We start from the raw sequence: 113,012 nt of genomic DNA on the forward strand, positions 1-113,012 counted from the left end.
CGGGGTGATGAGGCAGCATGGCTTACACGGCCAATGATGAGCCATGCGATTGCTTTTGCCAATTGAAGGGGCCGCGATGCCAAAATCAGGCTCAGCGCGACGCGAGACGGCCCAACCTTTCCAAGATTTCATGGAGGTCAAACCCAGTTGATTTGATTTTGCCGCCCGCGCGGTGAGACTTCCACAGTGCCGGCTACCTGATTTGGGATCCGGACGTTGCGATGGATGGAGCTGTCATCGATGCCGCAATTCGATCCTGAGCTCGTATTCACCATGAGGACGGCGCTCGAGGAGGCCATGACCAAGGTGCCTTCCGACCTGGTGACGATATCAACGAAGGCGTTCCTCGCCGAATGCATTCTCAAGGCAGCTGCGCAGGGACACACCAACTATGCCGATCTCGTCGCCGCTGCGACCGATCACATCCAGACGATCGCCTCAATGTTTTCCTGAAGGCCCGGCTTGATCTGCCTGCCGGCAGCCTGGGAGCGTGGCGTCAGAGGCCCGTCGCGGGCGAGCGCACCACAGGCTGGGCGCAGGGCCGACCGTCTCAGATCGACCATCGGGAGTGTTTCGCTGCGTGGCAACTCGGATCCCGGAGCGGTTTGACTGCGGTCATGCAGATGCTATTGAAATCACTGTCATGCGCCAATTGAACACGACCGAACTGGAACGGCAGGCCAAGGAGGTGGCTGCGCTCATGCGCATGTTCGCAAATGAGCACCGCCTGCTCATCCTTTGCAGGCTGGTGGAATATGGCGAGGTTGCCGCCAGTGCTCTGGCCGAAGACGTCGGCCTTTCCGCCTCGGCGCTATCCCAACACCTCGCGAAGCTGAAAGCAGAGGGCGTCGTCGCTGCCCGACGCGACGGGCAAACCATGTGGTATCGCATCGCAGACCGGCGGGTCGAAGAGCTGTTTTCGAGCTTGCACCGGCTCTTCTGTCGTACCCGCAAACGATGAGCTTGCCTCCCATGCTTCAGGAAGCGGGGAGCCCCTAAAGCGTGATGAGATTTGGACGAATCGTCATCGCGCTTCAGGCTGTTGTTTGCGCATGATCTTTCCGGAAAACCGCTTCGCGCTTTTCCGGATCATGCTTTAGCCCCTCTTCTGCCGGGCTTCACTGGATTCGACCCACCAGAAGAACAGCCCGGCACCGATTGCCAGTGCGGCGAACCAGGCAATATCGGGAATGTTCGTCACGTCGGGGAGGCGAACCTTGCCCAATGTCCAGACGTTGAGCACGTGGGCCTTCAGCCAGTCGAAACTCAGCGCGTAAAGGATGGCGCCGGCCACCATACCGAGCGCACCGACCAGCGCATGAACGCTGCCGGTGGCGATGGCGCCGAGCGCCGTTCCAGGACAGTAGCCATAGACCACCATGCCGACGCCGAACAATGCGGCGCCGAGCGCGACCGCCAGCATGTTGGCATCCTTCACGTAGTATTTCGTGTTGCCGGTATCGACGAGCAACAGCACGCCGATGCCGCCGACCACGATTGCCGTGCCCATCACCTTCAGCACGGTGAAGTCGCGCAGGCGGAACTGGTTCTCGATCACGTTGCAGCTGGTCACCTTGCCCCGCTGCAGCAGGAAGCCGAAGGCTGCGCCCATCACGAGCGGACCAAGGATCGTCATCATCGCGGTCATCTCCATCTCCCCTTTAGCGCTTGCGGAACATGAGCGCGGAAATGCCGAGCCCGGTGGCGAACATCACCGCGAGGAATAGCCAGCTCGACACCGCGAGCTGCAAGCCGCCGGAGATGCCGTGTCCGCTGGTACAGCCGCCGGCAAGCCGGGCGCCGTACATGATCACGACGCCACCGAGAAACGCGGCGACGAAACGCTTTGCGATCGACGGGCCGAAGCGCTCCTTCCAGACATCGGGCACGAGTTCGAGCCGCCACGTGCCCGACATCACCGCGGAGATGAACGCGCCTGCGGGAATGCCGACGAGGAACCAGACACCGTAGTCCCACTTCAGCGGCATGCTCTTCCAGTAAGCGTTCTGCGCCACCGCCTCGGGGCCAATGACGGGAACGGCAAACAGGGAGGCGATGCGCGAATAGGCGGTGGTAACGCCGAGCGGATCGCCGAACACCGCAAAGGCGATCCAGCTCAGCAGGCCTATCCCGGCGCCGACGAGATAAGGCGACCAGTCAATCCGCGCCGTGCGCGGCGTTTCGCGAACGTAGCTTTCCGTGATGGTGGTCATGTGCGTTTCCCCTGGGTAGCGGCGCGATCGAGCCGCGTCGGGGAATCATATTCAATAAAGTGAATTTAGCAAACTCTAAAATATCAGACGCGCCGCGATCCCACCGCTTGGTGCGGCTGCGGCATGCCGGCACGATCGACCAGCAGATCGGTCAGCCCAGCCCCCAGCCACATGCCGCCGAGCACGAGCCAGGCGGTCAGCGCGAAGACCGAGGCGCCGGTGACACCGGCGCCGACCGCGCAGCCACCGGCGAGCATCGCGCCGAAGCCCATCAGCACGGCCCCCAGCAGATAGCGCCGCATGCCGAGCCCGTCCGAGAAGCCCTCGAGCTTCAGTTCATGGCTACGCGCGGCGGCCAGAAACGAGCCGAGGAACACGCCGGGGATGATGCCGAGGTCGAAGCCGAGCCGGAGCTGCGCGCTGTTGAGCACCAGCATCAAGAGCTCGGCCGACGGTCCGCTGAACGTGAGGCTCTTCAGCGTCACCGGCGCGAAGGAGGCCTGCGACAGCTGGTAGGTGAAGAGCCAGCCGGCGACGACGGCCGCGCCGGTTGCAAGCGCTGCCAGGATCAGCCGGCGCGGCAACCGGCTGCGAAAGGCGAAGGACAGGCCCGCAATCAGCCATACGCCTCCGAAGGCGAGCTTCTCCGGCGTGCCGGCCCCGAACATCGCCATGATGTCGCGCGACGGGCCGCCGTCAACCAGCCACAGATTGGTCACCCATTCGCGCGCGGGCGACAGCAGGCCGCGATAGGAGGCTTGCGCGGTCACCGCGAACACCAACCCCGACAGCAAGGCCCGGAGATTGCCGTTGGCCGAGAGCACCAAAAGCCGGCTGGCGCAGCCCCGTGCCAAAATCATCCCGCACCCGAACATCACGCCGCCGAGCAGCGCGCCGGAGATGCTGCCCTGCTGCGCGAGCTGGCGCGCCTCGGAGACGTCGAGCCAGCCGAGCGCGACCAGGCCTTGCGTGCCGACCAGCGCCGCGGCGAAGGTCAGGAGCCAGACCGCAAGGCGCGGCCCGCCCTCGCCGCGCGAGAATTCGACGGCCGCGGCGCGCAGGCAAAAGCGGCTGCGCTGCGCGAAGAACCCGAACAGGCCTCCGACCAGAAGGCCGCCGAGCCATGACAGCCGGTCTTCCCCTACGAGATCGATGATCGACGTCAGCACGTCCGCCTCGCCTGTTCCTGCGCGCATGCGAGTCTACCGATCTCCTCGTCGCCTCCCATGAGCCAGATCAAGGCTCGACGCCGCGGGATGCGGAACATAGCGGCTTCAGGGGCGCAAATAGGCAAATCCCTGCTGCTGCAGCTCGGCGAGCCGCACCACGCCGCCCTTCTCGGCCACCACGAAGCCGGGCGTAAGATCATCGAGCTTGACGCCTTGTGCCTTCATGGTGTTGGCGCAGGCATCGAAGCCGACGCCGGCATCGACGAGCTTCGCCATCATCGCAATGGTGTGGTCCTGGGCCGCGAGCGCGTGGAAGGCGCGGAGCGCCGGCCCATGCACCACCAGCCTGATGTCGGCCTTACCGGGTCCACCGACGCCATCGACGTGGTTCTGCAGATTGCCCAGAACGAAGACGACGCGGTCGGCATCAGCGAGATGATAGGCGACGCGCTGCCGCGCCGGCGTTTCCGTCGCCGCGGACGCCTGGCGCACGGTGAAGGCACCAAATAGTCCGGCAAGGCTCGCGCGAAGCATGGATCGACGCTGCATGGTTCCCCCTATCGTGTCTGCTTGATGAACTCGGCGATGCGATCGGCGACGTCTTCGGCGAACAGGTCGCGGAAGAAATGATCGGCATCCTCGATCTTGTCGAGCTGGACCCTGCCCCCGCTCGACCCGGCAAGGGATGCGAAAGCCGCTTCCACGTCGGGCACGACGCTGTCCTTGGTCGCGGCCAACACCAGCACCGGCAGTTTTACGCGCGCCACGAGCGCGGCGGTGTCCTGGCCCGCGTCGGCCGCGTAGAACGAGGCAAATGCGCGGGCGGATGCCACGGCATTGCGACAATAGATGAAGCCGGGGACGTCCATCCACTCCCCGCCGCCGCCCGCCGCAACCGCTTTCGTGGCCAGCTCCAGAAACGGTTCGAGCGGCTTGCCATAGGTCTTGGCGTAGGAGGCGCGCAAATCGGCCTCGGCTTTCGCAGTCACCGGCGCCAGCAGCACCGCACCCGCGACCTGCGGGGTGCCGCTGGCTGCGAGATAGCGCGCGACCTGGTTGCCGCCGCGCGAATGGCCGAACGCGAAGACCAGCCGGGACACGTCCTTCGCCCGACCGACCCAGGCGTCGATCTCGGCAACGGCGTCCTCGGCGACATAGTCATGCCGCACGGCGCAGTCATACATGCCCTTGCGGCGATCAACCCCGAGCGACAGCGTATGGACGAGCGAGGCGATGCCGCGCTGCTCCAGCGCCTTGGCAACGCCCTGAATGACCTCCATGTCCTTGTGCGCGAGCGTGCCGTGGGTCATCACGACGAGCGGCGTGTCCGGCGTCATCTCGGCCGGCGTGCGCAGCGTCGCCAGCGTCGTACGGCCGGCGACCGACAGTTCGAGCTCCTGCTCGGCCGCGTATGCGGACCCTGCGAACGCGAGCACGACAGTCAGTCCCAGCAACCATCGCATCGTCGGCGATCTCCCCTATGGCCGGACAATCGTCCAGTTCTTCTCCGCCAAATCCATCAGCGCGGCAACCCCGACCTGCGTGACGCTGACGCCCTCGATCAGGGGTGGTCGCCTGTCCTCCTTCGCCGCCAGCGTCTCCAGCGTATTGCCGCAGGCGATGAAGCTGACATTGGGCATCGATTTCAGGAAATTCACCAGACGCTCCTTCACCGGCGAGCGGTCCGCGAGCAGCATGTCGAGGCCGCCGTTGAAGGCGACAATCACGATCTCGACGTCCTCGCCCTGCCCGGAATAATGCCGCGAGACGTTGGCGGCGACATCGAGCACGGCACGCATCTTGACCGGGTCGTCGTCGCTGATCTGCAGCGCGAGCCTGTGAGGCTCCGCCGCCCGGGTCACGGCCGGATGGATCATGGCGAGCAGGCCGGCCGCGACAGCCGCATGCAGCAGCGTGCGGCGGCTCGCCCGGCCGTCTCTCACTCCACGCCCCGCGACTTCTTCTCCTTGCCGTCCTCGGGCGTGACGTCGATGGCGGCAGCGCGCCCGGTGATCTTCACCGGGGCGATGCAATCCTTCATGCAGGGGTCCTTCTGCCAGAACGACTTCTCGCTGGTGGCACGGTCGTCCATCACAAAGCCCTGCTCGTTCGGCATCTTGATCGCGGCGAGGGTCTTCTTGTTCAGCTCGAAATTCTGATCGGTGACGACGTCGTTGAGATACAGGACGTAGGCGACCAGCGCGTAATATTCGTCGACCGACAACGACCCCGTATTGCCGTAAGGCATGGCGTGCCTGACGTAGTCGAACACGGTGGAGGCATAGGGCCAGTAGGAGCCGACCGTCTTGACCGGATTGTCCGATGTCAGCGAGCCCTTGCCGCCGGCCAGCACCGGCCAGCGGCCGTTGCCCTCGCCGAACTCGCCGTGGCAGGTCGCGCAATTGTCCATGAACAGCTTTTCGCCCTGCGCGACGGTGCCCTTGCCTTCCGGCAGGCCCTGCCCGTCCGGACGCACGTCGATGTCCCAGCCGCGGATCTCGTCCGCGGTCGGCGCGCGGCCGATGTGATAGCGCGGACCGCTCTTGGCATCTGCCTTCTGCTGCGCAAGCGCCGGCGCACTCAGCGCACAGGCGAACAGCGCGGCTGCAACGAACTTAAGCGACTTCGACATTCTCGACCTCACCATTGGCCTGCACATGCCAGGTCTGGATGCCATTGTTGTGATAGATGGAGTTGACGCCGCGGATCTTGCGCAGCTCGGCCTTGCTCGGCTGCACATAGCCGGTCTCGTCCTGCACGCGCGATTGCAGCAGCAGCGGCTCGCCGTTCCAGTCGAACTCGTAGTAGAAACGCGTCAGCGCCTTGTCGAGCACGGGCCCGTCGAGCCGTGCCGGCCACCAGTTGCGGCCGCCGTCGAGCGACACGTCGACGCGCTTGACCTTGCCGTTGCCGCTCCAGGCCAGACCCGAGACGATGGTGAAACCCTTGCCGTGCTTGATCGGCGCCTGCGGACTCGGGCTCGTGATCACGGACTTGGCGTCCATCGACCAGGTGAAGCGGCGCGCCTTGCCGTTCGGCATGAGGTCCGTGTATTTCGACGTCTCCTCGCGGGTGTGCCAGGGCTGGTCGCCGACCTTGATGCGGCGCAGCCACTTGACCCAGAGATTGCCCTGCCAGCCCGGCACCACGAGCCGCATCGGATAGCCCTGCTCGGGATAGAGCGCCTCGCCGTTCATCTTGTAGGCGATGATGCAATCGTCGAGCGCCTTCTCGATCGGCAGGCTGCGGTCCATCGCGGCGGCGTCGGCGCCTTCGACCAGCAGCCACTTGCCGTTGGTCTTGACGCCGGCTTCTTCCAGCAGCGTGCGCAGCGAGACGCCGGTGTACTGCACGCAATGGATCATGCCGTGGGTGAACTGGCAGCCGTTGAGCTGGGCACCGCGCCATTCCATGCCCGAATTCGCCGCGCACTCCATGAAGTGGATGCGGTTGACGCGCGGATAGCGCTTCAGCTCCTCCAGCGTGAGAATAAGCGGACGCTCGACGAGGCCGTGGATCATCAGGCGGTGATCGGCCGGATCGACCTCCGCGATGCCGCCGTGATGCCGCTCGAAGCAGAGCCCGTTCGGCGTGATGATGCCTTCGAGCTCGTGCAGTGGCGTGAAGCTCACCGAGGATTCGCGCGAGGCGGTCAGCCATTCGACGTCGCGCCGGACCACGTCCTTCTCGAATTTCGACGGCTTGCCGTAGGGGCGCACCGCGACGCCCTCGCCCAGCGACTTGGTCCATTCCGGCACGTTGGGCGGCTGGTTGGCGGGATTGCCGCCGGCGGCGGCCGGCCTTGCCAGCATCGTGGCCGCAACGCCTGCGCCGGCGGCCAGGAAGCTGCGACGGGATTGGCTGTCTGTCTTCGACATCGCTTCTTACGCTCCGGTAACTTTGACGGCCCGGTTGGGCTCGAGCCGAACGGTCTTCTGCCGCGTCAAATAGTTCGCGACGACGTCCCAGATCGGCGGCCCCTCGGTGCCTTCGTTGACGCTGGCCCAGCCCGCGACCTGATATTCCCTTGCGGGATCGATCGGCGCGCCTGTCTTGACCATCTGCATGTCCGAGATGCGCTGGCCTTGCGGCTTGGCGACGTCGATCGCGTAGGACAGACCGCCGATCCGCACCATGTCGCCGCCCTGCTGGTAATAGGGATCGACATTGAAGAGATTGTCGGCGACGTCCTCGATGATCTCCTTCAGCCGCGCGCCGGTCATGCCCATGCGGTAGACCGCGGGATAGGTGATCGCGGTGGCGTTGGTGACGTCCTCGAAGGTGATGTCCTGCCCCGGCAGCACGCTGGTGCCCCAGCGGAAGCCGGGCGACAGCGCGATCTCGGCGTCGCGCTCCTGCAGCAAGGCCTGGCAGATCAGATCGTCGAAGGTGCCGTTGAAATTGCCGCGCCGGTAGAGCAGCGAGTCGGTCTTGCCGAGCACTTTGGCGAGATCGGCCGCAAAGGGTTTTCGCACCTCGGCGATCTTGGCCGCCATCTCGGCGTCTGCACTGATCACGTCGGAGAACAGCGGGATCAGCTTGTACCTGTAGGCCTTGACCTCGCCGTCGCGGACGTCGAGATCGAGCCGCGAGACGAACTTGCCGGACGAGCCCGAGGCGATCAGCAGGGTCTTGCCGACCTTCACCGCCTCGGGCAGCGCGTCATGGGTATGCCCGGTCAGGATGACGTCGATGCCCTTGACGCGGCTTGCGAGCTTGCGGTCGACGTCGAAGCCGTTATGGGAGAGCAGCACGACGAGCTGCGCGCCGCCCTTGCGGGCCTTGTCGACCTGCGCCTGGACGTCCTCCTCGCGCACGCCGAACGACCAGTTCGGAATCATCCAGCGCGGATTGGCCACCGGCGTATAGGGGAAAGCCTGGCCAAGCACCGCGATCTTGACGCCGCCGCGCTCGATCATGGTCGAGGCCTCGAAGGCCGCCTCGTTCCATTCGGTGTCGCGGATGTTGAGGCCAAGGAACGGGAAGCCGAGGCCGTCGATGGCCTGCTTCACCCGCTCGGTGCCGTAGGTGAACTCCCAGTGACCGGTCATGGCGTCGGGCTTGAGCAGCGCCATGCAGTCGATCATGTCCTGGCCGCGCGTCTTCAGCGACGACCACGAGCCTTGCCAGGTGTCGCCGCCGTCGAGCAGCGCGACCTTGTCGCCGCGCTCGGCGCGGATCGCCTTGATCACGGTCGCGGCGCGATCGAGTCCGCCGATCCGGCCATAGCTCTTGGCCAGCGCCTCGAAATCCTCCGAGGTCAGCGCGTAGGCCGCGGACGAGCCGGGCGCGATGCCGAAGCGGGCGAGAAACTCCTTGCCGGTGACATGCGGCGGCTGGCCCTTGGCCTCGCCCACCCCGAGATTGGTCGAGGGCTCGCGGAAATACAGCGGCATCAGCTGGCCGTGGATATCGGTCACGTGCACCAGCGTGACGTTGCCGAGCGGCTCGAAGGCCAGCAATTCCTTTTCGGTCAGGCGCTGCTGGGCGACCGCCCGGGTCAGGCCGGAGCCGACGCCGCTCGAGAGCGCCGCGGTGGCCGCGGCAACCTGAATGAACTCGCGGCGAGAGATCATGCGCAATGCTCCTGCAAGCTCATCGTTTCAGTTGCGCACCGACGGCGTCTCGACGGGAAGGCCGATGCCGCGCCAGGCGACATAGAGCTCGAGCGCGAGGAACTCGTCCGAGAGCGGCTTGAACGGCTCGGCGCGCACGTCGAACATGCAGCCTTCGAAGCGCTCATGCAGCGGCACCAGGCGCTGGTCGCGCAGCCGGTAGGTCGGAAAACCGTTGGTCTGGCCCTGGCTGAGGAAATCGGCCCGCATGAACTTGCCGTTGTTGCGCTCGTGGCAGGATTCGCAGGCGAGATCGAGCTGGCCGTAGCGGGTGTAATAGATCTGCTTGCCGCGCTCGAACCAGGGCGACATCGGCCCGTCGGTCTTCACCGAAACCTTCATGCCGTGCGACTGGTAGCGCACGAAGGTGGTCATGTCGGTGAGCTCCCTCGACTTGAACTTCCAGGGCTCGGCCTTCATGTGCTCGGTGCGGCAGATGTTGATGCGCTGCTCGAGATTGACCGGCTTTTTCAGCTTGTCGTCCCATTTCGGCATGGCGGCGCCGACGCCCTTCATGCTGGTCTCAGCCTCGCCGTGGCAGCTCATGCAGGACTTGCCCTCGCTGCCTTCCGCCTTCTTCCAGGCGTCGGCCGCGCGCTCCACGGCGAGGAAGCCGGGGTTTTCGAGATCGTCGTCCTGCAGCGCACGGGTCTCCTTGCTGCGGAATTCGTAGCCGGAGATGATGGTCTTGAAGACATGGCCGGGCGGCGCCGGGATGCCCTTGCGCTCGGCGTCGTCCGCGACCGCGAGGGTCGCAACCGACGCGGCAGCCACGACCAGAGCGGTCAACCCAAGATATCGTCGCGCCATCCGTGCCTCCCTCAATGCGCGGTGCGCATCATGCCTTGAGCGCAATCTTCTCTTCGGCGGTGATCACCGAGCCGTCGTCGTCGGTCCAGGCGAACTTGAAGGTTCCGGCCTCGTCGATCCTGGCGTCGAACTGGATGTAGGGATTGGCCGAGATTGCCGGCTCCAGCGCACAGGAGAACACCGGCTTGCCGTTGAACTCGCAGGCGAACTTGTTGATGATCTTGCGCGGAATGGCCTTGCCCTGCGCGTCCTTGCGCTGGCCCGATTCCATGACATGCGAGACCAGGGTCTTGATCTGGATCACCTCGCCCTTGGCCGCTTCCTTGGGGAGCTTGATGCGCGGTTTGTCTGCCATTGTTCCTCTCCTGAAGCCCTTTAGCCGCCGCAGCCGCCGATGGTGACCTTGACGGTCTTCTGCTCCGTGAACAGCGACCCGTCACTCATCTTCGCGACCGCGATCACGTTCTGCGTGGTCGCGAGCCGGATCCGGATCGCGGCCTCCGCCTTGCCCGACATCGGCGTGAACGACAGCGTCGCCACACCCGCATTCGGGTTGCCGTCGGCGATGATCATGACGTCCTTGACGTAGGAGTCCGCGGTCATCGGGCTCTCGATGTTGATCGACAGCGGAACGGTGTTGCCGTTCTCCGCGATCTCCGGCAGGTCGAGCGAGATCTTGCCCTTGACCGGCTGCTTGCCGCCGGTGAACTTCTCGATCCACTTCGCCGCGTCGCCCGTCACTTCGGCATCCGCCGCCATGGGCATCAGCGTCAGCATGACGAAGCCGCCCCCGAGCGCAAATGCTTGCCGTCGATTGATGGCTTTCATTCCTGATCCTCCTCGCCGTCAGTTCAGCGTCTTGAGAAAAGCGATGACGTCCTCGACCTGTGCGGCCGTCAAAATGGACTTGCCGACGAATTCCGGTCGCACCCGGCTGAGGCCGTCGTTCTTGAAGAACGCCGGCATGACCGTGTTGGTGAAGATGCGCTTGGGGTCGGCGATGATGAGGCGCAATTGCGCCTCGCTGTAGCGGCCGGCGACGCCGTCCAGGGACGGGCCGAACTCGCCGTGGAATTCCTCGGATTTCAGGCTGGTGACCTGATGGCAGGCCAGGCAATTGCCGAGCGTGCGCGTCAAGAACACCTTCTTGCCGGCGGCGGCATCGCCGGGCGCGCCGGTCAGGGATTTGGGCAAGGCGTCGTTGACGACATCGAGCTTGATCGGCTCCTTGACGGCCTCTTGCGCGAGGCCGGCACTGGCCGACAGACAAAGTGCAACCGCAGCCGCAAGCGAGCGCCGCATGTTTCCTACCCTTATCGCGGGGTGACGCCCGCTTTCCATCACGACGGACTCACGGTCCATCAAATTCAGTTATTATGATATGTTCATATGATTGGCGCCGTCAAGCGGAATTCGCTGGACGCAGCCCGTCAACCGTTGGCGGCCAGGAAATCCCGGAACGAGCCGCGCTCATAGGCACGCTCCCGCACGAAGCGGAACATCGCCAGGAAGTGCGGCGGCTTGAGATAGCCGGGGGCCCGCGCCACCTCGCGCGTCATCGCCTCTTTCGCTGCGAGGCCTTCGGCGGACGGCGGGAAGAACTGGAAGGTCGGCGTGAAGCGGATGCCGTATTTGCGGGCGAGGTCCTTCTCCGCCAACTCCTCGCGGTCGAAATCGGTCACCTTGCGCGAGCCGACCAGGTTGAGCTGCAGCACTTCGAAATTGTCGCGGATATAGCTGGCGATGCCGGCATCGGCGAAGTTCACCAGATGCGTCTCGCGGCAATAGGGACAGCCGCGCAGCTCCCACATGATGGCGAGGCGCTTGCCGCCGGCGGTCGCGCTCTCCAGGTCTTCGCGCAGATCGAGGAAGCTCTGCAAGAACCAGGGCTCGTGATAGAGCCCGTCCTCCCCGACGGCGGGCTCGGCCGCCGCCGCGCCGCGCCCGGCCAATGCCGCGCCAGCGACCAGTGAGAGCAGACCGCGTCGCGTCGGCATGCGCAGCGACATCGGGGTTTGGTGCGTCGGAAGATCTTGCGCGTTGCTCATTTTCATTATGATATTCGAATACACGAATGTGACAAGGAGTTCCGATCTTGCGCTGCACCATCGCGCTGCTGGCGTGGCTCGCCTCGAACGCGCTCGCGTTCGGCGCGGACGCCGACAAGCCGGCGGATTTCATGACGGCGATGCCGCCGATCATGGCCAACTTACGCACGGCAGCGAGCTATGCCCGCACCGGAAACATCGCGCTGGCGCAGATCGAGACCGACGAGGCGGTCGCCCGCTGGAAACGGCTTGCGCCGGCCACCAATCCCCTGCCCGCTCACGCACCGGCCGATCTGTCGGGGTTTCTCGACCGGGGGCGCGACCGACTCACGGCGATCACGGGCGCGCTGGACCGCGGCGACAACGTCGCCGCCGGCCGCGAGCTGCTTGCGATCCGGCAGGCCCTTCACGCGCTCAGGCGCCAGGCGGGCCTCTACGATCTCGGCGACTGCGTCTTCGAGATCGCGCCCGCCATGGAAACCTTGCGTCTCGCCGCGATCCGATACGGCGACCAGCCGGCTTCTGCGAATGCCGAAGACACCGTCGCCGCCGCGAGCGCATTCCGCGATCGGCTGCAACGCTGTAACGAATGGGCCAATGGCGAGATCGCCGCTCAAGGCGAGTTCCGCCGCCTGATCGATGGTGCCATCGCCAGCAGCGGCGAGATCGCGCATGCCGCGATGGCGGGCGACGGCCCCCTCGTGCATCGCTACCTCATCGAGCTGCAGTCCTTTGCCCAGTTGCTCGACTTCCGCTACGGCTAGCCTCAGCCGATGCTGGTCAAAACAGGGAATTGCTCGAGCAGCCATTCCGAGACGGCGGGCATCAATCCGGTCAGGAACATGAGGCCCGTCGCGACCAGGAACACGCCCATCGTCTTCTCGATCAGGCCGAGATGCTTGCGCAGGCGGCCAAGCGCGGCGATGAAGCGGCCGGTGAAGGCCGCCGCGATCAGAAAGGGAATGCCGGTCCCGACCGAATAGGCGAGCAGCAGCAGCGCCCCTCGCCCGGTCGTGTCCTCCGAGCCCGCCATCAAGAGCACGGCGGCGAGGATCGGGCCCGCGCAAGGGGTCCAGCCGAACGCAAAGGCCAGCCCCATGACGAAGGCCCCCGCCACGCCGGCCGGGCGGTTGTCGACCTGCACGGTCGCACTGCGATAGAACAGAGGTATCCTGAGCAGTCCCAGAAAATGCAGGCCCATGACGATGATGAGCCCACCCGCGACGATGCCGAGTGTCGACAGATGCGCGGAGATGAAGCGCCCCGCGATCGAGGCGGTCGAGCCGAGCGCGATGAAGACCAGCGAAAAACCTGCCACGAAAGCGAGCGCCGAGAGCAGGATGCGCGGCCGCAGATCCGGCCTGTCGCCGGACAGATCCGTGACCGAAACGCCGGCCATGTAGCACAGGAAAGGCGGGACCAGAGGCAGGATGCAGGGCGACAGAAACGACAACAGGCCTGCGACAAAGGCCGCGCCCAGCGTGACGTCCAAGGTCATTTCCGCCCCATCCCTAGCACATATACGAATTCAATGATATAAAGCGCCGAGAACGTCTGGAAAGCAAGCCCGCCACGCAGATCCGAAAAGGCCCGATTGCGCAGCATGAACAGAATCGTCGTTTTGTTTGCCCTCGTCGTCGGGCTCGCGCTGCCCGCGACCGCATCGCGCGCCGCTGAGCTCGTCATGTTCGAGCGGCCCGGCTGCGCCTGGTGCGCGCGCTTCAATGCCGAGATCGGGCCGATCTACGGCAAGACCGGGGAGAGCCGGGCCGCACCGCTGCGCCGGGTCGACCTGAGCGGCCCCCTTCCCGCCGATCTCGCCGGAATCGAGCCGGGTCCCTTCACGCCGACGTTCGTCGTGGTACAAGAGGGCCGTGAGATCGGACGCATTCGCGGCTATCCGGGGGATGCCTTCTTCTTCGGCCTGTTGGACCGAATCCTGTCAAGCACGGGATCGGAACCCGAGAGGTCGTAACCGTTCTTGCCGATGTGCCGAGAGGAACTTGACGCGATGCCATTGCCGAAGCTGAAGGAGATCGAGGGCTCCGCCGAACTCGAGCAGATGATCGAGAAGGCACGCGAGGCCAGCGACATGCTCAAGGCGCTGTCTCACGAGTCCCGACTTCTGCTGCTCTGCATCCTCGCCGAGGGCGAGAAATCCGTGACCGAGCTCGAGCAGTTCCTGGGCGAGCGGCAATCGACCGTCTCGCAGCAGCTGGCGCGGCTGCGGCTCGACCGGCTGGTGACGACCCGGCGCGACGGCAAGACGATCTACTACAGTCTCGCCAGCGAGGACGTCCGCAAGATTCTCACGGCCGTTTACGACGTATTCTGCGAGCCGGTGCGCCGACGCCGGCGGTAGTTGCTTGCGCGCTGGCTTTTGTCGCCCCACCGGCGCAGACTACCCGCGGGCTAACCAAGAAAAGAAGCGGGAGGAATGCTGAGCCCTTCGATCATAGCCTTCGCATGCGGGCTTGCCGCCGGCGCCGTGCTCGGCGTTGCCGGCCGCGCGGGACGCTTCTGCACGCTGGCGATGCTCGAGGACGCATTCTTCGGATCGGATTATCGGCGGCTGAAATCCTTTGCGCTGGCTGCTGCGGTCGCGCTGCTCGCGACCCAGGCGCTCTCCGCGTTCGGCATCGTCGATCTGTCGCGCTCGATCTACCTCACGGCGTCGATCGGCCTCGGCGGCGCGATCCTCGGCGGGCTGATGTTCGGCGTCGGCATGGCCCTGGTCGGCACCTGCGGCTTCGGCACCCTGGTACGCGTCGGTGGCGGCGATTTGCGTGCCATTGTTGTCTTTCTCGTGCTCGGCCTGTCGGCGCTCGCCACCATGCGCGGCATCACCGGCATGCTGCGCGTGGCCTTGATCGAGCCGCTATCCCTGCGGCTCACGGAGGGCAGCAACCAGACGCTGACGTCGCTGCTCGGCGCCGGCGGCACGATGCGCGCGATCCTCGTAATTATCCTTTCCGCCGCGCTCGCCTTCTGGGCCCTTGCCGATGGCAGGCTGATGCGGTCACCGCGGCTGCTGGCCTCCGGCATTGCCGTCGGCGCCGCAATCGCATTCGGCTGGTTTGCGACCGGATGGCTCACCGACGACGAGTTCGATCCCGTCCGGGTCTCCTCGCTCAGCTTCGTGGCGCCGCTTGGCGACGCCATCCTCTACATCGCAACGTTCTCCGGCGCGCGGCTCAATTTCGGCATCGGCTCGGTTGCCGGTGTCGTCGCAGGCTCGTTCGCCGCTGCGATACTCGCGCGCGGCTTCCGCTGGGAGGCCTGCGACGACGCGCGCGAGTTGAAGCGTCACATGATCGGCGCGCTGCTGATGGGCATCGGCGGCATCATGTCGATGGGCTGCACCATCGGCCAGGGCCTGAGCGCGTTTTCGACGCTCGCGGTTTCGGCCCCCGTCACGATGCTCGCCATCGTCTGCGGCGCGCGCCTCGGGCTCGAGTTCACGATGACCGGCGAGTGGCTCCCGGCCGTGCGCAGACTGTTCGGGGCCTCGACCTGACGGGTTCTCCGTCACTGAGACGGCGCACGCACCGTGAGCTCGTAGGTGACGCCGTCGGGCAGAAAGCCGCCGAGCCAGTTGTAGCCCCTCTTCTCCAGCTGCGGAAACAGGAACAACGGCTCGCGGCTGAGAAACGCCGTCAGCGTTTCTCCGGGCCCCAAGCTCTCGGCCGCGGCGAGAATCCTGGTCATCGGCTCCGGCGGATCGAGCTCCTTGGTATCGAGCCGCAGCTTCGAATCCGGCCATTTGGCGCTGGGCTGCGCTCTTGTTGCCAGAACCTCGGCGGGCGCCCCGGTCGGCGTGAACAGCACCTGCCAGTCACCGCCGCCGATCTCCGTCGCGGAATGGGCAAAGCCCTTGCCGGCCATCACGTCGAACAAGGGCACCGGCTTGAAGGGCGCGTAGAGCCGGATGCCCTGGCCCGGCTGGACGCTGTCCACGGCGGCCATGATGGTCGAGAAGGGCTCGCCGCCGGCGCGCAGGATCGGACGGACATCGACATCGAGGTAGTCGGTCATCTCTTGTCCCTCTGCTTCAACGCCGTGCGCTCAATCGACTGAAACGGCCCAGCCGCCCGGCGCCGGCGCGATCGTCGACGGCTCTGCGGCCTGCACCGCTCCCGCATCTTGCAGGGCAGCGGTCACCGCCCGCGCGACAAGGTCCTCGATGCCGGGACCGCTGCCCATGATGCCGGCGAACACCACGTCGCGGCGGCCGAGCCGTGCCACCAGCTTCGGCGCATCCTTGGCGCCGTGCAGGCCTTCACCGGAGAACAGGCCGAGGACAATCGCGGGTCCGCTGATGCATGCCGCAGCCTCTTCAAGCAACGGCTGCTCCTCCAGGAAAGCGACCACGACCTTTCGACAAAACGCCCGCGTCTCGATCTCGCGTGCGACCTGCTCGGTGGCCTGGCGCGAAGCCGGATTGCGCTTCGAGCCGTGCGCCAGCAAGACGAATGTGCACTCCTCCGGCGCGAGGCCATGGTCGCGCGCGCAAGCCACGGCCTGATCGCACAGGACATCAGGCAGGCCCGGATCGAGCCCCAGCGGCGGCAGCATGTCGATCCTGCGGCCGTCGCCCTTGGCTTCGTCGAGAAGCTGGACCAGACGATCCCTGGTGAAATAGCCGCTAGACGCAAACAGAGGGTAGACCAGGATCCGGCTGGCGGTCAGCGTCTCCAGGGCTTCCCGAATGCTGGGTGTGCCCGAGATGAAGCCGATGGCGACCTCGGCCACCAGACTGCGAGACGCCAGGGCGCGCGCAAGCTGGAACGCGCCCGTGTTGCCGGCATCCGGCCGCCGCTCGCCATGGGCGGCCAGCAGCAATGCGATCGACGGGGCCGTGCCCGGCTTCTCAATGACTGGTGCCATCGGAAAAGGTGATCTTGTTCCAGACGTTGTACTTGCCCGAAGGCCGCGACATCGGAAGACGCTTCACTTCAGTAAAGGTTGCGGCATCATAGACCACCAGCGCGCCCTGGTCTTCCCAGATCGATACCAAGGCATAGCGGCCGTATCGATCGAATTCGACATGGGCTGCCGTCTTGCCCGGTTCCGGCGTGACCTTACGGACCACTTCCAGCGTGCGCTTGTCGATGATCGAGAGCGTATCCTTGCCGGCGCCCATCATGCTGTCGGCCCAGGCATAAGGCGTGTTCTCGTGGCTGCGCATGAAGAAGCCGGGTCCCGGCGTCTCGATCACCTTGATCTGCGACCAATCCTGCATGTCCAGCACGCTGATCTTGCCTGCCTTCAGAAGCGGCGTCGCCATCACCAGCCGGCCGTTCCAGGTCCAGGAGATGCCCGAGCCGAGATGAGGCAGCCCCGGCAGATCGAGCTGCTTGATGTCGCGCCCGACCGTCAGATTGACCACGATCGCCCTGCCCTCGCGCGCCGAGCCGATCAGGTTGCGATAGGGCGGATCGAAGAAGAAGTCATCGAGCGGCTCCGGGGTCTCGATCCGGCGCAGCGCGAACAGGCCTTGCGAGGACGGCAGCGCCTCGATCATGCCCTTCTCGTGGCTGTGCACGAAGCCGGCATAAACTGGCCCCGCGTTCGGATCGGTCGCGATCTCCCAGATCTCCGGAACGTCCTTCAGCGCCGCGATGAAGCTGTTGCGCGTTGGCGCCTGATATACCGCCGAGACCCGCGAGGACGTCCCCAGGCGGTCCTTCACGTCGAAGATCTTCTCGACCGACAGATCGTCGGCCGAGAGCATCACCAGCGTGTGCGGCAGATAATTGGCGACCGCGATATGCTTGCCGTCCCGCGAGATCGCGATGTTGCGCGCATTGATCCCGGCGCGCACCTCGGTCAGCATGGTCAGCGTCCAGAGATCGTATTTGCTGACCCAGCCGTCGCGCGACATGAAGAAGACGTAGCGGCCGTCGGGCGTGAATTTCGGACCGCCATGCAGCGCGAACCGCGTCTGGAAGCGTGCCAGCGGCTCGAGGCGGTCGCCGTCCAGGATCGTCGCGTGGTGATCGCCGGCCTCGACCACGACGAACAGGTTCATCGGGTCGGCCGGAAAACGCGGACGCTCGAGCGGCGGCGCCGTCGCATGCACGACGCGGCTGGCGTCGATTTCGGCCGCGCCCCAGGCGGGCACCGACGGCAGTGGCGAGGAGACATAGGCCGCGAGCGCTGCGATCTCGTCCTTGCTCAGCTTGCCCGAAAAGCCCGGCATCTGCGTGGCGGTGCGTCCGTCCGCGATCACCGCGGCGGCGCGCGCGCCCATCATGCGGCCGAGATTTTCCGGCAGCAGCGCGGGCCCGAGACGGCCGAGCCGGTCTGCGCCGTGGCATTCGGCGCAATTGTCCGCGAACAGTTTTGGCGCATCCGGCTCGGCACGCGCGGGGCTTGCGAGCGCGAGCAGCGCCAGGGCGACGAGAATGCGGTCAAACAGAGAGCGGCGCTTCATGACGTGTCCCGCGATAGATGCTGGTCTTGACCCGCTCGGACGGCGCCGCAAGGCCGATCTCGGCATCGCTGAGATAGCAGCCGGGATCTTCGGCCCAGGGATCGCCGGTGATCCGTTGCGCGCGCACGCGGGTGCTGCCGTTGCAGATGTCGAAATGGACGCAAGCACCGCAGCGCCCGGAGACGTGACGCGGCCTCTGTTTCAGGCCCGCCATGATCGGATCGGAGGTGTCGGGCCAGATCTCGGAGAACGGGCGCGTCTTCACGTTGCCGAGCGTGTGGTGCCACCACATCGTATCCGGATGCACGTTGCCGAGATTGTCGATGTTGGCGACGTTGACGCCGGAGGAATTGCCGCCCCAGCGCACCAGTTTTGCGCGCAGGCTCGCGGCATGATCGGGCACGGTTCGCTCGGCCCAATGCAGCAGATAGACCGCGTCGGCGTCGTTGTTGCCGGTCACGATCTCCATCTCGCTGCCCGACTGCGCCCAGCGCCAGGCCCGTGCGATCACCATGTCCATGCGATCACGCGTGGTCTGCCACATGGCGTCGTCGCCGCGGTTCTTGTTGCCGCGACCGGCATAGACGAGGTGCGAGAGGTAGAACTTTGGAAAATTCTCCTGCTCGACCAGATCGAGCAGCCGCGGCAGCTCCGCCGCGTTGTCCTCGGTCATGGTGAAGCGCACGCCGACCTTGATGCCGCGGTCGCGCAGCAGCCGCAGCCCGTTCAGCGCCTCGTCATAAGCGCCCTGCTTGCGACGGAAACGATCATGGGTCTCGCCGATGCCGTCGAGCGAGATGCCGACATAGTCATAGCCGATGTCGCGGATGCGGTCAGCCATGGCGGCATCGACCAGGGTGCCGTTGGACGACAGCCCGACATAGAACCGCATCGCCTTGGCGCGCGCCGAGATCTCGAAGATGTCGCGCCGCATCAGCGGCTCGCCACCGGAGAGGATCAGCACCGGCACGCGGAACGCCTTGAGGTCGTCCATCACGCCGAACACCTGCGCGGTGGAGAGCTCGCCGGGAAAGTCGACGTCGCCGGAGATCGAATAGCAGTGCTTGCAGGTGAGGTTGCAGCGGCGGATCAGGTTCCAGATCACCACCGGTCCCGGCGGCTGCCGAACCGGCCCTGTCGGGGCCGGCTCGCTCAGCTCGCGTAAGTATTGGCTCAGGCGAAACATGACCGGCTCCCGTCAGGCGGCAATGCGAAGGCCGGTCTTCTTCAAGATCCGGGTCGAGAACAGAACCTCGTGGGCCCGCGCGGCGGGACCGACCAGCACGGCAATCTCGGCGACCTTCGCCCTCACCTCGTCCCGGGTCCGGCCATGGACCATGGCAAAGAGATTGTAGGGCCAGAGCGGCAGATGACGTGGCCGCTCATAGCAATGCGTGACGAAATCGAGCGCGCCGACCCTGGCGCCGATATCGGCGACGGCCTCATCCGCGATGTCCCACACCGACATGCCGTTGGCAGTGGTGCCGAGCGCGTAGTGATTGGGGATCGCGCCGATCCGGCGGATCGCCCCCTCCTCGAGCAGCCGCGTGAGGCGGTTGATCACCCCGGCTTCGTCGAGGTTGAGCTGATCGGCGAGCGCGCGATAGGGCTCCGCGACCAGCGGAAGTCCTGCTTGCGTGGCGGCGATCAGCTTGCGGTCGATGGCATCGAGCATGTCTAGACCTCCACGCGGAACCCGACGAAGAACTCGCGCGTCTTGGGCATTGCGCGCACGCGAAGGCCCGTCTCGCGCTCGATCTCCGCAATCACCTGCGCGATGCGGGCCGGATCCTCGGCCGACACGACGAACCACATGTTGAGCTCGTGATCGCGCTCATAGTTGTGCGCGATCTCGGGATGGGCGTTGACGAGCCCGGCGACCTCCTCGAACCGCTCGGGCGGCACGGCGATGGCGGCGAGGCAGACGGCGCCGCCCAGGGCTTCCGCATTCCAGAGCGGGCCGAACCGGCTGAGCTGACCGCCCGCGATCAGATTGCCGATCTCCTCGATCATCTCGCCCTCGCTGAGGCCGAGCTTCGCGCCGGCATCGCGGTAAGGCCGCTGCGTCAGGGGAAAGCCACCCTGCAGGCCGTTGATGATCGCCTTCTCGGTCGGGTCGAGCGAGCGCATCAATTCGTCTCCTTGCGCCGCGAGAACACAGCGCCGCGCTGCTTGAAGCAGCGTTTCGAGAACAGCACGGCCTGCTGCATCAGGCCGGTCTCGGCGAGCAGGTTCAGCTCGTCGATCGCGGCATAGGCCTCCTCGCGCGCGCGCGCATGCACCATGCAGAACAGGTTGTAGGGCCAGACCGGCTGACGGCGCGGACGCTGGTAGCACAGCGTCACGCTGGGATGACGGGCGAAGATCGCGGCGACATCGTCGATCATCCCGTCCGGGACGTTCCAGACCGCCATCGCGTTCGACCGGAAGCCGAGCTTGTCATGGCGGACCACGCAGCCGAAACGCGTCACCACGCCGGCCGCGACCAGGTGCTCCAGCCGTGCGATGACCTCGTCCTGGCCGAGTGCGAGCTGATCGGCGACCGCAAGATAAGGAAGCTCGACCAGCGGCAGCCCGTTCTCGATCGCCGCGAGAATGCGCTGGTCGCGCGGATCGGGACGGTAATCCCCCGCGGCCGGCGCCTGGCGCTTCTGCGTACGCGGCTCACGCAACGAAAAGCCGAGGCCGAGATGATAGGCCTGCACCATCGGCAGGTCCACGACGGGCAGGCTCGCCTGCGCCTCGATCCTGTCGATGGTGTCGGTGATCGCAGCGGCGTCTCCGCCGGCGATGACGAACCACAGATTGAGATCATGCTCGCGCTCGTAATTATGCGTGACCAGTGGCTCGCGGCTGACAATGCCGGCGACCCGCTCGAGCCGATCAGGCGGAACCTGTATCGCGGCCAGCGTGCTCGCGCCCACCGTGTTGGGGCGCACCACGGCGCCGACCCGGGAGATCAGATCGTGCTCCCGCATGCGCCGAAACACGCCGATCGTCGCCTGCTCGTCGAGCGCTGCGGAGCGGCCGACGATCTCGAACGGCTTCGCGACAAGCGGAAAATCGTGCTGCCAGCGATCAATCAAAGCGAGCTCGACCGAGCTTGGCGTCATTGTCCGATCCTCGTGGCGCGCGCGGTGAAGAAGATTCCGGACGGCTTCTGCGCCGGGATCTCCGTCTTCTTCGCAAAAGTGGCGGCGTCATAGACGTCGATGCGGTCGGCATCGCGCACCGAGACCCAGACCTCGTTGCCACGCGGGGTAAACTCCATGTGCAGCACAGCCGGGCCGGGCGTCAGGCGGTGAATGACCTTCAGCGTCTCGGTGTCGACGATCTCGACCGTGTCGTTGAAGGGGTGCGCGAAATTCACCCAGACATGGCGCCCGTCGGGCCGCGCCACGGCAAACACCGGCTGACCATGGGTCGCAGTGCGTCCGACCTCGGCGAAGCTGCGGAGATCGACCGCGATCAATTCGTGATGGCCGACGGCGGGAAGCAGCAGCTTGTCGCCGGTCGCGCCCCAGCCTTCCAGATGCGGCATCTTGTAGACCGGCAGCGCCTCCTGGCCGCGGCCATAGCCGCCCAGGATGCGCTCGGCCTTCAGCGGCGCGCGCCAGGTGTCGACATGCACGACGCCGTCCTCGCCGAACAGGCCCGCAAGATAATGACGGCCGTCGGGCGTGACGTTGCCGTCATAGGGCAGCTTGCCGACATCGGTCAGGCGGGTGATGGCGGGGGTCTCGACATGGGTGAGATCGGCGATCCAGATCTCGCCGGCGTCATAGAGCGCCCAGGCAAAACGCCGTCCGGGCAGGTCGACCAGCCCGACCGTCTTCGAGGCCTTGCCGCCCGCACCGATCGCCGGAATGTTGGCGACGAAATCGAGCGTCCTGGCGTCGAAGACTTTCACCCCGCCCGGCTCGTAGTTGGAGACCGCGATCAGCGCGCCGTCGTCGGAGATGGCGCCGCCGATCGAATTGCCGGCCTGCACGATGCGCCTCGCGATCGTGCTCGTGAGCATGTCGATCTTGGTGAGGCCGCCGTCACGTCCGAAGACATAGGCGTAGCGCTGGTCCGGCGAGAACACTGCGGACGCATGCGAGAGATCGCCGAGTCCCTCGACACGACCGATCGATTTGCGTTCGGTGGCATCGACGATCAGCACCGAGCCGGTCGCGCGCTCCACCACGAGGCCGAGATTGCCGGTGCCGCGCAGCTCGTCGGCGCGCAAGAGTCCCGGCATCAGCAGCAGCAGGGCCAGACACCACCGCGCCACGAACCTCATGGCAGATCTCCCTGCTGCAGATGCTCCACGATCCAGCGCACGTCGGCTTCGCTCAGCAACGGACGCCAGGGCGGCATCGGCGTGCCCGGCACGCCGTCGAGGACGATGCTGACGAGTTGCTCGCGGCTCCAGGCGCTCAGATGATCCGGCGTCAGCGGTTTGCCGAGCCCGCCCTTCAGCGTCAGCCCATGACAGGAGCCGCAGTCCTGCCGCACCAGATTGGCAAGCTTCGTGGCATCGATATCTGCGTCGCCCGCGGCGGCGGGCCCGATCGCGACGGCCGATGCCAAGGCGACGCTAGGCCACAACTGAAATCGCCTCGCAAATGGCCGCATCGTTCCGCGCGCTCCGTTCCTGAGCGATTCCTGCGACCTTTCCGATGATGAAAAGGACGGGACCGCTGAAGGAGGCGTCTTTCAGAGCGACCGGAAGCGCCTCCAGAGGCGTACATACTCGGCTTTCCTGCGACGTCGTACCTTGACACACCGCAAGCACCGGCGTGGTTCCCGGCAGACCCTGCGCGATCAGGTTGCGGACGATCTCGTCGATATTGGCAAGGCCCATATAGACGACCAGCGTCGTGTCGGGATCGGCGAGGCTCTTCCAGTCGAGATCGAGCGGCTCGTTGGCCTTGCGATGCCCGGTCACATAGCGCACGCCGGAGGCGAGGCCGCGATGCGTCAGCGGCATCCGCGCCGCTGCGGCGCAGCCTTGCGCCGCGGTGATTCCCGGCACCACTTCATAGGGAATGCCTGCCTGATCGAGCTCGGCCGCCTCCTCCGAGCCGCGCCCGAAAATGAAGGGGTCGCCGCCCTTGAGCCGGACCACCGTGCGGCCGGCGCGCGCCAGGCGGACCAGCATCTCGTTGATTTCGTCCTGCGGCACGGGGTGATACGCCGCCTGCTTGCCGACATTGATCTGCAGCACCCCGTCCGCAATCGTCGCCAGGATGCTCGGCGGCACCAGGCGATCATAGACGACGACGTCGGCCTCGCGAAGAGCGCGGACCGCCTTCAGCGTGAGCAGCTCGGGATCACCGGGACCGGCGCCGACGAGATAGACCTTTCCAACAGCCATGATGCGCTCCGCCGAAAACCATCGCGAAAAGGCTGGCTGGTGCGGCGATCGCTCGCCGCACCAGTCCATGCTTGTCAGTAGACGTCGTTACGCGTGTTGAAGACATTGAACTTGCCGGTCGGGGTGACCAGTCGCCGGTCACGAATGACCGTCTTCAAGGTCAAGGTCTTGTCGTCGACGACCACGATCGCCGAGTCCTGCGCCTTGTTGTTCCAGACGGAGAACCAGATCTCCGTGCCGTCCTTGTTGTACTCGCCTTGCACCACGCGACGGGCGCCTTCCGAGATGCCGGACCATTGACCGATCGGCAGCACCTTGTAGGTCGGCTTCTCCTTGGCGAGGTCCTTGATCTTGAACACCGCGACCGACGAGGAGATCTCGGCGTCCGTGTTCAGGGGCGTGTCGACGTAGAGGTTCTCCGACTTCGGATGCGTCTTGATGAAGAGCGATCCGCCGCCCTGCCCGTCGACCGTCTGCACGACCTTCCAGGCGAACTGCTTGTGCTTCTCGGGATCGGTGCCGATGAAGGAGATCTGCTCGCTGCCGAGATGGCTCGTCGCCCACACCGGCCCGAACTTCGGATGCTCGAGATTGGCACCGCGTCCGGGATGCGGGGTCTGGCCGCCGGTTTCGACGACGCCGACCAGCTTGTCCTCCTTGGTATCGACGATCGCGACCTTGTGGCGGGCGTTCGCCGCGACCAGGAAGTAGCGCCCGGTCTTGTCGAAGCCGCCGTCATGCAGGAAGCGCTCGGCCTCGATCGACGTCACCTTCAGGTTCTTGAGATCCTGATAGTTGACGAGCAGGACCTGGCCGGTCTCCTTCACGTTGACGACGAACTCCGGCTTGAAGTGCGAGGCCACGATGGAGGCCACGCGCGGCTCCGGGTGATACTCCTGCGTATCCTCGGTCATGCCGCGGGTCGAGACCACCTTGAACGGCTCGAGCGTGGCGCCGTCCATCAGCACGTATTGCGGCGGCCAGTAGGCTCCGGCGATCGCAAACTTGTCCTCATAGCCCTTGAACTTCGAGGTTTCGACCGAGCGCGCCTCGGTGCCGATCTTGAGCTCGGCGACCGTCTGCGGCGGGTCCATCCAGAGATCGATCAGGTTGAGCTTGGAGTCGCGCCCGATGATGTAGAGGTAGCGCCCCGATGCCGACATGCGCGAGATGTGCACGGCATAGCCGGACTTCAGGACGTGCTCGATCTTCTTGGTGTTGCCGTCGATCAGCGCGATTTCGCCGGCGTCACGCAGCGTCACCGAGAACAGATTGTCGATGTCGAGCTTGTTCATCTTCTTGGTCGGCCGCTGCGCGACCGGAACCAGGACCTTCCAGCTCTCCTTGATCTCCTTCATGCCGAACTCCGGCGGCTGCGCCGGGGTGTTCAGGAGGTAGCGGGCCATCAGGTCGATGTCAGCCGCCTCGAGCTGGCCCGAGGTGCCCCAGTTCGGCATGCCGCCGGGCGAGCCATAGGTGATGAAGTCACGCAGATAGTCGAAGCCGAGCTTCTTGGTGAGATCGGGTGTCAGCGGCTTGCCGGTCGCGCCCTTGCGCAGCACGCCGTGGCAACCCGCGCAACGCTCGAAATAGATCTGGTTGGCCTTGTCGAACTCGGCCTTGGTGAGGTTGGGATCGCCCGGCTTGGTGCCGGGCTGCTCGGTCGCGCCCTTGCCGAGAACGTCCATGCTCGGCTGGTATTGGCCGCCCGGCGTCGTCTTGTGCTGCTCGACATCGGCAGGTTTCGGCGCCTGCTGCTGCGCGTAGCCGGCGGTCGTCGCACTCAGAAGCAAAAGACTCGCTGCGGCAACGCCGCCCGCAAGTCTTGGAAATAGAGAAGCTCGGCCTCGCATTACATTCCTCCAGCATGAGAATCCGATGAGGCCTTATGCAGGGATTTCGAGGAATTCTCCTTGACCGCGGTTAATCGCAACATTGATCCACCTCAATGCGCTAGCCCCGTAACGCTGCCTGATCCGTCGCATGCGATCGTCTGGAATCATCTCCGCCGCTGTACGGCATGTCCTGTCCGCACTGGCGGCGCTCTCCGTGATGTTTTGCAGCGCACACGCAGCCGACCTCGGCATCGCCGCCAAGTTCTTCTCCGAGCCCGTCACGATCGACCGTGCCGATGGCAAGCCTCCGGCAGCTTTGGTGCGGGCTGCGGACGGACGCGTGCTCGGCTACGCCTTTTCAAGCCTCGATGTCTCGGGCTCCGTCGGCTATGCGGGCCGGCCGCTCGATATCGTCGCGGCGGTGACGCCCGACGGCATTGTCGCCGGCGCCGAGATCGTCGCGCATGAAGAACCGATCCTCGTGATCGGAATTCCCCGCGACGCGCTCGCCGCCTATGTCGCCAGTTTCCGCGGCTTCGACGTGCGCGGCGGCACCACGCTCACATCCGCCGGTGAGTCCGCGCGCGGCCCGCACGCCGTCGCCGGCGCGACCATCACGAGCACCGTGATTCGCGATGCGATCGTGCGCTCGGCGCGCGCCGTGCTGCGCAGCCGGACAAGCAGGCCGGAGCGGGCGGCACGGCTCGACCGTGAAACGCTGCGCCGTCTGTCCTGGTCTTCGCTGCTCGCGGAGGGCGCCGTGCAGAGGCGGCTCGTGAGTCGCGGCGAAGCGGCAAAGCTGCTCGGCACGCGCGACAACGAACCCGACAAGGCCTTCATCGATCTCTGGATGGCGCTCGCCACCCCGCCGCCGATCGGCGAGAGCCTGCTCGGCCAGCGCATTTACGAGAGCGAGACGGCGAAGATCGGCCCCGAGGACGATCTGCTCCTGATCGGCGCATCCGGACTCTATTCGTTCAAGGGCACGGAGTGGCGCCAGGCCGGGACCTTTACCCGGATCGAGATCGTCCAGGGCTCGCGAACGCTGCGTCTCAAGCCCGCCGATCATACGGCGGTGGAGTCGCTGCACGCAGCCGGCGCGCCGGAGCTGCGCGAGATCGCGGTGTTTCGCATCCCGCAAGCGAGCGGCTTCGACTCGACCAAGCCGTTCCGGCTCGACGTCGATCTCGGCGCCGGCGCCGCGCCGAGCGGTCCCGCATTGGTCTCGCTCGACTATCGCATTCCCGAGCGTTACCTGATCGCCGCGCCCGCCGAGCCGCCCGCGGCATCGACGACGGCCGCCCCCACTCCGGTGCAGACGGTGTGGCAAGAGATCTGGTGGGCGCGACGATACGAGATCGGCGTGCTCGGCGCGATGCTGACGGTGCTGGCGGCCATCCTGATCTTCCAGGACACCGTGACGGCCCATGGCGTGTTCTACTATCGGCTACGAACAGCCTATCTGCTCACGACGCTGGTGTTCCTCGGCTTCATCGCCAACGCGCAGCTCTCGGTCGTCAACGTCCTGACCTTCATCCACGCCCTGCTCTCCGGCTTCCGCTGGGAGCTTTTCCTGCTCGATCCCCTGGTGTTCCTGCTCTGGAGCTTCGTCGCCTTCAGCATGCTGTTCTGGGGCCGCGGCGTGTTCTGCGGCTGGCTCTGCCCGTTCGGCACGTTGCAGGAGCTGACCAATCAGCTTGCGCGCCGGCTCGGCATCAAGCAGATCGAAATCCCGTTCGGGCTGCACGAGCGCCTGTGGATGATCAAATATGTCGTCTTCGTCGCCATCCTGGCGATCTCGCTGCGCTCGATCCTGACCGCCTTCCAGCTCGCGGAGGTCGAGCCGTTCAAGACCGCGATCACCATGAAGTTCCTGCGGGAATGGCCATTCGGCGTCTACGCCGGATTGCTGCTGCTCGCGGGCCTGTTCGTCGAGCGCTTCTACTGCCGCTACCTCTGCCCGCTCGGCGCGGCGCTGGCGATCCCCGCCCGGATGCGGATGTTCGAATGGCTCAAGCGTTACCGCGAATGCGGCGCGGAATGCCATGTCTGCGCACGGCGCTGCACCGTGCAGGCGATCCACCCGCTCGGCCAGATCAACCCCAATGAATGCATCTATTGCCTGAAGTGCCAGGCCAATTATTTCGACCAGGACGTCTGCCTGCACCTGAAGAAGCGCGCACAGCGGCGTCAGCCGTTGCCGCCAGCGCCTTCCAAGCCGTCGTGAGGAAATGCGATGCTTCCTGATCGTCCGACACGCCGTCGCGCCATCACGATCTTCGCATCGGCCGCTGCGGTCGCCATCGCGGGTCCCGCCAGTCCGGCCCGGACCGATTTCGAATGGCGCGGCACGGCGATGTGCGCCGATGCGTGCATCCTGTTCAACGATATCGAACCGGCAAAAGCCAAGGGAATTGCCTCGCTGGTCGAGACGGAGATCGACCGCCTGGAAAACGAACTGAGCCTGTTTCGATCCGGATCGGGGCTGTGCAGGCTCAATCGCGACGGCGCGCTCACCGCGCCGGGCGGCGATCTGCGTCGCGCATTGACGCTGGCGCTCGAGATCGCAGCCGTCACGAACGGCCTGTTCGACCCGACCGTGCAGGCGCTGTGGGAAGCCCATGTCGACTGGTTCGCGGACAGGAGCCACACCGGCCTGCCGCCGCAAGCACTCATCGTCCGCGCACGGCAGGCCGTCGACTGGCGGACTGTCAGGATCGAGCCTGATTCAATTCGCCTCGGCGACAACCAGCGTCTGACGCTCAATGGTCTTGGCCAGGGTTACGTCACCGACCGCGTGGCGGACATGCTGGCGGCGATGGGCTTCACCAACATCCTGGTCGATCTCGGAGAGATGCGGGCGATTGCCCCGCGCCGCGACGGATCGCCATGGCTGATCGCGCGCAGCGGCGCCGCCCCGCTGCAGCTGGCGGACGGTGCTCTTGCCACGTCAGAAGGCTCGGGCTGCGTGCTCGGTGCTGATGGCGCGGCACACCATCTGTTCGATCCGCGCAGCGGCCGCAGCGCGGGTCATTGGCGCACCATCACCGTGCACCATCGCTCGGCCGCAATGGCCGACGCCTTGTCGACGGCACTCTCCATCGCATCGGCGGATGAGATTCAGGCATTGCTGCCCCGGCTGCGCGGCACGGCGATCTGGGCCACCGATCCGGCAGGGCATCGTTCAACCTGGGCCGCCGGCCCGCGCGACGGCATCGTCGGCTGAGCGACGATGCACGCCGAGAAAGCGCGTGAGCGCCGTCTCGAAGGACGAGGCGCGCGCTCAGTTTGGACAAGTCAGCTTACTTGGTCTTGCCCTCGCCGTCGTACTGCTTGAGGAAGGCCCAGAGATTCTTGGCCTCGGCTTCGTTCTTGATGCCGGCGAAGGCCATCTTGGTGTTGGGCACCTTGGCCTTCGGATCCTTGATGTAGTCGAGGAAGCTCGCTTCATCCCAGGTGATGCCGGAATTCTTGTTGGCATCCGAATAATTGTAGCCGGCAACCGATCCCGATTTGCGGCCGTCGAGACCGTTGAGCACCGGCCCAACCTTGTTCTTGGCGGTCGCGCCGACGTCGTGGCAGCTGGCGCATTTCTTGAAAGCAGTGGCGCCCGCCGTCACGTCCTGCGCGTAAGCTGCGCTGCTCGAGACCGCGGCGACTGCAAATGCGATCAAAACACGCTTCATTTCATCGTCTCCTGTTTGAATGAAACTGGTCGGGCTACGCCGCGGATAGGCCGGCGCGGAGGGTAAAAAAGAAAGGCCGGCGTTTGCCGGGCTTTGGAGAAGGATCAAGCCGGCACCGATTTCGCCTCGGGTCGGATCGCGCGCGGCGCCGGCGGCTGCGCGCACATCATCCGGGGTTTCACGGGGCAGCGGGCACTGATGCGATCGCAGGCCACGAGCTTGCAGAGCTGGGCCATGTCGCGCACCACCACGTTGGAGGCGCGCACGTCGACACCCACCGTGCGCAACTTGGCGAACACACGCGAGAGCGACTCCGGCTTCAGCCCCAGCCTGCCTGCGATCAACGATTTGTCGTAAGGTAGCGTGATCGTGCATGGCCCCTTGGTCCGCGGCGCCAGCGAGGCGAGAAACTCGGCCACACGCTGCGTCGCGCTCTGCGCCATCAATTGTTCGATCTGCTGAACCATGCGGTGCAGATGCTGCGAGGTCGAAGCGATCATCGCGATCGCAACATCCGGCATCTGGCGAATGCAGGCGATGACGTGGTCAGCCGGAATGACCATCACCCGGGCCGAGGTGACGGCACTGGCGGTAGCGGGATAGCGGCCGGAGGTAAATGTCACCGCCTCAGCGAGGCTCTCGCCCCTGGTGACGACGTTGAGCACGGCCTCGTCCCCGGCAGGGGTGACGCGGTACAGCTTGATCCAGCCGTCCAGGACGACAAAGAAAGCCTGGGCCGGCTCGCCCTGGCGAAACAGCGTATGGCCGGGACGGAGATTGAAGATGCTGGCAGGCCCCAGCAAGACCGCAAGTGCTTGCGGATCAAGCCCGCTGAAAACCGGTATTTCAGCGGCGATCTCAAGATCAACCGGAGTGGGCGCCATCATCGTCTCATCCCTGATGTTTGATCTTGCTGCCTGACTATTGATCATTCATCGCGACATATTTTGAGCTGGATCAATTCCGCCGAAGCGTCCGCCTCGGCCGGCTCTCCATCAACAGGATGCGATTGCACGTCGGAGCACCCGCGATGCAACAATCGACCTATTTCGATCCAAAACTCTTTGTGGAAGCGCAAACTCTTGCGCGGTCGCGACGAATTGCCCGCCACCGCTAACGGGATTCGTTTTCGCGCAAGGTGACGCGAGATGGGATCGTGACGCTGCGAGCCGCGGACGCCACCGGCGAATCATGTCCAACGCGATCCGCGAGCGCGTGCGTGTGGATCCGCGCGATCGCAGGACAGCTCATCGTCGGTCCGTTGTCGGACAGGCCTCCTGCAAACCTAGGAGGCGACCACGCGCGATTCCCGCAGCGACCCGCGGCTCGGGTAAACCTAGAACGCCCCGGCGATGGTGATCCGGAACGTCAGCGGCTCCACAGGATGCAACACGGTGTCCATCACGCCATTCTGGCAGACTGCGGTCGGCGCAGTGCCTGTCGTGCAGAGGTTATAGAGCGTGTCGGTCCTGAGCATCGACCCGTAGGCATAGGTGATCTGGCTCGCCCTGGTGTTGAGGAGGTTCAACACGTCGAGCTGAAGGCGCCAGCCATTGTCGATGCGGTAGCCGAGGCGGCCGTTGAAGATGCTGGTCGCGGCGGAGCGGAACGCGTTGTCTTCCGTCAGCGGGCTCGACGCCAGATAGCGCCAGCGCAAAGCTCCGAACCAGCCTGTCTTCTCGCCCAGCGTGACGCCGGCCGATGCCACCATCGCCGGCGCGTTCGGAATGTAGTTGCCGGGGGCGCTACCCAGCTGCGCCTCGGGATAGCCAGCGAGCGAAGCATAGACGTCCGCCTGCGCGCTGTCATGGCCGCGGAAGCGCGCATGGGTCATGGCAAGATCGGCGTCGATGTCGATCCATGACCGGGGACGGTAGTGGTTGGTCCATTCGAAGCCGTAACGGCGGCTGGCGCGGGTCGCCGAGGTGTCACCGGCATCGCCCGCAAACAGGATCTCGGAGTCCTGGTCGAGGATGAAGAAGCTGAGCGAGGTGTCAAGGCCGGGAACGATCCTGCTGCGCACGCCGACCTCCGCCCCCTTGGTCCGAACCAGCAGCGGCGACGGCGTCAGCCGCGTTGCGGGATCGCCGGGGTCCTCCGTCGTGGTCGCGCCGCGGGCGTCGTTCGAATGCATGCCGTAGCCGGCGCCGAAGAAGAACTCGGTCTGATGGAATGGTCCGAGCACCATCCTGAATTTTGGGCTGCCGAGCGCGGCGTCCGCGCGGCCGGAATTGTTGGCGTTGAACTGCGACGTGACGTCGGCGGCATAATAGTCGCCACGCCACCCCACCGTCGTCCTGAGCCAATCGGTCCAGCGCACGGTATTCTCGGCGTAAAGGCCGACGCTGCCCTCGCCGGCCTTGTCGCTGCGGATGCCAGAAAGAAAGCCACGACGGAAGGTGTTGGTGAGCGCGAGATCGATCGCGTCATAACGCGACTGCAGGCCGAAGGTCGTCTGCATCGGCAACCCTGCGAACGAGCCGTTCAGCGTGCGCGAGATGTTGGCGCCCGCCATCAGGCGGTCGTCGTGCTGGTGGAACTGGTCGCCGAGCACGGGATCGCTGAGGTAGTAGGTAAAATTGTTGAAGAGGTCGAGCTGGCTCTTCACGACATAGGCGTTGGCTTTCCACGCACCGAGATCGTCGCTTTGCGCGACGCGGCCCGAGAGCGCGAACCGGTTGGTGTTGCCGCCGTCGCTTGGATCTTCCGAGCCGAAGCGGCTGAGAAAGCCGGATGCGATCGCGCGCTGCGGCACCTGGTCGGTCGAATTCCAAGAGTTGGCATACGCCATGCCGGTGATGGAGACGCCGTCGGTCGCGGTGCCCTGGCTGTAGCGCAAGAGACCGTTGAGCTTGCGCACATTGTCCGGATTGTCCCACGGGCCGTTGTAGGTGCCGATCTCGCCGGCAACGAGCAGCGAACCGTCACCGACCTTCGCCGAATCCATGCCGAGCAGGCGGCGGTAGCCGAAGCTGCCGACGCTCACCTGCGCCAGCCCTCCGGTGCGGTCGATCAAACCGATATGGACGCTCCCGACCGAGGCGAAATCGCCTTCGTCGGCGAAGTACGGACCCTTGCGCACATCCACCGCGGCGATGGTTTCCGGGATCAGCCAATTGAGATCGGCATAGCCCTGGCCGTGCGCGTGCGTGCGCATGTTGACGGGAACGCCGTCGACGGTGATCGCAAGGTCGGTCCCGTGGTCGAGATTATAGCCGCGCAGAAAATACTGGTTGGCTTTGCCCTCGCCGGAATGCTGCGTCACGATGAGACCCGGCACGGCTTCGAGCGCCTCGCCCGGCCGCGTGAACGGGCGTGCGTTGAGCTGTTCGCCCGAGACCGTGATCTCGCTGGCCATGCTGGGCGGGCTCTTCGCACCCGATGCGACGCTGCGCACATCCTCCCCTTGCGCCGTCGCTGGCGACACGAAGATCCGACGGCCGACCGGAGACGGCTTGCCTTGATGACGCGATGCGACCGGCTTCCTGCGCACTGAGGTTTCGCCGCTACCGATCTCGATCGGCGGCAAATCACGCGAGGTGTTGCTGCTTTGCGCGAAAGCGCTGCCGTCATCCGCAAGCAACACCGTGGCCGAGAGCAACGTCAGCGCGCCGCCGCCACGACGGGGCTCACGCCGCTTCGGTTGCATCGGCGCATTCCAGAGCTTTCGTTGCGGCCCGATGCCGGCTGCCCTCGAAGATGCGGCGATAGAGCACCACCGAGACGAGCCAGGCGATGGCAAACAGCGCGATCACGGCAAAGCCAACATTGGCGAGCGACTCGTTGAGGCCGTCGACCAGCGTCCACACGCCGCCGGACAGGCCGAGCCGATCGGCCGCGAGCCCAAGCGCTTCGATACCGCCGATGAACAGCGCAACCGCCACCGAGGCGCCGGTGATCGTGAGATTGTACCAGAGCTTGCGCAGGGGATCGACGAAGGCCCATCGATACGCGCTCACCATCAGCGCGGAATCGGCGGTGTCGATCAGCGCCATGCCGGCGGCGAACAGCGCGGGGAAAACCAGGATATCGGCAACGGACGCACCGCGCGCGGCTTCGGTAGCGGAGATGCTGAGCAGGCCGATCTCGGTCGCCGTGTCGAAGCCGAGCCCGAACAGGAGGCCGAGCGGATACATATGCCAGGGTTTGGTGACCAGGCGGAACAGCGGTCCGAGCAGCCGCGCCAGGAAACCGCGATTGGCAAGCAGCCGTTCCAACCCTTCGGCGTCGTGAACGCCCTGCTCCCGCGCCGCGCGAAACGTCCGCCACAGCCCGGCGAAGATGACGAGATTGATGGCCGCGATCGCGAGCAGGAACAGCGCCGACACCGACGTGCCGATGAGACCGCCGATCTCCTTGAGCAGGCTGTCGCCGCCAAGGCCGACCACGCCGAGCGCAAGCAACAGGGTCGCGACCACGACGACGGTGGAATGGCCGAGCGCGAAATAGAGGCCGACGCTGTGCGGCGCGCCATCCGTCTGCATCAACTTGCGCACCACGTTGTCGATGGCGGCGATGTGGTCAGCATCGACGGCGTGGCGGAGGCCGAACACCCAGGCGAGCAGCGCGGTCGCCAGCACCGTCGGCCGGTCGCCGAACAGCGCGAAGGCCCACGCCCAGGCGGCGATGTTGGCGGCGATCAGCCCTCCGAACAGCACGACTGTTCCGGATCCGACCGCCCGCAAAGTGCGCCTCACCGCCTGCTCCATTCACCCGATCCCACAGTATGATGTTTATCAAGAACCCTCATACTGACAAGGGCAAGAGCCGCGCCAATTTCAACCCTACGGCCGGCAGGCTAATCGAAAGAGGCGCCAAATAATTGATTTGATGGAAGATTTTTGGTTCAGCGGAGAGCAATGCCAAATCGGGATGCTGCGCCTCTATTGGCAGGCAACGACCCACATAGCCGACCAAGTTGACCGGTCCGCACACGCCTCCCGCGGGGATCCCTGCAAAAGATCGTCTGCTGCGGTTCGACATGGATAGAAGCCGGCGGGCGCGCTGCCGCCAACGGCGCTCTCACGATCACGCCTTCACGACCGGACGGAGGCGGTTCACATGTCCACGGTCATCGACAGGAGATATGTGCGCGGCGCCCCCAGGAAGAACGTTCCGAACGAAGCCACGCTGGACCAGTAACTCTCGCCGGTCACATTCTGGATGTTGGCGCGGAAAACCGTCTTCTTGCCGTTGATCGCCGTGGTGTAGCGCGCGCCGAGGTCGAGCCGCGTCCACTCCGGTATCGACTGCTTGTTCGCGGCGTCGATGAACTGCCTGCCCGTGTAGATCACGGCTCCGTTCAAAGTGAGGTCCCTCATCCACGGCAGGTCCCACTCCGCGCCAATATTGGCCTGTACGTTCGGCACGCCGATCGGCGTGTTGCCCACATTCGCCGCGACGGCGGTCTTCGTCAGTGTGCCGTCGAGCAGAGACACGCCTCCGAGGATGCGAACATCCGGCATGAGCTCGCCGTAGACGTTGAACTCCAGCCCGCGGACGCGTTGTTCGCCGGTCGCAGCGAAGCGTCCGGCGGAGAGTTCGCCGCTCGCCTTCGAGATCTCGAAGGCGCTGAAAGTGGTTGCGATCCGGCCGAAATCCACCTTGACGCCAGCCTCGTACTGTTTGGCCACGTAGGGCTGCAGCACTTCGCCGAAATTGGACGCGGCCTGGGGAGCGACGTCGCCCCGGGCAAGGCCTTCGATATAGTTCGCGTACAGGGAGACATTCTCCAGGGGCCGGACGACGAGGCCGACCACCGGGGTCACCGCACTCTTGTCATAGGACGACGTCAGCGTTCCGACATTGGAGAGATAGTTGTTTGCCTCGATGCCCTGGCGCCGGACACCGAGGGTCAGCAGCACGCGCTCGTCGAGCACGGACAAGGTGTCGGCGATCGAGAGGCCCGTGAGCTCGCTGTCAGAGAGCCGCGGACGGCCGCTGATCTCGTTGGCGAACTGAGTCGGCGCAACAGCGGGATTGTAGATGTTCGACGTGACCAAGGTGCCGTTGGTCAGCCGCCGGTACAGGGCGTCACGATAGACCGAGGCCTGGACGGCGAGAGCGTGATGCACGAAGCCGGTGTCGAAACGGGCGCGGACACCGCCATCATAGGTGGTGCGATCGACGCTGAGGCCGAAGAACTGGGGCGTCGAGGTCGTGTCGCCGCTCGTGTTGACGATCGTCGGAAGACCGAAGAACCGCTCGACATTGGTCTTGGAGCCGCCGACATCCGCGAACAGCGTCACCTGGTCGCTGACATCGTACTCGGTCCGCAGCAAGGCGGATTGGTCGGTGATGCGCGACCATTCCCAGGATTGGGTCACGTTCAGCTTGCCGTCCGGCGCCTTCGGCACCTGCAGACCGGAGGCCATTAGAAAGGGACGTTGCGGCGCGTCGAACCGATCGGTCTGCGCGATGAGATAGAGCCACGACCTGAAGCGCTCCCCCCGATAATCGAGAGCGAGCGATCCGACACCGGTCGTTTCGGACTGGCGATCGATGGGTGTGTTGCCATCGCGGACGCTCCCGCTGGCGCGGACGCCCCATTCCTTGCCGTCGCCGTAACGCCGCGCAACATCCCAGTGACCGCCGAAGCGCGCCGTCGAGCCGTAGCTTGCGGTCAGACGGGTCAGATCCTCTTCCGCGCGCTTGGGCACGACGTTGATGACACCGCCGACGCCACCGTTGGGTGCCATGCCCGACAACGCAGCCGAGGGCCCCTTGAGCACTTCGATGCGCTCTACGTAATCGGTGAAGATGCGATAGGTCGGCGCGATTCCGTAAAGCCCCTCGAAGGCGAATTCGCCATTGTTGCCTTCATTGATGGGAAATCCGCGAATATTGAAGGAATCCACCACACCGCCCGTCGGGTGGGAGCTTCGCACGGAGGGATCGAGGATCAAGGCATCAGCGCCCGTTGCCGCTTGCTGATCCCGAACGAACTTGTCGGTGTAGCTGGTCGCGCTGAACGGCGATTTCATGGTGCTGGTGTTGCCGAGCAGCCCGAGCCGCGCCCCTTGGGCAACCTGGCCGCCGGCAAATGGCGCAGCGACAGCGGCCTGCGATTGCAGCGCGACCGCTGGAGCTTGCGGTGCGCGCCGCGCGGTCGATCGGACCCGGGGGTCGTTTCGCCTGGCCGGCGCAGGGCGGGCCGATTGTTTCGCCGGCGCTTCGACGGTCACCGGTGGAAGAGAGCTTCCGCCTTGCGATGTCTGGGATCGCGCAGGCAGTTCGAACCACGTGAGCAACGCCACTCCACCCAGCAGCGCCGCTGCTACGCGCGCCACCGTCCCAACCCCACCCGTACGTCGCATTCCCAGCAAATCCTTCACCAATCGCGCGCAGCCGCCGTGACGCAGCTCCGCACTTGGCCAGCAACGGTCATGGACCGAAGAGCAGCTCTTCGCATCCGAGTCCGGCCGGCACATGCCCCGTCAATCAATTGTTCTGCAGACGTGCACGCGCATTCGCCGCCTTCGTCTTGGCAGCAACATTCGGATACAAGCGATCTGCATCGCTTCTTTAGGAAGACGCCATCGTGGCGGCAACGCAAATGCGCGCGCCGAGACTTAGAATGCCTCGATCATTAGCGATCGACGGGCGAATGCCCGGAACGATTCAAATGCGCGTTTGATGATTCCAAATCGATGCGGTCAAAATGTCGCGGGAATATTCGGAAGACCGCGCGCGTCGGGAACGTTCCGCGCGACATCTCATTGCTGTCGCTCATATTGCGGCGACAACTGCCGCTGACGCGCTACCTCAGCGAGATCGTGATCTGACTGACATTGGCCGCAAGCTCCAACCCTGCTTTCGGTCCCTGCATCACGATCGTCACGCCCTTTTCGTTGCGCAGATGGACGCCGTTGACGCCGCCGATCAAAGCGAAGCCGCCGCCGACGGAGCTGTAGGTGCCGGCGAAGTCGCTGACCTCCCGGATGCCCGAGGCCCAGCCGTCAAGCCGGCCGACCGTTGCACCGGCCGTGATGCCGAAGCTCATGCCCGTAATCCTGAAGGGATAGGACCGACCGCGATAGGTCAGCACGCCGCTGCCGGCGCCGCCGCCGACCAGAAGGCCGCCCTTGACGATCTTGGCGCGGACGTGACCGGCCGCCTGCGCAAAGGACGGTGTCGCCGGCGCAGCCAGTCCAAGCGCCAACAGCAACATTGCGATCAGGCGAAAGCTCGGCATGCATCGATCACGGCTTTGCGGCATCGACCTTCTTCCAGGTCTGGTCGGGATCGAACAGCGTGGTGCGCTCGGCGATGAAGGTCGTGCGCTTGCCGAGATCCTTTTGATAGACGGTGCCGGCATGGTTGACGAGGAACGTCATCACCCCGGAATTGCCATACTCCGCAGGCCAGGCGATCAGCGCGAACCCGCCGATCATCTTGCCCTTGACGACGTAGTTGAGCGCGCCGCCGGGCGCATCGGAGCCCTGCCCTCTGAGGATGTGGAAATAGTAGCCGTGATAGGGCGAAGGTCCGACATCGCCTGCACGGTAGCCCTCCTTTGAAGCCTCCGCCGCCAGCGCGCCGAGCGGGCTCGGATCGCTGTCGTCGCGCCAGAACAGGCCGTCCTTCTTGCCGGGCGTCGAGACGATGCGCTGGGCGTAGACGCCCGCGCCCTCGCCGCGATCCTTGTCGGCATATTCGTTCTGCGCATCGACATAGGCGAGCGCGGTCTGGATCGCATCGAGCTCGTTGCGCCCGATGCGACGGCGCAGCACCTCGATCCGTCCCTCGTCGGTGTCGAACTCCCAGCCGGCCTTGGTGTTGAGCAACGGGATCGGGAACGGGAAATCGTCAGGCCCGAGCATCAGGGTTGCGGTCTTGTTGCCTTCCGTCTTGATGCCGTGCCTGGCGTCGTACATCGACGTGAAGCGGCGGCGGATGTCGTTGTCCGCGACCTCGTCGCCGGAGGAGACGATGTCGTCGGCAGCGCCGCCGAGCACTTTGAGGATATCGCGGGGTCCGCTCTTCACCGCGGCCGCGAGTGCCGCGGCCGCGTCCTCGGGTGTCTTGAAGGATTGCTGTGCCTGCGCTGCAGACCCCAGCAGCGCCAGCGCCATGAGACCCCGCAACATTGCGCGGCGGATGGATGTCAGGCCGGTCATGGCGTCACCTCTGCAGGGATCTTCGCGCCGCTGGCGAGCCAGTCGCGGTAGGTGCGGAATGTCAGCCCGAGTTTCTCGTAGTCAACACGCAGATAGCCATCGCTGCCGCGCGTCACGGCACCTGGCATCACCCGCTCGACCTCCTGCGCCATGACGCCGACATAGGCCTTGTCGCTGCCGATATAGCTGAAGCGATAATAGCCGAGGCCGCTTGCGAGATGGCCGAGCAGGACGACATCATGCTTCAGCGCGATGTCGGAACGTCGGCCACCGCCACCGCCGCCACGGCCGCCTCCCCCGAAGCCGCCGCCGCCACGCGCTGCCATCCCGCCACCGCCGCCGCGCCCGACCATGCTTGGTCCACCGCCACCGCCGCGCGGCATGTTCGCCATGCTGGAGCGTCCGCGTGCAGATGCCGCGGCCGCCGACCGGCCGGAGGAGACGTTCATCGCGCCGCCGCGATTGCCGCCGCCGCCGCGGTTGGCTGCAGCACCACCGCCCGCGCGGTTCGCCGCCTTGGCGCGATCGCCGCCGCCCTTGGCGCGATCCCCGGCACCAGCGCGATCACCGCCGCCCGGCCGGTCCCGCGTCCCTGCGCTTGGACGATCTCCTGCACCCGGACGATCGCCGCGATTGCCGGCGCGATCACCCGCACGATCACCAGCACGGTCACCCGCGCGATCGCCTGCCCGATCTCCTGCTCGGTCTCCTGCACCTTGATTGGGACGCAGCACCTGGTTGCCGTCACGGCCGCGGAAATCCATCCGGTCCGACACGCCGGCCTTCAGATTGTTGTTGCCGAAGCGCTGTTGAACGTTGCTGTTGTTGTAGCGCACGCCCTGACGATGCGCCGGATTGTGCTGCCAGCCATTGCCGATGTTGGTGGTGCGATGATTGACGTAGACGTTGCGGTTGCCCCAGTTGCAGCCGCCGCCCCAGTAATTGCCCCAGCGCCCGATGGCCCAGGCGGTGCCGAAAGCGAGGCCCGCCGCAACCACGCCTGCACCGATGTAGGATGGGTAGCCCCAATAATAGGGCGGATACTCCGCGTAAGGCCAGCCGCCGTAAACCGTTGCCGGATCGTAATAGGGCACGTACATCTCGGCAGGATTGGCTTGCTGGATCACGACGACCTGCTTGCCCTCCTGCGCCTGCATGCTGACCTTCTGCTGCTTGGTGGTGACCAGCTTCTTGTTGTCATAGGCCTTGGTGCGCAGGCGCTGGATCGCGTCCATCACGTCGGGCTGCTGGGCGAGAAAGGCATCGCCGAGCTTCTTGGTCCATTCGAGCTGGTCGCTCATCATGGTCAACACATCGGCGGTGCTGGCCAGGGCCTTGACGCTGTCGTCCCAGGCCTGCTTCTCGACTTCCGTCTTCAGCGCATCACCCTTTAAAGTCTTGCGCTCCTTCAGCCAGCGGTCGGCCTGCACGACCTCCAGCGGATAGGTTGAGGCCGCGAGCACGTTGGCCAGGAGTTCGTCGGGATAGAGCGCGATCGGCGCGACCAGGGCCTCCAGTTGCTCCGGCTTCAGGAGTTCGGCGGTTGGCGCGGGCGGGGTTGCGGGCTGCGCCGTGGCAACGACCGACGTCGCCATCACGAGCGCAAGTGCCATCAGGGTCTTGCCGCAGCGGAACATCACATCCTCCCTCGGACTTCCAGCGTGGGACGATCGGGCCGGGACGCGGAGGTTTGTTGATCGAGATCAACGAAACGAGGTGATCGCAACTGCTGCGGTGCGGGAGCAAGGCCCCATTCGACCAGCTCGGCATCCACGGCCTGCGAGGCCTGGTCAGCGGACGATCGGGAGCCTGATCGTGAACAACGCCCCGCCCGCGGGCTGGTTCGCGGCCGAAATCGAACCGTGATGGGCCTCGATGATGGTCTTGACGATCGCGAGCCCCATGCCCATGCCTTGCGGCTTGGTCGTGAAGAACGGATTGAAGACGTTCGCGAGATCGGAGACATCGATCCCGGGTCCCGTGTCGCCGACCTTGATCTCGGCCTCCTTGCCGGCGCGCAAGGTCGAGACGCTGACCTCGCGCTTGGCAGCGTCCGCGTCGGAGATCGCATCCATCGCGTTGATGATCAGGTTGAGAACGACCTGCTGAAGCTGGATCGGATCGCCTCTGACCGGCAGGTCGGTCACGGCGGCCACGTAGATCAACGTGATCCGGCGCCCATCGGCGACAGCCTGCACAAGACCGATGGCTTCGCGCACCATGTCGTTGAGCTCGATGTCCTTGAGCTCGAACGGTGTCTTCCTCAGAACGCTGCGCAGCCTGCGGATCACCTCGCTCGCCCGCTGATCGTCGCGCCTGATGTCGGCAAGGATCTGCCGGATCTCCTTGATATCGGGTGAAGCTGCCCTCAGCATGAGCTCCGCGGTTTCGGCGTTGGTCAGGATCGAGCCGAGCGGCTGGTTCAATTCATGGGCGATCGAGGTGGTCAGTTCGCCGACGGCCGAATAGCGGTTGGCGTGGGCAAGCTCGGCAAGGCGCTGGCGCGACTCGATCTCGGCGAAACGGCGGCCCCTGCGCTCGTGCAACAGCCCGCTGATGAGGCCCGCCTGAACCAGGAAGACCGACGTGATCAACAACATCTGCCAGCGATAGCGCTCCCAGATATTCGGTTCACGGAACATGATCTCGGCGTCGGGAGGCAGCCGACTTTCGCTGATGCCCCAGCGCCGCAATTCCCGCCAGTCATATCGCGACGCCGCGAAGCCGATCGGCTCGTATTTGATGCTCCCCGGTTTCGCGCCGCCGAGAATACCGATCGCGGCACTGACCGTCCGCGAACTCGTGTCCTTGATCAACTGCATCGGCCCGCCGACCGTACCGTTCCCGAAAAACGGCTCCTGATAGGAGAAGATCGGGGCATTCGCGACCGCATGCAGGCTGCGCAGCGCGATGTCGCTCTCATGCACGACGCCGGCCGCATCAACCGACATCAGGCCCCAGAACAGCACGGTGTGTGGCGGAAGCGTCGATGCGCGCTTGAGGATGTCATCGAACGACAAATCCGAATACCAGACGAACTCCAGACGCCCGGCGAAAGGTTTGAGCTCCCGCTTCACCTCCTCCACCCAGAACTTCTCGAGCGGCGAGGCGCCAATGATGATCGCGACCGATTTGGTGTCCGGAAGAACCTGGAGAATGTTGTCGAATGCGGCGACGAAATCGTTGCGGATCGCCACGACGACGTCGTTTTCGCCGAGATCGGCGCGATCAATCAGCCGGCGCTCCACCGCGGCCAGAACGAGCGGCGTATCGGGAAACAGTCTTGCGCGATATCTCTGTGCAAACCGGGCGGCAGGCGCGCCGATGCTCAAGACGATATCAGGCATCGCCCCTTGGTAGAGCGACTGCAGATACTCGACGAACGGCGCCTCGGGACCGGGATTGTTGAAGCGCGCCGTGAGCAGCGCATGCTCCTGGATATCCAGCGGCCACGGCGATTGCCGCTCAAGCTCGGCCTTGATGTCGCGCGCATACTCGCTCCAGGGGCGAAACTCGCGGCCGAAGGAGTGCAGCACCAGCACGCGCTTGAGCTCGCCGCGCAGGCTACGCCCGACGGCCTCCGCGCGCCCGGGCGCGAGGCACGCGGCGACGACCAGGCAGATGCACGCCAGTGCGGCCGCAGCTGACCTGGGCCTGACCGAAACACCGCACATGCGTCCGCTCTGCTCCACTCCCGCAGCTTCCGACGGCTGCGTTCCGGACAAATCTAGCGGGAATAGCGTTGCCGGGACAGTGCCGACGACGCGATCGAACCCGCTCAATGTCCGCTCAGCACCAGGGTCTGGATCGGCAGCAGCAACGCCTGAATGCGCAGCAGCAGCGCGTGAACGAGGCCGACACCGTCGACGACGTGCAGCGCGATCTTCCGGCTGGTCGGCGTATCCTTGGCCGAGATCTCCTCGTGGTTGCTCGTATAGGCGTTGACGACGCAGCTGCTGCCGGGGGTCACGCCATCCAGGCCCCCTTTGTAAAGCGGCTCCATAAACACCAGGATGGCGCCGGGACGGACCGCGTTCTGTGGATCGACCAGCAGCTCTCCGGACCGGAATTGCCCGGCTGCGATGTAATCCTGCACGGTCGTGATCACCATCGGGATGATGACCCATGGCTTGGAGATGCAGGTCGCTTCCGCGACCATGCCCTCTTTCATCACCTGCGCCTCGATCTGGCCGAACCCGGCCTGGAGCACCTTGCGACCGGCTCCCTCCGGAATGAGCACGCCCGCAGGCCGCATCAGCTGATTGACGACGTCCCCCGGGCGCACCAGGAACTGCTCGACACGCCCATCGACGCCGGCGCGGACGACGGTCTTGTCGAGATCCACCTGGGCCTGATCGAGCGCGGCCTCGGCGCTCGCCTTCTGCGCCGGCAGCAGGACGGCGATCTGCATGGACACGGATTGCTTGGCGGCATTCGCCGCGTCGATCCCCGACTGACGTTGCTCGACCAAAACCTGGAGCTTGTCGATATCACGTTGCGGAACGATGCCGGGATTGCGCCGCTGCAGCTCGCTCTTGACCTCGAGCTCGTCCTTGGCCTGCTGGTAATTGGCCTTCGCCTCGCCGACCTGCGCTTCTGCCTTGACGACGTCAGCCTGCGCCGTCTGTATGGCGGCATCGACCTCAGCGACCTTCCGCCTGGCGGTCTCCAGCGCCGCCTGCTGCTTCGAAGCGTCGAGCGTGAACAGGACATCGCCCTTCTTCACGGAAGCGCTGAAGCCGACCTTGACATCGGCGACGCGGCCCGAGCCTTCGGGCAGAATCGGCACCGTGCGAAAATAAAGCGTCGCCGATGACGTCGCCGGATGGAAGTAGAAGATCATGGTGATCAGCGACACCGTCAGCATCAGGCAGCCCGTGATGCCCCAGCGCAGCTCGTACCAGATCGAGAAGAACGTGATCTCCTTGCCGAAGCGCTTGCCCTGGGCGTATCGGCGATAGAGATAGTCGGGCAGGATCGTCAGCAGCGAGCAGAACATCAGCTCAAACATGGCTGTGCTCCTTTGCCGGCGCCGGCTTGTCTGCCGCGGGCGTCGCGGCTTCGGGCGGGACACTCTCTCCATCGGCGGCCGGCGTCGCCTCCGCAATCTTCTCGACGGACCCGGCAATGCTGCGGAGCGGCGTGCCAAAATCCGGAAGGTCGATCATCGCGAGCAGCAGACCTGCAATCCAGAAGATATGCATGTGCGTAAACAACGAAATCAGGCCGAGCACCGCGACGAATTCGAATTGCAGCTTTTGCGATTTGTGTGCCATCCGCTCGGGCAGGCTGTGCAGTTTCCAGTAGAGCGTGCCGACCCAGAGCACGGTGCCGATCAGGAACAGGCCCATCACCACCATCAGCGTATCGGTCCCGCTCCCCGGCGCCAGATAGAACGGCAGATGGTGCGGTGCCATCGGATGCAATTGGTCACTCAAGCGTCTCTCCCGGTCGGCGCAGGTCCACTTGCGTCACTCTGTTCAGGCAGCTTCCCGGATTGCTTGACTTGAATCAAGAGAATGTACCCGGCCGGACCTAGCGTTTCCTCGATGCTGATTGGATAACTATCAGGAGCCGCAGCCATGGCCGGCCTCGACGATCTCATCCCCAACGCCGCCCAGATTCGGAAGGAAGCCGCCCTCAAGGAGGCCGAGAAGGCCGAAGAGTATGTCCGCCTCGCCGCCGCGGCCGATGCCGAGAAGCGCGCGCTGATCGAGCGGCTCAGCAAGCCTTCCGGCAAGAGCGAGGAGGAGAAGATCAAGCTCGCCTCGACCATCATCCAGCGTGCGGTGCGAAACGGCTTGACGGAGGTGCTGGTCTATCGCTTTCCCAACTCGCTCTGCACCGACAAGGGGCGCGCCATCAATCAGATGGAAAAAGGATGGGAAACCACGCTGACCGGCATTCCCAAGGAGATTTTCCAGCTCTGGACCGACTATTTGAAGCCGCGGGGCTATCGCATCGCCTACCAGGTCATCGATTTTCCCGGCGGCGTACCCGGCGATATCGGCGTGACCATTTCCTGGGACGATTGAGCGCAGCAGGGGGAAACGGCATGGCCAAGGATGCGCCCGCGGAGCGAATGAAGCGGAAGGATTACGAGAAGCAGCTGGAGAAGCTTCAGGTCGAGCTCTGTCATCTCCAGGACTACGTGCGGGAGAACAAACTCCGCGTCATCGTGCTGTTCGAGGGCCGCGACGCCGCCGGCAAGGGCGGGACTATCAAGGCCATCACCGAGAAGGTCAGCCCGCGCGTGTTTCGCGTCGTCGCCCTTCCCGCCCCGTCGGACCGCGAGAAGACCCAGCTCTTCTTCCAGCGCTACATGGAGAAGTTTCCGGCCGGCGGTGAGATCGTGATCTACGACCGCAGCTGGTACAACCGCGCCGGCGTCGAATATGTCATGGGCTTCTGCACACCCGCCGATCACGAGCGCTTTCTCAAGCTCTGTCCGCAGATGGAGAGATACGTTATCGAGGGCGGCATCATCCTGATCAAGATCTGGCTCGAGGTCGGGATGGACGAGCAGGAGCGCCGCTTCAAGGCGCGCATCGACGATCCCGTCCGGCAATGGAAGCTCAGTCCGATGGACCTGGAATCCTTTCGGCGATGGTACGACTATTCAAGGGCGCGCGACCTCATGCTGAAGAAAACGAGCACGAAGGAGGCGCCCTGGTACATCATCCGCTCCGACGACAAGCGGAGGGCCCGGTTGAACTGTATCGCCCACCTTCTTGGCGCCATTCCCTACAAGCGTGTCAAGAAGGACAAGATCAAGCTGCCGAAGCGTTCCGACAAGGGCCGCTACAACGACCAGGCCAGCCTGAAGGGCATGAACTTCGTCGCCGAGCGGTATTGAACGCGAACGGGCTGCGCTGCCGCAGCCCGTCGCCGCCTCGGGTCACTTCAAGCGGATCGTGACGCCACCGACGGCCGCCGACACTTCCGCACCGACCTTCGGACCGCTGAGCTGGAGGATCACGCCGTTGCCGTTCTGCAGCTGGACGGCACCGGCGCCCGCGGCGACCGCCCCGCCCGCTCCGCCCACGGCGTAGGAGCCTTCGATGGATGCAGGCCCCTTCAGATTGAGCGCCCGGCCGACGAACTTCGTGGTCGACGCCCCGACCGTGAGGCCGACGCTCATGCCGGAGACGGTGAAGGGATATTTCTTGCCCCGATAGAGCAGAACGCCCTCTCCACCACCGACGCCGACAATGAAGCCGCCCTTGGTGAACACGACGGCGACCTGGCCGGTCTCGGCGCGCGACGGCGTGCTGAGACCGGTCAGGACTGCAATCGAGGCAACCAGCGCAATGCCCGTGGCAAGTTTCTTCATGACGTACTTTCCCCTTGTGATCATTGCGCAAGAATCATCGCGAAATAGCCGAACACGGTAAGCAGGATGCCCGACACGGCGTAGCCGACCGGGAATCCGATCCAGGGCACGGAGCTCTGGATTTCGACCGCAGCTTCGCGGCACGGACCGGAATGCGAGCGTGCGCCCGCGACGCCGCCCATCAGCACCGCCGGATTGATCTTGAAGACGTGGAAGCCGATCGCCCAGACGATGAACGGCGGGATCGTGCAGGCAATGAAGCCGACAAGGAAGATCTTCAGAGCGACCGCGCCGGTGAGTTGAGCCAGCAGTCCGGCGCCGGCATTGACGCCGACGATGGCCACGAAGACGATGAGGCCGAGATCCTCCAGCACGTTGCGCGCCGCATTCGGCGTGTTGCCGAAGAAGCGAAGGCGCGACACGATCGAGGATACGATCACGCCCGAGAGCAGCAGGCCGCCGGCATTGCCGAGGCCGATCTTGGCGCCGAACGCCGGGAACTCGATCTTCCCGATCAGGAAGCCGAGGATCATGCCGACCGCCAGCGTCAGCAGATCGGTCGAGGTGTTGGACCGCGCGATCCGGCCCCACATCTCGCCGAGCTCGCTGACCGCAGACTTCAGGCCGACCACGGAGACGATGTCCATCCGCTCCAGCTTGGTCTTGAGACCGGCCGGAATCTGCACGCCGCCTCGTTCGACCTTGGTGACCTGCAACTGGCCCGCGAGCGCGGTGTCGCGGAAGGACTCGAACGTACGTCCCACCATCTCCTTGTTGGTGACGAGAATCTCCGCCTGGTCCATCGGGATGCCGAGCGTCTTGGCATCGGCGACCTCCGGCCCGATCAGACCCATCTTGTCGGTGAGATGCTCGGTCGAGCCACCGAGTGCGACGACGTCGCCCCTCTGCAGCACGAGCTCGGGGTCGGCACCTTGCGCCTCGCCACCGCGCGAAACGTTGACGATGCGGTATTCCGGGTTGATTGTCCGGAACTTGGCGATGCTCATCCCCGCCGTTGCCGGATTCTCCAGCCTATAGGCACGCAGGCCGAACTGGCGGAAGCCCGTGAGACCGCCACCCTCGAGATCCCTGACGCCAAATTCCTGCTCGTACTGCCGGGCCGCCGCCTTCGCATCGACACCCCACCAGCGCGGCAGATATTTGCAGATCAGGATGATGCCGACGGTACCCCAGATGTAGGTGATACCGTAGGACAGCGCGATCATGCCGGAGGCATCCTCAGCCTTCATGCCCTCGGGCAGCTTGACGACGCCCGAAGTGACGGCCTGCTCGGCCGAACCGATCGCCGCCGACATGGTCTGGGACCCCGCCAGCATGCCGCCGGCCGCACCGGGCGGAAGCGAGAACATCTTGGCGCCGATGACGACCAGCGCGAGCCCGAGGACGCTCGACACCAAGGCCAGGATGCAGAACTTCAGTCCGTCGCCCTTCAAACTGTTGATAAAGGACGGGCCGACGCGCAAGCCGACGCCGTACATGAAGAGATAGTAGAACAGGCTCTTCGCAAAATTGTTCAGCTCCAGCTTCACGCCGTAGCTGGATGCCCAGACGGAAACGCCCGCGCCGACCACGATGGCGCCGGCGACCATGCCGAGGCCATAACCCTTGATGCTGGCCCGGCCGATATAGACGGCGAGACCGACGACGAAGAACAGCAGCAGATACGGGTTCTGCTGCAGGAACGTGAAAAACGCCTGCATGTTGGTCCCCTCCAAGCCTATGACGCGGCCTTGAGCTTCGGCTGCGCGCCGGGTTTCGGCCGGCCGAGTTTCGCCAAGGCTTCGGTGCGAACGAGCTTCAACCCTTCCTTGGCGTCGTAGCCGTGGATCTCCTTCACATCGAGCTTGCGCATGAAGTCGATGGTCTCCTGCGTGATGACCTGTCCCGGCACCATGATCGGGAAGCCCGGCGGATACGGGATCACGAAGTTGGCCGAGACGAGCTCAGGTCCCGCCTTCAATCGCCGATCGATCTCGGGATCGTTGAGGCGGATGTGCTCGCAGCCGGCGACGTCATAGGCGGCGTAGAAGCCGGTGCGGATGTCGCCTTCGTTGGTCCTGGTGCCGGCATCGCCGCGGAAGCTCGGGTGGAAATGCGAGAAGTTCGGCAGATCCGGCACGTCCTTCATCAGGCTCGTCACCCGCGCCTCGAACGTCTTGCGGGCATTGGCGCCGCCATGGGCAAGGCCGCGATCGATCTCGCCCGCGATTTCGGCGAGCACGCGGACGAGATGCGCGACGTCACTGCGGGTGTTGTTGATGTTGGACTGGACCAGGACGGAGTTGCGCGAGGTCTTGTTGACCTGAATATTGTACTCGTTGGCGAGAATGCCCTTGAACTGCGTGCCGTCATAACCGGCCATGCCGCACACCAGCGTCATGCGGGTCGGGTCGAGGCAGAACTCATCCTCATCCAGGCTCTTGAGCGTATTCGCCCAGTTGACGCCGGGAGCGAGAAAGTCCGTGAAGCCGCTCTGGCGGTATTGCGCGGGCACCATGGCGTCGGCACCGAGGATGCGGAAGTATTTCGAGATCAGCGGATTGTTGTTGACCGCCTGGCGGATCGCGAACGCGATCTCGATCGCATTGGCGACGAGGCCATAGCCCTCCAGCTCCATCTGCCGCCGCGAGATGTCGAGGCTGGCGATCAGTTGCTGGTTCGGGCTGGTCGAGGCATGGGTGAACACGGCCTCCTTGAATTGCTGCTCGACCGTATGGAATTCGACGTCCTTCACCGAGAGCATCGAGCCCTGGCGGATCGCCGACATCGACTTGTGGGTCGAGTTGGTCTGGTAGACGCGCAGCCGGATCAGGCGCGGATCCGGGATCAGCCTGGTCTTGAGCAGCACCTCGTCGGACGGATTCTTGCCGAGCTCGGCCTGCTGCTTCTCATAGGCCGCAACCGACTTCGGATCACGCATCCACGCCTCGATCTCGTTGGCGGCGCCAAGTCCGGTGCGGCGGCGCAGGAACGGCGAGAAGCGCGCGAAGCCAAACCAGGCCTCGTCCCACAGGAAGATCAGATCGGGCTTGATGGCGAGACATTCCTCCATCACCCGGCGGGTGTTGTAGATGTGGCCGTCGAAGGTGCAATTGGTGAGATCGACCATCTTGACGCGGTCGAGCCGGCCGTCCGCCTTTGCGTTCAGCAGCGCCTGCTTGATCGTCTTGAGCGGCACCGCGCCGTACATCGAATATTCCGTCATCGGGAACGCCTCGACATAGAGCGGCTGCGCGCCGGCCAGCACCATTCCGTAATGATGCGACTTGTGGCAGTTGCGGTCGACGATCGCGATGTCGCCGGGCGCGAGCAGCGCCTGCACCGCCATCTTGTTCGAAGTCGAGGTGCCGTTGGTGACGAAGAAGACGCGGTCGGCGCCGAGCGCCCTCGCCGCCTTCTCCTGCGCCTTCTTGATGTTGCCGGTCGGCTCGAGCATGCTGTCGAGGCCGCCGGTGGTGGCGCTGCTCTCGGCCAGGAACAGGTTCGGACCGTAGAACTCGCCCATGTCGCGGATCCAGTCGGACTTGAAGATCGACTTGCCGCGCGCGATCGGCAGCGCGTGGAAGGTCCCGATCGGCCGCTGGGCGTATTTCTTCAGATTGTCGAAGAACGGCGTGTCGTAACGATCCTGGATGCCTTCGAGGATCGACAGATGCAGCTCCAGAAGCTCTTCGACGGAATAGAAGATGCGGCGAACCACATCCGCCTCGGGATTGCCGGCCAATTCCTCCACGTCGCGGTTCGAGATCATGTAGAGATCGAGCTCGGGCCTGATGCGCTTGATGATCTGTGCGAGCCGCAGCGCCGACGCGTCGGTTTCGTCGTTGAGTCCGGCGGTAGCCATGATCGAGCGCAGCACCGGCGCATTGTGCCGCGAACGCAGGCCGAAGCCCTCGTTGATGATGACGGCCCCGATGTTTGGATTGAGCATCGTCGCGCAGAACGCATCCTCCAGGCTACCGACGATGACGGGTTCATAGATGAAGGCATCGACCGGACGACGCAGCTTGCGCCATTCGGCCGCAAGGGCGGGCCATTGGCCGGGCGACACGCCGGTGACGACAAGCGTCTCGAAGTACGGCCTGCGCGCCGTATGCGCGCCGAAACTCGGCGGCACCAGCTCGGGTGCATCGCCATTACCGTCATCCTTGGCGCTCCAGTCGCCGGCATGTTGGCGGAAGGACCGCGTGGCCAGCGCCTGGGCAATCCTCGTGGCAAGAGCGAACGAGGTCGCGCCGTCGCCGGCGGCCGCCGCTTCCCGCAGCGCCGCCATCAGCTGCATCCCGGGATAACCGTGAAATTCTTCCGTGATCGAAAGATCGGCCAGCACCGCATCGTAGGCCGCGCGATTGCCGACCCGGGCCCAGGTCTTGGCTGCCTCGACCAGATCGCGCCAATCGTCCGCCCGGGCGCCCGGGCCGGAAAAGAACTGGTCGATGCGCTTTTGCGCGGGCTTCGTGTCCTTGGCCATGTGTCTCTCCCGATCCTCGACTGTCCCTGCCGGTCTCTTGATCTTCGCTGGGACAAAAATGATGCGTCATCGTGGGTTCGGGGCCGGCGACTCCATTGATCCAAGTCAACGGTCGGACTCATTCTCAGGGGAGCATCGTCCGAGACGACAGTTCGCATTGCAGCACACAGCCGTCAGGCTGTTCGGTGCCCAGTGACGGCCTGCTCGTCGCCGAGCACGCTGTCGAGCGAGCGCAGCCATTGGATGCTATCGGTCTTCTCCGCGAGCCCCTCGGCATGCAGGAGATCGCGGAGCTGCGCATGCGCTCCGACGATGCAGAGCGCGACCTTCCGCGAGGCAAGCTCGTCATGAAGGTCGTGCAGCATGTGCGCTCCGGCGAGGTCGATATAGGGCGATGCCGAGAGATCGCAGATCACCAGCCGAAGCTCCGATGACGCCGCGAGCGCATCCAGGATCCGGTCCAGAACGGTCTCGGCGTTGATATAGAGCAGCGAGGCTTCGGGCCGGAACGCAATGATTCCGGTCAGGGGTTCGACCCCTTCGTGCCTCGCGCTGTCCGAATAACGGCCGCTGCCGGGCAAACGGCCGATGAAGGCAACGTGCGGCTGCGAGGCCCGCGCCAGCAGCAACAGGATCGATGCGATCGAGGCGAGCAGGACGCCTTGCAGGATTCCGAGCAGCAGCACGGCAATCAGGGCAATTCCTGCGGCATAGAAATCGATCCGGCTGACCCGCCACATCCGCAGGAGCGCACGGATATCGACGAGCTTGTAGACGGCGGCAAAGACGATGGCCGCAAGCACCGCCTTGGGCAGATTGGTGAGCAGCCCCGTGAAGAACAGAAGGCACAGTCCGAGCGCCGCCGAGCAGATCACCAGTGCCAGCGGGGTCCGGGCGCCAGCATTGTCATTGACCGCGGATTGCGACAAGCCGCCGGCGACGGGATAGCCATGCCCGAGCGCGGCCGCGAGGTTCGCGGCTCCCAGTCCCAAAAACTCCTGGCGAACATCAAGGGAATAGCCGTGCTTGGCGGCGAAGCTGCGCGCGGCCGAAACACCCTCGATATAGGCCAGCAGCACACATCCGGCGGCGAGCGGGAAAAGATCGTCGAACTCCAGCAAGCCGAAGGCCGGTAGCGCCAACGCCGGCAGTCCCTGCGGGATCGTGCCGGTGACGGGCACGCCGAGAGCGGGAAGGCCGAGCAGCGTCGCTGTCGCGATGGCCAGGGCAACGATCGCGATTCCGACCGGCCGGCCCGGCAGGAGCCGCTCGCCAAACAGAAGCATTGACAGCGCGACGGCGCCGATGGCGAGCACGAGCGGGTCCGTCGCGCCGATCTGGCCGGACAGCTTGATCGCCCGGTCGAAGAAATTGTGGCCGCCGCCGGCAACGCCGAGCAGGCTCGGCAACTGGCTCATGATGATCGTGAGCCCGGCCCCGGCCTTGAAACCGACCAGGATGCTGTCGCTGACGAGGCGGACCAGCACGCTCAGCTTGAACAGCCAGGCGATGAGGCACAGCACCGCCACCGCAAAGGCCGCAAGGCTTGCGATCTGCGCATAACGCACGGCATCCCCTCCGGCCAGCGCTCCGACGGTGCTCGCAATCATCAGGGAGATCGCCGAGGTCGGCCCGATCGCAAGTTGCCGCGAGGCTCCCAGCAACGCGTAGCCGAGGCCGCCGAGCAGATAGCCGTAAACGCCAACCTGAGGCGGCAGTCCGGCCATCGCGGCATAAGCGAGCGAGACCGGGATGGCGTAAGCGGCGAGCGTGATGCCGGCGACCGCATCTGAAAAGAGCCACTCCCGCCGATAGGCGGCAAGCCAGCTGGCCGGCGGCAAGAAACGCATCCATCCCGGTTCCGACGGCGCGCTCATTGGACGGCGCTCTGATGCGAGGCTTCGCAGCGCAGCAAGACGACCAGCAGCGCCACCACTGGAATACCGAGCGCGAGCCTTGGAATGGCTTGCGTGGCGAAGGCACCCGCCGCCGCGCCGAAGCCGAACATGGCGCACAGGGCAAAGAGGATGCTCGAACGGCGCAGCGTCCCGGGTGGCGCGGCTCCGGCCGCGGCCACAAAGACTGTCTCGATCCCCTGGCGCAGGTTGCCCGTGATCATCACCGTGCTGCACGTAACGCCTTCGACCCTGGTGAAGATCGCGGTCTGCATCGCGGCGACGAGCGAGATGCCGAGCGTTCCGGCCAGATCCGGCAGCCTGTTATGCAGGATACCGATTGCGATCAGCAGCAGAATTTCGAGCAACGTGCTGATTGCGCTGGCCCGCTCGCCCGCAATGCGGCGCAGCCATGCGGCGATCACGATACCGCTCGTAAAGGCGAGAAGCGGCGGCACGAAGTGAAGAGCCCTGGTCCAGTTGCCGGCCGTCGCATAGACCCAGAGGAAGATCAGGTTGGCGGTCTGGGCATTCGCCATCACGCCGTGGATGATCCATGTATAGGCGTCGATATAGCCGCCGGCGAAAGCGAGCAACAGGACGATCTCGACCGTCTCGTCACGACGGGTCGCGCCTGCTGCGAGATCAAGAACGCTCATGTCGACGATGCCGGTTGACGCGAGCTGTGCATCGCCCGATTGGCCGTGCCTTGTCGCTCGCAAGTCTTGATCTGGATCAAGCATCCCCGCGATTTCGCGAATGAGATCGTGACGACGCGCCGGGGGAGATGCGACATGGATACCGTCAGGTGGATCATCGCCACTGCTCCGGAAATCTTTCTGCTGATCGCGGTCGCCATCGGCACGATCCTGGGCCGGGTCCGGATCCGCGGTTTTGCCGTCGGGACCACCGCCTGCATCCTGATCGTGTCCGTGCTGCTCGGACAGCTCGGCCATTTCGCATTTCCCGCGTTGCTGCGCGTGATCCTGTTCAGCCTGTTCGTCTTCACGATCGGCTATCGGTCGGGCCCCGAATTCTTCGCCTCCTTGAGCGTCCGCACGCTGGCCCAGGTCGCCGTGGCGCTGGTGCTGGGCGGCACGGGTCTCGTCATCGTCCTGTTGTTCGCCCGTGCCTTCAGCCTCGATCCCGGCACCGCCTCCGGAATTGCGGCCGGCGCGCTGACGCAATCCTCGGTGATCGGAACGGCGTCGGGCGCATTGGCCCAGCTCGGCCTGCCCAAGGATATGCTGAGCCAGCAAGAGGCGAACATCGCGGCGGGCTACGCGGTAACTTACGTGCTCGGCTATATCCTGACGCTGTTGTTCGTGCCCTTCGTCGCGCCGAAATTGATGCGGATCGACCTGAAGGCGGAGGCCAAGAAGCTCGAGACCGAACTTGCCGGCGGTGACCCGCCGAAGACTGAAAACCTGTCCTATCGCAAGTTCCAGGCCCGCGCCTATCGGGTGACCGCAGGCGCCGGCCGCACCGTCAAGTCGATCGAGGAGGAAATCGGAAGCCGCACCGTCGTCGAGCGCATCGTCCGCCAGGGCGCCGACGTCGAGCCGCATCTGGAGACCGTGCTGGAAGCCGGCGACGACATCGTCATCGCCGGCCGAACCGCCGTCATCGTCGCCGCCAGGCCGATCATCGGCACCGAGATCGACGCGGATGAGATCCTGAAAGCCGTCCCGGGCAACGTGATCGAGGTGCTCGTGGACAATCGCCATCTCCATGGCCGTTCGATCCAGGACATCGCAGCACGTGTCGGCACCGACGCCCGCGGCGTCTTCCTCCGCGGCCTCACCCGCATGAGCCGCGAGGTGCCCTTGAGCGCGGACACGCGGGTCTATGTCGGGGACGTCATGACGCTGGTCGGCAGCACGCGCAATATCGAGCGTGCGGCAAAGTCGATCGGTCAGATCCTGCGCTCGGGTGATCGCACCGACATCGCGTTTCTGGCCGCCGGCATCGCGGCCGGCCTGCTCGCGGGGCTGGTCAGCTTCAGGGTCGGCGGCGTTGCCCTGACGCTCGGCGGTGGCGGCGGCGCCCTGATCGCCGGCCTCGTCTGCGGCTGGCTGCGGTCGCGCAAGCCGATCATGGGGGCAATGCCGCCGGCGGCTCAGCAGACCCTGAGTGATCTCGGGCTCGGCGGCTTCATCGCGGCGATCGGCCTCGGCAATGGCGCCGCCGCCTGGGCTGCGATCCAGGCGCACGGGTTGCTTCTGGTCGGCATGGGCCTCGTCATCACCATCGTGCCGCTGGTCGTCGCAACGCTGTTTGCCCACCACGTGCTGCGCATGAATCCGGTCATTGCCTGCGGCGCATTGGCCGGTGCCATGACGGTCGATGCCGCGGTGACCGGTGCGTGCGAGGTCGCCGAGAGCCAGACGCCCGTCCTCGGCGTCGCCGTCCCCTACGCGGTCGGGAATGTGCTGCTGACCGTGCTCGGGCCGATCATCGTCGCTGCGACCTATAGCGGATGATGGAGTTCAGTGATGGCGCAGCCGGCCAGATCGCCGCTGAGTTACGTCGCTGCCCTGCTGTTCGCCTGGGCCATTTTCACTCCGGCCGCGCGCGCCGGAGACGACGTCCGCATCCGGGAGGAAGTCTGGGCGCTGCCGCTCGCGCTGCCGATGTTCGCCTATCTGGTGCGCCCGGTCGGCGACGGCCCCTTCCCGCTCGTGATCATGAACCACGGCGTCTCGCTCAATCCGACAGACCGCAGCTTCTTTCCGCTGGTCGAATTCCGCGACGCCGCCCAATGGTTCGCAAGGCGCGGCTACCTCGTGGTAGCGCCGGTCGGCACCGGCTATGGCGCAGCCGCCATCGACATTCCCGAGCGCGCGGTCTACGGGCCGTTCTTCTCCAAGATCGGCAGGTGCGGCAATCCCAACTTCCGCGACGCCGGCCTTGCGGTCGCCAAGACCGACCTTGCGATCATCGACTATCTGGCCGCCGAGAAGCGCATCGTCCCCAAGGACGTGATCGTGGTCGGGCAGTCCGCCGGCGGCTGGGCCTCGATCGCCCTGTCGAGCCTGAACCCGCCGCAAGTCAGAGCGATCATCGCCTTTGCTGCGGGCCGCGGTGGCCGCGTCGGCGGCAAACCGAACAACAACTGCGCGCCTGACAGACTGGTGGAGGCCACCGCGGGTTTCGGCCGCACCTCGCGTGTGCCGATGCTGTGGATCTACATCGAGAACGACACGTTCTTTGGCCCTGATCTGTCGAAGCGCATGCACGCGGCCTTCACGACGGCCGGCGGCCGCGCCGAATATCATCTGATGCCGCCCTTTGGCGATGAAGGGCATTTCTTCATCGGGTCGAAAGATGCGATCCCGCTCTGGTCGCCGCTGGTCGCGAAATTCCTCGACGCGCAGAAGTGATTGTCCGACCGAAAGATCCGATCATGCCCAATGCCCGCAACTGCTTTGCAGCTCTTCTGGTCATCGCCCTCGCCGGCACCGTGACGCCATCGGGACACGCCACCCCGAAAGCCGCCCGGGCCGAAAAGCCGGCTGAAGTCGTGCCGCGCGGCCAGCGTGAAGCCAAGGACATCAGCTACGGAAACTGGCAGAAGCTCTGCTACAAGGCCGGCGGCGCGCCCACGCTTTGCCGGACCTCGATCACGGGCCAGTTCGCGACCGGACAGACGGCCATCCGGGTCGATCTGATCGAGCGCGAAGACGCCGCCACGACCCGGCTGCAACTGTTCGTGCCCGTCGGCATGTACCTGCAGCAGCCACCCAGGCTGCGTGTCGACCAGGGAGCACCCGTCCGCGTGCCCTATACCTGGTGTCTCACCAATCTATGCGTCGCCGCCGATGTGGCCGCGCCGAAGATGATCAAGGAGATGGAGTCCGGCACGACCCTGACGCTGGAACTCGTCGATTCGAATCTCCTCGCCATGACGACTTCGATTCCCCTGACGCAATTTGCTTCCGTCCATAAGGGAACGCCGGCCAGGACGCTGGAGCAAGATATCGACGAATGAGGACCTGAATGACCTCAGGAGATACGGGCGCGTTCGACGGACCCGATCAGTGACTGCGCCGTAAATGGCTTGGTCAGATAAGCGATGCAGCCGGAGCCGAGCGCCGCAGCACGGTTCGCCGGACTATCGTTGCCGGTGATGTAGATCACCGGTGCGGTGACGCCCTGCTCAGCCAGGCTGCGCCGTGCGTCGATGCCGGATCTTTCTCCGAGATCGATGTCGAGAACAATGCAGATCGCGGTGTCGAACTTGCCGTACCGGAGCAAGGCGCCCGCAGATTCGAACAGTGTGACGTCGAAGCCATATCCGCGCAGCAGTCTGTTCATGCTGGTCCGCATGGACAAATCGTCATCGACGACAAAAACGGACCGGCGTAGTGGCAAGGCGATCTGCCTTTTCGGAAGATGAGCGAGCCGCGGGAGCTGCGATCACGATTGGGATACTGGATACGCTTGCTCTGCGTTGTCGACCCGAGGCCTGTGCATCATTGCGCACGGCGCGGCGTGCACTGTCAACACGCCTCCATACTGTCCTTTGGGGCAGTCACATCGTGAGAACCGGCTTGCGATGACAAGATTGCTAATGCTCGTTCGCACCGATCATTCCGAGCCGCTCCGCGATCGAAACGAGCTCTGCAAGTGAATGAACCTGCATCTTCTCCATGACCTGGTGGCGATGTGCCTTCACGGTACGCTCGGTGGTCCCGAGCTCATGCGCAATCTGCTTGTTGATCCGGCCGCGCACGATGAGGTTGAACACCTGCCGCTCGCGTTGCGTGAGGGTAGCCAGATGAGCGCGAAACGTCTCCAGCCTGCTGCGCTGGGCGCGCGCAGCCCGCTGACCTGCCAGAGCCCGCTCGATGGCATCGATCAACTGCTCGGAGGATATCGGCTTGGTCAGGAAGTCTTCCGCTCCCGCCTTGATCGCCCGCACGGTGGTCGGCGTGTCTGCGTGCCCGGTCAGGAAGATGATCGGCAGGGTCGATCCGGACGCGATCAATCGAGCTTGCAAATCCGGACCGCTCAATCCCGGGATCCGCACGTCGAGCAGAATGCATCCCGCCTGCTCGTCATCCAGCGCGGATTCCAGCAACTCCAGGGCGGACGCATAGGTCGCGACCTCATAGCCCGCGAGCTTCAACCGCCGCTCGATCGCCGTCCGAAAGGACTCGTCGTCGTCGACCACGTGAACGAGACCCGGCACCTTCAACCTCTCGCCCGGTTCCGGCGAGGGCCATCGACACCCCCGCTCTCCAAAAGTCCGTCTTCAACAGTCTGTGGACCGAAATATCGGCTCGCAATGAGCCAAAATCCCCGCAGTGGCGGCGACTTCTCATTCCACGCACTCAAGCCTCCGAACTGTCCCTTGGTACAATGAACCTCGGGACAATGGATTGAAATACCGCCTTGGTCGAAGATCAACCTCGGCGGGAGCGGGACAGCGCGGCGCATTCCCGGCTGGAGATATTTCGTCCGACGAACCAATTCGGCGATGAGCTGAGGGTTTTGCCATGTTTGTTCGCATCACCACCGATTCCGCGCTGCGCCCCAATTCCCTCCGTGACCTCGGCATGACCAGCGATTCAAAAGCGCTCGTCAGTTTAAGCGAATTTTCTTACAGAAAAGGAACGGAGATATATGGCGAGAAGGAGCCTGCCGAATACGTCTATCAGGTCAAGGCGGGCGCCGTCCGAAGTTACAAGCTGCTGTCGGACGGCCGCAGGCAGATCGGCGCATTCCACCTCAGCGGGGACATTTTCGGCCTCGAGAACGGCAACGAGCACCGATTTACGACGGAAGCGGTCGTCGATACCACGGTGCGCCTGATCAAGCGGCAAAGCCTCGAAACGGTAGCCGAAAGCGATGCGACGGTCGCCAAAAACCTGCTCAGCATGACCACGACCAATCTCCAGCATGCTGAAGACCACATGCTGCTGCTCGGCCGCAAGACCTCCCTGGAGCGGGTCGCGGCGTTCCTGCTCGAAATGGACAAGCGGCTGACGGCGGCGGGCGTCATGGCGCTCCCGATGTCGCGGCGCGATATCGCCGACTATCTTGGCCTGACACTGGAGACCGTCTCGCGCGCCCTGTCGCGCCTGCACGAGCTCGGCGTCCTCGGCTTCATTGGCAACACCCAGCGCCAGATCGTGTTGCTCGACCGGAGCCAACTCGCCAGCCTCGATCTTCAATCCTAGACGGAACGCCGATCGCGATTGACCACCGATCGGGGGCTCTGCCCCCGCAGCCTCTTCATATCTGGCGCGAACCTGGACCGGGAGCTTCGGTCAGTCCGAGATGCTCGAGCGTCTTGCGCAGCACCTCGAAAAGAATGGCGGCGGACCAGCCGAACAGCAGGACGCCATTCATGGCGGTCAATGGGCCGATCAGCCGCCATTCGCCGACCGGCGTGATGTCGCCGTAGCCGAGCGTGGTGTAGTTGACGAAAGCGAAGTAAAGCAAGTCACTGCCGGCAGCCGCCGCCTGGACGATTTCGTAGGTCGCGGCCCAGGTCAGGATTTCCAGCATGTGCGCAAGCTTCAACACCACGGCAGTTGCGATCATGACGCCCATCAAGTGCAGCCTCGGTCGCCTGGTATGACGCAGGCCCGCGCTGCGCGCGATCCCGACGGCAACGACCGTCACGAGCGCGTGCAGCCCGATATTGATCACGCTCACCAGCGTGCCGACGAGAAACTGCAGCATCATGCTAACCACCCAGACGTCATGTTGCCCCCGGCTGCCTTGCTCCGCACGCCACACCCGGGGCCAAGCGACCACTGCAACGATTGATCCAGATCAATGGAGCTCAACGAGCGCGATGTCTCGCCAAGGAGCCGCTCGCAACTCGCACGTGACCGGCGCGACCTCAGTCGCGCTTGAGCCCGATCGACTTGACGATGGGGGTAAGGCGGGCCAGTTCGTCCTCGACCAGGCGCTGAAATTTGTCGGGGCCCGAATCGAGATCCGGCTCCAGACCTTGCGAACGATAGCCTTCCTGCAAATGAGGATCGTCCATCGCCGTGCGCGTCGCCGCGGCGACCCGCTCCACGATCGTATCCGGGGTCGCTCTCGGAGCGAACAAGCCAAACCAGCCGGCATATCTGAGGCCCGGCATCCCTTCCTCGATCACCGTCGGAATCTCCGGCGCGCCGCTCAACCGCCTGTCGCTCGTCACCGCGATCAGCCGCAGCTTGCCCGCAGAATGCAGTTGCAGGAGCTGGCTCGACACCACGGCGATCACCGAAGAAATCTGTCCACTCACCAGGTCGTTGGTCGCGGGCCCCATGCCTCGATAGGGAACGTGGACGAAATCCGCCGCAAGGCCGGATTGCTGCCTGAACATCTCTCCGATGAGATGATTGCCGGTGCCGACGCCCGGAGTGCCGTAGGACAACTTGCCCGGATTGGCCCTGGCGAAAGCTATCAGCTGCTTCAGGTCCTTGACCGGCAAGGACGGATGAACCGCGAATGCCAGCGTGCTGGTGATCAGCCGGTAGATGGCGCGGAAGTCACGAACCCCGTCATAGGCCGGCTGCGCCGAGGACAACGGGATCATCACCTGCGTGCTGCCATTCCCGAGCAGAAGCGAATAGCCGTCGGGCGCACTCTGCGCCACCGCGGCGGAGCCGATCGCGCCTCCCGCGCCGCCGATGTTCTCGACGTAGATCGGCCCCAGCAGCGGGGCGACCCTGTCGGCCCAGGGACGGCCAATCTGATCGCCTGCGGCGCCGGCCGTATAGGGAATAACCAGCCGGATGGCCCGGACAGGGTAATCGTCGGCGACTGCGCCACCGGGCCAGGCGGCGAGCGCCGCTATCCGGGCCGCCTTATCAAGCAGTTCTCGTCGCGAGATGAGCGTCATTGGCTGCGAATTCGGGACCGTGGTGAGCGTGCTACACGAATGAGGAGGCCAGGCGGCTCCGGGACTTAAAGATTTGGTAACGATACCAACGCGATTGATCACATTAATGCAAATCGCACGCCGCCGGTGTCTAGCCCGAAACCACCCTGCTATAAAGCGCAGCTACGGCTCAATCGATCTTCGCGAATTGTCCGGTTTCCCTGATTGCGCATGAACAAGCCCAGCAACACGTTCGACATCGGCATCGAGCCATCGTTCGACTTTCTGTCTCCGGAATATGCCGAGCTGTTTGACCGCTCGGCAGCCACCGCGTTTCAGCATCCGATCTGGCTGCACAGCCTCTATGCCCGGCTCGCCGCGAATGCCGGCGCAACGCCTCTCGTCGTCGTGGTCCGACACCACGCGACCGGGGTCCTCGCGATGGTGCTGCCCCTGCTCCGGATCCGACGCGGCCCGATCCGAACGGTCGAGTTCGCCGACCTGCGCGTCTCCGATTATCTGGCACCGGTTTGCAGCCCGGAGGTGTTTTCGCAACTGCTCGACGACGCGGCGGCATGTGCGCAGATTCAGCGCCTTGTTCGCCCTTTCGATCTGTTGCGCATGACCAAGCTGCCCGATGCGCGGCTGCCGATCGAAAACCTCCTGGCGGCATCCCGTCGCGTCTCGATGGACACCAATGCCTACGCGACGGTGCTCGTGGCGCCATTCGAGCAATGGCGGGCCAGCGCGATCGACCGCTCCTATCAGAAGGAGCTCGCAAAGAAATATCGCCAGCTCCAGAAGAAGGGCGAGTTGAGCTTTTCATGCTGCAGCGACAGCACCTCTGTGCTCGAAGCGCTGGAAGTGATGAAGAAGTTTCGCGGTCCGCGCTTTCAGGCGCAGGGCGACGGCGACCTGCTTCAGCGTCCGGAATATTTCGGCTTCTATTCCGACGTGGCGCTCCGTGGTCTCGGCAGCTTCGTGCGCCTCTACGCCATGAAGATGGACGGCGAAGTGATCGCCGCCGTGCTCGGACTGTGCCATCGGGGCAGCTTCCTCATCATCATGAGCGCCTTCGACATTACCGGCTACAAGAGCCAGTCCCTGGGCGCGCTGATGTTCGAGCAGGTGGCGCGCGATTGCATCGAGCGCGGAGACCAGATGCTCGACTTCACCATCGGTGACGAGCCCTACAAGAAACTGTTCGGCGGGCAGCCTTCGCCGATGTGGGCGGTCACGCAGGTCGGCAGCACCGCCGGCACCATCGCGCTGTTTGCGCTGAAGCAGGCGCCGTGGCTGAAGCTGGCGGCCAAACGGCTATCGGATTTGCGGCTCCTGCCCGCCCGCACCCCCACGCCCACGCGCTGATCCGCCGGCCGGCGGAGACGCGCACATCTCAGGCGCGCAGCGCGCCGCGGACGCGTCCAAGCCAGCCCGGATGCATCTGATCGACACGGTGCGCCAGGCTGCGCCGCAGAAAGTGCAGCCGACGCCGGACATCCCAGCCGATATCGTTGCGAGAGGTCAGGGCCTGGCGGAATCGCGCCATCTTCAGAGACTGCTGGTCCGCCGCGATCTTGTCGCGATCGGAATAGAACTGCGAGATCTTGTCCAGGCCCATCCCGGGCGACGCGAGCCATTTCGGCGCATATTCGGTGCACAGACGATCGACGTCCACCAGCAGGCGCGCGACGCCCGTTCCGGCGGCGGGACAATTGGTCTGGAAGGCATCACCGATGAGCACGATGCCCGGCTGGAGATGTCCCTCGACGACGGTCAGATCCATCACCCAGTTCTGGACCTTTTCGATGACGCGGAAATCGCCGAGATAGGTCCGCAGTCCCGGCAGCAGACGCAAGAGCGTCGCTTCCGGCTCGCGACGCAGCTCGCGCATGATCGGATCGGTCGGGTCGCGGAACATGAAGAGATTGGCGCGCATGCCGGCGCGGACGGGGAACAGGCTGAGATAGTCGATGCCATCGGCCGTGCGCTCGCCATAGCAGGTCAACGCCTCGAAATCGAACGGGCGACCGTCTTGGCGGCCAATCGTGAAACCGAACGACACCGAATGGCGCTCGGCCAAGATCCGCCGCTTGATACCGAGTTTATAGCCGAGAGCCGTCGCCATGCCGGTCGCGAGCACGACGAGGCGCGCGCTCACGCGCCGCCCCGAGGCCAGCGCGAGATGCTGGACGTCGTCGCTGCTGCTGATCGCGGTGACCTCGTCGACGATCGGGCTAGAGGAAGCAGGTATCTGGCTGCGCGCCATCGCGACGAGATCGGCATAGGAAAACCCATAGGCCTGACCGACGCTGACATCGACCACCTTGCCTTCCCGGATGTTGAGCACCTGATCATACCGACAAGCGGCATTCTCGAGCGCGTTGAAGAAGCCCAACTTGCGCAACAAATCCAGTTGATGGCCGCCGATCTTTTCGACCCGGAATTCGTCGGGCTGAACCGCGCGCTTCTCGATCAGGGCGACGCTATGCCCTGCCCGCGCCAGCACCGCAGCCGCAAGCGATCCTGCAAGGCCGCCGCCGACGATCGCGATGTCCGCAACAATACGCGAAGGTTCAGCTGCGGCGTTCGGTTCGGTCACGGTTCTATCCACCGTCATGATCTGGGCTCCCACGGTCAACTAAAGTCGCACGTGCAATTCTCCCGCCTGATCCCGCATCGCGGGGTCGAGCGCGATGATTTCTCGATATCGAGGTTAACGAGCGGGAGAGCCGGCCCTCCCAGCGACGGCCGGCACGTCTCTTGCTGGGGAATCTCCGTCAATAGCGGCTTTTGACGGCGTGGCGGCCGATTCCGGCGAGCCGTCCCGCAGTCGAACCGCTGATCTCTCCTTTCCCGGCCGTCGTCGCCGCGCTGCGCGACCGGTCGGTCCGAACCGCGCCTTGCTCTATTTGGGACAATGGGGACGACGATGTTCCACAGTGAAGCAACCGGCATTACCGCGATGCCGTCGCCGCCGGCGGGATCCCGGACGACGCCCATTAACACTCGGGGTTTTTCGGCATGCTAGGTTGTCGTCCGTACCGGAACATGTCTCTTCGGGAGAGAGCAGCTCCTTAGATTTCCATGATCGAATCCATCCTCCAGCTGTTGCGGCGTGACGTCACGCGCGGTGTTGTCGGGACCATCCTCCTCAAGGTTGGCAGCGGCGCGCTCGCGTTTGCGCTGTTCTCGCTGGCGGCGCGAACGATGTCGCCCGACGGCTTCGGCATCTTTGCGACCTGGCTTTCGGTTGCGCAGATCGCCGCCGTCATCGGACTGGTCGGGCAGGAATCCTTGCTGGTGCGCTTCCTGAACGAATATCAGGTCGGCGAGCGGCCGGACCTCACCAAAGGCGTCCTGCTGTCGAGCTTCAAGATCACTTCGGTCGCCATGCTGATCGTGATCGTCGGCATTGCCATCGCGGCGCACATGAGGGGCGACTGGTGGGTGCTGATCCTCGCGGTGTCGGCCTACACGGCGGTGAACGCCGGCGTGATGCTCGGCAGTCAGGTCGCACGCTCGTTGGTCAGCATCCTCATGGGCGAGGGAAATCGCGAGTTCTTCTGGCGGGTCATCGTCGTCCTTTTCCTGCTCGCCATGCTGCTGACGCACCGCCAGCTCGATCCCGCCGAGTTGTTCGCGGTGATGACGATTGCCCTGTCCGTCAGCCTCGCGGCGCAGATCATCTCGATCGCACGCGTGCTACCCGATCTGCGCGGCACGGCAGCGCATTCCGAAACGTCGCGCTGGCGGTCGAGCGCCCTTCACTTCTGGCTCGCATCCATCCTCGAGGTCGCAAACCAGTATTTCGACGTGATCCTCGTCTACTGGATGCTCGATCCAGCGACGGCCGGCATCTACTTTGCCGCCTCGCGCCTCGCCAACATCTTCGCCATGGTATCGGCGGCATTGTACACATTCGGCGCGCGCCGGCTTCCCTCGCTGTATTTCAGCAAGAACCATCTGGAGTTCGAGCGAACGTTGCGGTTGATGGCGGAAGTGACCGCGCTTTGCGTGGCCGCCGGGCTCGCCACCGTCTGGGTCGGCGGCCCCTATCTCCTCAACCTGTTCGGACCTCATTTCACCGAGCAGCATTCGGTCTTGATCGTGCTCGCCATCGGAACGGCCATCCAGGCCGCTGGCGGCCCGTCCGCCGCGATCCTGCAACTGACCGGCCACGAACGGATCTATGTTCCCGTCGTCGCCGCCAACGTCGCGCTGCGGCTCGCTGGATTTCTCGTCCTCATTCCCTGGCTCGGCGTGCTCGGCGCGGCGATTTCCGCCACGGTGTCGCTGGCGCTCGCAACCATTGCGCTGAACGTCCTCTGCCGCCGGCGGACAGGGGTGGATCCTTCGATCCTCGTGCTGCTGCGCTTCACGGCCTTGAAACGCGGCAATTATGCAGTCCGTAGCGCCGAGCCCGGTGAATAGACCGCAATCGCGGCATCGCTCTGCAGCCCATCGCCATGCGTCTAAGCCGCGCAAGGCCGATTGGTTAACGCACGCCTTGCGCATCATGCGGGAACCAGCGAAATGACTGTGCGAGCAGCGTCGACAGCCGAGCCTTGCATTAACTCCGTTTGTTTCTAGCCGGTGTCCACATGATGCCTGCATGATAGGTACGGTGTTAAGAAGGTGAAGATTTCGTTTCTCTAGCGGGTCGGGATCCGTGCTCCACTATCAGCCGAACAAGGAATTGGGCGAGACGACCGCGACTGCGCCCGCGCGGCCGGACGGCAGCGGACGAAGGCTGCACGTTCTTCTCGCGCAAACCCAGGCCGAGAACGCCGGCGCGCAGGAGATCTCCAGGCTGCTCGGCGCCGGGCTGACCGCGCGCGGCTACCGCGTCACCAACCTCTTCTTCTTCCGCAAATCGGACTCCTTCGACGAGCCGCCCGATACGCTCTACTGCGCACCAAGCCGACCGGGTAATCCGCTGGCGCTGCTGCGGATGCTGTGGACGCTCGGGCATCATGTCAGGACGATCAGGCCCGATGCCGTGCTGACATTCCAGCATTTCGGCAACGTCATCGGCGCCGGCGTGACGCGCCTCGTCAGCCGCGCACCCGTCATCGCCAATCAGGTGTCATCCGCGCTGGCGATGAGCTGGCCGGTCCGCACCGCCGATATCGTCATGGGCAGCGTCGGTTTCTTCGACCGCATCACGCTCAATTCGCACGATATGGAGCGCGAGTATTCGGGCTATCCCGCAGCCTACCGGTCGCGCATGGTGCATGTGCCGCACGGCTTCGACGACAAGGCCCTCATCCTGTCGAAGCGGACTGCGCGAGAAAAATTCGACCTGCCGCCCGATCGCGTCCTGCTTGGTTGCGCGGCAAGGCTGCATCCGCACAAGCGGCTCGATGCAGCAATTCGTCTGCTGCCGGATGAACCGTCCTGGCATCTCGCGCTCGCCGGCCAGGGCGCCGACGAAACCCGGCTGAGGCAGCTGGCGGACGAGTTGAAGGTGTCGGACAGGCTGCATCTGCTCGGAGAAATACCCCCGAGCCGGATGGCGGACTTTCTCGCCTGCCTGGACGTGTTCGTGTTCCCGACCCAGGCCGAGACTTTCGGCCTGGCCGCGGTCGAAGCTGCGAACGCCGGTGTTCCCTCGGTTGTCACCGATCTTCCTGTTTTGCGCGAAGTGTTGTCTTACGAAGGCAAGCCGACGGCCCTCTTCGTCGACGCCGCCGATCATGCGAAGCTGACGGCAGCGGTCTCCAGGCTGCTGACGGACCAACATCTGAGCGACGAGCTGCGACAAAACGCCAAAGGCCTGCGGTTGCGCTATTCGGTAGATGCCATGGTGGAGGAATACGTTCGAATTCTCGGCCAAGTCACCTGACCGCACGATTGGAATAGATGGGCTCGACATGATCATCGAGTTTCGCTGTGAACGTGAGTACGCGCGGCGCTGGATGAGCCGCGAGACGCTATCGATCGACGGCCGGGAAGTTCCGGTTCAAGTCGCGTGGGCGGCGACGACCGAGCCGCGGCCCGCAGGTCTCGACGCCCTGTTCGAGCTCGAGCGTATGGTGCTGCACAAGGGCCAGTACAGCGGCGCCAACAGGCTGACCATCCATTCGGCGCCGACGCAGGCTCGCACCGAGACAGCCGATGTGATCGTCGATTTCACCGGCGGCGCGCGCGATCCGAACAGCTCCGCCCGGCTGTATCTCCGTCCGCTGTTCAATGGCGTCGCCGGCGAAAACGCCGCGCTCGCCGCCATCCTGGCCGGCGACTTGCCCGTGATCGACATCGTCAACGAGGTCGACGGTTCCGTCCTCGATCGCGGTCATCCCTCCGGCGAGATCGCCGCCGGCCTGAGCGGCGCGCTGGAAACCGTCATGGCGCGAACCCTGACCATGGTCGCGGCGATCGCCTCGGGAAGGCCGCGGTTGCTGCCGCAACTGGCGCGTCCGGCCGCGACCATCCCGCGCCGAGGCCCTGCTGGCTACGTCGTGCGCGGCCTTGCCGTCTCGATTGCCAAGGAGATCTATCGCCTCTGCTGCCATGCTCCGCATTGGCATGTCGGATGGCGCTTCAATGACGGCGCGGGCGTCTGGCAGACCGGAGATCTATCAGGTCCAGGCTGGAACGTTCTGGGAGATCCTGGAAACCACTTCTACGCCGATCCCTTTCCCATCACTTGGCAGGGACGAACTTTCGTCTTCTTCGAGGATCTCGACCACCGCGTCGGAAAAGGCATCATTTCCGCGATCGAGTTCGCTGACAGTGGACCGGTCGGCGAGGTCTTGCCGGTGTTGGAGGAGCCCTGGCACCTCTCCTATCCGTTTCTGATCGAAGACGGCGGCGAGCTCTGGATGATCCCGGAGAGCTCGCTCCACGGGGACGTCGCGCTGTACAAATGCGTCCGGTTCCCGGACAAATGGGAACGGCACGCGACGCTGCTGTCAGGCCTCGAGCTGGCCGACGTCACGATCACGCGGCACAACGGCCTGCACTATCTGTTCGGAGCCTGGCGCGACGGAACCGGCGGCTATTCGGATTCGCTGGCGATCTATTACGGCGATCACCTCCTGGGCCCCTGGCTGCCGCACGCCAGCAATCCTGTGCTGATCGACCGTGCGAGCACGCGGCCAGCAGGGAATTTCGTCACGATCAACGACACGCTGTGGCGCCCGGTTCAGAACTGCACCGACGGATACGGCGCGGCGCTCGCACTGGCGGAGGTGGTCGAACTGTCGCCGACGGCATTCAAGCAGATCGTCCGCCATTCCCTGAAGCCCGGACCGGCATGGCCCGGCAGGAAGCTCCACACCCTGAACCGTTGCGGCCGGCTCGAGGTGATCGACGGATCGCATGTGCAACCCAAGACCCGCGCACTCACGAGCAGATTTCCGTCGACCGTGGCATCGCCACGAACCAGCCCGAGTACCGCCCGCTAGCGCGGCTAGCTCAGACTCTCCGTCAACCGCGCGCCGTCGCGCCATCCGAGTGCGCGGGCAAGCACGCGTCCGATCGCACCCGCCTGTGAGGTGCTGCCGCGCCACGCCACGATCTGGTCGGGACGTATCAAGGCAAGGTCCGCCTCGTAGAGGTCGCGCAGGGATGCCGGCAGCGTGACGAGCCTTACCTCGACCCCGAGCGCACGGACGGCGTCAGCGACGACAGCAGAAGCGATCTCGCCAAACTGCAGCAGCGTCCATTCGAATCCGAACATGTCGTACAAGGACGCGCCGTCATCCAGCCACGCATGCGGCGCCCGGCCGCCGGGACAGGCGCTGGGAACGTAAACATTCGCGGCATCGGGCGGCGGCTCGCTGCCATCAGAGACGATGATCGGCGAGCCGTCGTAGCGCCCGCCAAAGGTGACGCCGGGGATGTTGAACTCGGCACGGGCGTGTTGCTCGAGATAGGCGCCCGCGCTCCGCCGCGCCACCTCGCCCTCGTCCGTGGCGTCCTCGATGTCAGGCGCCGGTGCGAAGAGACCGAGGGAGTCCGCAAAGCGCCGGGCATAGTCGGTGTTGCGCAGTGCCACCGGACGCCGCTCGACCTCGTAAGTGTCGAGCAGCGACGCCGGGCTGACGCCCTTGACGACGCTTGCGAGCTTCCAGCCGAGATTAACGGCATCCTCGATCGCGGTGTTGTAGCCGAGCCCGCCGGTCGGCGTGAACAGATGCGCCGCGTCACCGCCGAGGAACACCCTGCCCCGTTGCATGCCGTTCGCAACCAGCGCGTGACCCGCGGTCCAGGTCAGGAAGGACAGCACCTCGCAGTCGATCGGCGCGCCGCAGGCTCGCTGGAACGCGGCCCTGGCTTCGTTGACCGTGATCGCGCTCTCGTCCTCGCCTTGCCGAAGCTGGGTATGAAATGCAAATTCGTCGCGCCCGTTCACGGACGCCATGAAGGCGCGACGGTCGCCGTTGAAGCAATTGTACATCCACGCCTTGGCGTGCGGGATGCTCGCGTAGAACTCCGGCGAGCGGAGATAGACGGCCAGCATGCGGCCGCCCATGAAATCACGCTGCGTCCCGGTCTCGCCGCCATAGACGATGCCGAGCGACTGGCGGACTTGCGAGCGCGGTCCGTCCGCTCCGACGAGGAAGTCGACATGGACCCGAAGGCGGCTGCCGTCATCGAGACCTTCGATCTCGCCGACGATGTCGTCATCGCTTTCGACGTAGCCGACCAGCCGGTGGCCATAGTGCAGCTTGATGCCGGGGAGCCGTTCGGCATGACGGCGAAGCACCGCCTCGACATATTTCTGCGACACCCGATGCGGCAGCTCCGCCGCGCTCCAGGAGCCCGACATGCCCTTGATGAGCTCGCCTGCGCGTGACGATGACGGCAAGGCGAAGCGCGCCAGCTCGTAAGCAGTGTAGCGCGTGAAATACGCAACGTCGGTCGGATAGTCGGCGGGCAGACCTTCGCGCCTGATCTCGTCGGCAAAACCCAGCCGCCGATAGTGCTCCATCGAGCGCGCCTGCGTCGCATTGGCTTGCGGATTGAACGCGGTCCCCGGCTTTTCGTCGACCAGGATCGCGGACACGCCGCGGCGGCCGAGCTCGTTGGCCAGCATCAGCCCGCAGGGCCCCCCGCCCGCGATGAGCACCGCGGCCGTCAGACGTGTTTCCAAGACGCTTCTCCCTACCAGCATTATCCTACATGGTAAGGAAGCCTGACGATACCGTCAAGTCGCCTGACTAATTGACCTCCTCGAGCGCGTCGAACCTCTCGCCATAAACTGCGAGCCCCTTCAGAATCGCGTCCATGGTGGGCTTGCCGAGCTCAGCGCGCATCTCCTGCTCGGCGATGTCGACGGCATCGCGGAACGCATCCAGCCATTTGCGCCCGGCCGGTGTGAACATGACGATGCGCGCGCGCCGGTCGGTCGGATCGGCGATGCGATCGACGAGACCGAGTTCGGCGCATTGATCGACCAGCTCGCCCATCGCCTGCTTGCTCATGCAGGCGCGACGGGCGAGCTCGGTGAGCCGCGTCCCCTCCACGTCGAGATTGCGGGTCAGGCTGACATGGGCGATGCGAGTCTCGTCGTGCCCCTTCTCGCTCATCAATTCGAGCACACGGCGTTCGAAGCGCCGCACGGCGTTGTTGAGCAGGCGACCGATATTGGCATGCCGCCACGCGGTGCCGGATGCGGTGCCCGGTGTTTTGGCTTTCACGAGGTCTGCTTCCGATTCGATCGATCGAGGTTGCGCGAAGCTAGCACAAGAGGCGATCTCGCGCGCTCGGACAGCCGATCGGCGCGGCCGTAGCAGCGGCCGAGATACATGATCGTTCCCGCTCATTTCGCCGTATCGATCCAGATCCCCGGCTCCGAACGCTCGCGAATATAGCTGACCAGGAAGTCGGAGAAGACCCTGATCTTGGCGGGCAGCCTGACGCGGTTTTGATAGGCGATGTTCATGGTGAGCAGCGGCAGCTCCCAGCCGGTCAGGACGGGCACCAGCCGGCCGGCCGCGATATCGCCCTGCACGATGTAGAGCGGCTGGATCAGGATGCCGAGGCCTGCGCGCGCTGCACCACAGATGATCTGGCCGTCATTGCTGTCGAGCGTCGGTGCGATCCGGACCGTCTGCGTCGTGCTGCCCTGGCTCAGCCGCAGCGAATAGGGATCGTTGGCGAGATTGTAGATCAGCATGTCGTGGCGGGCGAGATCGGCGGGATGCTCCGGCCGGCCGTGCTTCTCCAGATAGGACGGAGCTGCTGCGAGCACGCGGTGCATCTGGCCGATGCGACGGACGATGATGTTGGAATCCGGCTCGTGCTCGCGCGTGCGGATCGCAACATCGATACCGGCCTCGATGAAGTCCAGATAGCGATTTGCGCTGATGATCTGCACACTGAGATCGGGATAGAGCGCGCGGAAGGCGGGCAGCATCGGCGCGAGGTAGATCATCGCGAAGGACAGCGATGACGTCACGCGCAACATGCCCTTCGGCGACAGCGCGCGATCGGAGACCGCGTCCTCGGCCTCGGCGAGTTCATTCAAGAGCGTGCTGCAGCGTTGCAGGAGCTCCTGCCCTGCTTCGGTCAGCCATTGCCGGCGCGTGTTGCGCTCGATCAGCCGGACCGCGAGCCGCTCCTCGAGCGCGCTGAGATGACGGCTGGCCGCCGCGTTCGACATCCGCAGGGTTTCGGCGGCCTTGGACAGGCTGCCGAGCTCGGCGGTTTTGGAGAAGACTTCGAGTTGGAGCAGCCGGTCCATTGTTCCGATATGAGGAAAAGAGACTTACAAAATTTGGCCTTTATTTCCGATTTCTGCAAGGCAAAATAGCGCCAACAAAGCACAATGGCAGGCGAGGAAATCAGGAAATGTCGGGCCCGATCAGGCACATCGTGATGTGGCGGCTGCGCGGGGAGACTCCCGACGAGCGTTCCGCCGCCCGGCTGAAGGTCAAAACCCTGTTCGAGGGCCTCAAGGGCCGGATCGACGGCCTCACCCATATCGAGGTCGGCATGGACGTCAGTGCCGTCGACTATGCCTGCGACGTGGTCCTGTTCTCCGAATTCACCGACCAGGCCGCGCTCAGCGCCTATGCCAACCATCCGGAACATCTGCGCGTCCGTGAGGCGCTTGGCGACTTGCGGATCGGACGCTTCCAGGTCGATTATCCCATCAAAGAGACCGGCGCATGATCGGTTCGTTCACCTTTGAAAACCTGCCCTGCCGGGTCGTGTTCGGCAGCGGAACCTTGGCTGCGGCAAGGGTCGAGGTCGAGCGGCTCGGCGGCACGCGCGCGCTGGTGCTGACGACGCCGCAGCAGGAGGCGCAAGGCAAAAGTCTCGGAACTGCGCTGGGCCCGCTCTATGCCGGCATCTTTCCCGGTGCCACCATGCACACGCCCATCGAGGTCACCGAGCGTGCGCTCGCGGCGATGAAGGCCTGCGAGGCCGACTGCGTCGTGGCGCTCGGCGGCGGCTCGACCACCGGCCTCGGCAAGGCGCTGGCCTTGCGCACCGGAATCAACCAGCTCTGCATTCCCACCACCTATGCCGGCTCGGAGATGACGCCGATCGTCGGCCAGACCGACAACGGCCTGAAGACCACGGTGCGCGACGCGGCGATATTACCGGAGACCGTGATCTACGACGTCGATCTCACGCTGACACTGCCGGCGAGCATGGCCGCGACCTCCGGCATCAATGCGATCGCCCATGCGGTCGAGGCACTCTATGCGCGCGACACAAATCCCGTCACATCGCTGATGGCCGAAGAGGGCATCCGCGCGCTCGCCCGCGCCCTGCCCGCGATTGCCGCGAAAAGCGACGACCGCGAGGCCCGCACCGAAGCGCTCTATGGCGCCTGGCTGTGCGGCGTCTGCCTCGGCACCGTCGGCATGGCGCTGCATCACAAGCTTTGCCACACGCTCGGCGGCACTTTTGATCTGCCTCACGCCGAAACACACACCATCGTGCTGCCCCATGCGCTCGCCTACAACGCGCCTGATGTGCCCGACGCGATGACGCGCATTTCGCGCGCGATCGGCGCTGCCGATGCATCGCAAGGACTTTATGACCTTGCAAAGCGGCTGGGCGCAAAGCTGGCGCTGCGCGAGGTCGGCATGCCCGAGAGCGGTATCGACAAGGCCGCCGATCTCGCGGTGACCAATGCGTACTGGAATCCGCGGCCGCTCGACCGCAACGCCATCCGCGACCTGATCGCACGCGCCTGGGCCGGCGAGCCGCCGGGCACCATCAAAGCGGCGGCGTGAAGCGATGCGGCGCACGCTGATCAGATCCGCGACCGTCATCAGTATGGATGACACGATCGGCGATCTCGCGACCTGCGACGTGCTGGTCGAGGGCAACCGTATCGCCGATCTGCGCCCGTCGATCGACGTCGCGGCCGACACCGAGATCGTCGACGGAAACGGCCGCATCGTCATCCCCGGTCTGATCAACGCGCACATGCACACCTGGCAGACGGGCCTGCGCGGCTTTGCCGCGAACTGGACGCTTCTGGAATATTTCCGCCGCATGCATGCCGGCCTTGCGACCGTGTTCCGGCCCGATGACATCTACATCGCAACGCTCGTCGGCGCGCTGAACCAGATCAACCACGGCGTCACCACGCTGGTCGACTGGTGCCACAACAATCCGACGCCCGATCATACCGACGCTGCCGTGCGCGGCCTGATCGAGAGCGGCATTCGCGCAGCGTTCTTCCACGGCTCGCCCAAACCAGAGCCGAAGCCGGGCGAGCCGCATTTCTCGGAAGTGCCGCATCCGCGCCGCGAGGTCGAGCGGCTGCTCGCCGGCCCCCTCGCCGACCGCGACGGCCTGGTCACGCTGGGCCTCGCCATCCTCGGCCCGCATTATTCGACGCTCGACGTCGCCATGCAGGATTTTCGCCTGGCGCGTGAGCTGAACCTGATCGCCTCCATGCATCAGGGCGGCGGTCCGGCGAAAACGCCCGGCGGCTGGGAGAAGCTGATCGAGGCCGGCCTCGTCGGTCCCGGCATCAACATCGTCCATGGCAACGACCTGCCTGACGATCTGATCGACCGGATGGTCGATCTCGGTGTGTCCTTCTCGGTCACGCCCGAGAACGAGATGATCCAGGGCCACGGCTTTCCGATCACCGGACGGCTGCTCGAGCGCGGCGTGCGGCCGACGATCGGCGTCGATCTCGAATCCGTATTGGCCGGCGATCTCCTCTCCGTTGCGCGCGTCGCGCTCTCGATGCAGCGGGCGCTCGACAATGCCGAGTCGCGCAAATCGAGCGGCACCATCCCGGCGACGACCACGATTCCCGTCCGGGAGGCGCTGCGCTGGCTGACGACGGAAGGCGCCCGCATGCTTGGCCGCGAGCATCAGATCGGATCACTGACGCCCGGGAAGCTGGCCGACCTCGTCATCATCAACGCTTCCGATCTCAATCTGCATCCGGTGCACGATCCCGTCGCGACCGTGGTGATGCAGACGAGCCTCGCCAATATAGAGGCCGTCATGATCGGCGGCGTCTGGAAGAAGCGGAGCGGACGGCTGCTGGCCGACGACCTGGAGACGAAGAAAGAACTGCTGGCCCGATCGGGGCGCCGGCTGGTGCAGGACATCGAACGACAAGGACGCGCCGCCTGAAGGCGCCAATGGACAAGAATAATGACAGACGCTTCGAAAAACATTGCGTTCATCGGGATCGGCAAGATGGGGCTGCCGATGTCCGTGCTCGTTGCCAAGGCCGGTTATGCCGTAACCGCCTTCGATCAGAGCGCGGCGCGGATCAGCGAGGCACGCGCGCAAGGCATTGCGATCGCCGCCTCACCGGCCGAGGCCGTCAGCGGCAAGGCCGCGATCATCACCTCCCTGCCCGATGACACGGCCTTGCGTGGCGCGCTGCTCGGCCCCGCCGGCTTGATCGGCGCGATGGCGCCCGGAGCCATCTTGATCGAGACCAGCACCGTGAGCGTCGAGGCTTCCACTGAAATCGCCGCCGCCACCAAGGCCCGCGGCATCGCCTATCTGCGTTCGCCGGTCTCCGGCAACGCCAGTATCGTTCACACCGGCGCCCTGACCTGCTTCGTCTCGGGACCGAAGGACGCATTCGAGAACGCAAAGCCGCTGTTCGCAACCTTCACCCGCGCGCAGACCTATCTCGGTCCGGCCGAGGAAGCGCGCTACGCAAAGCTCTCCGTGAACCTGATGATCGCGGTGTCGGCCGCGATGATGGCGGAGAGCCTGGCGCTGGCGCGCAAGGGCGGCATCGCCTGGCAGGACATCCTGAAGGTGCTCGACGACAGCGCGGTGGCCTCGCCGATGGTGAAGTACAAGACCGCGCCGCTGCGCACGCGGGATTTCGATTCCACCTTCTCCTGCAAGCAGATGGCCAAGGACCTCGACCTGATCCTGGGCGCCGGCCATGCCGTCGGCGTGCCGCTGCAGCTCGCCGCCCAGGTACGCGAGACCTACGGCTCGCTGGTCGCACAGGGCGATGGCGACACCGACTTCATCGCGACCGTCAAGCATCTCGAACGGCTGTCCGGTCTCGGCGAGCCCAAACTCTGATCCACGGAGCCCCCATGCGTAACTTCAACGAGACCACGATCACGGATGCGGTGCTGGAGCGGATCGCAGGCGCAACCGATCCGCGCATCAAGGAGGTCAGCGAGGCGCTGGTGCGGCACCTGCATGCCTTCGTCCGCGAGGTGCGGCCGACCCAGAAGGAATGGGAGTTCGGCATCGAGTTCCTCACCCGCACCGGCCACATGTGCGACGACAAGCGCCAGGAATTCATCCTGCTGTCGGATACGCTCGGCGTCTCCATGCTGGTCGATGCGATCAACCACCCCGTGCCGGAAGGCGCCACCGAGACCACGGTGCTCGGGCCGTTCTTCGTCCAGGCCGCGCCCGAGAAGGACAGCGGCGCCGACATCTCCGGCCCGATGGAAGGCGATCCGATGCTGGTCACCGGCTCGGTCTCGACCGTCGACGGCAAGCCGCTCCCCGGCGCCGTCGTGGACGTCTGGCATTCCGACGACGATGGCTATTACGACGTGCAGCAGCTCGACCAGATCGGCGATCTCGCGATGCGCGCCCGCTTTCACACCGATGCCAACGGCCGCTTCCATTTCTGGTCGATCAAGCCCGCCGCCTACCCCATTCCGCATGACGGCCCGGTCGGGGACATGCTGGAGGCCCAGGGCCGCCATCCCTGGCGCCCCGCGCATGTGCACTTCATGATCTCGGCGCCCGGCTTCGAGCAGCTCGTGACGCATGTGTTCGTCGCCGGAGATCAGTATCTCGACAGCGACGTCGTGTTCGGCGTCAAAGACAGCCTGATCCGCGAATTCGTGCGTCAGCCCGCCGGCCGTGCGCCGGATGGTCGCATGGTCGAGAACGAGTATTTTCATCTCAATTACGACTTCGGCCTGAAGCAGCTCGCGAGCAACGCAAGAGCGGCGTAAGCCGAACGTAGAATCGACGGACTGATAACAGTTCGCGACAAGGACGACGACAGGGAGAGACGATGGGACCGCGGGTCAACAGTGCCGCCTTGGCCGAATGCCTCACCGGCATGATCGGCCCGCGCGCGAGCGTTGCGCGCGGTGTGCTCGATCAGCATGGGCAGAGCGAGTCGCATTATCGCAATTTGCCGCCCGACATCGTCGTCTTCCCGGAAACCACGCAGGAGGTCGCCGAGATCGTCAAGCTCTGTGCAAGCGCGGGCATGCCGATCGTGCCGTTCGGCGCCGGCACCTCGCTCGAGGGCAATGCGGCGGCCGTCGCCGGCGGCGTCTGCTTCGACTTCGCGCGCATGAACAAGGTGCTGAGCGTGCACGACAGCGACATGGATGTCGTGGTGCAGCCCGGCATCACCCGCAAGCAGCTCAACGCCGCGTTGCGCAACACCGGCCTGTTCTTCCCGATCGATCCCGGCGCCGACGCCTCGATCGGTGGCATGACGTCCACCCGGGCGTCCGGCACCATGGCGGTGCGCTACGGGACCATGAAGGACAATGTCATGGCGCTCGAGGTGGTGCTGGCCGACGGCCGCGTGATCCGCACCGCGAAGCGCGCCCGCAAATCGGCAGCCGGCTACGATTTGACGCGCATGTTCGTCGGCGCGGAAGGCACGCTCGGCGTCATTACGGAGATCACGCTGAAGGTGCACCCGGTGCCGCAGGCGATCTCGGCCGCTGTGTGCAGCTTCGACACGTTGCACGATGCCGTCGACACCGCGATCTCCGTCATCCAATCGGCAATTCCCGTCGCCCGCGTCGAGCTGCTCGACGACGTCATGATGCGCGGCATCAACGCCTACGCCAAGCTCGGCTACCGCGAGGCGCCGACCCTGTTCTTTGAATTCCATGGCTCCGAAGCGTCCGTCGCCGAACAGGCCGAGGCCGCGCAAGCCATTGCCGCCGACCATGGCGGCCATGGCTTCGCCTGGGCGAAGGCACAGGAAGACCGCAGCCGGCTCTGGCACGCCCGCGACAACACCCTCTATGCCGGCCTCGGCCTGCGGCCCGGCGCGCGCGCCGTGATCACCGACGTCTGCGTGCCGATCTCGCGGCTGGCGGAATGCCTGACCGAGACCCGCTGCGATGCGGACGAACATGGATTTACGGCGCCGATCGTCGGCCACGTCGGCGACGGCAATTTCCACATGCTGATCCTGATCGACCCGACAAAGCCCGAGGAGACCGAAGGCGCCAAGGCGCTGCAGGCCCGCATGGTCGCCCGCGCCATCGCCATGGACGGCACCTGCACCGGCGAACACGGCATTGGACTCGGCAAGATCGATTATCTCACTGATGAGCTCGGCGAAGCCGTGGACGTGATGCGATCGATCAAGACCGCGCTCGATCCGAACGGTCTCATGAACCCCGGAAAGATCTTTGCAGGCGGAGCCAAACCATGAGCGACGCGCTGCCGATCGAGGTCACCTCGCCCACGCCGCTCTTGGAGCTGCGCGGCATCAGCAAGGAATTTCCCGGCGTCAAGGCGCTGGATGACGTGTCCTTTGCCGTCTACCCCGGCGAAGTCCACATGCTGCTGGGCGAGAACGGCGCCGGCAAGTCGAGCCTGATGAAGGTGCTGTGCGGCGCCTATCGCGCCGATGCCGGCGAGTTCTATTACAACGGCGAGAAGGTCGCGATCTCCTCGACCGCCGATGCGCAGAAGCTCGGCATCGCCGTGATTTTCCAGGAATTCTCGCTGGTCCCCTATCTCGACATCGCCCAGAACATCTTCCTGGGACGCGAGCCGAAGGGCCGCATTCCCGGCACCATCGACCGCCGCAGGATTTTGGCCGACGCCAGGCGCGTGCTCGACACGATCGGCTTCGATATCGATCCCTCCACCACCGTCGACAAGCTCGGCGTCGCCCAGCAGCAGATGGTCGAGATCGCGAAAGCGATCAGCCAGAACGCGCGCATCCTCGTCATGGACGAGCCGACCGCGGCGCTGTCCGACCGTGAGACCGAGTTGCTGTTCGCGCTGATCGCGCGGCTGAAGGCCGACGGCGTCTCCATCGTCTACATTTCTCATCGCATGGCAGAAGTGTTCGCGCTCGGCGACCGCATCACGGTGCTGCGCGACGGCCGCCGCATCGACGGCGTCAAGCCGGCCGATGTCTCGCCGGACCAGCTCGTCCGCATGATGGTCGGCCGCAATGTCGACATGACCTATCCCCGGCACTTTGCCGAGAAACCTGGCGAACTCCTACTCGAGGTCAAGGGACTAACCGCCTCGACCGGCATCTCCGACATCAACATCGAGGTTCGCCGGGGCGAGATCGTCGGCCTGTGCGGCCTGGTCGGGTCCGGCCGCAGCGAGGTCGCCCGCGCCATCTTCGGCGCCGATCCCGTGACGTCGGGCGAGATCATCTTCGACGGCAAGGCCATCTCCGGCGAGCCGGATCTCGCCGCCCGCCGCGGCATCGCGCTGATCCCGGAGAGCCGCAAGAGCGAGGGCCTCGCGCTGCTACGCTCGGTGAGCGACAACCTCGTGGTCTCCGCGCTGAAGAAGCTCTTCCCGAGCGGCCTGTTCGACCAGCGCTCGGCCCAGCGCACCGCCGACGGCCTGATCCGGCAGCTGCGCATCGCAACGCCGAGCGCGCGGCAGACCGTCGGCCTGCTCTCCGGCGGTAACCAGCAGAAGGTCGTGATCGGAAAGTGGCTGGCGGCCGGCTCGAAGCTCTTCATCTTCGACGAGCCGACGCGGGGCATCGACATCGGCGCCAAGTCCGAGATCTTTGCGCTGATCGACCGCCTCGTCGCCGAGGGCGCGGCAGCGCTGATGATCTCGTCCGAGCAGATCGAGATCTGCCATGTCTGCGACCGCGCCTATGTGATGCGCGAGGGGCGCATCGCCGGGCATCTGACCCGCAACGAGCTCACCGAGGAGAACATCGTGCGACTGGGGATGCATCATGCGTGAAGCCGCGGTCGTCTCGGTGCCCAATCCGCTGCAACGGATTCCTGGCGTCGCCATCGTGCTGGTGCTGCTGATCGCGCTGTTCAGCGTGATCGCGCCCGGCTTCCTGTCGGTCGCCAATCTCTCCAACGTGCTGGTGCAGTCGACCATCCTGACCATGCTCGCGCTGCCGATGACCTTGATCATCATGACCGAGGGGCTCGACCTGTCGATGGGCGCGGTGCTGACGCTGACCTCGCTCTGCGTCGCCATCGTGTCGCTCGCGACCAAATCGATGCTGCTGGGCCTGGGCGCCGGCCTGCTCGTGGGCACGGCCTTCGGCGTCGCCAACGGCTGGCTCGTCGCCATCCTCGGCATCCCGCCCTTCGTCGCGACGCTGGGCACGCTTGGCATGGCGCAGGGCCTGTCGCTGATCGTTAGCGACGGCCAGAGCGTGGTCGGCATCCCCCACAGTGTCCGCGACATCTATTCGGCGACGCTTCTGGGCATCCCCGTGCCGATCGTGATGGCGTTCGTCACCTATGCAGCCTTCCACGGCCTGCTCTATCACACCCGTTTCGGCACCTATATCTTTGCACTCGGCGGCAATCGCGAGGCGCTGCGCTATGCCGGCCTGTCGCCGAACAAGCTGCTAATCGCGGTCTACGCGCTCGGCGGCGCCATGGCCGGGATCGCGGGCCTGCTGATGACGGCGCGCATGAATTCCGGTCATCCCACCGCCGGCCTCGGCCTCGAGTTCGACGCCATCGCCGCCGTTGCCGTCGGCGGCACCTCGTTCGAGCGCGGCAATGGCTGGCTGCTCGGCACCCTGCTCGGAGTGCTCTCCGTCGGCGTGCTGCGCAACGGGCTGAACCTGATCTCGCTGCCGTCCTCGGTGCAGGTCGCAAGCGTCGGCGTCCTCGTCATCGTCGCGCTGTTCCTCGATGGTCTCAGGAGCCGGGCATGACCGACATCACCAAAGAGGCACTGATGCCGCCCCGCTCCTTCCTGTCGCAGGACGCGATCCAGGTATTCTACCGCCTGCTCGCGGCGCTCTTGATCTGCGCGGTGCTCGCCGTGCTCAGCGATTCCTTCCTGAGCCTCGGCAACATCCTCAACGTGCTGCGCCAGGCGAGCCTGACCTTCTTCATCGCCTCCGGCCTGACGCTGGTGGTGCTGACCGCGGGCCTCGACCTTTCCGTCGGCGCCAATGTCGCGCTGTCGGCCTGCATCGCCGGCACCGTGATCCACAAGACCGGCTCGCCGGCGCTCGGCATCCTCACCGGGCTTGCCTGCGGCGGCCTCGTCGGCCTGCTCAACGGCGTCATGGTCACGGCGCTGCGCATCCCCTCCTTCATCGCCACCTACGGCATGCTCTGGGTGCTGAACGGTCTCACCTATTGGTACATGGCGGGCGAGACGCTGCACGGCTTCCCGGCCGGCTTCCGCCAGATCGGCAGCGGCTATCTGTTCGGCCTGCCGATCCCGGTCTATCTGCTGCTGGTGTTCCTCGGCATCGGGACGTTCTTCGCGCAGCGTACGGTCTGGGGCCAGGAGATCTATGCGATCGGCGCCAACCCGGTCGCGGCCCGCCTCTCCGGCATTCCGGTCGCACGGCGCCTGCTGCTGGTCTACGCGGTGTCAGGCACCATGGCGGGGCTTGCCTCGATCATCTTCCTGTCGCGGCTCAATTCGGCGGAGGCCGACATCGGCGAGAGCCTGACGCTGCCCGCGATCGCGGCCGTTCTGATCGGCGGCACCTCGCTGTTCGGCGGCGTCGGCACCGTGTTCGGCACCTTCATCGGCGCGCTGATCCTGACGCTGGTGCTGAACGGCATGAATTTGCTGTCGGTCAGCGCCAACTGGCAGCCGCTCGTCACCGGCATCATCGTCATTCTCGCGGTCTGGCTCGACATGAAGACGCGCCGCCGCGCGCAATGAGTTCTCAAGACGACCAACAAGCAAAATGAGGGATGGAGGCAACATGACACGGAAACTGAAATATCTGGCGCTACCGCTGCTGATGGCAACGGCGTTCACGACGCAGGCGCGCGCTGACGGCGAGACCATCGCCGTCTTCACCAAGAACCAGACCAACCCGTTCTTCCAGACGGTGCGGGTCGGCGCCGACAACATGGCGAAAGTGCTAAACGCCAAGACGCTGCAATACATCCCGACCAAGCCGGACTCGATCCCCGAGCAGCTCAGCCAGATCGAGGACGTCGTGGTGAAGAAGCCGAGCGCCATCGTCTTCACGCCGGTCGACTACAAGGCGATGGTGCCGGGTGTCGAGAAGATCAACGAGGCCAAGATCCCGGTCGTCAACATCACCGACCGCTCCGCGGGCGGCAAATTCCTCTCCTTCATCGGTGCCGACGATTACAGCCTGGGGCTCGAGACCGCGCGCTTCCTGTTGAAGACGCTGGGCGGCAAGGGCAACATCGTCATCATCGAGGGCGTCAAGGGTTCGCTGACCAATGTCGACCGCGTCCGCGGCTTCAACGACGCGCTGAAGGAGGCCCCCGGCGCCAAGCTGCTGGCCTCGCAGCCCGGCAATTACCAGCGGCTGCAGGCGCTTCAGGTCATGGAGAATTTGATGCAGTCGAATTCGCAGATCGACGGCGTGCTTGCCGCCAATGACGCCATGGCGGTCGGCGCGATCGAGGCGCTGGATGGTGCGAACCGGAAGGCCCAGGTGATCGGCATCAACGGCACCAAGGAGGCGATCGACGCGATCAAGTCCGGCAAGCTGCTCGCCAGCGGCGACTATAACGGATTTGCGCAAGGCTGCCTCGGCACCATGATGGCGATCCGCAGCCTTCGCAATCAGCCCGTCATCGCCGAGATCGTGCTGAAGCCCACCGTCATCACCAAGGACAATTACCGGCCGTTTGACGTGCCGCTGGAGCAACGGACCTGCCCGACCTTCGAGGACGCCAGCAAGCTCGGCGCCAAGTAATCCATCTGTCGCATCCGGACGGTCGCCTCGGCGGCCGTCCCAAGAACCAAAGTCAAGAAGCGGAGACTGCCATGCTGTTCGCCATTCACGCCGTCGACCGCAGCGGCGCGCTGCCGACGCGGCTCGCCAATTACGATGCCCACAAGGCTTACCTCGGCGACACCTCGGGCTTCGGCGTCAAGATCGTGATGTCGGGGCCGCTGGTCTCCGACGACGGCCAGACCATGATCGGCAGCCTGTTCCTGATCGAAGCGCCGGGCCGCTCCGAAGTCGAGGCCTTCAACCGCGCCGACCCCTTTGCCAAGGCGGGAATCTGGGAAAAGGTGACGATCACCGGCTTCCTGCGCCGGCAAGGCTGAGGCGGCCTGGTCAAAAGTGCGAAAACAACCCCATGCACAGTAGAACGGGTGTTGATTTTGCTGACGAATTTCCGGCGCCAAATTCCGCGTTTTAGCCGCTCGGCACCGTGGCGCCGTCTTCGAGATGACAGGCCACCCACTGCTCGGCTCCGGCCGCACGCAGCACCGGCTCTTCGACCCGGCAGCGGTCGAACACCAGCGGGCAGCGGGTATGGAAGCGGCATCCCTTCGGCGGGTTGATCGGGCTCGGCACGTCGCCCTTGAGGATGACCGGATTGCGATGGGCGCCGGGTTCGGGCAGCGGCACGGCAGACAACAGCGCCTTGGTATAGGGATGCCTGGGAGCCGCAAAGATGTCGCGGCGCGGCGCCACCTCCACGATCTTGCCGAGATACATCACGGCGACGCGGTGGGTCATGTGCTCGACGATGGCAAGGTCATGGCTGATGAACAGCAGCGCCAGGCCAAACTCGCGCTGGAGATCCTGCAGGAGATTGACGATCTGCGCCTTCACGGAGACGTCGAGCGCGGAGACCGCTTCATCGCAGACGATCAGCTCGGGCTCGGCCGCGAGCGCGCGCGCGATGCCGATGCGCTGCCGCTGGCCGCCGGAGAATTCATGCGGCCTGCGATTGAGCGCCTCGCGCGGCAGGCGCACGGTGTCCATCAGCGCGGTGACGCGGACCTCGAGATCCTCGGCGGATTTGGCGATGCCGAAATTGCGGATCGGCTCGGCCAGGATGTCGCGCACGCGCATGCGCGGATTGAGGCTGGAGAACGGGTCCTGAAACACCACCTGCACGCGGCGCCGCATCTGGCGCATCGTGCTCGGCGCGGCATCGTCGATACGCTGGCCGTCGAGGATCACCTGGCCCGACGTAATGTCGAACAACCGTAGAATGGCGCGGCCGACGGTCGACTTGCCGCAGCCGGACTCGCCGACCAGCGACAGCGTCTCGCCGCGCGCGATCTCGAACGACACGCCGTCGACCGCATAGACGAATTCGGACTTGCGGTTGAACAGGCCCTTTTTGACCGGAAAATGCTTCTTGAGGTCGTTGACCTGGAGCAGCGGAGGACTCATGCCGCGACCGCCCCCTTGGCGGCGTAGTGGCAGGCGGCGACGTGGTGCGGGCCCTTCTCCTCCAGCCCCGGCGCATATTGCCGGCAGAGATCGGTCGCCAGCGCGCAGCGGCCGGCGAAGACACAGCCGGTGATGGGCTTCCTGAGATCCGGCACCTGCCCCGGAATCTCCGCAAGTCGCGTCGCGGTCCCCGCGAGCGAGGAGCCTAGCTTCGGCACGGCACCCAGCAGTCCTTGCGTATAGGGATGGCGCGGCGAACGGAACAACTCGGCCACCGGCGCCTCCTCGACCTTGCGTCCCGCATACATCACCATGACGCGCTCGGCGATCTCGGCGACGACGCCGAGATCGTGCGTGATCAGGATGATGGCCGCGCCGACCCGGCGCTTCAGATCCAGCATCAGCTTGAGAATCTGCGCCTGAATGGTCACGTCGAGCGCGGTGGTCGGCTCGTCCGCAATGAGCAGCTTCGGATTGCAGGCGAGCGCGATGGCGATCATCACGCGCTGGCGCATGCCGCCGGAGAGCTGGTGCGGATATTCGCGCACGCGGCGTTTCGGCTCGGGAATGCCGACCAGCGTCAGCATCTCGACCGCGTGAGCCTCGGCGGCTGCCTTGTCGAGGCCCTGATGGATCATCAGGGTTTCGCGGATCTGGCGGCCGACGGTGAGGACCGGGTTGAGGCTCGTCATCGGCTCCTGGAAGATCATCGAGATGTCGTTGCCGCGGATCGCGCGCATCTCGCGGTCCGACAGCTTGAGAAGGTCCTTGCCCGCAAAGCGAATGCTGCCCGCGATCCTGCCCGGCGGCTCCGGGATCAGCCGCATCAGGGACATCGAGGTCACCGACTTGCCGCAGCCGGATTCGCCGACGATGGCGAGTGTCTCGCCTTCGTTGACATGGAAGGACACGCCGTCCACCGCGCGATTGACGCCGCTGGGGGTGCGGAAATGGGTCTGGAGGTTCTCGACTTCGAGCAGCGCCATCGCGGTCAGCCCCGATCCATCACAGGCAACATCACAGGCAACATCACAGGCTCTTGGCCATGCGCGGGTCGAGCGCATCGCGAAGGCCGTCGCCGAGGAGGTTCACGGCGAGCACGGTGACGGACAGAAACGCCGCCGGGAAGAACACGATGTAGGGTTTGACCTGCCACAGCGCGCGGCCCTCGGCCATGATGTTGCCCCAGGACGGGATGGTCGGCGGCGTGCCGGCACCGATGAAGGACAGGATCGCCTCCGTGATCATGGCACTGGCGCAGATATAGGTCGCCTGCACCAGCATCGGCGCGACCGTGTTCGGCAGGATGTGGCGCAGGATGATCATGGGCGTGCGCGTGCCGCAGGCCACGGCCGCGTCCACATAGGGCTGCTCGCGCAGCGACAGCACCACGCTGCGGACGAGGCGCGAGACACGCGGAATTTCGGCGACGGTGATGGCGAGGATGACGTTGCCGACGCTGCCGCGCGTCAGGGCCATCAGCGCGATCGCCAGCAGGATCGGCGGGATCGACATCAGCCCGTCCATGAAGCGCATCAAAATGCCGTCGGCCCAGCGGATGAAGCCGGAGACCATGCCGATGGCGAGCCCCGCCGCGGATGCGAAGATCGCGACCGACAGGCCGACGGTGAGCGAGACCCGCGCGCCATACAGCACGCGCGAATAGATGTCGCGGCCGAGCACATCGGTGCCGAACCAGAAATCGGCCGACGGCGCCCGCGTGCGCTTGGCGGGCGCGAGCGCGGTCGGGTCGACCGTTCCGAGATAAGGCGCGAAGATCGCGATCAGGACCAGGGTGAGCAGCAGCGCCCCGCCGATCGCGACGGTGGGATGGCCGCGCAACAGGCCGACGAAGCCGCGCCGGATCTTGACCGGCCGGAGGATCTCCGGCAGTTGCGGCGCAAGCACGAGCCCTGCGGGGAGCGATTGCGGATTGACGGTGGTGTCGGTCAATAGCGGATCCTCGGGTCAACGAGCGTGTAAATGAGGTCGATCATCAGATTGACGAGCACGTAGACGAAGCTGAACAGCAGCACGATGCCCTGGATGACGGGATAGTCGCGCCGCAGGATCGCGTCGATCGTGAGCCGGCCGAGGCCGGGAATTGCGAACACGCTCTCGGTGACGACGGCGCCGCCGATCAGCAGCGCAATGCCGATCCCGATCACGGTCACGATCGGCACCGCCGCGTTCTTCAGCGCGTGAATGAACAGGATGCCGCCCTGCCCGAGGCCCTTCGCCTTGGCGGTGCGGATATAGTCCTGTTGCAACACCTCGAGCATGGCAGCGCGGGTGATGCGTGCGACCAGCGCGATATAGACGCAGCCGAGCGCGATCGCGGGCAGGATCAGGTTCTCCAGCCACGGCAGGACGCCCTGGTTGAGCGGTGTGTAGCCCTGCACCGGAAGCCATTCCAGCTCCAGCGCGAAGATGTAGGCGAGCATGTAGCCGACCACGAAGACGGGCAGCGAGAAGCCGAACACCGCAAAGCCCATGATGACGCGGTCGATCAGGCTGCCGGCCTTCCACGCCGCCACCACGCCGAGCGGCACCGCCACCACGATGGTGAGCAGCAGCGTGACCATCATCAGCGACAGCGTCGGTCCGAGACGCTGTCCGATCATCGCCGACACCGGCAGGTTGGTGAAGATCGAGGTGCCGAGATCACCATGCAGGATGCGCCAGACCCAGCTTCCGAACTGGACCAGGAAGGGACGGTCGAGGCCGAGACTCTGACGGATGCGCTCCACATCCTCCGGGCTGGCCTGGTCGCCGGCGATCACCACGGCCGGGTCACCCGGCGCGATGTAAAGCAGGCTGAACACGAACAGCGCAACGATCGCCATGACCGGCAGGGTCGCGACGATGCGACGGAGGATGTAGGAGAGCATCTGGCCTCAGCGCACGATCAAGCGGACTTCGACACGCCCCAGAAGAACGGCAGCGGCCCCTTGGCGATGCCGGAGACGTTCTTGCGCCAGGCCGTGTAGGTCAGGAAGAAGCCGGTCGGCGCGTAGACGACGTCCTCGATCGCCGCCTTGTTGACCCGCCCGATCGCAGCCTTCTCCTCGTCGATACTCTTGGCGTCGAACCAGCCCGCGATCTCCTTCTCGGTGTTCGGGCTGTTGGGCCAGCCGAACCAGGCCTTGTCGCCGTTGGCGCGGATGGCGGTGTAGGCGGCAGGCGTAATGCAGTCGGCGCCGGCATGCCAGCTGTGGAACATGTTCCAGCCGCCCTGCCCGGGCGGTGTCTTCTGCGCGCGGCGCGAGCCGACCGTGCCCCAATCGGTGGCGACGAAGTCGACATTCATGCCGAGCCGCTTCAGGAGATCCGCGGTGACGTCGCCCTGCGCCTTCGTGATCGGCTGATCCTGCGCGACCAGGCAGGTCACGGGCTGGCCGGAATAGCCGCTCTCGGCGAGCAGCTTCTTGGCGGCGTCGAAATCGCGCTTGCCTTTGAGGATGTCGCCGCCCAGGTCGTTGTAAACAGGCGTATCCGGCGTGAAGAAGCCGGGCAGCGGCTTCCACAGCGCGGTGTCGTCGCCGACGATCGCGCGCATGTAGTCTTCCTGGCTCAGCGCCATCAGCACCGCGCGCCGCGCCCGCACGTCGTTGAACGGCGCGAACAGATGGTTCATGCGGAACGAGCCGATATTGCCGAGGGGATCGCCGATGTCGACGCTGATGTTCTTGTTCTTCTTCAGCACGGGCACGAGGTCGGCGATCGGGTTCTCCCACCAGTCGACCTCGCCATTCTGCAGGGCGGCGGCCGCAGTGGCCGGATCCGGCATCACGATCCATTCCACGCGATCGACCATCATCTGCTTGCCGCCGGCGAGCCAGGATGGCTTCTCCTGCCGCGGCACGTAGTCGGCGAATTTCTCGAACACGGCCTTGGCGCCGGGGACCCACTCGCCCTTGGCGAACTTCATCGGCCCCGAGCCGACATATTCGGTGATCTGCTTGAACGGATCGGTCTTGGCGATGCGCTCAGGCATGATGAAGGAGCACGGCGCGTTGTTCTTGGCCAATGCGTAGAGCATTTTCGGGAAGGGCTGCTTCAGGACCCATTTGAAGGTGCGGTCGTCGACCGCGGTCAGCTCCTGCTGGATCGGAATGATCATCAGGCCCATGGGATCGCGCGCCGCCCAGCGCGACAGGCTCGCAACGACGTCCTTCGCCAGCACCGGCTCGCCGTCATGGAACTTGAGGCCCGGGCGCAGCTTGAACGTCCAGGTCTTGCCGTCGTCGGAGGTCTCCTCGGACTCCACCATCTGGCGCTGCGGCTGAAGCTGCGCGTCGATGCCGTAAAGCGTGTCCCAGACCAGCGCCGCCGCATTGCGGACGACATATTGCGTGCCCCAGATCGGATCGAAATTGGCGAGGTTGGCCTGCGGCACGAAACGCAGGGTGCGGGCTGACGCGCCCTGCGCGATGGCCGGGGCCGAGAGGCCGGTCAACGCCAAACCGCCTGCGCCCGCCAGTCCCTTCAATACGGTCCTGCGATCCATGAAGTCCTCCCGTTATTGCCGTGATGCCGGCCATCGTTGGCCAAGGGCAGGTGAAACCAGAGCCCATTGGCTTGCAAATGGTATGCCACTAACCGGACCTTCGCCAGCGGGATCTCGCGGTCATTGGTCAGGCCGCCGTGATGCGGGTTGACCGCTCGCGTTTCGAGCGATCAGCGCGACAGCAGCAGGCGTCGCCAGCCGATGACTACTCCCGTGACGGAGAATGCCAGCCCAAACCCGCAAAGCGCGACGATCAGGATCTCGCGCAAGAGAGGACGCGCGAGCAGGCTCGGGAAATCCAGCGTATGCAGCGCGCCATAGGCCCAGCGATAGGCACGTCGCGAAGCGTCCAGCCTTTGCAGCACATTGCCGTCAGCGCCGTCGATATCGAACCAGACCTCGCCGCAATGCGAGCGGTAGACCGGCGCACCCGGGACGGCGGATCGCGTGGGATAGTCGTCATTGCCCGCGAGAATGCCGGGAATGCCACAATCCGCGGCAAGGCGGGCCGTCAAGCCGCGAACCTCTTGCGCGCTGAGAAATCCGGCTTGTCCTGCATCCGGTGAACCTTCTGTCCTGACCAGCGCCTGCGCGTCCAGCGCGAGCCGATCGCGGCGATAGAGTTTGCCGCCGAAGGCGAACCATTCAATCTCCCGGACCGATGGCGGCGGCTTCGTCCGGTCGGGCGATGATGCCGACGCCCAGGCAGGCACGGCATTCGCCGCGTCGGCCTCGCGGTCCGTCAGCTGTCCGCGCGAGAACAGCCGGCCGTGATCCATCGAGAGCCAGCCGCTGAAGATCCAGCTGAGCACGAACAGCGTCGCCGCGAGGCCGAGGATGTGATGCAGCGCGTGCCAGCCGCGATAGGGCGTCGCAAGGCGGCCGCTTCGCTTCCTGATCCGCACGATGCCGAGCACCGCGCCCAGCAAGGCCGCGATCAAGGCCAGCAGCGACAGCGTCCAGACTACGCCGTCCCACAGCGCCCAATCGCTGCGCAGGACCGTCGGATAGATCCAGTGCAGGACGCTGCCGACGAGATTCCAGCCGCGCTCGCTTCGCGTCGTGTCCAGCACGACCTCGCCGGTGCGCGACGAGACGTAGACTTCCGTTCCGGCCGCGTCGCCGAGCGCAACCCGCCACAAGGGCCGGTGACGGTCGAAGCCGTTCGGGACACTCCACTGGTCGTAGGCCGCGTGCGCAACGAGAGCCGCATGCGCGGCATCGAGTCCGCGTTGACGCGCATGCGCGCCTGCGATGGCGAGCGCGAGATCGACCGACCGTACCGATGCATCCTGCCCATCGGTCGCGCGAACTGCGCGCAGGTGCGAGGCTCTCGACACGACGTAGACCGGCCCATCGCCCCGCTGGATCAAGCGCACGCGCGTGGCATCGGGGATGCCGCTCGCGGCCACGGCATCGGCAACCGCGATCCGCGCCCCGCCCCGATCCACCGGCGTGAGACCCGCAACCCGCTCCGCTTCCGTCAGCGACGGAAACGGAACGAAGTGCATGACGATGCCGGTCGCGAACCACATCGCGAACAGCAGGCAGAACGCGACCCCGAGCCAGCGATGCAGCAGGACGATCGCGGCCATCATCCGCTCAGTTCCCTACCATTTGAACGCCGCCGAGATCTCGTAGGTGCGCGGCGCGCCGAGCAGGATCTGATCGGGATAGAACGGATCACCCCAGATCGCGTAGCGCTTGTCGGTGATGTTGCGGACGCGGAAAGTCAGGCGGGCCTGGTCGACCGCGCCAAACACCGTCCTGGGGATATCGACGAAGGCATAGACGTCGGCGACGGTATACGCCTTCATCGTCACGGTGTTGGCGTCGGTATTGTAGCGGTCGCCGACATGGCGGCCGGTGATGCCGACCTCGACCGGCCACGGCGTGAAGAAGCGATACGACGCACCGGCATTGGCGACGATCCGCGGCACGTTCGGCGGCGTGTTGCCGGCGAACGAGCCGCCGACGAAATTGTAGTCGGCATAGCGTGCATCGACATAGGCGATGTTGCCCCACAGCCGCAGCGGATCGATCGGCCGTACCGAAGCGGCGAGCTCGACGCCCTTCGATTCCTGCCGTCCGGCAATATTGAGCGCCTGCCCGCCGGCGGCGGCATAGACGTTCTTGCGCTGGATGTCATAGGCCGAGAACGACCACTCCGCCCTATTGTCCCAGAACAGGTGCTTGACGCCGGTCTCGTAGGTGCGCGACGTCGTCAGGTCCAGCGGCTGGGTCGGCAACAGCAGGAAGATGTTGTTGGCGGACACGTCGGCGCCGGTCGCATACTGGCTGAAGAAGGTCAGGCCCGGCACGGCCTCCCAAGTGTAGCCGATGCGCCCCGTCACGGGCGCCCAGTCCTTGGAGTACGGAAAACCCGCCTTCTCCAGCCCGGTCTTGTCGGTCGAGTTGCGATCAAGCCCGATATGCTCGACGCGGAGGCCGCCGATCAGCGCAAACGTCCGGGTCAGCTTCAGCCGGTCCTCGAACGACAGCGCTTCGTTGTCGATACGTGCAGTCTGCTGCTGTGTGGTGAGCAGGCCGTAGAATCCGCGGTTGGGATCGACCAGAGAAACGGAATCCCCGGGAAAGTTCGCAGCACCCGGCCTGACAAAATCGAGATAGCTCGACGACAGCGTCGTGACCATCCGGTTGTCGAAGCCTGCAATGTTCGCATCCCAGATCAGGTCGGTGACATTGCCGACCAACCGCTGGCTGTGCGCGACATAGAAGCGCTCGCGATCCACCAGGTTCGTGCCGGCGTTGAACGCCTCGATCTCGTTGTTGAACCAGCTGCGCTCGGCGCCGTAGCCGTAGGCCTGGCTCTTCAGGGTCAGGTCGGGCGCGAGCTTCAGCTCGAAGCCGCCGCGCAGCCAGACTTCCTGTGCGACGTTGCGATTATCGAGCACGTTGTAATTGGTCTTGAAGGTGCGGTCGTCGATGGTGACAGCGCCGAGATTGGTTCCATTGTAGTTCGAGACGTAATTGCCCGAGACGATGCCGCTCGTCGCGTGCGAACCGCTGAAGGCGACCGGCACCAGCGGCGCGCCCCAATAGGCCTTACCGCGATCCTCGCGGTACTCGATCGCGCCCCAGACCTTGAGACTGTCGGAGATGCGGTAGTTGAGCTGGCCCGACACATCCAGCATCTTGGTGTTGGTGTCGTCGACAAAGCCGTTGAGCGCTGAACGGCTGATGTCGAAGCGGTAGTCAAGGCCTTGAACGTTGGTGCTGCCGCCCGAGCCGTAATGGGCGCGGAACGAGTTCAGGGAGTCATACGAGAAGTCCGCCTCGTTGCGGATCGGCCCCGTGTGCGGCTGCTTGGTGACGAAATTGATCGCGCCGCCGGCGGCGCCCTCGCCCGAGATCAGCGAGGCCGGCCCTTTGAGGAATTCCACGGCCTCCAGATTGGCCGTGTCCATGATCCGCGAGGTCATGTTCTGCGGGCCGATCTTGATGCCGTTGTAGAGCGTGTTGATCTGGCTGTTGGTGAAGCCACGCATCGAGAAGCCCGCCGGCTCTCCGGGGGCATCGCCGGAGGTGACGCCGACGGCGCCCTGCGCCACTTCGGACACGGTGCGATAGCCCTGCTCGCGCATGGTCTCGGCGGAGATCACCTCGACGGTCGCAGGCGTCTGCCGCACCGTCAGGCCGAGGCGCGAAGCGCTTTCGGCCACGGCATTGCTGTTGAGAGGCGTCGCGGCCTGCGTCTGTGCACCGGCGCCCGGCACCGCAGGCTTTGGCGCGGCAGTAACGGGGGATCTGCGCGATGACGCGCGACGTGCGCTCTGCCCTTCCCGCCCGGCAGGCTTCGCCTGCTTGCGGGACTGGGCGGGCGATACTTCGATCGGCGGCAGCGGTTCGCGGGATTGCTGCGCCAGCGCGGCCGGCATATCAGCCGCAGCCAGCGTAAGGGCTGCAGAGGCGAGCAGGAAGCCGCGCGGTCGTACGATAGGAATGGAAGACACGATTTTCGGACCTCGGTATGACGTCAGTGGCACGTCACAGCGAACGAGGTCTCTCCTTTGGCCTTGCGGCCGTCCGATGAAGCCGAATGTCTGTACTCCCCGACCGACATCTTCGCGTGTGACCACGGCTGACGGCAGGTCTCCTGGCTCGCGGGTCGATCACCGCTTCGTCGCCTTCCCGGGACCGAGGACCCAGTGGCTTCTGACGAAGGATTATCCGCTCACAGTTGCGGGGGCAGCCACGGCATTGGGGGACAAATTCCCCGCACCGCATTCCCTTTTCATCCCCTCTCGGGGAAACCGTCGCGAGCATCTAGGATTACCATCACGACAGAGTCAATGTATCCCATGCGGCGTTATTGCCACAGCGAGCAACTTCCTTTGGAGAGATGAGCATGGAAGGCGAGACCTTCCTCTGGTTGATCCGGCACGCGCCGGTCGATGGCGTCAAAGGGACGATCCATGCCTCCGACGCGCCGGCCGATCTCGGCGATCGCGCACAGCTGGATGCGCTGCGGCGCCGTCTGCCGCAGGATGCCGCCGGCTATACCAGCCCATCACGGCGCACGGTCGAGACGGCGCGCGCGCTGGCGCTCGAACCGGAGCTGGCCAGCGAATTCCGCGAGCAGGATTTCGGCGACTGGACCGGCCATCGGCACGACGAGCTCGCTGCCACCGGCGGCGAGGCCTATGCGCAGTTCTGGAATGATCCCGCCGGCGGACGGCCGCCGGGCGGCGAAAGCTTCGCGGACCAGGTCGCGCGCGTCCGGCTCGGCCTGTCGCGGATTGGAGCCGGACAGGCCACGCTCGTCGTGCATTCCGGCACGATCCGCGCCATCCTCTGCATCGCGCTGGACCTCGCGCCGCAGGCCGCCTTGCGCTTCGTGATCGATCCGCTGTCGTTGACGCGGATCGACCGGCTGGCGAGCGGCTGGCGCGTCGTTTCCGTCAACCAGCGGATCAGCTAGGCCGATCAGGTACGTTGGCCTGGGCAAAGGTCGCCATGCCGTTGTGAAGCGCGCAGGCCAACCGCACCAGTGGCAGCGCGATCGCAGCGCCCGATCCCTCGCCGAGCCTGAGATCGAGACTGATCATCGGCTGCACGTTCAGCGCACGCAGCACCAACCGATGCCCCTGCTCCGCCGACTGGTGCGACGGCAACAGGAAGGGCTGGCATGACGGGTTGAGCCGCACCGCGGCAAGCGCGGCGACCGAGACGATGAAGCCATCGATCAGCACCGGGATGCGGCGCTGCGCAGCCGCAATGATCGCGCCGCAAATCGCTGCGATCTCGAGGCCGCCGACGGCACACAGGATCTTCTCTGACGAAGCGCCGGCAACGCCATGCCGTGCGATCGCCGCATCAATCACGCGCGCCTTGTGCGCGCGGCCGGCTGCATCGATGCCGGTGCCGCTGCCGGCGATCTCCTCGGCGCTGATGCCGAGCAGGCTTGCCGCGATCGCCGCCGACGTCGTGGTGTTGCCGATCCCCATCTCGCCGAAGATCAGAAGATCAGGCTGTTCGGCCGCTGCGCGTTCAACCGCGCGCTGGCCGGCTTCGAAAGCGAATGCCAGCTCCGCAGGGGTGAGCGCGGACTCGACGCTGAAATCGCGCGTGCCGTGGCGCGGCTTGTCGGTGATGATGCCCGGCATTGCCTCCTGCGCCAGCGTGCCGGCGTCGACGACGTCAAGGCTGGAGCCGAGCTCGCGCGCCAGCACCGATATCGCGGCACCGCCTGCGGCAAAATTCGCCATCATCGCGATGGTCACGGCTTGCGGATAGGCCGAGACGCCCTGCGCGACGATGCCGTGATCGCCGGCGAAGACGATGATCGGCACGCGCGCGACGCGCGGCTGCCCGGTCGCCTGCAGGCCGGCGAGCTCGATCGCGAGCTGCTCGAGCCGGCCGAGCGCGCCGGTCGGCTTCGTCAGCTGCGCCTGGCGTGCGATCGCGGCGTCGCGATGGATCGCGGAGATCGCGGGACATTGTTGGGTAACCCAGTCAGGAAGCATGCTGCCTCGCTTCACGCACGCGCTTGAGGATGTAGCTGTCCATGATCCAGCCATGCCGCTCGCGCGCCGCTTGCCGCACGGCGACGATGCGCGGACCGAGTTCGGCCAGCGCGCCGGACAGGATGATCTGATCGGGCATGCCGAGATAGGCGCCCCAATAGATGTGGAGCCCGGCCGGATCGAGCGATTGAAACGCCGTGCCGCCGTCGAGCATCACGACAACTGTATCGACGCCTTGTGGCCAGCCGCCCTCGCGCAGGCGACGCCCGGTCGTGACCAGAAACGGCTCGCCGATGTCGTTGAGCGGCAGCGTATGCGCCGCGCACAGCGCCTGGATCGAGGTGATGCCCGGCACGACCTCGATTCTGAGCAAGGGGTCGAGCCGGCGGGCAATGCGCAGCGAGGAATCATAGAGCGACGGATCGCCCCAGATCAGCAGCGCGACCTTGCCGTCGCCGTCGAGATGATCTGCAATCGCTTGTCGCCAGGTCGCGGCGACGGCGTCATGCCAGTCGTCCACGCCCTTGCGGTAATCCGCTTCGGCCGCGTCGCGTACGGGAAGATCGAACTCGGCGATGACGGTCTTGTCGTTGGTCAGGACATCCGCGCAGATCGTGCGCCTGAGATCGGCGAGATCGGACTTCGCCGTCCCCTTGCGCGGGATCAGGATGAGATCGGCGGCGTTGATGGCCTCAACGGCGGCGCGCGTCAGCTGGCCAGGATCGCCGCAACCGATGCCGATCAGGGAAAGCGTGAGCATCACGGGCGTGGGGCGGCCATGACGGCCGCCCCTTGTCTCTTCAGGCCGCGTTGTGCAGGCGCGGCGTGACGAAGCCGGGCGCGGTGACGCCGCGCAGCGATTTCGCCAGCGCCAGCACGGCAAGATCAGCCAGCGGCTCGATCACGATGACCAGCGCGTAGGACGCCGCGAAGGTCGCGATGTTGGCAAGGTTGCTCATCGCAAAGCCCGAGCCATAGAGCGCCCAGAACGCCACCCACCCGATCACGCCGGCCTGATAGGTCGTCGAGAGCGCCAGCGCCTGGCGGTACTTCAGGTCGACATAGGCGGTGTTGCGCGGAATGATCCGCGAGGCGATCGCCTGGATCGCGAACAGCGGCACCAAGAGCGTCGTAACGTTCATGCCGTATTGCGGGATGTCGGCCGGTTCGAAGAACACGCCCTGCAGCAGCAGGCCGAAGGCGAGACCGAAGGCGGCAGGCGCGGCACCGAACAGCAGGAACAAGGTCGAGCCGAGGATGAAGTGCACCTCGGAGACGCCAACCGGGAAGTGCGGCAGGATCTCGAAGAAGGTGAAGACGAGAACGGTGGTGGCGAACGTCCGCGCCGCGAACGATACGACGCCCTGCTCGCGCACGGTCTCGACCGCGAGCTTCAAGGCAGCGCCGCCTGCGGCGATGCCGGTTGCGTAACTCAACACGAGCTTGGCGCCCGTCACGATCCCGGGTTCGATATGCATGGCTCAGATCCTTCCTGCCGTCACACCCGACGGCCTTGGCCTCAAAACGTGCAGGGCCGGTCTCCTGGCTCGCGGTTCACTGGGACTTTCGGCCTTCCCGGGCCTTGCGGCCCAGTGGCGGATCGAAGTCCCTCACCGCTTACAGTCGCGGGGGCGGCTGGGGTTTTGGGCGCCGCAACTGGGTCCGCCCACCCCCATTCCCGATTATGCTCCGGCGCTTTGCGCCGTGGTGAGCACCATGCTTCTCCTGTGTGCCCCTTTCGCCGAGCCTGCGTCAAGGGAAGAAGCGATCATGACGGATAATCCCCCGCCAGCGCGCCGAACAGGATCACGGCGGCGGTCGAAGGCGCGCCGCCGCGGGCAAGCTGCTCGGCAAGCTCGGCAATCGTGGTGCGGACCAGCCGCTCGTCGGAACGGCCGAGGGATTCGGCGACCAGCGCCGGGGTATCTGCGGCAAGACCATGCGAGATCAATTTTGCGGCAAGCGCCGGAAAGGTGCGCCGGCCCATATAGACCACGGTCGTCGCTTCAGGGTCGGCCAGCGCCGCCCAGTTCAGGTTCGGCGGCAGATCGCCGGTCACATCGGCCCCGGTCACGAACTGCACCCGGCGCGAGGTGTGGCGCCGGGTCAGGGGAATGCCCGCCTGGGCTGCCGCGGCGCAGGCCGAGGTGACCCCGGGAACGATCTCGTAGCCGATGCCGGCCTCGCGCAGCGTCTCGATCTCCTCCTCGAGCCGGCCGAAGATGCCGGCATCGCCGGACTTCAGCCGCACCACGCGCACCCCCGTTGCGGCATAGTCGACCAGAAGGCGGTTGACGTGATGCTGCTTGGTCGAAGGGCGCCCTGCCCGCTTGCCGACCGCGACGAGATTGGCTTCCGGCCGGGCGAGATCGAGGATCGCGCCGGAGGCGAGATCGTCGTAGAGCACGACGTCGGCCTCGCGCAGCCGCGCGGCGCCCTTGAGCGTGAGCAGCTCGGGGTCGCCGGGTCCGGCGGAGATGAAGGAAACGAATCCGCTCACCGGTCCTCCGCGATCAGGTGAAAGAAGGTGCCACTGACATGGCCGCGCCGCGAGCCGGTCTCGGCGATGATTGCGCCCGTCGCATCGTGCACGATAGCGAGCGGCGTGTCAGGCTGAGCGAGGATGGTCGAATAGTGAAACTCGTGGCCGCGCAGCCGCGCGCCGGGCTGATGTCCCGGCATCGGCGCGGCCAGCGTTGCGAGGCGATAACCCAGATGCATGCGGCGTTTGGCAAAGCTGGTCTCCAGGCCAAGCAGGCCCGTCATCTCGTGGCGAATACCGTCCGCGTCGGTCAAGGCGGTTCCCAGCACCATATAGCCCCCGCATTCGCCGTGCACGGGCCGCATCTCGGCGAAGGCGCGCAAGGCGCTACGAAACCGGGCATTGGAGGCGATTCTGCCGGCATGAAGCTCGGGATAGCCGCCTGGCAGCCAGCACACGTCGGCGCTCGGATCGGGCGCTTCATCTGATAGCGGCGAGAACGGCACGATCTCCGCGCCCGCTGCGCGCCAGGCCTCCAGCATGTGCGGATAGACGAAGGAGAACGCGGCGTCGCGCGCAAGCGCGATACGCTGGCCGGGTGGCACCACGTTCGGTCCACTTGCCACGGCTTGCGGCGACCAGCTGGCCGCCGATCGCAGCACCGCTTCGAGATCGACATGCTCCGTCACGAACCGTGCGGCCTCGTCGATCAGCTTGCCGATCTCCGCCTGCTCCTCGGCCTGCACCAGGCCGAGATGCCGCTTCGGCAGGCTGATCTCGGCATGACGCGGCAGCGCGCCGAACACGGCAATGCCGGCATCGACAAGCGCGCGCCGCACGAGGTCTTCATGGCGCGGGCTGGCGACGCGATTGAGCACCACGCCCGCAAGCTTCACGCCCGGCCGATAATCGCGCAGGCCCGCGGCGATTGCGGCTGCGGTCTGCGCCTGGCCGGAGGGATCGATCACCAGCACCACCGGCCAGCCCAGCATCTCCGCGATATCGGCAGTGGCACCCGTGCCGGAGACGCCGCGTGCGGCAACGCCGTCGAACAGGCCCATCGATCCCTCGGCCAGCACGAGATCGGCATCCGCACCACGGCTGACGAGGTGCGCAATGGTGCCGCGATCCATCGCCCAGCTGTCGACGTTGACGGAGGCGCGCCCCGTGGCGGCGGCATGGAAGGCGGGATCGATATAGTCCGGCCCGCTCTTGAAGCACTGCACGTTCAGGCCGCGATGGCGCCAGGCACGCGCGAGTGCCAGCGTCAGCGTGGTCTTGCCGACGCCGGAGGCCGGTGCCGAGATGACGAGGCCCGCCGCCATCACGACGCCTCCGGAAAGCGTGGCTCGGCGCCGACCGGCCGATAGCGACGGTCGTAGTCAACGGCATAGAGGCGGCTCTCGTCGAAATCCGCGGCGCCAAGCGTCTTGCCGACCAGGATCAGCGCGGTGCGCTCCATCTCGGCGCCCACCGCGGCATCGAGCGTTGCCAGCGTCGCGCGCACGATGCGCTGCTCCGGCCAGCTCGCGCGCCAGACGATCGCGACCGGGCAATCCGCGCCGTAATGCGGCGTGAGCTCGGCAACGACCTTGTCGAGCAGGTGGATCGAGAGATGGATCGCGAGCACGGCACCGGTCGCGGCAAAGGCGGCGAGCTTCTCCCCCTCGGGCATCGCGCTGGCGCGACCCGGCGTGCGCGTCAGCACCACGCTCTGAGCGAGCCCCGGCAGCGTGAGCTCGGCTTCCAACGCGGCCGCGGCAGCCGAGAAAGACGGCACGCCCGGCGTCACCGTCACGGGAATGCCGAGCGCGCGCAGGCGGCGGAGCTGCTCTCCCATCGCCGACCAGATCGAGAGATCCCCGGAATGCAGGCGAGCCACATCCTTGCCCTCGGCATGCGCCGCCGAAATCTCCGCGATGATCTCGTCGAGCGACAGCGGCGCGGTGTTGACGATGCGTGCCCCGGGCGGGCAATGCACCAGCACGCCTTCGGGTACGAGCGAGCCCGCATAGAGACAGACCGGGCAGGACGCGATCAGGTCGCGGCCGCGCAAGGTCAGCAAGTCGGGCGCGCCCGGCCCGGCGCCGATGAAATGCACCGTCATGCGCCGTCTCCTTCCGCGATCGCGGCGGTCGCCGTGCGATCCTGCGAGACCACGCGCGTCGCAATCAGCCGGGCCCGAGGGCCGGCCGCAGCGAGCGCCGCGGCTTCGGCAACAGATCCCGTGCCGAACTTTTCCACGATGAGCTCCGATTGCGTGGGCGTGTCGATGCCGGCCAATGTCTCGGCCGGAATAGCCCTGATCGGCACACCGCATTCACATGCGAGCTGCTTCAGCGCCGCGACGTCGGCCTTGTCGCCGACCGTCGCCAGCGCCGCGAGCCCTTCCGAGCCGCCAGCCGCCATCAGCGCCTCACGCAGCGAAGCCAGCGTGACGTCCTTTCTGAATCCGAGCCCGGCGACCTTCATCGCACCACGCTCCACTGCACCACCGGCCGCGCCGCCTCCCAGGCCCGATAGCGGCCGAGCGGCGCGGCTTGCGCGATCTCGACCCGCATCAGCTCGCCGCCGTGACGTTGGTGCAGCTCGCCGAGCAGGGCTTCCGTCTCCAGCGTCACGGAATGCGCGACCAGCCGGGTGCCCGGCGAAAGCCGCGACCAGATGGCATCGAACATTGCGCGATCGAGGCCACCGCCGATGAAGACGGCGTCGGGCGCATCCAGCGCAGCCAGTGCTTCAGGCGCTGTGCCTCCGATGACGCTGATTCGATGCGCCAGGCCGAACGCCGCTGCATTCTTGCGAATGTTCGCGGCGCGATCCTCGCGCGCCTCGATTGCGGTCGCCGTCCCGCCGCACAGCGCCCACTCCACGGAGATCGACCCCGATCCGGCGCCGATGTCCCACAGCCGCTCGCCCGGACGCGGAGCCAGCGCCGAAAGCGACAGTGCGCGGATCGGCCGCTTGGTGATCTGGCCGTCATGGACGAAGAGATCGTCCGGCAGACCCGAGCTGCGGGGAATGCCCTGTGTTCCCACCGCCCATACTGCGACCGCGACCAGATCAGCCGCGACCTCCTCGGCAAACAGGTCGACTCGATGCTGGTCAATGTATTCCCGTGGCCCGCCCAGCGCCTCGAGCGTCCACATCAGTGACGCGCCCCATCCGCGCTCCGTCAGCCATTTCGCGAGAGCGCCGACCGCGGCCGCGTCGCGCATCAGGCAGATGATGCGCGCGTCTCGCACCAGATGCGGCACCAGGCGCTCGAACGGCGCCGCGTGGAGGCCGATGCACGTCACGGCTTCCAGCCGCCAGCCTAAGCGCGCCGCAGCGAGCGAGAAGGTCGACACTGCCGGATATGCCATCCACTCGTCGCTACCGAGCTTTTCGGCAAGGCTTGCCCCGGCGCCATGCCAGAACGGATCGCCGGAGGCGAGCACCACCGTCGGCCGGCCGCGACAGCTCAACACCACGTCGGCATCGAACGGCACCGGCCAGGCGCGGCCGCGGCTGCCGACGCCGGCGAGCACGAGATGTCGTTCGCCACCGAACACGGTTTCGGCATCGGCGAGCGCCTTTCGGCTTGCCTCGGACAGCCCGGCAAGGCCATCTTCGCCGATACCGATGATGGTCAGCCAGGGATCAACCATACGCGCCCTCATTCTGGGCGGAACGGCCGATGCGGGCCAGCTCGCAGCGGAGGTCGCGCGCGCACGCATCGACGCCGTCTACTCCTATGGCGGTCGCACCCGCGCGCCGGCCGACCAGCCGCTGCCGACCCGTATCGGCGGCTTCGGCGGCGTGAACGGGCTGGCCGACACCATCCGCGGCGAAGGCATCACGCATGTGATCGACGCCACGCATCCGTTCGCCGCCGAGATGAGCCGCAATGCTATTCAGGCGTGCGCGCAAACCGGCACGCAGTTGATCGCACTCGAACGCGCGCCTTGGCTGAAAGCGCCCGGCGACAACTGGATTGAGGTCACCGATATCAACGCTGCGGTCGCCGCGCTGCCCGCCGCGCCCACAAACGTGTTCCTCGCCATCGGCCGCCAGCACATCGCGCCGTTCGCAGGCAAGCCGCAGCATGCCTACACGCTGCGGTTCGTCGATCCGCCCGAAGGGTCCCTGCCCTTTGCCGCGGATGTGATCGTGTCGCGTGGGCCGTTCACGCTTCAGAGCGAGCTCGAGATGATGCGGGCCCGCGAGATCGCGTGGATCGTCGCCCGCAATTCCGGCGGCGACGGCGCGCGCGCCAAGATCGACGCGGCTCGTATGCTTGGCGTTCCCGTGATCATGATCTCGCGACCGGAGCTGCCCGAACGCCGACGGGTCGAGAGTGTCACCGAAGTAATGCAGTGGCTCGGTCATTCGACCCGCCTCGGTGCATAGACCCAGCGGCCGACGCGTCGCGTCTGCGAATTGCCGACGATCACCAGCGTGCGCATGTCGGCCATCTCTGGCGTTGCTTCATTCAGCGTCACCGTCACGATCTTCTCGTCGGCCGCGCTGACCGCACGTGCGAAGATCACGAGGCGCTCGCCGCAGCCGGCATCTCTCAGCGCCCCGAGCGCACGGCCAAAACCCTCGGGCCGGCTCGCCGAGCGCGGATTGTACATCGCAATCGAGAAGTCGCCGTCCGCAGCGAGCCGCAGGCGCTTTTCGATCACGGACCACGGCTTGAGATTGTCTGAGAGATTGATCGCGCAAAAATCATGGCCGAGCGGCGCGCCGGCGCGCGCGGCGGCCGCCAGCATGGCAGTGATGCCGGGCAGCACACGGATCGGCAACGCCTGATATTGCGGCGCCTGTTCGAGCGCCTCGAACACGGCGGAGGCCATCGCGAACACGCCGGGATCGCCGGACGAGACGACGACGACCTGCCCACCCTCGGACGCCAGCCGCAGCGCTTCGCTCGCGCGCTGCAGCTCCTCGCGGTTGTCGGAAGGATGCAGCTTCAGCCCGGCGCGCGGCGGCACGCGGGCGACATAGGGCGCGTAGCCCAGAATGTCGGTCGCTGACGCCAGCGCGGCCGTGACCTCGGGCGTCACCATCGCATCGTTGCCCGGCCCGAGGCCCGCGATGGTCAGCGTGCCCGTCATTCGGCGGCGTCCAGATGCCGGCCCTTGCCGTGCACAAGCACGATCGCGAAATACGGACAGTCGGCGGCATCGACCTCCGCGAGCCGCACGACGCGCTCGCCCGGCATGGTGCCGCGCTCGACCAGCCAGGCATCGTCCAGCCGCCCGGCGGATGCAAGCGCGCGGCGCACCTTTGCAAGGTTGCGGCCGGTCTTCATGACGACGAGCGCATCGGAATCGCGCATGTGCCGCTCGAGCTCGCTCTCGGGAAGCGTGCCCATCAGCACAGTGGTTACGTCATCCCCAAGCGCGATCGGTTGCCCCACGCCATTCCAGCAGCCGACCATGCCGGGAATTCCTGCGATCACCTCGATCTCGACGCGGCCCTGCAGGCGCGTGTGCAGATGCATGAAGGAGCCGTAGAAATATGGATCGCCCTCGCAGAGCACGACGACGTCGACGGCGCGCGACAGCCGCGCCAGGCGCTCGGCCCATTCGTCGTAGAAACCGGCAAGCAACTGGACGTATTCCACGCTGTCGAAGGCGATCTCGGTCGTCACAGGATATTCCATGGGATATTCGGTGACGTCAGCGGCGAGCATGCCCTCGACGATGCGCCGTGCCTGGCCGGGCCTGCCTTTCTTGCGAAAGAAAGCGACGTGCTTTGCAGCCCGCACCGTGCGATCGGAGCGCACGCTCATCAAATCAGGATCGCCGGGGCCGAGACCGCAGCAGATGATGCGTCCCATCGCTATTCGCTCCGGCTCGCCAGCGCGTTCACGGCAGCAACCGTGATCGCGGAGCCGCCGAGGCGGCCTTCCACGGTCAGTGCCGGCACGGGTGGCTCAGCCATCAGCGCCGCCTTGGATTCGGCCGCGCCGACAAAGCCGACCGGGCAGCCGATGATTGCCGCCGGCCGCGGACATGTATGGTCCTCCAGCATGTTGAGGAGATGAAACAGCGCGGTCGGCGCATTGCCGATCGCAACGATCGCGCCGTCCAGATGCGGCCGCCACAGTTCGAGCGCCGCAGCCGAGCGGGTGTTTCGCATGGATTGCGCCAGCGCGGGCACGCTCTCGTCGCCGAGCGTGCAGATGACCGCATTGGCCGCGGGAAGCCTTGCGCGCGTGATCCCCTCCGAGACCATGCGCGCGTCGCACAGGATCGGCGCGCCTCGTTGCAGGGCGACGCGCGCGATTGTCGCCATGCTTGATGTGAAGCGGATATGCGCCTCCAGCCCGACCATGCCGGCGGCATGGATCATCCGCACCACGACCTGCTCCTCATCGGGCGAGAAGCGGGCGAGATCGGCCTCGGCCCGGATGGTGGCGAAGGATTGCCGGTAGATCGCCGCGCCGTCGGTCTCGTAAGTGTGTGGCATCAATGCCCTCCGACGAGGATGGAGGGATCGCTGACGATGTCGGCGCCGTTCAGGCCGCGCAGCGCCGGCTCGTCGCGCGTCGAGCCGTCGCGGACGAGATCGAAACCGGCGCGCGTTGCAACCAGTGTGACCGCGGCCGTGCCGGAATGGGCGCAGCCCTTGCCGCAGCCGGAGACGTGCAGGCGCGCATCGGCGGCAATGCGCGGCGCGAGCGCCGCGGCCAGCGCGCGCGTATCGGCATGGGCTTCGCGGCAGCGCGGCGCGCCGCTGCAGGCGATGACGCGCAGTGCGGGATCGAACGGCTCGGTGATGAGACCCGCCCCGCTCGGCATCTCCCGCTTGCCCTCGCTCAACACCATGCGCCAGGGCGTCATGCGCAGCGCATGGCCGCAACCCGCGAATTGATGCAACGTCGTGTGCAGCATCTGCCCGAACGCGACGCCGACCATGGCGCCTTGCGGATACTGCCCGGGCCGCGACGCGGCCATCACGGGCGCGGGCTCGGTCTCGCCGCGGAGCGATGCAGGCAACACCGCCCCGGCGGCGATATGGGCTGCCATGCGCCCTCGCCCGCCTCTAACTCCGCCGGAGACCAGGAACCAGCTCGCGAGCGCCAGCGCCGTGCTCACGGCCTCGCCGCGCGCGACGGAGCGGCCAAGCGTCGCGCCGTCGGCGCGCACCAGGAGACGGCCGGAGCGATCGCGCTCGATGCGGATGTCGGCGGAGTTTCCGGCAAGCACCCGCGAGCGTCCGTCATCGATGGCGAAGCCGAACTTGGTGGGAAGCGCGAGACCGCTGTCGGCGAGCGCCTCCTCCAGCCCGGCAGCGAGCGACTGCGTTTCGTCGCCTCCATTCCAGAACGGCATCACCAGAATGTTGCGCCTGGCCTCGACGTCGGCGTCGGGATCGAGCAGCTGCAGCCGTGCAAGTCCGTCGAGCAGCGGCCGATGGCTTTGCTCGCTGACGCCGCGGATCTGGAGATTGGCGCGGCTGGTCACGTCGATCAGGCCATTGCCGTGTTGCTCGGCGAGCTCGGCAAGCCCGGTGATTTGCGACGCTTCAAGCCGCCCGCCGAACGGGCGCACGCGCACCACGAGCCCATCGCCCGACAGCATCGGGCGCAGCGCGCCGGGACACCAGCCCTTGACCGAAGCCGCGCTCATGAGGCCTCCCGCAGGGCAGCCGCGATCGAGTTGCGCCGCGTCTGCCAGAGCGCCGCATCATGCAGGCGCGCAAAACAGGTTTCCATTGCGGCGAGCGCCGTCGGGTTCTCGCGCGCCATGAAGGCGCGGACGTCATCATGGCCGAGCGTCGCGTCGTAATAGAGATCGAACAGATGCGGCGGCACGGCGCCGGCGAGATGCGCGAAGGCCGCCATGTGCTCCAGCGTCGCGGTGATCTCGGCGGCGCCGCGAAAACCGTGCCGCATCATGCCGCCAGTCCAGGCCGGATTGGCCGCGCGCGCGCGGACGACACGCGAGATTTCCTCGGTCAGCGTGCGCGCGTGCGGTTGCTCGGGGCGGGTCGTGTCGAGGTGATAGAGCGCAGGCCCCGCCGCGCCGAGATGCGCAGCGGCGGCCGCAACACCGGCTTCATGGGCGGCGTAATCGGCCGCGAGCAGCAGGTCGGTTTCCGGCAGATCCTGGACGTGGACAAAGGCGTCAGCGGCCGCGAGGCGCTGCTCGATGCCGGCGCGATTCTGGAGCATCTCGCCATCGGCCGCGAACGCCCAGGACGAGGCCGACAGCCAGGCATCGCCTGCAGCTTCGCGCGTTTCCGGCGTGAAGGCATCGGGAATCGCCGAAAGGCCAACACCGTATTGGCCGGGACGCGGCGCGAACACGCGCGAGGCGCGGTGGCGATAAGGATTGTCCTCGCCCTCGTCATCGCGGCCTGCGAGCGCCTCGGACGCCGCCTCGAACAATTGCGCAAGGCCCGCGAAGACATCGCGGAACAGGCCGGACACCCGCAACGTGACGTCGATGCGCGGACGGCCGAGCTCAGCCGGCGCGACGATGTCATAACCGGTGACGCGGCCGGAGGCGTGATCCCAGCGCGGCGCGAGCCCGGCCAGATGCAGCGCCATCGCGAACTCTTCGCCCGCGGTGCGCATCGTCGCCGAGCCCCAGAGATCGACCACGAGACCTTTCGGCCAGTCACCGTGATCCTGCAAATGGCGGCGCAGCAGCTCTTCGGCGAGTTTTATCCCTTGCGCATGTGCCGAGGGCGTCGGCACCGCGCGCGGGTCGACGGCGAAGAGATTGCGCCCGGTCGGCAGCACGTCCTGACGGCCGCGATAGGGCGAGCCGGATGGGCCCGGCGCAACGCGCCGGCCGGCAAGCGCGGCACGCAACGCATGCCGCTCCGCTTCGCCGCAAGCGCCGCGGCCGAACACGTGCAGGCCATCGCCGAACTGGCTTTCCTTGAGATCGCAGACGAAGCGGTCGATGCGCGGGATCGCTTCGGCCGGCGCGGACGAGGCCTCGAGACCGAGATCGTCCTCGAGACCCGCCGCGCGCGCTTCGTCGCGGATCGCGGCGATCAGCCGCTGGCGGCGCGCGGGATCGAGGCCATCGGCGGTCGAATATTCATCGAGCAGGCGTTCGAGCCGGCGCAAGCCGTCCGGCACCGCGGATGTCTCCAGCGGCGGCGGCAGATGGCCGATGGTAACGGCACCGATACGCCGCTTGGCCTGCGCGGCCTCGCCGGGATCGTTGACGATGAAGGGATAGATGACGGGGAGATCGCCGATCAGCGCTTCCGGCCAGCAGGCGGACGACAGCGCCACGGATTTCCCGGGCAGCCATTCCAGCGTGCCGTGCGCGCCCGTATGCACGACGGCATCGATCCCCTGCTCGCGGAGCCAGAGATGGAACGCGACATAGGCGTGGCGCGGCGTGCGGGCCAGATCGTGATAGTCGGCATCGCGCGTGGCCGCATCGCCACGCTCCGGCTGGACCGCGATGATCGAGCGGCCGCACGCGATGGCCGCGAAATGAAATGCACCGTCGCGGCAGCCCGGATCCGTCTCCGGCGCGCCCCAGGCCCGCGCGAGATCGTCCTGCAGGGCTTGCGGCAGGCGCGCGAGCGCGGCGCGATACGCGGCAACGCTCCAGATGAGCCGTTTCGTCAGCAGCGACTCGCCGAGCGCTGGCACCGGCGCAACGTCGTAGCCGGCCTCCGCGAGATCGGACAGCAAGGCCTCGACCGACGCCAGCGCATCGAGGCCGACCGCATGCGCGATCTGGTGCGGTCGCCCCGGATAGTTCGAGAGCACGATCGCCAGCCGCTTCTCCGCAACCGGCGTCTCCGCGAGGCGCCGCCAGCCCGCGACACGCGCGGCGACGGCTTTCACACGCTCCTCATCTGGCCGGTGCGCCAGATGCGAGAACTGCAGATCGGCATCGCGCTCTGACGCCGACTTGAAACTCACCACGCCGGTGAAGACGCGGCCATCCACCTCGGGCAGCACTACATGCATCGCGAGATCGCCGGGCGAGAGACCTCGCAGCGAGTTCGCCCAGTCCTCGCGCCGCGCGGTGGAGAGGGCAACCTGGAACACCGGACACGACGCGGCATCGAAGGGCGTTGTGCCCTCGTCCCCCAGGGCTGAAAACGCCGTCGCGTTGACGATCGCGGCCGGAGGATTTTGCGCGAGATACGCGCGCAGCCAATCGGCGACGCCTGGAGCCTTCAGTGAGGTGACGAAGACGCCATAGGCGTCGAATCCCTTCTCGCGCAACGCCGCGATCAGCGCATCGACCGGGCCGGTGTCGGCAGCGGTGAGATAGGAGCGATAGAACGTCACGAGCGCGAGCGGCTTCGCTTCCGCCGCGGGCGCAGCGACGACGCCGCGCGCGGGATCGTAAAATCCCATCTCGGGCACGGTCATCTCGCCGATGACAGGCCCGGCATAGAGGCCCGAGGCCAGCGCGAGCTGCGCGATCGCGGCCTGCGCCGCGACCGGGCCGCCGGCGTCGCAAAGCACCTTGAGCCTTCGCAGCGTCGAGACCGGCAAGGTCGAATACGCATCGAGCCTGACGTCATCGCGCCCATCGGCCGGCAGCACGGCGAGCACGATGCCGCGGTCCTTCGCGAGTTGCTGAAGCGCGGCGAGGCCGTAGGGCCAATAGGACTCACCGCCGATCAGGCGCACCAGAATGCCGCGCGCCTGCGACAGCGTGCGCTCGACATAGGTGTCGACCGACAGCGGATGACGCAGCTCCGCGAGATTAGCGAGACGCAGCGACGGCAGGCTCGCGCGCCCCCGCCGCCAGCCCGCCGCGAACGCAGCGAGGTCGGAATCCGAATACGAGAGCACAACGAGATCGGCCGGGTCCTGGCCGATGTCCCTTGGCGTCGCGGTCTCCTCGAGACCGCGGCTCTCGCGGAAGACGACGTGCATCAGATACCAAGTCCTGCCTTGATCGCGGCTTCGTCGATATCGCCGTGCTCGCCGATCACGACGAGCCTTGATTGCCTGTTGCCGGCACCCCAGGGCTTGTCGAACTGGTGGCGCACGCGCTCGCCGACCGCCTGCAGCAGGAGGCGCATCGGCTTGCCCGCGACCGCGATGTAGCCCTTGACACGCAGCACGTTCTGCTCGCGCGCGAGCTTCTGGACCGATGCGACCAGCGCATCGACGTCGGCAACTTCAGGAAGATCGATCACGACAGAATTGAAATCATCATGCTCGTGCTCTTCCTCGCCGTCGTGATGCGAGGGACGCGCGGCGAGATCGTTCTCGGCGGCGGCGCCGAGTCCGAGGATGACGCGCGCATCGATCGCGCCGTCAGTGACAGGGAGCATCGGCACGCGGCGCGGCATCTCGGCGGTGATGGTGGCCTTGGCGGCTTCAATGCCGGCAGCGCCCGCAAGATCGGCCTTGGTCAGCAGCACGATATCGGCGCAGGCGATCTGGTCCTCGAACACTTCCGACAATGGCGTCTCGTGGTCGAGATTTTCGTCCGCCGCGCGCTGCGCTTCGACCGCATCCGGGTCCGGCGCGAAGCGGCCGGCGGCGACGGCTTCGGCATCCGCCAGCGCGATCACGCCATCGACGGTGATGCGCGAGCGGATCTCGGGCCAGTCGAACGCCTTGAGCAGCGGCTTGGGCAAAGCGAGACCCGAGGTCTCGATCAGGATGTGATCGGGCCGCACCGGGCGCGCCAGCAATTGCTCCATGGTCGGAATGAAATCGTCGGCGACGGTGCAGCAGATGCAGCCATTGGCGAGCTCGACGATGTTCTCCTCCGGGCAATTCGCATCGGCGCAGGATTTCAGGATCTCGCCGTCGACGCCCTCGCTGCCGAACTCGTTGACGAGCACCGCGAGCTTCTTGCCATTGGGATTGCTGAGCAGATGCTGGATCAGCGTCGTCTTGCCAGAGCCGAGGAAACCGGTGACCACCGTGACCGGGATTTTTGCGAGCGAGTTCATTCGGCGGCCTCCGGCAACGCGGCAATGGGGGGAATGCGCGCAAGCGACTGCTTGCGGAAGATTTCAGGACGGCTGCGCCAGGGCACGAGGCCGTCGGGTGCAGCCGCATAGGCCGCAGCGCCCGCGACCACGTCCTGCGCATTCACGTCCGACAGGCGGCCATAGACGTAGGACCAGCGGCCGGGCGCGCTGAGCGCGACCGAGCAGCCCTGGCTGCAGGCCGACAGGCATTCCACGGGAACCACATTGACGCCCTCGGGCACGCCGGCCTCGAGGATCGCGCCGTGGAGGCGCTTGCCGGGCGTGGTCTCGCCCTCGCCGAGCGTCTGGCCGGCACGGCAGGTGATGCAGACATGAAGTGTGACGGTCATCGCCTCTTCCAGATATCAGCGGGAGGCGATGAGGCACACGGACCATTCGTCGGAAGGCCCGTTTCCCCGTCGCGGAACACCCCGTCCGCCGGTCCAAAACTCGTCCGCGCTGGCAGGTCTCCCGGCTTGCGGAGCAGGGTTTTGGCCCTTCGATCCCCGCCTTCCCGATTCCCCGAGGGAATCAGTGGCTTCGGGCATCTCTCCGGTCACGGTCGCGGGGGCGGCTGCATTTTGGACCCAAATCTTGCCGATTCGGACCCTATCGCATTCCCTCTTCGCCTGTCATAGGACAGGAACCAACGCCGGGCCACCATTTGCCGGTGGCCGCCTCTTGTCAAGCCGAAGGACCGGGACCCATGACGCCTGAACCGGATACTCAAACCCCCGAGGATACCGACATCAGGCACGCCCAGAAGATGGCGAAGAAGAAGGCCGCCCGCGACAAGATCATGGCGACCAAGAGCGGCGAAAAGGGCCTCATCATCGTCCACACCGGCGCCGGCAAGGGCAAGTCGTCCTCCGCCTTCGGCATGATCGTGCGCTGCGTCGCGCATGGCTTTCCTTGCGCGGTCGTGCAGTTCATCAAAGGCGCCTGGGATACCGGCGAGCGGCGCCTGCTCACCGGCCATTTCGGCGAGCTCTGCCAGTTCCACGCCATGGGCGAAGGCTTCACCTGGGAGACGCAGGACCGCGCCCGCGACATCGCCGCCGCCCGCGCCGGCTGGGAGAAGGCCAAGGAGCTGATCCTCGACGAGAACCTGCGCATGGTCGTGCTCGACGAGATCAACATCGCGCTGCGCTACGACTATCTCGACATCGCCGAAGTCGTCGAATTCCTGACGACCTCGAAGCCCGAGATGACCCATGTCGTGCTCACCGGGCGCAACGCCAAGGACGAGCTGATCGAGATCGCCGATCTCGTCACCGAGATGACGCTGGTCAAGCACCCCTTCCGATCCGGCATCAAGGCGCAGGCCGGCGTCGAGTTCTGAATGCGATGGCACGCGCGCTGATGATCCAGGGGGCCGGCTCGGACGTGGGCAAGTCGCTCATCGTCGCCGGGCTCGCCCGCGCCTTCACGCGGCGGGCCTTGCGCGTGCTCCCGTTCAAGCCGCAGAACATGTCGAACAACGCGGCCGTCACCGTCGACGGCGGCGAGATCGGCCGCGCCCAGGCGCTGCAGGCGCTCGCCGCCGGCGTCGAGCCGCACACCGACATGAACCCGGTGCTGCTCAAACCCGAGACCGACGTGGGCGCCCAGGTGATCGTGCATGGCAAGCGCATCGCGACCGCGCGTGCCCGCGACTATGCGGCGATGAAGCCGTCGCTGATGGGCGCCGTGATGGAGAGCTTTGAGCGGCTGAAGGAGCGATCTGATCTGGTGCTGGTCGAAGGCGCCGGCAGTCCGGCCGAGGTCAATCTACGCAAGTCCGACATCGCCAATATGGGGTTTGCGCGCAAGGCCGACGTGCCTGTCGTGCTGGTCGGCGATATCGGTCGCGGCGGCGTCATCGCCCAGCTCGTCGGCATCAAGACGGTGATCGACCCCGACGATGCCGCGATGATCCAGGGTTTCGTCATCAACAAGTTTCGCGGCGATCCCACGCTGTTCCACGACGGCTACAGGCTGATCGAACAAAAGACATCCTGGCGCGGCTTCGGCGTGCTGCCATGGTTTGCGCGCGCCGGTGAGCTGCCGGCCGAGGACGCGCTCGGCCTGACCGACGCACGCAAGCCCGGCCAGTGCAAGATCGCCTGCCTCGCGCTGTCGCGCATCGCCAATTTCGACGATCTCGATCCACTGAAGCTCGAGCCGGGCATCGATCTCGTCATGGTGCGCCCGGGCGAAGCGATCCCCGGCGACGTCAGGCTCGTCATCATCCCCGGCTCAAAGTCCACCCGCGGCGACCTCGCCTTCCTGCGCGCGCAGGGATGGGACATCGATCTGCTCGCACATCACCGCAGGGGCGGCCACGTGCTCGGGCTCTGCGGCGGCTATCAGATGCTCGGACGTAGCGTCGCGGACCCCGATGGCATCGAAGGCTCCGCAGGCGATACACCAGGTCTTGGGCTGCTGGATGTGGATACGGTGATGAGCCCGCAGAAGACGCTGACGCGTGTCACAGCTGTACATGCTGCCACGGACCAGCCGATCGAGGCCTACGAAATCCACATCGGCCGTACCGACGGCCCCGATCGCGCCCGTCCGTTCGCCAAGCTGAACGGCGAGCCGGAAGGCGCAATCTCGCGCGACGGCCGCGTGCAGGGCAGCTATCTGCACGGCCTGTTCACGTCGGATGATTTCCGCAAGGCGTACCTCGCCAAGCTCGACATTCCCGCAGGCGGCGAGCCCTATCATGCCAGGGTGGAGAGCGCGCTCGACGCCCTGGCCGATCACATCGAAAAGCATCTCGATGTCGAGGGAATGCTTGCGCTAGCGCGCTAGCACCTCGGCAAGACGCATCCATTCGGCCTCGCCGCCGGGAAGCCCGAGCCGCAGCCATGTCGGCTCTTTCGCGAAAACGCGCGACCAGATGTGGCCACGCGCCAGCTTCTCCTGCGCAGCCGATGCGTCCGGCGTTTCGTAGAGACGAAACAGCGATGCGCCGCCGATGAGCCGCCAGCCCTGCGCATGGGCCATCTCGTCGAGCCGGACACAGTCGCGCGCAAGCCGCGCGGACGTGGCCTCGGCCCAGGTATCATCGCGCAAGGCGCGGCAGCCAATCGCGATGGCCGCGCCCGACACCGGCCATGGACCCGACATCGCAAGCAGCTTGTCGATGTCGGCGGCATGACCGATTGCGAATCCGAGCCGGAGGCCGGCCAGGCCGTAGAATTTTCCAAAGGAGCGCAGCACCAGCAGCCCCGGCCGATCCGCTTCCGACGCGAGCGACAGTTGCGGAACCGCATCGGCAAAGCTCTCGTCGACCACGAGACGGCCGACGCGGGGCTGCAGCGCGAGCAGATCCTTCGACGAATGGCGGCGGCCGTCGGGATTGTTGGGATTGACGATGATGGCGAGGTCCGCGCCTTCAAGCGCATCGGGCTCTCCAACCTCCTGCACATCCCAGCCTGCGGCCGACAGCACACCGGCATATTCATTGTAGGTCGGCGCGAGGATGCGCGCACGACCGCGCGGCGCCAATTGCGGCAGCAATTGAATGGCAGCCTGCGCGCCGCCAAGCGCGGCGAGCGGCGCGCGCGTCCGATAAGCGTGCTGAGCGGCCTGATGCAGCGCCTCGATCCCGGATCGCGACGGCAGCGCCTGCCAATGATGCGCGGATATCTCGCCGACGGGATAAGGCAGCCGGTTGATCCCGGTCGACAGGTCGATCCAGTCCTCCGCGCGCCCGCCGAAACGCTGCTGGGCCAGATCGAGATTTCCACCGTGCTCGCGCATGCCCCGTTCTTTCACGCGAAGGCGAGGATCGCAAGCACGCCGGCGAGCAGCAGCATGGCGCGGCGGTAGACCGTCAATCCCTCGCCAATATCGGCGGCGCGGGGATCACGCGCGCCTTCGTTGAGCCAGGGCTCGTTCGTCGTGCTGCCGTGATAGATGCGGGGACCGCTGAGCCGGACGCCGAGGGCGCCGGCCATCGCCGCCTCCGGCCAGCCGGCATTGGGCGAGCGATGACGGCGCGCATCGCGTGTCATGCAGGACAGCGCATCGGATCGCCTCGGCGCCAGCAGCACGAACAGAAAGCCGGTCAGCCGTGCCGGGATGAAATTGGCGATATCGTCGATGCGCGCCGCGGCCCAGCCGAAGGCCTCATGCCGCTCGTTGCGATGGCCGATCATGGAATCCAACGTGTTGATGGCCTTGTAGCCGAGAATGCCCGGCAGGCCGAACAGCGCGCCCCAGAACACCGGCGCGACGATGCCGTCGGAAGCGTTTTCGGCGAGGCTTTCGATCGCCGCGCGCGCGATGCCGGCGTCATCGAGCGCGGCGGGATCGCGGCCGACGATGCGCGAGACCGCATCGCGTGAAGCGGCGACATCGCCCGCCAGCAAGGGATCCGCGACGGCTGCGACATGATCGTGCAGCGAGCGCAGCGCAACCAGCGGCCAGGCCATGACGCCAATCAGCACCATCTGAATCCAGCCCGAGGGAAGCAAGGACTGAACCGCCCAGCCGATCACGGCAGAGAGTGCGATCACCAGAAGTGCGCCGGCGATGCCGGCAACGCGGCGCAACCCCGGCGGATCGGACTCGCGATTCCAGCCCTGATCGATGGCACCGATCAGCCGCCCCAGCCATGTCACGGGGTGGCCGATCCGCGCGAACAGCCACGATGGCCAGCCCAGAAGGGCATCCACCGCCATCGCCACCACCATCGCGCCCGCAAAGCCCAAACCCGCCTCCTGTCCCGCCCCTGTTGCGCAAAGCGTGGGCTGAGCGCAAGCCCCCGACCCGCTGATTTCGGCTTTGTCTTTGGCCGTGATTGGTGATTAGTCAGGCCCCAAGGAGACTTTGATGGCCGTCATACTGATCACGGGCGGAGCGCGATCGGGCAAGAGCAAGCGTGCGGAAATGCGCACGCGCGCCTTTCCCGGTCAACCCGTCTATGTCGCGACGGCCGAGGCGCTCGATGCCGAGATGGAGGCCCGCATAGCAAAGCATCGCGCGCGGCGAGGAACCGACTGGCTCGAACGCGAGGTACCGCTCGAGCTCGTGCCCGCGCTGGTCGCGACAGATGGCGACAGCGCAAGGCTGGTGGATTGCCTGACGCTGTGGCTCTCCAACCTGATGCACGCCGAGCGCGATTGGGAACGTGAGGTGACCGAGCTCGCCAGCGCGCTGCCCTGCCTGAAAAGCCCCGTCGTCCTTGTCACCAACGAGGTCGGCCTCGGCATCGTCCCCGACAACGCGCTGGCGCGCAGCTTTCGCGATGCCGCCGGGATCATGAACCAGATGATCGCCGCGGTGGCCGACGAGGTCGAGTTCGTGGTCGCCGGCCTTCCCATGAAATTGAAATGATGTCGCGCGCCGAGCTTCTCAAGGACATCGTTGCCGATCTCAGGATGGCGGCATCGTTCGTCACGATCCTCCCGGTGGCATCGTCGAAGCCGGCAGCCGATGGCGCCGTTGCGCGCGCGACCTGGGCGCTTCCCGTTGCGGGACTGCTGGTCGGCCTTGCCGGTGCTTTCGTCTACAAGGCCGCCATCC

109 protein-coding genes and 3 riboswitches (1 of these 112 only partly in view) are annotated in these 113,012 nt (G+C 65.6%); of the genes, 35 read left to right on the top strand and 74 right to left on the bottom strand.

From position 1 onward, the window contains the following. The first annotated feature begins 240 nt into the window (after positions 1–240). Both Q0743_RS12245 and Q0743_RS12250 read left to right on the top strand, forming a co-directional pair. Positions 241–453 carry a hypothetical protein gene (locus Q0743_RS12245; RefSeq protein WP_298241781.1) on the top strand — a complete coding sequence of 71 codons (213 nt, stop codon included), beginning with the start codon at positions 241–243 and terminating at the stop codon, positions 451–453. Positions 454–643: 190 nt separating this feature from the next. Further along, positions 644–961 (top strand): helix-turn-helix transcriptional regulator, encoded by a 318-nt coding sequence (locus tag Q0743_RS12250; RefSeq protein WP_298241990.1) that lies wholly within the window; start codon positions 644–646, stop codon positions 959–961. A gap of 135 nt (positions 962–1,096) precedes the next feature. On the opposite strand, the gene Q0743_RS12255 is transcribed toward Q0743_RS12250, so the two are convergent. The 14 genes from Q0743_RS12255 to Q0743_RS12320 all read right to left on the bottom strand — a co-directional run bounded on the left by Q0743_RS12255 (position 1,097) and on the right by Q0743_RS12320 (position 11,804). Next, positions 1,097–1,648: a YeeE/YedE thiosulfate transporter family protein gene (locus Q0743_RS12255; RefSeq protein WP_298241782.1), complete on the bottom strand. Its 552-nt coding sequence runs from the start codon at positions 1,646–1,648 to the stop codon at positions 1,097–1,099. 13 nt (positions 1,649–1,661) lie between these two features. Beyond that, positions 1,662–2,213: a YeeE/YedE thiosulfate transporter family protein gene (locus tag Q0743_RS12260; protein ID WP_298241783.1), complete on the bottom strand. Its 552-nt coding sequence runs from the start codon at positions 2,211–2,213 to the stop codon at positions 1,662–1,664. An 83-nt stretch (positions 2,214–2,296) separates the two neighbouring features. Further along, entirely contained in the window at positions 2,297–3,382 is a 1,086-nt protein-coding gene (locus Q0743_RS12265) for a YeeE/YedE family protein (protein ID WP_298241991.1), read from the bottom strand. Positions 3,383–3,487: 105 nt separating this feature from the next. Then, positions 3,488–3,931, bottom strand: a complete 444-nt coding sequence (locus Q0743_RS12270) for a DsrE family protein (RefSeq protein WP_298241784.1) — start codon at positions 3,929–3,931, stop codon at positions 3,488–3,490. 8 nt (positions 3,932–3,939) lie between these two features. Continuing rightward, complete coding sequence (locus Q0743_RS12275) at positions 3,940–4,845, bottom strand: alpha/beta fold hydrolase (protein ID WP_298241785.1); 906 nt, start codon at positions 4,843–4,845, stop codon at positions 3,940–3,942. Between the two features lie 15 nt (positions 4,846–4,860). Further along, complete coding sequence (locus tag Q0743_RS12280; RefSeq protein ID WP_298241992.1) at positions 4,861–5,259, bottom strand: DsrE family protein; 399 nt, start codon at positions 5,257–5,259, stop codon at positions 4,861–4,863. Positions 5,260–5,321: 62 nt separating this feature from the next. Beyond that, a complete protein-coding gene (locus Q0743_RS12285) occupies positions 5,322–6,014 on the bottom strand; it encodes a cytochrome c (protein WP_298241786.1) in 693 nt (230 codons plus the stop codon). After that, positions 5,998–7,260: a sulfite dehydrogenase gene (gene soxC / locus Q0743_RS12290; protein ID WP_298241787.1), complete on the bottom strand. Its 1,263-nt coding sequence runs from the start codon at positions 7,258–7,260 to the stop codon at positions 5,998–6,000. The genes Q0743_RS12285 and soxC overlap by 17 nt, the downstream gene beginning before the upstream one ends. 6 nt (positions 7,261–7,266) lie before the next feature. Then, entirely contained in the window at positions 7,267–8,958 is a 1,692-nt protein-coding gene (soxB, locus tag Q0743_RS12295) for a thiosulfohydrolase SoxB (RefSeq protein ID WP_298241788.1), read from the bottom strand. 27 nt (positions 8,959–8,985) lie between these two features. Then, positions 8,986–9,807, bottom strand: coding sequence for a sulfur oxidation c-type cytochrome SoxA (soxA, locus tag Q0743_RS12300; RefSeq protein WP_298241789.1), 822 nt, complete (start codon positions 9,805–9,807; stop codon positions 8,986–8,988). A gap of 28 nt (positions 9,808–9,835) precedes the next feature. Next, a complete protein-coding gene (gene soxZ / locus Q0743_RS12305) occupies positions 9,836–10,162 on the bottom strand; it encodes a thiosulfate oxidation carrier complex protein SoxZ (RefSeq protein WP_298241790.1) in 327 nt (108 codons plus the stop codon). A 20-nt stretch (positions 10,163–10,182) separates the two neighbouring features. Continuing rightward, positions 10,183–10,635 (bottom strand): thiosulfate oxidation carrier protein SoxY, encoded by a 453-nt coding sequence (gene soxY / locus Q0743_RS12310; RefSeq protein ID WP_298241791.1) that lies wholly within the window; start codon positions 10,633–10,635, stop codon positions 10,183–10,185. Positions 10,636–10,653: 18 nt separating this feature from the next. Continuing rightward, complete coding sequence (soxX, locus tag Q0743_RS12315) at positions 10,654–11,109, bottom strand: sulfur oxidation c-type cytochrome SoxX (RefSeq protein ID WP_298241792.1); 456 nt, start codon at positions 11,107–11,109, stop codon at positions 10,654–10,656. Between the two features lie 128 nt (positions 11,110–11,237). Continuing rightward, positions 11,238–11,804 carry a thioredoxin family protein gene (locus Q0743_RS12320; protein WP_298241993.1) on the bottom strand — a complete coding sequence of 189 codons (567 nt, stop codon included), beginning with the start codon at positions 11,802–11,804 and terminating at the stop codon, positions 11,238–11,240. 98 nt (positions 11,805–11,902) lie between these two features. On the opposite strand from Q0743_RS12320, the gene Q0743_RS12325 reads away from it, so the two are divergent. Next, entirely contained in the window at positions 11,903–12,619 is a 717-nt protein-coding gene (locus Q0743_RS12325) for a hypothetical protein (protein ID WP_298241793.1), read from the top strand. Positions 12,620–12,621: 2 nt separating this feature from the next. Here the strand turns inward: Q0743_RS12325 and Q0743_RS12330 are convergent, their stop codons facing one another. Continuing rightward, positions 12,622–13,353, bottom strand: a complete 732-nt coding sequence (locus Q0743_RS12330; protein ID WP_298241794.1) for a cytochrome c biogenesis protein CcdA — start codon at positions 13,351–13,353, stop codon at positions 12,622–12,624. 105 nt (positions 13,354–13,458) lie between these two features. Between Q0743_RS12330 and Q0743_RS12335 the strand changes: the two genes are divergently transcribed. From Q0743_RS12335 to Q0743_RS12345, 3 genes are all read left to right on the top strand, one after another. Then, on the top strand, positions 13,459–13,830 hold the full coding sequence (locus Q0743_RS12335) for a thioredoxin (protein ID WP_298241994.1): 372 nt from the start codon (positions 13,459–13,461) through the stop codon (positions 13,828–13,830). 36 nt (positions 13,831–13,866) lie between these two features. Further along, entirely contained in the window at positions 13,867–14,217 is a 351-nt protein-coding gene (locus Q0743_RS12340) for a metalloregulator ArsR/SmtB family transcription factor (protein ID WP_028137430.1), read from the top strand. A gap of 75 nt (positions 14,218–14,292) precedes the next feature. Continuing rightward, positions 14,293–15,372 (top strand): YeeE/YedE family protein, encoded by a 1,080-nt coding sequence (locus Q0743_RS12345; protein WP_298241795.1) that lies wholly within the window; start codon positions 14,293–14,295, stop codon positions 15,370–15,372. Between the two features lie 11 nt (positions 15,373–15,383). On the opposite strand, the gene Q0743_RS12350 is transcribed toward Q0743_RS12345, so the two are convergent. The 11 genes from Q0743_RS12350 to Q0743_RS12400 form a co-directional block, all read right to left on the bottom strand. Then, positions 15,384–15,890 (bottom strand): DUF2249 domain-containing protein, encoded by a 507-nt coding sequence (locus Q0743_RS12350; protein ID WP_298241796.1) that lies wholly within the window; start codon positions 15,888–15,890, stop codon positions 15,384–15,386. Between the two features lie 30 nt (positions 15,891–15,920). Beyond that, positions 15,921–16,742: a CbiX/SirB N-terminal domain-containing protein gene (locus Q0743_RS12355; protein WP_298241797.1), complete on the bottom strand. Its 822-nt coding sequence runs from the start codon at positions 16,740–16,742 to the stop codon at positions 15,921–15,923. Beyond that, entirely contained in the window at positions 16,726–18,291 is a 1,566-nt protein-coding gene (locus Q0743_RS12360; RefSeq protein ID WP_298241798.1) for a cytochrome D1 domain-containing protein, read from the bottom strand. Before Q0743_RS12360 ends, Q0743_RS12355 begins: the two co-directional genes overlap by 17 nt. Next, a complete protein-coding gene (gene nirJ, locus Q0743_RS12365; RefSeq protein ID WP_298241799.1) occupies positions 18,269–19,477 on the bottom strand; it encodes a heme d1 biosynthesis radical SAM protein NirJ in 1,209 nt (402 codons plus the stop codon). Before nirJ ends, Q0743_RS12360 begins: the two co-directional genes overlap by 23 nt. Before the next feature lie 12 nt (positions 19,478–19,489). Next, positions 19,490–19,966 (bottom strand): AsnC family transcriptional regulator, encoded by a 477-nt coding sequence (locus tag Q0743_RS12370; RefSeq protein WP_298241800.1) that lies wholly within the window; start codon positions 19,964–19,966, stop codon positions 19,490–19,492. Positions 19,967–19,968: 2 nt separating this feature from the next. Continuing rightward, a complete protein-coding gene (locus Q0743_RS12375) occupies positions 19,969–20,421 on the bottom strand; it encodes an Lrp/AsnC family transcriptional regulator (protein WP_298241801.1) in 453 nt (150 codons plus the stop codon). After that, a complete protein-coding gene (locus tag Q0743_RS12380) occupies positions 20,421–21,404 on the bottom strand; it encodes an Lrp/AsnC family transcriptional regulator (protein ID WP_298241802.1) in 984 nt (327 codons plus the stop codon). The genes Q0743_RS12375 and Q0743_RS12380 overlap by 1 nt, the downstream gene beginning before the upstream one ends. Then, positions 21,401–22,576, bottom strand: coding sequence for a cytochrome D1 domain-containing protein (locus tag Q0743_RS12385; RefSeq protein WP_298241803.1), 1,176 nt, complete (start codon positions 22,574–22,576; stop codon positions 21,401–21,403). The genes Q0743_RS12380 and Q0743_RS12385 overlap by 4 nt, the downstream gene beginning before the upstream one ends. Further along, on the bottom strand, positions 22,573–22,866 hold the full coding sequence (locus tag Q0743_RS12390; RefSeq protein ID WP_298241804.1) for a cytochrome c: 294 nt from the start codon (positions 22,864–22,866) through the stop codon (positions 22,573–22,575). Before Q0743_RS12390 ends, Q0743_RS12385 begins: the two co-directional genes overlap by 4 nt. A 7-nt stretch (positions 22,867–22,873) precedes the next feature. After that, positions 22,874–23,653 carry a uroporphyrinogen-III C-methyltransferase gene (gene cobA, locus Q0743_RS12395; protein WP_298241805.1) on the bottom strand — a complete coding sequence of 260 codons (780 nt, stop codon included), beginning with the start codon at positions 23,651–23,653 and terminating at the stop codon, positions 22,874–22,876. A gap of 74 nt (positions 23,654–23,727) precedes the next feature. Continuing rightward, on the bottom strand, positions 23,728–25,446 hold the full coding sequence (locus Q0743_RS12400; protein WP_298241806.1) for a nitrite reductase: 1,719 nt from the start codon (positions 25,444–25,446) through the stop codon (positions 23,728–23,730). 190 nt (positions 25,447–25,636) lie between these two features. Here Q0743_RS12400 and Q0743_RS12405 point away from each other — a divergent pair, with 190 nt between their 5' ends. Continuing rightward, entirely contained in the window at positions 25,637–27,715 is a 2,079-nt protein-coding gene (locus Q0743_RS12405; RefSeq protein WP_298241807.1) for a NosR/NirI family protein, read from the top strand. A gap of 9 nt (positions 27,716–27,724) precedes the next feature. Continuing rightward, the gene (locus Q0743_RS12410) at positions 27,725–28,714 is read left to right on the top strand and encodes an FAD:protein FMN transferase (protein WP_298241808.1); all 990 of its coding nucleotides are present in this window, start codon (positions 27,725–27,727) and stop codon (positions 28,712–28,714) included. A gap of 76 nt (positions 28,715–28,790) precedes the next feature. On the opposite strand, the gene Q0743_RS12415 is transcribed toward Q0743_RS12410, so the two are convergent. The 11 genes from Q0743_RS12415 to Q0743_RS12465 all read right to left on the bottom strand — a co-directional run bounded on the left by Q0743_RS12415 (position 28,791) and on the right by Q0743_RS12465 (position 43,710). Beyond that, a complete protein-coding gene (locus tag Q0743_RS12415; RefSeq protein WP_298241809.1) occupies positions 28,791–29,174 on the bottom strand; it encodes a cytochrome c family protein in 384 nt (127 codons plus the stop codon). A 104-nt stretch (positions 29,175–29,278) separates the two neighbouring features. After that, entirely contained in the window at positions 29,279–30,061 is a 783-nt protein-coding gene (locus Q0743_RS12420) for a Crp/Fnr family transcriptional regulator (protein WP_298241810.1), read from the bottom strand. Between the two features lie 449 nt (positions 30,062–30,510). Then, a complete protein-coding gene (locus tag Q0743_RS12425; RefSeq protein WP_298241811.1) occupies positions 30,511–32,823 on the bottom strand; it encodes a TonB-dependent receptor in 2,313 nt (770 codons plus the stop codon). Further along, positions 32,804–33,883 carry a HoxN/HupN/NixA family nickel/cobalt transporter gene (locus tag Q0743_RS12430; RefSeq protein WP_298241812.1) on the bottom strand — a complete coding sequence of 360 codons (1,080 nt, stop codon included), beginning with the start codon at positions 33,881–33,883 and terminating at the stop codon, positions 32,804–32,806. Before Q0743_RS12430 ends, Q0743_RS12425 begins: the two co-directional genes overlap by 20 nt. A gap of 348 nt (positions 33,884–34,231) precedes the next feature. Further along, a complete protein-coding gene (locus Q0743_RS12435; protein WP_298241813.1) occupies positions 34,232–36,490 on the bottom strand; it encodes a TonB-dependent siderophore receptor in 2,259 nt (752 codons plus the stop codon). Between the two features lie 443 nt (positions 36,491–36,933). After that, positions 36,934–37,392: a hypothetical protein gene (locus tag Q0743_RS12440; RefSeq protein WP_298241814.1), complete on the bottom strand. Its 459-nt coding sequence runs from the start codon at positions 37,390–37,392 to the stop codon at positions 36,934–36,936. Next, positions 37,376–38,293 (bottom strand): DUF2950 domain-containing protein, encoded by a 918-nt coding sequence (locus tag Q0743_RS12445; protein ID WP_298241815.1) that lies wholly within the window; start codon positions 38,291–38,293, stop codon positions 37,376–37,378. Before Q0743_RS12445 ends, Q0743_RS12440 begins: the two co-directional genes overlap by 17 nt. Continuing rightward, entirely contained in the window at positions 38,290–39,930 is a 1,641-nt protein-coding gene (locus Q0743_RS12450; protein ID WP_298241816.1) for a DUF3300 domain-containing protein, read from the bottom strand. The genes Q0743_RS12445 and Q0743_RS12450 overlap by 4 nt, the downstream gene beginning before the upstream one ends. 153 nt (positions 39,931–40,083) lie before the next feature. Continuing rightward, the gene (locus Q0743_RS12455; protein ID WP_298241817.1) at positions 40,084–41,967 is read right to left on the bottom strand and encodes an ATP-binding protein; all 1,884 of its coding nucleotides are present in this window, start codon (positions 41,965–41,967) and stop codon (positions 40,084–40,086) included. 104 nt (positions 41,968–42,071) lie between these two features. Further along, positions 42,072–43,304 (bottom strand): HlyD family secretion protein, encoded by a 1,233-nt coding sequence (locus Q0743_RS12460; RefSeq protein ID WP_298241818.1) that lies wholly within the window; start codon positions 43,302–43,304, stop codon positions 42,072–42,074. Further along, positions 43,297–43,710, bottom strand: coding sequence for a hypothetical protein (locus tag Q0743_RS12465; protein WP_298241995.1), 414 nt, complete (start codon positions 43,708–43,710; stop codon positions 43,297–43,299). Before Q0743_RS12465 ends, Q0743_RS12460 begins: the two co-directional genes overlap by 8 nt. 165 nt (positions 43,711–43,875) lie before the next feature. Between Q0743_RS12465 and Q0743_RS12470 the strand changes: the two genes are divergently transcribed. Beyond that, on the top strand, positions 43,876–44,328 hold the full coding sequence (locus tag Q0743_RS12470) for a hypothetical protein (protein ID WP_298241819.1): 453 nt from the start codon (positions 43,876–43,878) through the stop codon (positions 44,326–44,328). Between the two features lie 20 nt (positions 44,329–44,348). Next, positions 44,349–45,149 (top strand): polyphosphate kinase 2, encoded by an 801-nt coding sequence (ppk2, locus tag Q0743_RS12475; protein WP_298241820.1) that lies wholly within the window; start codon positions 44,349–44,351, stop codon positions 45,147–45,149. Between the two features lie 42 nt (positions 45,150–45,191). Here the strand turns inward: ppk2 and Q0743_RS12480 are convergent, their stop codons facing one another. From Q0743_RS12480 to Q0743_RS12500, 5 genes are all read right to left on the bottom strand, one after another. After that, the gene (locus Q0743_RS12480; RefSeq protein ID WP_298241821.1) at positions 45,192–45,626 is read right to left on the bottom strand and encodes a hypothetical protein; all 435 of its coding nucleotides are present in this window, start codon (positions 45,624–45,626) and stop codon (positions 45,192–45,194) included. 20 nt (positions 45,627–45,646) lie between these two features. Continuing rightward, complete coding sequence (locus tag Q0743_RS12485) at positions 45,647–47,347, bottom strand: transporter (RefSeq protein ID WP_298241822.1); 1,701 nt, start codon at positions 47,345–47,347, stop codon at positions 45,647–45,649. Between the two features lie 17 nt (positions 47,348–47,364). Next, positions 47,365–50,118, bottom strand: coding sequence for a decarboxylase (locus tag Q0743_RS12490; RefSeq protein WP_298241823.1), 2,754 nt, complete (start codon positions 50,116–50,118; stop codon positions 47,365–47,367). 173 nt (positions 50,119–50,291) lie between these two features. After that, entirely contained in the window at positions 50,292–51,995 is a 1,704-nt protein-coding gene (locus Q0743_RS12495) for a SulP family inorganic anion transporter (protein ID WP_298241824.1), read from the bottom strand. Then, complete coding sequence (locus Q0743_RS12500; RefSeq protein WP_298241996.1) at positions 51,992–52,672, bottom strand: YoaK family protein; 681 nt, start codon at positions 52,670–52,672, stop codon at positions 51,992–51,994. Before Q0743_RS12500 ends, Q0743_RS12495 begins: the two co-directional genes overlap by 4 nt. Positions 52,673–52,807: 135 nt before the next feature. On the opposite strand from Q0743_RS12500, the gene Q0743_RS12505 reads away from it, so the two are divergent. From Q0743_RS12505 to Q0743_RS12515, 3 genes are read left to right on the top strand one after another with little or no spacing between them, the layout of a single operon-like run. Continuing rightward, positions 52,808–54,496, top strand: a complete 1,689-nt coding sequence (locus Q0743_RS12505) for an aspartate:alanine exchanger family transporter (protein ID WP_298241825.1) — start codon at positions 52,808–52,810, stop codon at positions 54,494–54,496. A 12-nt stretch (positions 54,497–54,508) separates the two neighbouring features. Beyond that, positions 54,509–55,396, top strand: coding sequence for a dienelactone hydrolase family protein (locus Q0743_RS12510; protein ID WP_298241826.1), 888 nt, complete (start codon positions 54,509–54,511; stop codon positions 55,394–55,396). A 23-nt stretch (positions 55,397–55,419) separates the two neighbouring features. Continuing rightward, on the top strand, positions 55,420–56,004 hold the full coding sequence (locus Q0743_RS12515; RefSeq protein WP_298241827.1) for an invasion associated locus B family protein: 585 nt from the start codon (positions 55,420–55,422) through the stop codon (positions 56,002–56,004). Between the two features lie 14 nt (positions 56,005–56,018). Here the strand turns inward: Q0743_RS12515 and Q0743_RS12520 are convergent, their stop codons facing one another. Both Q0743_RS12520 and Q0743_RS12525 read right to left on the bottom strand, forming a co-directional pair. Next, entirely contained in the window at positions 56,019–56,387 is a 369-nt protein-coding gene (locus tag Q0743_RS12520) for a response regulator (protein ID WP_298241828.1), read from the bottom strand. A 196-nt stretch (positions 56,388–56,583) separates the two neighbouring features. After that, positions 56,584–57,207, bottom strand: coding sequence for a response regulator (locus Q0743_RS12525; RefSeq protein WP_298241829.1), 624 nt, complete (start codon positions 57,205–57,207; stop codon positions 56,584–56,586). Between the two features lie 307 nt (positions 57,208–57,514). On the opposite strand from Q0743_RS12525, the gene Q0743_RS12530 reads away from it, so the two are divergent. Next, a complete protein-coding gene (locus Q0743_RS12530; RefSeq protein WP_298241830.1) occupies positions 57,515–58,198 on the top strand; it encodes a helix-turn-helix domain-containing protein in 684 nt (227 codons plus the stop codon). Between the two features lie 55 nt (positions 58,199–58,253). On the opposite strand, the gene Q0743_RS12535 is transcribed toward Q0743_RS12530, so the two are convergent. Continuing rightward, complete coding sequence (locus tag Q0743_RS12535) at positions 58,254–58,709, bottom strand: potassium channel family protein (RefSeq protein ID WP_298241831.1); 456 nt, start codon at positions 58,707–58,709, stop codon at positions 58,254–58,256. A 160-nt stretch (positions 58,710–58,869) separates the two neighbouring features. Next, the gene (locus tag Q0743_RS12540) at positions 58,870–59,865 is read right to left on the bottom strand and encodes a tripartite tricarboxylate transporter substrate binding protein (RefSeq protein ID WP_298241997.1); all 996 of its coding nucleotides are present in this window, start codon (positions 59,863–59,865) and stop codon (positions 58,870–58,872) included. A 210-nt stretch (positions 59,866–60,075) separates the two neighbouring features. On the opposite strand from Q0743_RS12540, the gene Q0743_RS12545 reads away from it, so the two are divergent. After that, positions 60,076–61,212, top strand: a complete 1,137-nt coding sequence (locus Q0743_RS12545; protein WP_298241832.1) for a GNAT family N-acetyltransferase — start codon at positions 60,076–60,078, stop codon at positions 61,210–61,212. Positions 61,213–61,240: 28 nt separating this feature from the next. On the opposite strand, the gene Q0743_RS12550 is transcribed toward Q0743_RS12545, so the two are convergent. Further along, positions 61,241–62,464, bottom strand: coding sequence for an NAD(P)/FAD-dependent oxidoreductase (locus tag Q0743_RS12550; RefSeq protein ID WP_298241833.1), 1,224 nt, complete (start codon positions 62,462–62,464; stop codon positions 61,241–61,243). Positions 62,465–62,931: 467 nt separating this feature from the next. Between Q0743_RS12550 and Q0743_RS12555 the strand changes: the two genes are divergently transcribed. The 3 genes from Q0743_RS12555 (at position 62,932) to Q0743_RS12565 (ending at position 67,256) form a co-directional block, all read left to right on the top strand. Then, complete coding sequence (locus Q0743_RS12555) at positions 62,932–64,278, top strand: lipopolysaccharide biosynthesis protein (protein WP_298241834.1); 1,347 nt, start codon at positions 62,932–62,934, stop codon at positions 64,276–64,278. A 238-nt stretch (positions 64,279–64,516) separates the two neighbouring features. Beyond that, a complete protein-coding gene (locus Q0743_RS12560) occupies positions 64,517–65,692 on the top strand; it encodes a glycosyltransferase family 4 protein (protein WP_298241835.1) in 1,176 nt (391 codons plus the stop codon). A 28-nt stretch (positions 65,693–65,720) separates the two neighbouring features. Further along, a complete protein-coding gene (locus Q0743_RS12565; protein ID WP_298241836.1) occupies positions 65,721–67,256 on the top strand; it encodes a hypothetical protein in 1,536 nt (511 codons plus the stop codon). A gap of 5 nt (positions 67,257–67,261) precedes the next feature. Here Q0743_RS12565 and Q0743_RS12570 read toward each other — a convergent pair whose 3' ends face one another. The 3 genes from Q0743_RS12570 to Q0743_RS12580 form a co-directional block, all read right to left on the bottom strand. Then, positions 67,262–68,968, bottom strand: a complete 1,707-nt coding sequence (locus Q0743_RS12570) for an FAD-dependent oxidoreductase (protein ID WP_298241837.1) — start codon at positions 68,966–68,968, stop codon at positions 67,262–67,264. Positions 68,969–69,014: 46 nt separating this feature from the next. Continuing rightward, positions 69,015–69,494, bottom strand: a complete 480-nt coding sequence (locus Q0743_RS12575) for a MarR family transcriptional regulator (RefSeq protein WP_298241838.1) — start codon at positions 69,492–69,494, stop codon at positions 69,015–69,017. Between the two features lie 122 nt (positions 69,495–69,616). Continuing rightward, positions 69,617–70,540: a LysR family transcriptional regulator gene (locus Q0743_RS12580; RefSeq protein ID WP_298241839.1), complete on the bottom strand. Its 924-nt coding sequence runs from the start codon at positions 70,538–70,540 to the stop codon at positions 69,617–69,619. A gap of 107 nt (positions 70,541–70,647) precedes the next feature. On the opposite strand from Q0743_RS12580, the gene Q0743_RS12585 reads away from it, so the two are divergent. The 11 genes from Q0743_RS12585 (at position 70,648) to Q0743_RS12635 (ending at position 81,510) form a co-directional block, all read left to right on the top strand. After that, positions 70,648–70,971 carry a Dabb family protein gene (locus Q0743_RS12585; RefSeq protein ID WP_298241840.1) on the top strand — a complete coding sequence of 108 codons (324 nt, stop codon included), beginning with the start codon at positions 70,648–70,650 and terminating at the stop codon, positions 70,969–70,971. Beyond that, on the top strand, positions 70,968–72,047 hold the full coding sequence (locus tag Q0743_RS12590; RefSeq protein WP_298241841.1) for a maleylacetate reductase: 1,080 nt from the start codon (positions 70,968–70,970) through the stop codon (positions 72,045–72,047). Before Q0743_RS12585 ends, Q0743_RS12590 begins: the two co-directional genes overlap by 4 nt. A 4-nt stretch (positions 72,048–72,051) precedes the next feature. Next, positions 72,052–73,416, top strand: a complete 1,365-nt coding sequence (locus Q0743_RS12595) for an amidohydrolase family protein (protein WP_298241842.1) — start codon at positions 72,052–72,054, stop codon at positions 73,414–73,416. A gap of 21 nt (positions 73,417–73,437) precedes the next feature. Next, a complete protein-coding gene (locus Q0743_RS12600) occupies positions 73,438–74,340 on the top strand; it encodes an NAD(P)-dependent oxidoreductase (RefSeq protein ID WP_298241843.1) in 903 nt (300 codons plus the stop codon). Positions 74,341–74,354: 14 nt separating this feature from the next. After that, positions 74,355–75,239, top strand: coding sequence for an intradiol ring-cleavage dioxygenase (locus tag Q0743_RS12605; protein ID WP_298241844.1), 885 nt, complete (start codon positions 74,355–74,357; stop codon positions 75,237–75,239). A gap of 62 nt (positions 75,240–75,301) precedes the next feature. Further along, a complete protein-coding gene (locus tag Q0743_RS12610) occupies positions 75,302–76,696 on the top strand; it encodes an FAD-linked oxidase C-terminal domain-containing protein (RefSeq protein WP_298241845.1) in 1,395 nt (464 codons plus the stop codon). Continuing rightward, a complete protein-coding gene (locus tag Q0743_RS12615; protein ID WP_298241846.1) occupies positions 76,693–78,216 on the top strand; it encodes a sugar ABC transporter ATP-binding protein in 1,524 nt (507 codons plus the stop codon). The genes Q0743_RS12610 and Q0743_RS12615 overlap by 4 nt, the downstream gene beginning before the upstream one ends. Beyond that, entirely contained in the window at positions 78,209–79,159 is a 951-nt protein-coding gene (locus Q0743_RS12620) for an ABC transporter permease (protein ID WP_298241847.1), read from the top strand. The genes Q0743_RS12615 and Q0743_RS12620 overlap by 8 nt, the downstream gene beginning before the upstream one ends. Next, positions 79,156–80,133 carry an ABC transporter permease gene (locus Q0743_RS12625; RefSeq protein WP_298241848.1) on the top strand — a complete coding sequence of 326 codons (978 nt, stop codon included), beginning with the start codon at positions 79,156–79,158 and terminating at the stop codon, positions 80,131–80,133. Before Q0743_RS12620 ends, Q0743_RS12625 begins: the two co-directional genes overlap by 4 nt. Before the next feature lie 43 nt (positions 80,134–80,176). Continuing rightward, positions 80,177–81,151 (top strand): sugar ABC transporter substrate-binding protein, encoded by a 975-nt coding sequence (locus Q0743_RS12630; protein ID WP_298241849.1) that lies wholly within the window; start codon positions 80,177–80,179, stop codon positions 81,149–81,151. Between the two features lie 71 nt (positions 81,152–81,222). Beyond that, complete coding sequence (locus Q0743_RS12635; protein ID WP_298241850.1) at positions 81,223–81,510, top strand: YciI family protein; 288 nt, start codon at positions 81,223–81,225, stop codon at positions 81,508–81,510. A 91-nt stretch (positions 81,511–81,601) separates the two neighbouring features. Here Q0743_RS12635 and Q0743_RS12640 read toward each other — a convergent pair whose 3' ends face one another. The 7 genes from Q0743_RS12640 to Q0743_RS12670 form a co-directional block, all read right to left on the bottom strand. Further along, a complete protein-coding gene (locus Q0743_RS12640) occupies positions 81,602–82,594 on the bottom strand; it encodes an ABC transporter ATP-binding protein (RefSeq protein ID WP_298241851.1) in 993 nt (330 codons plus the stop codon). Further along, on the bottom strand, positions 82,591–83,580 hold the full coding sequence (locus tag Q0743_RS12645; RefSeq protein WP_298241852.1) for an ABC transporter ATP-binding protein: 990 nt from the start codon (positions 83,578–83,580) through the stop codon (positions 82,591–82,593). The genes Q0743_RS12640 and Q0743_RS12645 overlap by 4 nt, the downstream gene beginning before the upstream one ends. A gap of 43 nt (positions 83,581–83,623) precedes the next feature. Next, positions 83,624–84,547, bottom strand: coding sequence for an ABC transporter permease (locus Q0743_RS12650; RefSeq protein WP_298241853.1), 924 nt, complete (start codon positions 84,545–84,547; stop codon positions 83,624–83,626). Further along, positions 84,544–85,485 (bottom strand): ABC transporter permease, encoded by a 942-nt coding sequence (locus Q0743_RS12655; protein WP_298241854.1) that lies wholly within the window; start codon positions 85,483–85,485, stop codon positions 84,544–84,546. Before Q0743_RS12655 ends, Q0743_RS12650 begins: the two co-directional genes overlap by 4 nt. A gap of 17 nt (positions 85,486–85,502) precedes the next feature. Beyond that, on the bottom strand, positions 85,503–87,104 hold the full coding sequence (locus Q0743_RS12660; RefSeq protein WP_298241855.1) for an ABC transporter substrate-binding protein: 1,602 nt from the start codon (positions 87,102–87,104) through the stop codon (positions 85,503–85,505). A gap of 170 nt (positions 87,105–87,274) precedes the next feature. Beyond that, on the bottom strand, positions 87,275–88,702 hold the full coding sequence (locus Q0743_RS12665; RefSeq protein WP_298241856.1) for a PepSY domain-containing protein: 1,428 nt from the start codon (positions 88,700–88,702) through the stop codon (positions 87,275–87,277). Between the two features lie 12 nt (positions 88,703–88,714). After that, complete coding sequence (locus Q0743_RS12670; protein ID WP_298241857.1) at positions 88,715–91,078, bottom strand: TonB-dependent receptor; 2,364 nt, start codon at positions 91,076–91,078, stop codon at positions 88,715–88,717. A gap of 115 nt (positions 91,079–91,193) precedes the next feature. After that, a riboswitch (cobalamin riboswitch) is annotated at positions 91,194–91,398 on the bottom strand. Between the two features lie 75 nt (positions 91,399–91,473). On the opposite strand from Q0743_RS12670, the gene Q0743_RS12675 reads away from it, so the two are divergent. After that, the gene (locus Q0743_RS12675; protein ID WP_298241858.1) at positions 91,474–92,046 is read left to right on the top strand and encodes a histidine phosphatase family protein; all 573 of its coding nucleotides are present in this window, start codon (positions 91,474–91,476) and stop codon (positions 92,044–92,046) included. On the opposite strand, the gene cobT is transcribed toward Q0743_RS12675, so the two are convergent. From cobT to cbiE, 8 genes are all read right to left on the bottom strand, one after another. Next, positions 92,039–93,091 carry a nicotinate-nucleotide--dimethylbenzimidazole phosphoribosyltransferase gene (gene cobT / locus Q0743_RS12680; RefSeq protein ID WP_298241859.1) on the bottom strand — a complete coding sequence of 351 codons (1,053 nt, stop codon included), beginning with the start codon at positions 93,089–93,091 and terminating at the stop codon, positions 92,039–92,041. The two genes, Q0743_RS12675 and cobT, sit on opposite strands and share 8 nt — an antisense overlap. Further along, complete coding sequence (gene cobF, locus Q0743_RS12685; protein WP_298241860.1) at positions 93,081–93,851, bottom strand: precorrin-6A synthase (deacetylating); 771 nt, start codon at positions 93,849–93,851, stop codon at positions 93,081–93,083. Before cobF ends, cobT begins: the two co-directional genes overlap by 11 nt. Positions 93,852–93,891: 40 nt before the next feature. After that, entirely contained in the window at positions 93,892–94,569 is a 678-nt protein-coding gene (locus Q0743_RS12690) for an energy-coupling factor ABC transporter permease (RefSeq protein ID WP_298241861.1), read from the bottom strand. 36 nt (positions 94,570–94,605) lie between these two features. After that, positions 94,606–94,825: riboswitch (cobalamin riboswitch) on the bottom strand. Positions 94,826–94,859: 34 nt separating this feature from the next. Next, positions 94,860–95,591 carry a uroporphyrinogen-III C-methyltransferase gene (gene cobA, locus Q0743_RS12695; RefSeq protein WP_298241862.1) on the bottom strand — a complete coding sequence of 244 codons (732 nt, stop codon included), beginning with the start codon at positions 95,589–95,591 and terminating at the stop codon, positions 94,860–94,862. Continuing rightward, the gene (locus Q0743_RS12700) at positions 95,588–96,898 is read right to left on the bottom strand and encodes a cobyrinate a,c-diamide synthase (RefSeq protein ID WP_298241863.1); all 1,311 of its coding nucleotides are present in this window, start codon (positions 96,896–96,898) and stop codon (positions 95,588–95,590) included. Before Q0743_RS12700 ends, cobA (Q0743_RS12695) begins: the two co-directional genes overlap by 4 nt. Further along, a complete protein-coding gene (gene cobM, locus Q0743_RS12705; RefSeq protein WP_298241864.1) occupies positions 96,898–97,680 on the bottom strand; it encodes a precorrin-4 C(11)-methyltransferase in 783 nt (260 codons plus the stop codon). The genes Q0743_RS12700 and cobM overlap by 1 nt, the downstream gene beginning before the upstream one ends. Continuing rightward, complete coding sequence (locus Q0743_RS12710; protein WP_298241865.1) at positions 97,677–98,045, bottom strand: cobalamin biosynthesis protein; 369 nt, start codon at positions 98,043–98,045, stop codon at positions 97,677–97,679. The genes cobM and Q0743_RS12710 overlap by 4 nt, the downstream gene beginning before the upstream one ends. Next, on the bottom strand, positions 98,042–99,223 hold the full coding sequence (gene cbiE, locus Q0743_RS12715) for a precorrin-6y C5,15-methyltransferase (decarboxylating) subunit CbiE (RefSeq protein WP_298241866.1): 1,182 nt from the start codon (positions 99,221–99,223) through the stop codon (positions 98,042–98,044). Before cbiE ends, Q0743_RS12710 begins: the two co-directional genes overlap by 4 nt. On the opposite strand from cbiE, the gene Q0743_RS12720 reads away from it, so the two are divergent. Continuing rightward, complete coding sequence (locus Q0743_RS12720) at positions 99,201–99,965, top strand: cobalt-precorrin-6A reductase (RefSeq protein ID WP_298241998.1); 765 nt, start codon at positions 99,201–99,203, stop codon at positions 99,963–99,965. The genes cbiE and Q0743_RS12720 overlap by 23 nt on opposite strands. Here the strand turns inward: Q0743_RS12720 and cobJ are convergent. From cobJ to Q0743_RS12755, 7 genes are read right to left on the bottom strand one after another with little or no spacing between them, the layout of a single operon-like run. Beyond that, positions 99,941–100,675 carry a precorrin-3B C(17)-methyltransferase gene (gene cobJ, locus Q0743_RS12725; protein WP_298241867.1) on the bottom strand — a complete coding sequence of 245 codons (735 nt, stop codon included), beginning with the start codon at positions 100,673–100,675 and terminating at the stop codon, positions 99,941–99,943. The genes Q0743_RS12720 and cobJ overlap by 25 nt on opposite strands. Next, on the bottom strand, positions 100,672–101,403 hold the full coding sequence (locus tag Q0743_RS12730; protein WP_298241868.1) for a precorrin-2 C(20)-methyltransferase: 732 nt from the start codon (positions 101,401–101,403) through the stop codon (positions 100,672–100,674). Before Q0743_RS12730 ends, cobJ begins: the two co-directional genes overlap by 4 nt. Before the next feature lie 2 nt (positions 101,404–101,405). Next, the gene (locus Q0743_RS12735; RefSeq protein ID WP_298241869.1) at positions 101,406–102,035 is read right to left on the bottom strand and encodes a precorrin-8X methylmutase; all 630 of its coding nucleotides are present in this window, start codon (positions 102,033–102,035) and stop codon (positions 101,406–101,408) included. Next, entirely contained in the window at positions 102,035–103,198 is a 1,164-nt protein-coding gene (gene cobG / locus Q0743_RS12740; protein WP_298241870.1) for a precorrin-3B synthase, read from the bottom strand. The genes Q0743_RS12735 and cobG overlap by 1 nt, the downstream gene beginning before the upstream one ends. Then, the gene (cobN, locus tag Q0743_RS12745) at positions 103,195–106,440 is read right to left on the bottom strand and encodes a cobaltochelatase subunit CobN (protein ID WP_298241871.1); all 3,246 of its coding nucleotides are present in this window, start codon (positions 106,438–106,440) and stop codon (positions 103,195–103,197) included. Before cobN ends, cobG begins: the two co-directional genes overlap by 4 nt. Beyond that, the gene (gene cobW / locus Q0743_RS12750) at positions 106,440–107,474 is read right to left on the bottom strand and encodes a cobalamin biosynthesis protein CobW (RefSeq protein ID WP_298241872.1); all 1,035 of its coding nucleotides are present in this window, start codon (positions 107,472–107,474) and stop codon (positions 106,440–106,442) included. Before cobW ends, cobN begins: the two co-directional genes overlap by 1 nt. Next, positions 107,471–107,845, bottom strand: a complete 375-nt coding sequence (locus tag Q0743_RS12755) for a DUF1636 domain-containing protein (RefSeq protein ID WP_298241873.1) — start codon at positions 107,843–107,845, stop codon at positions 107,471–107,473. The genes cobW and Q0743_RS12755 overlap by 4 nt, the downstream gene beginning before the upstream one ends. 93 nt (positions 107,846–107,938) lie before the next feature. Next, a riboswitch (cobalamin riboswitch) is annotated at positions 107,939–108,161 on the bottom strand. Between the two features lie 40 nt (positions 108,162–108,201). Here Q0743_RS12755 and cobO point away from each other — a divergent pair. Next, complete coding sequence (gene cobO / locus Q0743_RS12760; protein ID WP_298241874.1) at positions 108,202–108,837, top strand: cob(I)yrinic acid a,c-diamide adenosyltransferase; 636 nt, start codon at positions 108,202–108,204, stop codon at positions 108,835–108,837. Positions 108,838–108,842: 5 nt separating this feature from the next. Then, a complete protein-coding gene (locus Q0743_RS12765; protein ID WP_298241875.1) occupies positions 108,843–110,291 on the top strand; it encodes a cobyric acid synthase in 1,449 nt (482 codons plus the stop codon). On the opposite strand, the gene cobD is transcribed toward Q0743_RS12765, so the two are convergent. Continuing rightward, entirely contained in the window at positions 110,280–111,245 is a 966-nt protein-coding gene (gene cobD / locus Q0743_RS12770) for a threonine-phosphate decarboxylase CobD (RefSeq protein WP_298241876.1), read from the bottom strand. The genes Q0743_RS12765 and cobD overlap by 12 nt on opposite strands. 11 nt (positions 111,246–111,256) lie before the next feature. After that, positions 111,257–112,198 (bottom strand): adenosylcobinamide-phosphate synthase CbiB, encoded by a 942-nt coding sequence (cbiB, locus tag Q0743_RS12775; RefSeq protein ID WP_298241877.1) that lies wholly within the window; start codon positions 112,196–112,198, stop codon positions 111,257–111,259. A 121-nt stretch (positions 112,199–112,319) separates the two neighbouring features. Between cbiB and cobU the strand changes: the two genes are divergently transcribed. Both cobU and cobS read left to right on the top strand, forming a co-directional pair. Continuing rightward, on the top strand, positions 112,320–112,823 hold the full coding sequence (gene cobU, locus Q0743_RS12780) for a bifunctional adenosylcobinamide kinase/adenosylcobinamide-phosphate guanylyltransferase (RefSeq protein ID WP_298241878.1): 504 nt from the start codon (positions 112,320–112,322) through the stop codon (positions 112,821–112,823). Beyond that, positions 112,820–113,012: the start of an adenosylcobinamide-GDP ribazoletransferase gene (gene cobS, locus Q0743_RS12785; RefSeq protein WP_298241879.1), read on the top strand. 590 nt of this gene lie beyond the right edge of the window; only the first 193 of its 783 coding nucleotides appear in the window; the start codon lies at positions 112,820–112,822; its stop codon lies beyond the right edge, outside the window. Before cobU ends, cobS begins: the two co-directional genes overlap by 4 nt.

This window comes from uncultured Bradyrhizobium sp. (assembly GCF_936943645.1).
GTDB lineage: Bacteria > Pseudomonadota > Alphaproteobacteria > Rhizobiales > Xanthobacteraceae > Bradyrhizobium.

Coding starts and splice junctions, on each gene's coding strand:
- Q0743_RS12245 (WP_298241781.1), top strand. CDS start 241: ATGCCGCAATTCGATCCTGAGCTCGTATTCACCATGAGGACGGCGCTC.
- Q0743_RS12250 (WP_298241990.1), top strand. CDS start 644: ATGCGCCAATTGAACACGACCGAACTGGAACGGCAGGCCAAGGAGGTG.
- Q0743_RS12255 (WP_298241782.1), bottom strand. CDS start 1,648: ATGACCGCGATGATGACGATCCTTGGTCCGCTCGTGATGGGCGCAGCC.
- Q0743_RS12260 (WP_298241783.1), bottom strand. CDS start 2,213: ATGACCACCATCACGGAAAGCTACGTTCGCGAAACGCCGCGCACGGCG.
- Q0743_RS12270 (WP_298241784.1), bottom strand. CDS start 3,931: ATGCAGCGTCGATCCATGCTTCGCGCGAGCCTTGCCGGACTATTTGGT.
- Q0743_RS12275 (WP_298241785.1), bottom strand. CDS start 4,845: ATGCGATGGTTGCTGGGACTGACTGTCGTGCTCGCGTTCGCAGGGTCC.
- Q0743_RS12280 (WP_298241992.1), bottom strand. CDS start 5,259: ATGATCCATCCGGCCGTGACCCGGGCGGCGGAGCCTCACAGGCTCGCG.
- Q0743_RS12285 (WP_298241786.1), bottom strand. CDS start 6,014: ATGTCGAAGTCGCTTAAGTTCGTTGCAGCCGCGCTGTTCGCCTGTGCG.
- soxC (WP_298241787.1), bottom strand. CDS start 7,260: ATGTCGAAGACAGACAGCCAATCCCGTCGCAGCTTCCTGGCCGCCGGC.
- soxB (WP_298241788.1), bottom strand. CDS start 8,958: ATGATCTCTCGCCGCGAGTTCATTCAGGTTGCCGCGGCCACCGCGGCG.
- soxA (WP_298241789.1), bottom strand. CDS start 9,807: ATGGCGCGACGATATCTTGGGTTGACCGCTCTGGTCGTGGCTGCCGCG.
- soxZ (WP_298241790.1), bottom strand. CDS start 10,162: ATGGCAGACAAACCGCGCATCAAGCTCCCCAAGGAAGCGGCCAAGGGC.
- soxY (WP_298241791.1), bottom strand. CDS start 10,635: ATGAAAGCCATCAATCGACGGCAAGCATTTGCGCTCGGGGGCGGCTTC.
- soxX (WP_298241792.1), bottom strand. CDS start 11,109: ATGCGGCGCTCGCTTGCGGCTGCGGTTGCACTTTGTCTGTCGGCCAGT.
- Q0743_RS12320 (WP_298241993.1), bottom strand. CDS start 11,804: ATGCCGACGCGACGCGGTCTGCTCTCACTGGTCGCTGGCGCGGCATTG.
- Q0743_RS12330 (WP_298241794.1), bottom strand. CDS start 13,353: ATGACCTTGGACGTCACGCTGGGCGCGGCCTTTGTCGCAGGCCTGTTG.
- Q0743_RS12335 (WP_298241994.1), top strand. CDS start 13,459: ATGAACAGAATCGTCGTTTTGTTTGCCCTCGTCGTCGGGCTCGCGCTG.
- Q0743_RS12340 (WP_028137430.1), top strand. CDS start 13,867: ATGCCATTGCCGAAGCTGAAGGAGATCGAGGGCTCCGCCGAACTCGAG.
- Q0743_RS12345 (WP_298241795.1), top strand. CDS start 14,293: ATGCTGAGCCCTTCGATCATAGCCTTCGCATGCGGGCTTGCCGCCGGC.
- Q0743_RS12350 (WP_298241796.1), bottom strand. CDS start 15,890: ATGACCGACTACCTCGATGTCGATGTCCGTCCGATCCTGCGCGCCGGC.
- Q0743_RS12355 (WP_298241797.1), bottom strand. CDS start 16,742: ATGGCACCAGTCATTGAGAAGCCGGGCACGGCCCCGTCGATCGCATTG.
- Q0743_RS12360 (WP_298241798.1), bottom strand. CDS start 18,291: ATGAAGCGCCGCTCTCTGTTTGACCGCATTCTCGTCGCCCTGGCGCTG.
- nirJ (WP_298241799.1), bottom strand. CDS start 19,477: ATGTTTCGCCTGAGCCAATACTTACGCGAGCTGAGCGAGCCGGCCCCG.
- Q0743_RS12370 (WP_298241800.1), bottom strand. CDS start 19,966: ATGCTCGATGCCATCGACCGCAAGCTGATCGCCGCCACGCAAGCAGGA.
- Q0743_RS12375 (WP_298241801.1), bottom strand. CDS start 20,421: ATGCGCTCGCTCGACCCGACCGAGAAGGCGATCATCAACGGCCTGCAG.
- Q0743_RS12380 (WP_298241802.1), bottom strand. CDS start 21,404: ATGACGCCAAGCTCGGTCGAGCTCGCTTTGATTGATCGCTGGCAGCAC.
- Q0743_RS12385 (WP_298241803.1), bottom strand. CDS start 22,576: ATGAGGTTCGTGGCGCGGTGGTGTCTGGCCCTGCTGCTGCTGATGCCG.
- cobA (WP_298241805.1), bottom strand. CDS start 23,653: ATGGCTGTTGGAAAGGTCTATCTCGTCGGCGCCGGTCCCGGTGATCCC.
- Q0743_RS12405 (WP_298241807.1), top strand. CDS start 25,637: ATGCGATCGTCTGGAATCATCTCCGCCGCTGTACGGCATGTCCTGTCC.
- Q0743_RS12410 (WP_298241808.1), top strand. CDS start 27,725: ATGCTTCCTGATCGTCCGACACGCCGTCGCGCCATCACGATCTTCGCA.
- Q0743_RS12415 (WP_298241809.1), bottom strand. CDS start 29,174: ATGAAGCGTGTTTTGATCGCATTTGCAGTCGCCGCGGTCTCGAGCAGC.
- Q0743_RS12420 (WP_298241810.1), bottom strand. CDS start 30,061: ATGATGGCGCCCACTCCGGTTGATCTTGAGATCGCCGCTGAAATACCG.
- Q0743_RS12425 (WP_298241811.1), bottom strand. CDS start 32,823: ATGCAACCGAAGCGGCGTGAGCCCCGTCGTGGCGGCGGCGCGCTGACG.
- Q0743_RS12430 (WP_298241812.1), bottom strand. CDS start 33,883: ATGGAGCAGGCGGTGAGGCGCACTTTGCGGGCGGTCGGATCCGGAACA.
- Q0743_RS12435 (WP_298241813.1), bottom strand. CDS start 36,490: ATGCGACGTACGGGTGGGGTTGGGACGGTGGCGCGCGTAGCAGCGGCG.
- Q0743_RS12440 (WP_298241814.1), bottom strand. CDS start 37,392: ATGCCGCAAAGCCGTGATCGATGCATGCCGAGCTTTCGCCTGATCGCA.
- Q0743_RS12445 (WP_298241815.1), bottom strand. CDS start 38,293: ATGACCGGCCTGACATCCATCCGCCGCGCAATGTTGCGGGGTCTCATG.
- Q0743_RS12450 (WP_298241816.1), bottom strand. CDS start 39,930: ATGTTCCGCTGCGGCAAGACCCTGATGGCACTTGCGCTCGTGATGGCG.
- Q0743_RS12455 (WP_298241817.1), bottom strand. CDS start 41,967: ATGTGCGGTGTTTCGGTCAGGCCCAGGTCAGCTGCGGCCGCACTGGCG.
- Q0743_RS12460 (WP_298241818.1), bottom strand. CDS start 43,304: ATGTTTGAGCTGATGTTCTGCTCGCTGCTGACGATCCTGCCCGACTAT.
- Q0743_RS12465 (WP_298241995.1), bottom strand. CDS start 43,710: ATGGCACCGCACCATCTGCCGTTCTATCTGGCGCCGGGGAGCGGGACC.
- Q0743_RS12470 (WP_298241819.1), top strand. CDS start 43,876: ATGGCCGGCCTCGACGATCTCATCCCCAACGCCGCCCAGATTCGGAAG.
- ppk2 (WP_298241820.1), top strand. CDS start 44,349: ATGGCCAAGGATGCGCCCGCGGAGCGAATGAAGCGGAAGGATTACGAG.
- Q0743_RS12480 (WP_298241821.1), bottom strand. CDS start 45,626: ATGAAGAAACTTGCCACGGGCATTGCGCTGGTTGCCTCGATTGCAGTC.
- Q0743_RS12485 (WP_298241822.1), bottom strand. CDS start 47,347: ATGCAGGCGTTTTTCACGTTCCTGCAGCAGAACCCGTATCTGCTGCTG.
- Q0743_RS12490 (WP_298241823.1), bottom strand. CDS start 50,118: ATGGCCAAGGACACGAAGCCCGCGCAAAAGCGCATCGACCAGTTCTTT.
- Q0743_RS12495 (WP_298241824.1), bottom strand. CDS start 51,995: ATGAGCGCGCCGTCGGAACCGGGATGGATGCGTTTCTTGCCGCCGGCC.
- Q0743_RS12500 (WP_298241996.1), bottom strand. CDS start 52,672: ATGAGCGTTCTTGATCTCGCAGCAGGCGCGACCCGTCGTGACGAGACG.
- Q0743_RS12505 (WP_298241825.1), top strand. CDS start 52,808: ATGGATACCGTCAGGTGGATCATCGCCACTGCTCCGGAAATCTTTCTG.
- Q0743_RS12510 (WP_298241826.1), top strand. CDS start 54,509: ATGGCGCAGCCGGCCAGATCGCCGCTGAGTTACGTCGCTGCCCTGCTG.
- Q0743_RS12515 (WP_298241827.1), top strand. CDS start 55,420: ATGCCCAATGCCCGCAACTGCTTTGCAGCTCTTCTGGTCATCGCCCTC.
- Q0743_RS12530 (WP_298241830.1), top strand. CDS start 57,515: ATGTTTGTTCGCATCACCACCGATTCCGCGCTGCGCCCCAATTCCCTC.
- Q0743_RS12535 (WP_298241831.1), bottom strand. CDS start 58,709: ATGATGCTGCAGTTTCTCGTCGGCACGCTGGTGAGCGTGATCAATATC.
- Q0743_RS12540 (WP_298241997.1), bottom strand. CDS start 59,865: ATGACGCTCATCTCGCGACGAGAACTGCTTGATAAGGCGGCCCGGATA.
- Q0743_RS12545 (WP_298241832.1), top strand. CDS start 60,076: ATGAACAAGCCCAGCAACACGTTCGACATCGGCATCGAGCCATCGTTC.
- Q0743_RS12550 (WP_298241833.1), bottom strand. CDS start 62,464: ATGACGGTGGATAGAACCGTGACCGAACCGAACGCCGCAGCTGAACCT.
- Q0743_RS12555 (WP_298241834.1), top strand. CDS start 62,932: ATGATCGAATCCATCCTCCAGCTGTTGCGGCGTGACGTCACGCGCGGT.
- Q0743_RS12565 (WP_298241836.1), top strand. CDS start 65,721: ATGATCATCGAGTTTCGCTGTGAACGTGAGTACGCGCGGCGCTGGATG.
- Q0743_RS12570 (WP_298241837.1), bottom strand. CDS start 68,968: ATGCTGGTAGGGAGAAGCGTCTTGGAAACACGTCTGACGGCCGCGGTG.
- Q0743_RS12580 (WP_298241839.1), bottom strand. CDS start 70,540: ATGGACCGGCTGCTCCAACTCGAAGTCTTCTCCAAAACCGCCGAGCTC.
- Q0743_RS12585 (WP_298241840.1), top strand. CDS start 70,648: ATGTCGGGCCCGATCAGGCACATCGTGATGTGGCGGCTGCGCGGGGAG.
- Q0743_RS12590 (WP_298241841.1), top strand. CDS start 70,968: ATGATCGGTTCGTTCACCTTTGAAAACCTGCCCTGCCGGGTCGTGTTC.
- Q0743_RS12595 (WP_298241842.1), top strand. CDS start 72,052: ATGCGGCGCACGCTGATCAGATCCGCGACCGTCATCAGTATGGATGAC.
- Q0743_RS12600 (WP_298241843.1), top strand. CDS start 73,438: ATGACAGACGCTTCGAAAAACATTGCGTTCATCGGGATCGGCAAGATG.
- Q0743_RS12605 (WP_298241844.1), top strand. CDS start 74,355: ATGCGTAACTTCAACGAGACCACGATCACGGATGCGGTGCTGGAGCGG.
- Q0743_RS12610 (WP_298241845.1), top strand. CDS start 75,302: ATGGGACCGCGGGTCAACAGTGCCGCCTTGGCCGAATGCCTCACCGGC.
- Q0743_RS12615 (WP_298241846.1), top strand. CDS start 76,693: ATGAGCGACGCGCTGCCGATCGAGGTCACCTCGCCCACGCCGCTCTTG.
- Q0743_RS12620 (WP_298241847.1), top strand. CDS start 78,209: ATGCGTGAAGCCGCGGTCGTCTCGGTGCCCAATCCGCTGCAACGGATT.
- Q0743_RS12625 (WP_298241848.1), top strand. CDS start 79,156: ATGACCGACATCACCAAAGAGGCACTGATGCCGCCCCGCTCCTTCCTG.
- Q0743_RS12630 (WP_298241849.1), top strand. CDS start 80,177: ATGACACGGAAACTGAAATATCTGGCGCTACCGCTGCTGATGGCAACG.
- Q0743_RS12635 (WP_298241850.1), top strand. CDS start 81,223: ATGCTGTTCGCCATTCACGCCGTCGACCGCAGCGGCGCGCTGCCGACG.
- Q0743_RS12640 (WP_298241851.1), bottom strand. CDS start 82,594: ATGAGTCCTCCGCTGCTCCAGGTCAACGACCTCAAGAAGCATTTTCCG.
- Q0743_RS12645 (WP_298241852.1), bottom strand. CDS start 83,580: ATGGCGCTGCTCGAAGTCGAGAACCTCCAGACCCATTTCCGCACCCCC.
- Q0743_RS12655 (WP_298241854.1), bottom strand. CDS start 85,485: ATGCTCTCCTACATCCTCCGTCGCATCGTCGCGACCCTGCCGGTCATG.
- Q0743_RS12660 (WP_298241855.1), bottom strand. CDS start 87,104: ATGGATCGCAGGACCGTATTGAAGGGACTGGCGGGCGCAGGCGGTTTG.
- Q0743_RS12665 (WP_298241856.1), bottom strand. CDS start 88,702: ATGATGGCCGCGATCGTCCTGCTGCATCGCTGGCTCGGGGTCGCGTTC.
- Q0743_RS12675 (WP_298241858.1), top strand. CDS start 91,474: ATGGAAGGCGAGACCTTCCTCTGGTTGATCCGGCACGCGCCGGTCGAT.
- cobT (WP_298241859.1), bottom strand. CDS start 93,091: ATGCTTCCTGACTGGGTTACCCAACAATGTCCCGCGATCTCCGCGATC.
- cobF (WP_298241860.1), bottom strand. CDS start 93,851: ATGCTCACGCTTTCCCTGATCGGCATCGGTTGCGGCGATCCTGGCCAG.
- Q0743_RS12690 (WP_298241861.1), bottom strand. CDS start 94,569: ATGCATATCGAACCCGGGATCGTGACGGGCGCCAAGCTCGTGTTGAGT.
- Q0743_RS12700 (WP_298241863.1), bottom strand. CDS start 96,898: ATGGCGGCGGGCCTCGTCATCTCGGCACCGGCCTCCGGCGTCGGCAAG.
- cobM (WP_298241864.1), bottom strand. CDS start 97,680: ATGACGGTGCATTTCATCGGCGCCGGGCCGGGCGCGCCCGACTTGCTG.
- Q0743_RS12710 (WP_298241865.1), bottom strand. CDS start 98,045: ATGAAGGTCGCCGGGCTCGGATTCAGAAAGGACGTCACGCTGGCTTCG.
- Q0743_RS12720 (WP_298241998.1), top strand. CDS start 99,201: ATGGTCAGCCAGGGATCAACCATACGCGCCCTCATTCTGGGCGGAACG.
- cbiE (WP_298241866.1), bottom strand. CDS start 99,223: ATGGTTGATCCCTGGCTGACCATCATCGGTATCGGCGAAGATGGCCTT.
- cobJ (WP_298241867.1), bottom strand. CDS start 100,675: ATGACGGGCACGCTGACCATCGCGGGCCTCGGGCCGGGCAACGATGCG.
- Q0743_RS12730 (WP_298241868.1), bottom strand. CDS start 101,403: ATGGGACGCATCATCTGCTGCGGTCTCGGCCCCGGCGATCCTGATTTG.
- Q0743_RS12735 (WP_298241869.1), bottom strand. CDS start 102,035: ATGCCACACACTTACGAGACCGACGGCGCGGCGATCTACCGGCAATCC.
- cobG (WP_298241870.1), bottom strand. CDS start 103,198: ATGAGCGCGGCTTCGGTCAAGGGCTGGTGTCCCGGCGCGCTGCGCCCG.
- cobN (WP_298241871.1), bottom strand. CDS start 106,440: ATGCACGTCGTCTTCCGCGAGAGCCGCGGTCTCGAGGAGACCGCGACG.
- cobW (WP_298241872.1), bottom strand. CDS start 107,474: ATGAACTCGCTCGCAAAAATCCCGGTCACGGTGGTCACCGGTTTCCTC.
- Q0743_RS12755 (WP_298241873.1), bottom strand. CDS start 107,845: ATGACCGTCACACTTCATGTCTGCATCACCTGCCGTGCCGGCCAGACG.
- cobO (WP_298241874.1), top strand. CDS start 108,202: ATGACGCCTGAACCGGATACTCAAACCCCCGAGGATACCGACATCAGG.
- Q0743_RS12765 (WP_298241875.1), top strand. CDS start 108,843: ATGGCACGCGCGCTGATGATCCAGGGGGCCGGCTCGGACGTGGGCAAG.
- cobD (WP_298241876.1), bottom strand. CDS start 111,245: ATGCGCGAGCACGGTGGAAATCTCGATCTGGCCCAGCAGCGTTTCGGC.
- cobU (WP_298241878.1), top strand. CDS start 112,320: ATGGCCGTCATACTGATCACGGGCGGAGCGCGATCGGGCAAGAGCAAG.